The sequence below is a fragment of the Haloquadratum walsbyi C23 genome (assembly GCF_000237865.1).
GTDB lineage: Archaea > Halobacteriota > Halobacteria > Halobacteriales > Haloferacaceae > Haloquadratum > Haloquadratum walsbyi.
The window spans coordinates 1,611,907-1,727,249 of sequence record NC_017459.1 but is presented as its reverse complement, the minus strand read 5'-3'; the positions used below and the strand labels follow the sequence as shown (position 1 = coordinate 1,727,249).

The following is a 115,343-nucleotide window of genomic DNA, read 5'->3' as shown; positions in this document are numbered from 1 at the left end:
CTTGAAAAATAAACTATTAGAGTATCATCAATGAATAATACATCAGATAAAGATATTGAGTTTGATACAGATGAATTCTTAGAGTGGGCTGAGGAGATGGCTGAGTCCGAGGGAGTATCAACAAATGAAATATTGGATCAGACTGTTTCTGCATATTGGGTATATACTGAATTACAACGCACGCTGAACTCTGTTACAGACACAACAACTGCCAACCAGTCAAATCATGACCAGGAAACTGGTGCATCCACCGGCGGTAATGATACGATTGATCAAAAAGAACAGCCGTTACCGGTAGGAAAGCGGGAATCTGTATCAACGTCTAAATCTGAAGAGAGTGGCGTCTCTGAAAGCGGTCCGGACTATAATGATGGACTCAGGAAAATGTCAGATGAACGGTCTGAAAAGGAGTTGTGGCAGCGATTGTACGACTTATCAGATAAGATTGACCAGAACCGCCGAAGCCAGACTGAGCGTTGGGTCCGACTTCAAGACCGTGTCAAGAGTATCGAACAAGAAGTGAATATAATGGAGAATGAAAATCGGGGCTCACGCAATTCATCTGAGAATGATGCGAAAATGGCTAATGTACAATCTGAAATCGAATTACTGAAAGAAGAAATTGAGCAACTCAACCAGTCATATGAAGAATCTCTTGAATTACGACAGGAATTCAAATCGAGGATTGAAGAGCTTGAGAGATCCCAAGAAACAATCCAATCACGGGTTGATGATGAGTTTGACTCAATTGAAAGTGCGTTTGAAACAGCACTCAATCGACAAGAGGAGTTTGAGACACGCCGGAGTCAGCTAACAAATCAAATTGAGGATAACACTGACATGATTAGCTCTATAAGTGAGGATAAAGAAACCTTAGAAGCAATCAGACAAACAGCTCTCCAAGAAGGGATAGAACATGCAAAATGTGACTACTGTGATGAGGATATAAATATCTCAATGTTAGCCTCACCAGCATGTCCATTTTGTGAGACTCCGTTCAATGATATTGACCCGAGCGGATGGAATCCACTCACTTCAGATGTCCTTACCGGTGCCCCACGGAATCTATCAGCTGATGAGTCAGAAGATTTTAGTCCATTTCTAGATGAAGAGACGGATGAAAACGGACTGAGCTAATTGATGATTATTGGATATCAATTGCATAGTGTACAAACGGTATGTCACTCGGTATTTGTTCTCTTCTCATGACCGAGGAAGATGACATGGATGATGAAGCAGAGACGAGTACCACTGTCCGATCCCGGTTTGCTAAGTTTGAATCTCCTGATGATATAGATACAGACGAATCAGCAGATAACAATATTAATAACGATGATGATGATGCCCTCTCAGACGATGAGACAACTGCGGACGCAGACTCAAGTTCAGATTTCGCTAGCGATACTGATACTGATACCGATACAACCACGCCAGATCCAGAAGAGCACATAACGAATGACTCCCGCTCTACTCGCGTCTGGTCCGATGCGGCAATTACGGATGCAACTGATACTGACTCTGACAGTATCAAAACTGGACTATCAAGCGATGATCGTCTGAAAAATTCTGATGATATGTCTGATTCTGCCGTATCTACGGGTTCAAATCAACACTCAACTGAGCCTGCGGCTGACAGATCTCAGCGTGACTCGGAGCGTATATGGAACCAGCCCTCTGGTTCAGATTCATCAAATGAGGCAAGCACATCTAGTAATCAAAATAAAAATAGCTCTGTGAATATCGGTCAAACAGACATCCCTGAAGAAATCATCACTGATAGTAACCAGAACGAGAATACGTCCGTGAATACTGGTCAGACTGACTCTCCGGTTGCCCCGCAGTCACAGTCACAGTCACAGTCACAGTCACAGCAATCGTCATCACTGACGGACAGTACCTCTGCTGAGAGTATTCAGAGTGATAGTAGCACCGTCTCTGATGGGTCACAAGCGCTTCTGCTTGGAGAGGATAACTCACAAACATGGAATGCTGGATTTAATCATATACTAGAAACACAGTACCCACAGAATCTATTATTACTTGTTCCAGCAGGTGAGACGATCGATATACTCCGTGCGTGTCAGGAACATCCGAGTTGGGACGGTGGTGAGATTATCATTATCAAAGTCGGAGCAAGTGTTCCTGGAGACATGTCAGTTGCAGAACTATCTGGTGATGGGATGGATGAATCAATTGAAACACACCAGATATCCGATCAAACTGATCTGTCCCGACTTGGTATTCTCATTACACAGGTACTTGATAACTGGCAGAACCCAGATCAAAATACAGTCTGCAGCGTTCATACGCTTCAGGCGTTCCTGCAGTATCTTAGCCCACAGAAAGTATTCCAGTTTTTATATACACTCAGTCGACGTCTCCAATCTGCAGATATTGAGACAACCTATCTAATGACACCGTCAGATGGAGACCGCACAATCAATACACTTCGACCAATATTTGACACCGTCATTGAGACGTGACCCGGTTCTCAGAGTGAACCAGCGATAATAGCTTACTTGATATCTGAGTAAAATCGACTGATTATCCGCAGATAAAATGATCTGTGATTAATCGGAGACGGTGATGATTATTTAATTGAACAAAATACTCACTGCAATTCTGGTGGTGGTCCAGAGTCGCCCAATTCCATCCGTTTTCGTTGGATTGTCTGGATAACTCCTGCAGCAGTATACGAAACAAGCATTCCAATTGTCACGAAGATAAGTTGACTTCGCTGGAGAACACCGATTCCAGTGTATGTAAGTCCGACAAGTGCACTGAAAGCGGCCGTTAGACCAATATAAAATATACTCCATGGAATATCATCGCCTGCCACAACCTCAAAGTAGATATTTAATTCATCGGCAGCGTCAGTGAGACTGACCATTCCGTTTTCTTCATCGTATTCAACAATCCCTTCATCATCAAGTGTTGAAAGATGTGATTGATATAACGAGATATAAACCCGTTTTCGCTCCTGTGAATTTAACTGTTCAATCGGTTTTTCATTCTCCCATGCGGCTACCTGTTCAGCAAGGTCCTGAACGCTTACTGCCGTGTCTAATTGCTTGAGATGATGAATGGCATATCGCCGGCGCTGATCAGAAAGAATATCATATGCCTCATCCGTCGATAACGCCTTTACACTGTTTTGTTGTTCGGCAGCGTCGGCTATCATCATCAGGGTTATTCGTACATATACTGACAATCCAATCAATATCAAACCAACGAATTTTGAGTTGTTACTTACGGAGAATCGAGGAGAAAGCCTCGCGCTTCAGCGCGGGAATGAATCTCAATGGGTCACATGCAGGGTATCATAAGTATTATCTTGACTTCTTCTGTGAACATACTCCTCATAACGTTGAGTCAATAAGATGATATACCCAGAGTTCTTATAATAATGAGAACCCATTATGATATCACTCCTTAGAGTAGTGGCTGTTTTGCTGCTCTTTGGTGGAGCAATTGGAGTGACCGCAACAGGGGCATTCAGTACAGTTGAGGCTGAGCGAACCGCAGATGTGGACGTCGCCGGGGACGCTAATGCACTGTTAGGAATTCAACCGGCAGTTGACCCAGATGAAAGTGCGTTTATTCAGCAGTCTGACACTGCCGATAGCACTTTTGCGATTGATGTGAGTGGAAGAAACAATGCACAATTAAATACAAACGCAACAACAACCGCAGCGAATATCTTCAATATTACAAATAACGGGGAATCAACAGTAACAGTGTGGATAGCAACACAAGGCGGCTTACAAAATGAGTCAGATAATGTTAATACGACATTCTACATTGACGATATCGGCAGTTCTCAAAATGCGAATGTGACTGAAATTGAAGATCGCGGTGTCAGTATCGATAGACGAATTACTACCTTTGACGCATTCATCGATCCGGGTCAGGACTACGTCATCTCGGAGCCGGAAATCACTGGTGACACTCCAGGAACAGAGGGAATTGGGATTAGTATTACTCCAGGTCAGAGTGTTCATATTAGTATTGCCGTCGAAATCGATGGGATTGATCCTGACTCCAATCAAGCGGTCCTCAATCGGATTACGATACTTGCTATTGCAGACCCTGATCAATCAGAAGCTGGACTCGAAGTCGACTGAAGACGTTTGAGTTATCTGCATATGAGGTGGGAATGAACGTGTACCCTTATTCTAATCCTCGATAATCCAGGAGAAATTCTCTGGCTTAGGTACGCACGTATAGATAGCTCTATTGCTTCCAGTAGTACAGAAAATACTCAGAGTAATCCCTTTTATGATATTATAATTAAATTAATGTGACTCTCGCAGTCGCGCGCTCTTATTGCGTAATGTCTACTTATTTAATGACCTCATGGTTGTCACAGAGGTGTGCGTAAGCGTCGTCACTGAATTGACGAATAATGAAGACTGAGTCAGCGAAAGCTAATTCCTATCTATTCGCTGTGATTGTTAATAATGTAGAAAATTAAAAGAATTAAATTACTGTTCCAGCATTTAGCCCAATGCTGATGTCTGGGATGATGTATCCAGGTGTGTCGTTGGGATCTCCATTTGGCTTTTGACTTCCAATCACCTCACTTCTCGAATACTGATCAGGCGGAACTTGTAGTAATTCAATATTGGCATTCTCACCGTCATCAATTACTCCAGCCGGATTGCTAACGTAGAATATCGGTCCGCTATTGTTCAGGTCAACGTCTTCCGTATCAGCATCTGGGAGTGATTGTTTATTAGAGTCTCCAATGAAAAAGAGCTCAGTAATATCATTATCATCGATATCAACAGGCGCGATGGCGGCTTTTTTGACTGCAGATGTATTCGTCGTGAGATTTGTCTTCTCGTTTTTATGATTAATGACTGCAAGTTCATTTGATCCATCTACAAACGGAATCTGTTTATTATCACTAGCACTAAATTCTCCAATCGCACTCACGCCAACATTAGCGTTTGACCCGACACTTGCATTCCCGAGCGTTGCCTTTCCGAACGCGATATTATTGTTGTCGCCAACAGTCTTTCCGAATTTTGAACTATTACTGCTATCTTTATATTTTTTTAGCACCTTTGAATAATTACTCTGGCTATTCACCCACTCACCCGGAGAATTAAATTTTGTCGTGTCAATCTGCTTGATGAAATTTAATTGCTGAGAACTATTCAGATACACAAGTTCAGCTAATCCGTCATTATCAATATCTTCAAGTCCTGCAGCGCCAGCAGCACCACCGATATTTGAGGTATCGATAAGTACCTCTACTGCTGCATCTTTTGTTGCTGTGCTTGGCTGTGCTGCAAAGATCTTGTTTCTTCCCGTGTCAGCAAACAGTGCAACACTACCCGATACCGAGTATTCACTTCTCACCCTACCGCTGTCGTTGTCGTTGTCGTTGTCGTTGTCGTTGTCGTTGTCGTTGTCGTTGTCGTTGTCGTTGTCGTTGTCGTTGTCGTTGTCGTTGTCGTTGTCGTTGTCGTTGTTGTTATTATTGTTATTATTGTTATTATTGTTGGCGTTGCTGCTGTCAACCACCCTTTTATCTGGCCAGGAATCAAGATCGCCGGCTGCAACGCGTGTTCCGTCAGTATTTGGTTCGACTGGACTGTTGGCGGTGTTGTTACCTGGACCAAATACTGTTGTAATATCATTATCTCTGTCAATAGATATCTGTGTTAATTCCAATCGTTTATTCCGGATGTATGCAATATCAGCATTCCCGTCGCCTGTGAGATCGGCGACAATTGATCCAACTGAGTCAATGTTGCTTGATTCTGCTGGATTCGTAATATTATTCTGTACTGTATCAAGCACTTTGAGGGTATTTTGATCACTTGCATAGACCAACTGCCCGGTTGCTTTGAATTGCAGCGATATCTGACGCGATAGGTCGGCTGTAAGGCTCTCAGACGGAGCACGGAATTCCGCCTGTAAATTATCAGTAACACTGCCAGTTTCATTAGATGCTGTTAAAATCTCGATATTGAAACTATCACCTGGATTAAATTGTCCAGTAGCGTCAATTAAGTCGTTTTGAGTCAGTTGCGTCTGTGCTGCACTTCCAGTATTCTTCTCTCGGAAGCGGAACTTCTTATTTTGGCTTGTGATTGTAATTTCGCTGGTTGTATCAAATGGGACTTCACTGTTGTTCGTAATCGTGATTTCTGCCGGCTCAGTGGGTCGATCTGAATTCGTGTCGAGCACAGCGCCGGTTAGTTTGATAATCGCCGATCCGTCATCACTCAGTTGCGTATCAGCAGTTCGGTCGCCTTCGATACTTGAAAATCCAGCCGTATCACTAATGAATAGCACAATTCCGCCAGCTATTGCTCCTAACGCAGCACGGCGCGTGTACTTACCCATTATTTGATTTGTTGCTTACATGTTCAATACGAGTGAATAAATCAATTACGTTGCTTTCAGGGTACATATCTCTCCCCACAATTCACAATTCCGTAGAGCGTCAGTATATCATGAAATCTATCGTATGTTTATATCTATATTCATGAATGGAGATGAGACGAGTAACAGCGTGTGATTCATCTTTTCGATCCGACGTTGTTTGTCATCGTTGTCTACGTGATTGCGCACACAAGCCATACCCAGTTTCTAGCGTAAATCACAGACAAAACGATGCATACGTCGAATATGTTTTATATAATCACCTGACACCGGCATTGACTCGCTCTCGCCCGAAACAGTCGCAGCGAGAATGACCCGTTCAGCAATGTCGATATCAACAATCTATCTTGCACCCGGTTGAATATACAGGACAATGCTTCTGATCATCACCGTTGACCAGTTGGTCGACAGAGTGCTATATCATCATATAGCTATATCGCTACGTATCATCAGTAAGAAACACATGAGAATCTGATGACAATCGTTCTGCTCTCAATCATAGCATCAAGAAACCCATTATTCTCCTCATGTCAGGGAGCTATTGAGACCGATAGATGATCCGACCGCGGCCCATCTGGCTGCTCGAAACTCTCAGACTGATCACCGTGGTGGGAATATCTGACTAAATTAGATTCACAGGTGAATCCTGACCGATGAGAATTGAATAGACAGTCCATTCGATCAACGATTGCGCTCGCGATTCCGAATATCGAGGGATCACTAATGAAAGACTCGCGCGAGGTCACATATCCGAGACAATCGATGTCGGAGGAACCATCCCCGATCGAGAGTGGGGGTTCCAAGTATTTCATCGAATTGAGATTGTATGCATATCACTGAGTGGTGTGCACAAATCATCCTGGATTCACTATATTCGCCATATTAGGCGGGTCTAACGGTGATTTTACACAAGACTAACTCGATTTTTGCGATTATTTAGCGTCGCCTATCATATTTTCAGGGTGAGTTTAGCATCTCCTATTCGAATTGCCGGGGCAATTTAGCGTCACCTATGTGAGTCCCGGGGTGACGTTATTATCTCCTACTGATTTAGTAGAGGGGGATAACAAAGGGGGAAGGGTGTTTGTGTACATGTAAGTGAGAACCCCTCTGATCGGGGGAACTCACATCATAATCACAGAAATTCAAACTATGATTCCAAAAGGAAAACTCCTCGCGCTTGTGCTGGTCTTTGGTGCCGTGGGCACCCTCGCGGCCACGGGCGCGTTCACAACTGTTGAAGCAGAGCGTACAGCTGATGTCGACGTTGCTGGCGACGCGAATGCACTCCTCGCAATCCAGCCGACTGAAGATCCGGAGAATAGTTCATTCATTAATCAAGATGACACTGATGATTCGACCTTCGAGATCGTCCTAGATGGAAATGATGGCAATAATGGAGTGAATGCGAACGCAACGACAACTGCTGAGGGCATATTCAATATTACAAACAACGGCGAAGAGGATGTCGACGTCTGGATTAACACAGAAGGCGGTGCACAAGACGGTAATAGCAGCGTCAATACGACATTCTATATTGATGATAATCAGCTTGGCTCTCAGATCAACGAGACAAGTAGTGATTCTTCAGTGAGTATAGACAACAGAATCAACGAATTCAACGCGATGATTGATTCCGACGATGTCGTTATCTCTGAGGACTCAAGTAGTCTCTCGGAACAACCGGATAACAACGCTATAGCGGTTAATATTGAATCTGGTGAGACAGTGACAGTCAGTATGGCAATCGAAATCGAGCCTGAAGCTGTGAGCAGCGGTACACTCAATCTCGACAACACTGATGAGCCAATCCTCGAGGATATCACCATCTCAGCAGTGAATGATGAGGAAGGTGACAACGCAATAGATGGGGGAACAACCACAGGACCAGGATCATAACCAACAGAGTATCAGATCTGATACATAACTGAACTCCTTTCCCCCTACTGACGAACAGTCGAATATATTTCTCTAGGGGACCTAGCGAATAGTTTCTCAGCCGATATTCGTCGATATTTCAATAGTTCGACCAATGACACCCCGATTAGTCAAGACGCTCGCACTCGCAGTCGTCATCGCCGCGATCATCGCCTCAAGCGGGTTGGTCTCGGCGTTAGACGCTTCCAGTCCTAGCCTTAGTGGAACAGCATCAGCATCAGCAGCATCAACACCCGCCCCCAATACAGGGGGGAATCCACAGGCAGTGATGATCGAACCTGCTGGGGATGCCCCTGGGGCACTCACTGCCCAGAACACATTGCGTGATGGGGCAATCACACGTGTTGATATTACGCCACCACAAGCGATCCCGACACAACCGAATCCATCCCAGCCAGTGTTCACGATCACGAACACTGACACACAGACGGTGACCGTCTGGATCACACACGAGGATACAAATGTCGACACGAAGACAGAGACGGATGCAAACGCTGGATCCACAGATCTACAATATCGTGATGCTGAGACTGGTGAGCGATTAAGCGGCACTGATGTCACTGTGACGCTTGAGCCGGGTGAAGAGCGTGTTGTCGGAGTCGTTGCTGACGATTCTGCATCTGCATCTATTTCTGGAACCGGAGCCGGAACTGAAGCAACGAGTTCGACAATCACTGCGACTGCACACGTTCATATCAGACAGACAGGATAACAGGGGAAATTATGAAAATTAATTCGGTAAGCCCGATACTCGTAGTCGTATGTGCAGCATTCGTTGTGATTCCAGGGGCGATTGTCGGCACGCCAGGTGTCGTTGAGGATGAACTCTTCCCCGAAGAGGCTCCGGAGATCACAGTCAAACCGGCTTCTGGAGCCGAGCAGCACATCACGAAGACAGAGACCGCAGGCGAGAACACAAACGTCACAAACGTCTCGATTGAGATTGCCAATCCAGGTGTCAATGCGGATGCCATTACCGAATTCGAAGAGTTACTCGTCATTACCCACACAGACAATACCACCGATGGACCTGTCACCGTCACCGTTGAACAGCAAGATTCCCGACTCACAGTTGGGCAGAACCTCACATTTCGTGAGCCCGACAGCGGCGTTGGAGCGACTGGCAGAAACCTGACACTCGCGCCTGGAGAGTCTGAAACGCTGGGAATTGAGATTAATACACTTGATGTGGATGTTGGAGACACACTTACCACGACGATCACGATCAGAACACAGGTGCCTGAAACGGACACGGACACGGACACAGGATTAGGTGAGAATGATGATGATGATGATGATTCGGATGAACCCGCAGAACAAACTCCCGATTCTGTCCCCGAAACTGAACAACAGCAACAACCGGAGGGAACGGCGACTGCCCCACAAGAGCAACCACAACAAACAGCAACTGCCCCTGAGGTTGAACAGCCAGAGATAGCAGTCGATATTGAGTCTGCTCAAGAGCAGCAAACACAGGATACAACCATAGAGCAACAAGGACAAGCAGAGGGACAAGAGCAATCACAATCACAGTCACAGCAACAGCAGGGACAGAGTATTGTTGATGTTGACCCTATTTCGACGGAGTCACTTCCGGAAGGAGAGTCCCGACCGACTGCTGTTATCAACTCACCTGCCGAGGAGGAGACTGAAGGCTCTGGGACTGAGACTGAGACTGAGACAACAGCTGCGAGTGAAAGTGATCAAAGCGGAGAGACAGCCACAAGCACAGCAGATTCGGATTCGAGTAGCGGGATAGAGTCTGAAACATCTGATCTCGACATTGACTCGAACGCAATCGTCACAACAACAGATGAGGAGGTTGAACTGGATGGAGGTCAGTCAACAGTTGGATCAACTGATGCAGTGTCTCCCTCACAACAGGTATCAGCAGCAGTCGATATTGATGTGCCATCGTCAGAAGGAGATACCGAGACAACGATCGAATTGAATACAGACCGATCGACGCTGGGAGAGGTTGACCCTGATGAGGCTGTTGTCGGGCGGTTGACTGATGACGGATGGCAGGTATTGGACACTGATGTGACTGTTCGAGAGGACTCTGTTGTTCTTGAAGCGGGAACACCTGGGTTCTCCCCATTTGCAATCTTCGCTGATCCTGATGTTCGATACACCTGGACACTTCCGGATGGATCAACAAAAACTGGCAGGAATATTCAAACAGAATTCAATGAACCAGGGATCTATGAGGCTAAATTGAAACTGACGAACAGCCTTGGACAGTCAGATACAACAACTCAAACGATTGTGGTGAATGATATTCCAGCCATCGATAACGTGACCAAGACACAAACGCAAACGCAGACGCAAACTCAAGTTGAAACCGATGGAAATGAGACAACACTGACTGCGAATATCTCAAATGAAATCGGCGATGTCTCCGTGCGATGGGAATTCCCTGATGGGACGATTAAGACCGGACAGACGGTCACGTATCCAACCCAAGAGACACAATATACAGTCCAAGTACGTGTCGAAGATGAGTATGGTGGCGAGGCATCAACAGTTGAGACGATTGTGATTCCACCCGAAGAGACGCTGATCAATCAACGAGTCGTCCCACAGCAGGTGCTTATGCCAGGGATCCTGTCACTGATTGGAATTCTGGGGTCCGTTGCTGGGTATCGCGTCTTTCCATGGGCGACGATCATGACCCGCATTCGTCGCAACCCACGAATTGTCGAACTCGGGACCCCGTTCTATGAGCATGATAATCGATGTCTCGGTGTCGACTCACTCGTGGTCGAGGATGACAATCGCCCAATCATCGCCATCAGACTCTCAATTGTGGACGATGACGGAGACGAGCTCCTCACGAAAGAGATCACGCCCGACGGGACAGGAACAACAGAAATCGGGTCATATCGATATGAGCTGACCCCGGCGACACTGTATGTCCCACCAACTCTCTCAATTAATGACACAGAGTCATACACGATTGCGGTGAAGACTGTGAATGAAAAAGAGAAAACCGCGACGGAACACACGAGAGAATTTACCCTCGATGTGTGAACTCGTACTTACCAAATCATCAACTCAATCAATCTGTTAGTGATTATCGTGTCCCCTGTGACCCAACTTTAATTAGATACGTATGTAATCTCTCTTGTGAGTTCTCTGCTGTTTGTGATATTTTCTCTCAGCCTTCCCTGTGCTTGGACAGTACAAAAATAATCACTGAATGCAAGGATCTTGTATATTGCACTGTCGTATAAAGAATCTACCCCGGTCTGCAAGGATTCAGTATTTGGGCAGAGTAGACATATATGCCATCCTCAACTAGTGTTTATTACAATGCAAAGAGGGTGAGGAACGTGTGTTCAAATGTGCTAGACGTTCAATTAAGAGCGAAACTCAATACGTGAAGTGAAAGAATAACGTATCGACAGACGGTCCCACAGGAGCGATCTATGGCTGTCTGCCGAATCCTAAGCCAATTTTTTCCTCAGGCGAGATCGTGCTTCCCTCTACTTTGAGTGTTTCAATCGTGTTGGACCCCAGAACATCATCGACATATTGTACCTTCCCCTCATCATTGCCAAAGAATAACAATTCGAGATCGCCGTCAGCGTCGATATCAACGGGTGCGACGCCGGCTTTTTTTGCAACACCATTCTTATTCAGTCGTGTTTTTACCCCATCACTCGTAATAAGAGTCGGATTTTGACTCCCGTCGATGAATGGAACTCGTGGAACGCCATCACCGTCAAAATCTGCAGGCGGACCGATTCCACTCCCGTTGTTGCTTCCTACGCCTCCGGTTGGGACTTTTTCTGTACTATCATCCTGATTGAGATACCGGATTTCTTGGGACCCATCAAAGAAGATTATCTCATCGCTCCCATCGTCGTCAACGTCAGCAACACCCATGACAGCACTACAGCCGTTTCCGGGTCTGGCGATCACCTCAGCGTTTCCGTCCGCATCAATGCCCGCGATGTTTCCTTGATTACTCTCGGCAAGAATAAGTTTCCCCGACAGATCTGCTGGTTGCCACTCACCAACTGCGATCCGTGTTGGCTTATTCGGGTCAATTTTTGGTTTAGCACTGTTTTGCTTCGGGATTTGTGTGTCCGAACTCTCCCCTACAGTTGTAGCATACACTCGATTTTTGCCTTGCTTAGTGAGGTACGGAATGTCGACCGCACTGTCGCCGACGATATCTGCTGTGTCTCCAAGAGCAGATGCAGGGCGACTCTGTGGCGGGTTACTGACTGTATCGGTGGCTGGATTGTACACTCTGATATCGCCATTCGACTGTGAAGTCTTGACCGCATAGATGAGGAGCCCTCTGTCAGCTCCAGCAGACTCGGACTTCAGCGTGAGTCGTCGAGTTGCCTCAATATTCGTTCCGTACTCAAGTGACGTCGCAACGAATCGGAGAAAGTCTGAAACTTCGCCGGTCTCAGTGCTGGCGGTGGAAGCAGAAATCTCTCTGTTCTCCCCAGATGATAAATTAATTTGAGATGTGTTGAAATTGAATCGACCATTCCGGCTCTCAATAGTCACCTCAACTGGGGTTTGAGTCTGATTTGTAAGTGTAATTGCGTGTGGTTCATTAAACGCCGTTCGTGAATCAATACCCCCGATTCCGAGGAGTGCAACATCATCGGAGCCGGCGCCGACAGTGGCTGATCGGCTTGTCTTCGCAGAGCTAAATGCGTCTGTCTCAGTTATCCACCAGACACCTCCTGTGATGAACAGGGCAAGAGCTCCTCGGCGTGTATAAGATGCGATATATCATATTGGTTTTGTGAAGGTATATCCGTTGTTATTTACTGCTAATTATTGATATAATCTTAGAGCTAATGCGTATTGATGATTCAAAAGAAGGATTAATACAATTATGACTTATCATTAATATATTAGATAATCGCATGACGACGAAATATTGCGTCGTTGTATCACTTATTTATGATATCTTGTGCACCTATAGGCGAAAAGATCGCTAATGTGTAACTGGGTATCTCAGTAGAAGTGGCAGTGGTAGTGGTAGTGCTAGTGCGAAAGTGAAATATAAAATATAAACAGATAACACTCTTGTCACGTCGAAAGGGTCAGACACATTCAGTTCGTGATTATTCTGATGCACGATGGGTGAACGTGTGCTTATGATAAGATTCGTTACCACTCACGTTTCGTATTTGTTATATAAGATCATAATGCTCGCGGAAGGTCACTTCTGTATCTGTGGATTGGATCTCAATGAGAATAGTCACGCGTCCACCCTGGTCTTTGACCGACAGAGCCTCTGCACTACCCCACCGAACGGACCGGTCAATACTTTTTCGCTCCCCTGGGGCAAGTGTCCCAACTTGTTCTTCTGTTCGATAGACTACTGTTGTTGTGGCGCTGTTTGCTGATTCCACGTATCCAGGGAACACTTGAGCTGTGATTTCTATATTTGTTGCTTGTGTTGTCTGTTGGTTTGTTACTACTGTCGCGACGTTGAGACATGTTGGACCACACCGCCCTTGTGTCGTTACCATTACGTCAAAATCGGTGTTTCCCTGATCGGTCGTGAGTGATGCGGCTCCTGTTGATGTTGGAGAGGGTGCCCATCCAAGTAGAACCGCTCCCCCAAGTGCAATTACAATTGCAAAAATAATTCCTCGCCACATGAAGCGTGATATTATCATATTTAGATATTCGAAGTCATATCAGTTCCGCAGACACACCTCAAATACGCGAGTCTGACGACAAATAAGGGACCAATCAGCTACATTGTCTATATAACCTATGAGGATATAGTCATAGTTTCGTATTACCGAAATGATAAGATCGTGACCAGTTATTGTATAGAGAGAATATATTTTTCTTTTTCAGGGCTTCTCCCGGAAACTTATTCAAAACTATGACCTTTTGATGAGTCAAAATCAGAATTAAATGACTTTGGAGGAAAATGTGGGGAAATATGATAATCGGATAATCCGAAAAATACCCTGTAGTATTTTCTTATACGGTATACAGTTTACATAAACGCTATTTTCCTCTTCATGAGAAGTGAACACGTCTTTGTCGTCAGTTGCTTTTTACGGGACAATGTCCAATTATTTTCTCAACCGCAGCACTCGCAGTTATCTAAGGCATTTTTATCACTAGATACAATACCGAAGTTGACCGATCTAGCGATGGGGGTCGTTGTATTCGACTTCTTCTATCAGTATAGATCATACGAGAAGACACGAGTTGATCGGAGTAATCACCGGTGGAATTGACGCTCGGATTACTGCATCACCAGCGTCATCAGTTAACATCAGACACAAAACGCTTGCTATCACTCCCTGAGTAACGCATCAAACAGGAGTGCGTCATTGCAAAATAATGAACGTATGACGTTGAACCAGGTGGATAATACGTTCATAAGCGATTGACGCTGCTATCGACAGTATCTGAGCATGGTTCCTCCAGCATATTCAATTAATTTGATTTTTGATTTTTGATTTTTGTATGATTGAAAGACACTAAATGATTGAGATAGTATAATTATGTATCAGAGCCATGGTGCTAGTACAGGTACTCAAACGGGTTGGCGGCGCGCTAGCACTATTATTTGTTATTTCAATGCTCGCCGGGGCACTTCTCGGACAGCCAGTTGGTCCGGCATATGTTGAAACGGGGAGTATGGCTCCGACCATTAGCGCTGGTGATGGGTTTATTGCGATTCCAACAGCATTAGCTGGACCAATTGAGGAGGGTGATATTGTTACCTTTGACGCTGTTAATCTCAACGGTGGTGGGTTAGTCACACATCGAGTCGTTGGGACAACATCAGATGGATATATCACCCGTGGTGATGCGAATGTTGTCACCGATCAGGATGGGTCTGAACCACCAGTCAGTGAGTCACAGGTTGTTGCAAAAGCACTCGCGATTGGTGATTTTGTTGTTGTGATTCCTAATCTTGGAACTGCAGTCACCACAATGGGATCACTCACAACAACAGCACAGGAAGAATTAGCAGTATTACTTGGAACACGAGCAATCCTTGGTGGGCAAGGACTGTCATATATCCTTATTGGCTTTGGTGGGATTGCATACGCACTGTCAGCATATGCAGAAAATACCCGATCAACCCGCCGCCGAGACACCTCACGCTCCGCAGGAAAAATCAATCCAACACTCATTATCACTATCTTGATATTGCTTCTGACAGCCACCCTCACTATGAGTATGATCCTCCCCGGTGGTGTCCATCAATTTCAGTATGTGAGTTCGGAGAGTGATTCTGCTGGGATTTCCGTTATTGGACAGGGGTCAAATGAAACAGTGAGCTATCAAGTCCCAAGTAATGGATGGATCCCGGTTATTGTGATGATTGAACCAGCAAGTGATAATGTTGCTGTCTCTGATACAGAGTTGGTTGTTCCCGCACAGACAACAGCGGAAACAAATGTGACGATTTCTGCGCCACCCTCAACCGGTGTGTATGTCGATGCAATTGTTGAACATCGATATCTTGCCTTTCTCCCGCGTGAAATGATTAGTGGATTATATCGTATTCATCCATGGGCACCACTCATTGCGATCAACACTGCTGTCGGTGCTGCATCATTTATTATTTCAACGACATTGGTTGGACTTGACCCGATTCGAATTGGTCGCCGACAACGCGATGTGCCATTATTGGTTAAAATCCGTCAATGGCTTGAATAAGCGATATTATTCATCAACAGAAAGATTCAGCCACGATGAGACAGCGGTCGGGTCACGCGCATAGTAGTAAATAATATTCTCATCAACAACGCTGTAGGTCTCAAGATCAGCGTCATAAATGACGCGTTTGTTGGTGTCGATTGCAATGTCGACAATCCCCTCAAGTGAGTTTATATATACGTACTCACTCGCTGCACCGGTTGGGAGTTCACCCTCTGAGATCCACTCGTCATAGCGGTCGCGAACAACGGCAAGTTCCAATTCAGCTGGGTCATCCTGTCGACGCGTCCAGACGAATACACTTGCCCCAGCGATTAATAATATACCACCACTCCCGGCTAACAATCGCACTTGCTGCATATTTGGCTGTCCGACATACTGCTCTGATGACTGTGTCTGGCTTTTTGTTGTGCTATCTCCAATCTCAGAACTTACCCAATATGCATCGGATGATGATTGAATTGTCGTCGTCGAGCGCAACTGTCCCTCATATCTGTTCCCCCCATCAACCGGTGAACTGTATGTTACAACGAACTGTAGATCTCGTGATAGTGTTCCCGTACTCCCAACTGCTGATTCAAATGGGTCAATTCGTGATAGATATTCTGAAATTGTTAATGTTGTATTATGTTGAACTTGCCCATCTTGCACTGTCCATTTATTAGTTGCAACGACTTCCTGTTGGTCCCAGAACACTTCACCACGAAACGTTGCTTCATAATTTGCAATGACTCGATAGGAGACATCGACTGACCGATCTTGTGGGACAGAAATTGTTGTAGCGAAGGTAACATCGGGTGAGGAATTCCGAAAATAGACAGGATAGTTCTGGAGCGTCCGCCCACGGTCAAAAAGCTGACTTTGACCGGTTATTGTTGCACGATGGTCCGTATCAAATGAGAATGACTGCACATTTGTCTCCTCTGGGCTTGTCTGTTCGATTGGTGGGTTAGTGTAAACAAACCCTGCGGCAGCAAACGCAGCGATTGCAGACACAACAAGTAACACGCTGATAATCTGACCGTACTGCGCACCGTAATACTGCAATCGTACGTCTGTTGCCATTAGGATTTAGCTACTAAATGCTGAAATTCTTCCGGATTCATATGTCTTATTATATCTGACTCATTCCATTGCTCCCTCAACATTGACTAGTTTTATATTCGAAATTGTGTAATCATAAGTATGAGATTCTTAGACGAGATTGATATGACAATTATATTTGATCCGTCATGATTCAGATACCAGGCTTATTATTATCTCGCCAGATAGACACAAAGAGACGAGAGTAATGTATGAGTAGTGATCAAAAGAAAATCCTAATTGTTGAAGACGAACCGGAGCTTGCAGATTTATATGCGGTCTGGCTCTCCACAGAGTATTCGGTTGATGTTGCATACGGGGCCAAGGAGGCGATGACAAAGGCTGATGAGTCATTTGATGTTATGATTCTCGATAGACGGATGCCAGAGCAGCCAGGTCGGAAAGTGCTCCGGAAGGTGCGCGATGCAGAATATCAGATGCGGGTGGCAATGGTGACGGCGGTTGAACCGGATTTCGATATTCTTGAAATGGAATTCGATGATTACGCGGTCAAGCCGGTCTCGCGTGACGATATGCTTGAACTTGTCTCGGGTCTCATCGACCGAGAGTCATATACTGAGTTGGTAAATAAAATGTATCAACTTTCAGAAAAAAAGGCACTACTCGAGGAGCGAAAGAACCAGCGAGAATTGTCGAATAATGATGAATATCAACAACTTATCGAAGAACTTGATGCAATTACCGATCAGGTTGATCAAAAAGCTGGACAAATAAATACACAGCAGGCATTCAAAGATTTATAATCAATTAGTATTTATCTATCATATCAATACTATGTCATATAGATGGTAATTATACCCTGTGGAATTTCTCATATATCCATTTTCCGAACGGAGCCTATTTATTATCATGTGACATGACAATACTATAGGATAATCTACTATTATTCAACCATTATGATACTGGAAATACAAATATCTTAATAGATTCAAATAAAATGGTGCGTTATGAGATCTGCGCCAGACGGTGTCACCGAGTCAAATCATTCAGGGCTTCTTCGGCTTTCGTCTGAGCTCAATCATTCGAAGTCAATACCGGATGCCGCAGCCGTTGTTGTCAAAATGTTCGATATTGAGTTTGACGCACCGTTATCTGCAGTCTGGCAATATGATGAGGAGACCGAGTTACTTGACCCAATTGCTCGATCGGCGCAAGCAAACAAGATCATTGGTGAAATCCCGACGCTTCCGCCGCAATCACTCGCTGGTCAGACCTACGATGAACAACAAACCAAACACATCCGCAATGTTCCTGAGGCTGAACGCGTGTACAATCCCGACACGCCAATTCAAAGTGAAATAATTGTTCCTATCCCAGCATTTGGTGTCATATCAATTGGTATAACCGAGGTTGATGCATTCTCTGATTCTGATGTTCGGCTCACAGAACTCACAGCTTCGAATCTTGAAGCTGCAGTAAATCGTATTAGACGAGAGCAACAATCAAAAACGCAGCGGGAATGGCGACAGATTCTGTTTGAAGGTTCACGAGATGCTATTATTGTCAGTGACCCAAGCGGATCTATTATTGAGGTGAACACCGCTGCGTGCACAATGACTGGATACGACCGGAGTGAACTGTGCAATCAACGACTGAAGAGGGTGCTGTTCGATAGCGACGCAGAAACATATCAATCATACTATCAGCGAGTGCTTGATGGCGAGTCATTAAGTGATGAGATACAGATCTCGTGTGCTGATGATGACCATATCATCGGGTCATATTCGAGCCGCCGTATTGAGGTAAACGGATCAGTGTACGTTCACACGACGGTGCGTGATATTACTGATGAATACACTCGCCGTGAGCGACTGGCGTCGCTTGAGTCAGCAATCGATGAAGCAAACGATGGAGTTGCCGTGTTTGAAAATGGCGAATACGCATATGTTGATGAGACTCATCTTGAACTCTATGGGTTTGATTCAAAAGAGCAACTACTCGGTGAGAATTGGCGGGTATTATATGATGACCCAACTGAGATTGAGCGGATTGAGTCAGAAATCTTACCCACAGTACGTAATAAAGGACATTGGCGCGGGAATGTAGCCGCCTCGAATGGTGAAAAACGATATCCAACTGAACTCTCGCTCACACTGATTGATGATTCACGGATTGTTTGTATAGCCCGTGATGTAAGTGAAAAACAGGCGCGAGTCCAAGAACTCCGTCAGAATGAACGACGGTTTAGATCAGTTTTCGAAGACCCAGAATTACTGGTTGGACTCATGGAGACTGATGGGACGGTCATTGATATTAATCAACGAGCGATGGAGTATGTTTCAGCCGATTATGCAACAATCTGTGGAATGGAGGTGTGGAAGACAGAATTTTACAACCATGATGAGGAACTTGCGACGTCGATTCAGAATTGGGTAGACCGCGCAGCAGATGGCGAGTACATCAGCTATGAGTCCGAAATCCCTGATGAGACCGGCAATACTCGATATCTCAGCGGTACTATCCGACCAGTGACAAATGAGGGCGGAACCATTCAATCGCTTCTCATTACCGCATACGATGTGACTCAACGAAAGCGGAGACAAGAAGAGTTAGAATCATTCCAGCAGGCAATTGAACAGGCTAACGACGGGGTCGCAATTCTCGAGGATGATGGGTACAGTTATGTTGATGAGACACACGTCGAGATGTACGGCTTTGAGAGCAAAGCCGATCTTCTTGGTGAATCGTGGCATCGGTTATACGGTGAAGAAGAGATTGAACGATTACAATCAGAAGCGTTCAGAGCACTCGAATCAACGGGTTATTGGCGAGGAGGGGTGACCGGAACTCGGTCAAATGGAGATACTTTTCCTGCAGAAATTTCATTAACTGCTGTCGAGCATGGATCCATAGTCTGCACAGTTCGTGATGAGACAGAGAAGAAGAAACAAAAACAACAACTTCAGCGTAAGCGGCAGCAGTTTGAACTGTTGACTGAGAATATCGATGAATACGCCTTTCTTGTGCTTGATAGCGATGGAATAATTACTTCCTGGAATGATGGTGCTGAAAATCTCTTTGGATATGATCCTGAAACTGCAGTTGGTATGTCAGCCACTGTGCTCCACCCTGGTTCAGATCAACAAGAAAACATTATCCAACGACTACTAACACAGGCGTCGATGCAGGGTGAAAGCGCCCATGAGGGACGGCGCATGTGCAAAGATGGGTCAATGTTTTATGCGGATGTTCGATGTACACCACTTGAGACTGATGATGGATCGTTCCTCGGATACGGATTGATCGTTCATAATCTCACCCCGAAACGACGTCAACAACAGCGGACAGAACGATTCGTCGAGGAATCAGTTGACGTCGTCACAGTCGTTGATGAAGATGGAACATTCTCATATGTGAGCACTGCTTCACAGCGTGTTCTTGGGCACGAGGCTGAGGCTCTCTCTGGGACAAACGTCTTCGATTATATTCATGTCAGTGATCAAGAAGCAGTAATGAGTGATTTCGTCAGCATCATTGAAAACCTAACGCAGACATTTGAGTGTGAATTCCGCTTTCGTACCGCTGATGACACATGGGTGAGTGTCAACGCGCGAGCGCGGAATCACATTGATGATGAGAGCGTTGGTGGAGTGTTAGTATATATCCGCGACATTAGCCAAGCAAAAAAACGTGCACGACGGTTCGAGGCAATATTCAACCAGCAATATCAACTCTCTGGCTTGCTCAACACAGATGGGACAGTGCTTCGAGTTAATAATGCACTTTCCTCAGCAGAAACTGAAATTGTAGATGACTCTCAAAGTATCCAATTCTCAGAGCTCTCATTGTGGACACACTCAGATGATGTCCTTGAGACAGTCCAACAAAGTGTTGAGCGAGCAGCCGGTGGTGAGAGTGTTCAACAGACAATCGAGGCGATGTCAGCAGATGGACTTCGGTTGCTTGATCTATCAATTCGACCGATAACTGATTCTGATGGAAACATTACACTACTCGTCGTTGAGGCTCGCGATATTACCACGCAAGAGCGGGAACGACGACACCTACAGGTGCTCCAACGGATAATTCGACATAATGTCCGCAACGATATCACAAAGATCCGAGGCTTTCTCGATCTTATACTCGAAGCTGATGACCATGAGAATCGAAAGGACCATGCTATGAAAATTTATCAGGTCATGGATAACTGGGAGGCAATTACGGAGAAGACACAACAAATCCAGAATTTAATCCAGAAGCAAGGTACTGGCGTAGAGTTTGTTGACGCTAAAACTGGATTGAACGAGGTAATTGAGCGGTTCAATTCATCAAAAACAGGCGGTTCTGTATATATTGAGACTGCTGAGACAGTTACTGCTAATATGCCAGATGCGGTGTCAGCTGCAGTTGATGAACTACTTCAGCATTTTACACATGAAGTAGGTGATACTGATTCAGATACAGCAGTTGATATTAATATTGAGTTACTGACATCAACCACTGATTGGATTACAATTAGATTTACAGCCGATAGATTACTCTCAAAAGTTAAAGCAGCAGTACTCGAAACTGGTGAGGAGACACAACTCAAACATGGTAAAGGGCTCAGCTTATGGCTTGTCAACGTTGTTATCATGCAGACTGGGGGGTCGATTGCGGTTGAAAGAACAACCGATGGCACAATCATCACAATCCGTATTCCAACTCAAAGTCGGCGAGAACGCGCAGACGCAATTACGCTCACTTAATACATATTCAGCGCAATTCTCATAACAGTGTTTACTCAGACGTTTTGATTGCTATCATATCGAGAGGTAGTACTCTCCGGTTCGACATATCTACAGAAACTAATTCTCATTGAGTGATGGCTCAAAAATACTCAACGCAACCGTGGCGTCTCGATGGAGTCACTATCAGTCAGCGACCGGTTCATGAGTGCAGTACCGTTATGTGTATCGAATAGATGAATCGCTTCTGAGGGGATTTCAATAATCACATGCTCACCACTACTGATAGTTTGCATGCCGCTAATTGTAGCAATGAATGTTTCTGGATGAGGGCTGTCGTCGGAAGCAAACTGAAGATAGATGTGATTTGATTCACCGACCGGTTCAACAACATCAACTACACACTCGAAACAGTGATTATCTGCTTGAATCACATTATCAGCCTCTCGATGCATCTGTATATCTTCCGGACGAACGCCGAGTGTAATCTCACGTGTGCTCCCGATGGTTGATTTGACCTCCTGTGAAAGCGGATATGAGAACTGTTGGGCAACAAGCGTCTGCTCTTTGATTGTCCCATCGAAGAAATTCATCGATGGTTCTCCAATAAACCCGGCAACAAACCGATTTTGTGGCGTGTGATAACACTCAAGCGGTGTCCCAACTTGTTGCAGAATCCCATCATCAAGTACAGCAATCCGATCACCCATTGTCATCGCCTCTGTTTGATCATGTGTCACATATACTGTTGTGACATCAAGATCAGCCTGAATTCGTTGTAGCTCTGTTCGCATGGTCGCACGAAGTTTTGCATCAAGATTCGAGAGTGGTTCGTCCATCAAAAATACAGCCGGATCACGGACAATCGCACGACCAAGAGCAACACGTTGTTGTTGTCCGCCTGAGAGTTCCGTTGGGGTCCGATCAAGCAGTTCACTAATATCCATCAGTGATGCTGTCTCTGTGACCGTATCAGCAATAATATTATCTTCGAGAGTTGTTGACTCCTCAAGTCCAAATCGCATGTTCTCACGAACAGTCATGTGTGGATACAATGCATATGACTGAAATACCATCGCAATATCACGATTCGCAGGCGAGACATCGTTGATCCGGCGGTCATCAAGTGTGATATCACCACTTGTCACCGTTTCAAGCCCAGCAATCATTCGGAGTGTTGTTGACTTTCCACATCCAGATGGTCCAACGAGCACGAGAAACTCGCCATCATCGATAGTCATCGAGACTTCATCGACAGCGATGACCTCATCATTCTCTCCGCTATTGAATACCTTTGTAATATCTGTGAGTGTGAGTGTCGCCATTATTCGATTAAGTGTAGTATTTACTTTATTCGCGCGCTTTTGTATTGATTCTGATATTTGGTGACTGTGATATCAACACTACTGATATTAGGTTTAGATATTGCTTTATCATACTTCATCTCAGCAGAAATCATGTTGTCACTCCCTTTGCAAACCGATCGCCAAAGAAGATGTATATTATGAGCGTTGGGAGGGCAGCAACGAGTGCTGCAGCCATTCGAAGTGGAAAGTTTGTCCCCGATTGTGAGACACCAATCCCAACAAGTTCCTGTGTCACGACGGATGCGTCACCGAATTGAATGATAGTTAATGCGAAGAGAAGATCATTCCAGATTTGTGTAAATTGATATATAAATACAACAGCAAACATTGGAATTGAAAGTGGCAGGATGATTCGTCGATAGATAGTCGCTATTGATGCTCCATCAAGACGTGCGGCTTCAATCATCTCTGAGGAGAGCTTTTTATAATGTGCTCGGAACAATAGTGTGCAAATCGGAATTCCATACGCAGTATGTGTAATGATCAATGCAAGTAGCTTCCAGTGATATTCTGCTACAAGTGGGACTGACGCTGCGACTGTCACAAAAATACTCTGTAATGGGACTACGTTATACCAAAACTGCGTCAATGGCACCAGCACTGCTTGATATGGAATGAAAATCCCCGCAACGAAGAGCACGTAAATCATAATCTGTCCACGCCAGTCAACTGTCGTCAATCCGTATGCAGCCATACTTCCAAGTAATCCAGAAAGAACTGTTGCCGGGATCACAAGGACAAAACTATTGATTAATCCCCCACTTAATCCAGCGATTGCATTTATCCACGGTTGAACTGAAAATGACCCTGTTCCGGGTATCACTGGTTCTAGCGGTGGAAGGAAAGGAGCATTTCCTGTATATGATGCTGGTGTGGTAAGAGATGTCATTATACCGGTCTCAATTGGAATAAGATAGAATCCCACCATCATCATCAAGATGATATACAGACCGATTCGCTTGAATTTCGCTATCAATGATTGACGATTTGTTTCAAGAATACGTTGCACACTCATTTTTAGAGGTCCCCTCTACGGTATTGCGAGTACAGATATGGTCCGACAATAAACAACGCCATGATGAATAGCACAACAGCGATTGTCGATCCATACGCCCAATTTTGATTTGCATATGCTTCTCTCACCATTCGTGTCGCCAAAATGTCCGCGGATGGTCCTGGCTGATATCCTGAATACATTGAGAATAAGAAATCAAATGCTTTCAACGCGAATACGGTGATGACGACAAGCGCACTAACTGTTGCTGTTCGTAATTGTGGGATGATAACCCGTCGATACATCTGGAATGTGCTTGCGCCATCAACACGGGCAGCCTCAAAGTGGCTTGATGGAATGCCTCGGAGCGCAGCGAGATACACTATCATTGCATATCCGCTGAACTGCCAAACAAGTGCAAATGCAACTGCAGCAAGTTTCAATTGTGGGTTCTGAACGATTCTGATGGGACCAATCCCAAATGCCTGTAATGTAATATTGATGAGCCCTGTCTGCGGATTATACATATACAGCCAAAATTTTGCTGTAACAACGAATGAGAGGCTCATTGGAAGTAAATATATTGTTCGAATGGTATTTTCAAACCGGATTTTCTGGTCGACTAAGATTGCAAGCACCAGTCCAAGAATGAGACAAACAACAGCAAATCCAATCATGAGCGCTATTGTATTCTGTGTTGCATTCCAGATAGGCTCAATACTGAGTGAGGACCACGATGGCGTTCCACCAGTGAATGCAATAATATAATTCTCCAAATCTAATGCACTGTAGTCCGGCTCACCAAGCCCAGCAAAATCTGTCAGTGATAACAGTATATTCCAGATAATTGCACCATAGACAAACAGTCCAACCAAGGCGAACGGGATAATCCAAAATGGGGCTGAGCGAACAGCATCACGTCGAAGAAATGACTGAAGACGGGTGAGTAGTCGCTGAAAGTGAGTAACACCGGAGCCACGCTGCCCGGATTGTGACCGCTGTCCTGGCTCCCGTTGTTGCTCACGTCCACGTCGCTCTTCACCAACATTATCGAATCCAAGCCGGGATTTACACTCTTCGATGAATCGATACATCTCTATGAGAGTTCTATATCATACTAAACGTTCACTATGATTGACTATCCATTCATAGCCTATGATAGATATTCTGTGATTTCTAATTGCATTGTATCGTATTGTGTATTTCTCCGATTATTATCGACATATTAATATATTATCGATATCCTTGCCCGTATTTCGGCGATATATAAGATACCTATCCGACGGGGCATCACCGGTATCATGATTTATTGTCAGTACATGATCTATTCATCTCAGGATTGTGTCAATCAAATCTATTTTGTTATTGTTATTGTTATTAATTCAGTATGCCTGTGCATGATTACTCGAAGGCGGTAACGAGCTTTTCTGCCGACTGATCGGATTCATAGCTTTCAAGAAAGCCGCTAAATGCGCTTCCAATATTAGTTGCGACACCTGGTGAAACAGCAAGTCCATGCTGAATTGACGGTGGCTGATTATCTGCAGTGGTGAAGTCATCATACTGATCCTGCTGGAATGAATTGAGTGCTGAGACATCAGCATCTTTCCGAGGTGGAATTGACCCTTTTGCCTTATTAAACCGAACCTGTGCTTCAGCACTTCCACAGTATCGTAAGAATGTCTTTGTTGCCTCTGGGGATGGATTGTTTGCGAAGTATGGGAATGAGTCCATATTGAGAAGATAGCTCCCCTCAGTGCCAGGATAGGTAACCTGACCCCAATCTTCGCCATAATTGAATCCGTCAGTCCCAGTATACGCACCAGCTGCCCAGTCACCCTGATGAATAAACGCTGCATCACCCTCTATCACCATCGTATTAGCTTCCGTGAAGCTAATCGAGGAACTATCACTCGGGTAATATTCACGCAAATTATTGACGCTTTCAAGTGCACGCTGCACCTGTGATACATCGCCATTTCCTTCGGTGTATGCAGTGTAGCCATCGATTCCAGCTTGTGCAAGAAGCGTTGTCTCCCATAGCTGGATTGTTGACCATCCACTACTTGTCTGCTGTGCGAACGGAACAGCGTCAGTATTTTCTGCGACAGTTGCACAAGCGTCAACGACATCTGCTGGTGATGATAGTGTGTTTGGGTCAACACCTGCCTCATCAAGCACCGCCGTGTTGTAAAATAGATTATTAATCCGATGGATATTCAGTGGGACTGTTACATACGTGCCATCAAGTTTTGCTTGCTCCTTGGGACCAGCTAAGTAATTCTCTCTTAGATCATCTGTCCAAACATCTTCCTCAATACTCGCATATGCCTCGCCGAATTTTGTCAATGTCTCTCCTGGCCATGTCTGGAACGTACTTGGAGGGTCATTTGCTTGGAGCCGATTTGAGACAACCTGATCAAGATTCCCACGGGCAGCACCGTTGACAGGCTCTTCAGCGAATGAGACGTCTGGATGTGCGTCTTGAAAGCCCTCGATAAGTGAAGCAATAGCCGCATTCCCGTCACCGGACGACCATGCATGAAGAAGTTCAATTGCGTTTGTGCCACTCTCATCTTCGCCAGATGTACTCTGAGAGCCACCGCCACCGCCGCCACCACTACATCCTGCTAACCCAGTGATGGTCGCTGATCCCGTCGCCGCTAAAATATCTCGACGCGAAAGTTGTGTTCTGTCTTTTGTCATTGATAATTCCCTATGGAACCTGCCTTGTTTTCCTAACCGCTAGTTCCAATATCAATTCAGAACATGTGAATATCTAAAGATTATGATTTACCATGTGCAATTGAAATACACAGCCGAGATAGATTCATATCATTGCAATTATCTTAAATAATATGGTTCGATGTAAAAACTGTGAGACATCCTTTGAGCACGCTGATGAGGTCAGCGAGGACGAGGTTGATAAGATAGAAACAACTGATGATAACCGACCGCGAATTCAGATTGGAACGAATAAACATGCAGTGTGGCGATGCCCGGACTGCGGTTCTGTTCTCGGCGTTCGGTAAAAAAGTCCAAACCAGTCGCTTTCTCACATTACTTCACTTGCCAATTAAGTTCAATATAAATATCTCGAATTTTCTGGAGTGTAAGATCAACCTCAATTGTGTTATTGTGCTGACTGCACTCATATCGTGAGATCTACGTGGATTTGACCGTTCACGGAATTTGCTCAATTTGTCGTCCAATGACAACTAAAGATATGGTGAGTATTCCAATCGCGGCTGGAACAAGAAGTTCAAATGCTGTAATGATGACGCCAGATGCCTGAATTCCAACCACAAGGAGAATAATCGGTCCACAGCATGCCGTTCCTGAAATGAGTCCGGGGACTCCAGCAAGGATCCCACCCGACGCACCGCGTAATCCACAGGTAGTCGGCTGACGCCAGAGTAACACCGATCCCGCGACATTCATTCCAACAAGTATCGCAAGTGCAAGCCCAATAACCGAATTAAATGAGAATAAATACGTGAAAGCTCCAATCTGCAACCGAGCGATCGGGCGATATGAGAATGGTCCAAGCGCAGGTGTAGTAAACGTCGCTAATGGATTCGAGACGACTGTAAGTCCCCACCCGCCAAGTCCAGGCGCAAGATGCCCAATACCCCATAGATATAAGCCAAAATAGATACTTCCAACAATGCTAACAAGCAACCCTAATCGACGCCGATGACGAATGGCATGTACCGTAACCGAAGCCCATTGTAGCAGCGAATTGATGACTGACATACTCTTTCGCCATCGTCTATCAGTATCTGTCGTGTCTATTGCATCTGTTGATTGTTCCTGTGAGCGTTCAGTCATTCGCATACACCGCAGTTTCTGGATAGTACCCTGCCCATGCAAACCACATCGCATCGAAACTGTACACGCGTGTAAGCGGCAGTGATGATGGATCATGTCTGGATCCATCTGGAGCAATGACCTGACCCTGTTCTTGATCACGTGTAAATGTCATTTCCTCTGGATTCTCATATACGTATCCAGTGTCAAGTTCTGGATCATAAACAGCAATAACAGATAGTTCATCAATCGTTCCTGAGAGGACCCCCGCTTGACGAAGGCTCTCTTTATGAAATGCAGCAGCTCCCTCCGGTGTCCGTGCTCCGTGAACAATTGTTTTCTTTGGATACCGATCATCTTGATGGAGTGCTGGGAATAATAACCGCTCATCTGCGTAGTACCCACGAAGCGGATTGTACGATCCGTATGGGTCGCGACCGTAATTCTTCGCATATCCAGTCTGCGTCGAAAGCACGCGTGTATCAGGATGTCGCTGCTTCCACTGCTTCCATGTTGTCCATGTCACTCGAATCGGAGTCAGCGAGTGAATCGTCGGCGACTCATTCCATGGTCCTGGAATTGCTGTTGCAAGCATTTGTGGCCACCATGTTTCGGTCGCACGGTCATACATCACGAGATTATTATTAATCAGTCGTCCTGAGACGCCGAAGGTAGTCTCACCACGGTCGAATCCTTGAGCAGTTCCGGTCAGCGGGCAATACGTTACTGTGATGTTCTCATCACCAAATGTATCATTAACAATCTCATGGAGGACGAGAATTGCCTGTGGGTACGCTTTTGTGATTCCATTATGAACGACTCCCAAGATTGGGTCGCCTGGGTCAAGTATCTCAGTTTTATCGCTCGAAACGAACGTCGGATTATCGATTGAAGGAATTCCATCTTTCTCTGGTCCTCCTGACTGCGCTGCTTCACGAAGTGCTGATGGTGATAGCGGAAGTGGAAGCGTGTTTTCACGCGTCGGAATGGACGCGCCTGTCTCTGTTGGTGACACTGTAGTTGAATGCTGCGATGCTTGCTCGGTGATATCTGACTCACTCCCATTGATACGACCAGAACAACCAGCAGTAAGTGCTGCAACAGTAGTAGTGCCAACGCTTGCGAGGAAGTGACGTCGTGCGGGCATGTTTTATGACCTGTATGATGTGCACCGGATTAATGCCCCGGCGTCTGTGTGTCGTCAATACACAACATGGATGACCATTGCAATAAATGGCATAATAATAAGCAATATCATCGTGACTAACGATCTACATCTGGTCAAACGTAACCCTGGACATGGTCAGATGGTCGTTATAATATTGATATGACTCTTATCGGAAGAGTGCACCCTTGTGTTGCCATTGTGTTGGGTCATCACCGGCGTTTCCTTTGATCCATCCTTTTGCATTACACTCACTACACTGCCACTGCTCTTCAAACGTACCAGCATCGGTTCCCCCCTCGGTATAGACGATGCTTATTGTCTTGCCCCCACAGCAATGACACATTTGCGGACGTCTCGTAGGGTCACGGCCTGCTATCGTCGTTTTCATCTCGTATATACGTATAATATCTCCAGTAACTTGTGTTTGTCAGATGTATGGCGTATTCATCATGGATGACCATGTATATTTGAGAAATCATGAAGATGACATGTGTATTATGCTACTTATAGCCGAACAGTATTATATCAAATTTATTTTATTTCAGCGATATTGACTTGCGTCATGAGAGTGCACAGACAGAATCTCTCAGGGTTTGACATCCTCCCCGTAGTAAATCGCAAGGCTTTCTCCTCAATTTTCCGTAATTCAAGCATAAATCCAACAATATTCTCTATTAGCTACTATTTGAGTTTAGCTTTCTCCCCTGATATCACCACTTAGCGTCTAGCAGTGTTTCACTTCTTGAGAGTTAGCTGGGAGGTTAAATATATTTGAGCCAATTAAAATAATAATCATATCTGTATGCGCAATCGACTTATTTCAGTATCAACGATTGTGTTCGGCGCTTTCGGTGTGATTATTGTGAATCTTATTCCGTTGATTGGCATTGCTGCCGGTGAGTGGAATCTTCGGGCAATTTTACTTATTTATTGGATTGAGGCAGTGACGACCGTCCTCATCGCTGCCACAAAATCACTCTTCGCTGAACAGGGATCGCCAGGGCTGCAGGCTAAAATGGAACCGCTGCATGAACTCCGTGCAAAGCGAGGAGGATTCCAGTTATTCCACGGATGGCCACCAATCTACCCTCGAAATATTCCATTTGCGCTTACAATACTTGGATTCTGGATATCAGTTGGTGCTCCTCCAAGTGTCTTGTATTTGTGGTTTGGGCATCCTGAGTTTATATTTTCAGTTGATATCCTTCTGAGTATTGGGGCGTTAGTTGGTATGCAGGTATTTGAATTTATGACCGAGTATATCGGTGAAAATGAGTATACGGATGTTTCTGCACAAGCAATCGTTCAAACACCAGCGCAGTTTTCTGCAGTCGTTCTCTCTGTTGGCATTCTCAGTACTGCTGGAGACAGTGTAACCGGTGGGGGGTTAGTTTTCGTTATTGTTATTATGAAGACCATCATCTCTGTGCGTCGATTTTATGCTGAGCATGCTGAAACGTCCATCCTCGCAGGGTTGCCTGATTTCATTCATCAACTGATCAGCCGTGTATTCGAGATGTCCCGCAGCGACGAGGATGAAATCGAACCACAACCAGAGGTGACCCTCCCTGATGCAGAGGTGAATGCACGGGTGAGCACTGACAGACGTGCGGTGCTTTTAGGATCAATCTGGACAATTATTTTTGGACTTTTCAATCGGTTTGGTGTTGGTTCACTCGTGGTTCCTGCAGTTGCTGTCATCATCGGGGACCCATTACTCATCGGTGTTGCGATGATAATTCCACTTGCAGTCTTCGGTGCCCAAGTGCTGAGTTTTTATCTTCGGTATGGAACAATCGAGTATCAACGGCGTGGTGATTCGATTGTTGCATATGATACCGTCTTAGATGCTCCACAGTGGATTGCACCGGTGCATACAGCCGAGTTTGAGGTTAAAAATGCGGTTTCTGACCGTCTTCTTGATACTGGCACGCTCGATATTACCGCTGAGAAGATTGATCGAGACATACAGTTTGGTCCAGTGAGCAACATTGAAACAGCAGTTGAGACGCTTGACCTTCCGGTTAGCCAGACGGACCGACCTGATCGCGATTTGGCTGTTATGGGCGCTGCAACCGCACTTGCACTCTCATTTCTTGTTGTTCCTATCGGAATGTATTTTTCTGAGAAGGTAGCACCACTCACTGCGATTGGGTTCACGATCGCGGTTGGTCCATTTCTGTTTATTCCGGTTGGATTATTAATACATGCAGGGCTGAGTCGGATTTAATTCATATATGCAATCTGGCTATCTCCTTGGGTTATGTTGACGGAAAATAACCCGCCATGTATACCCACGAAATTGAAACCACTGGCAGAAATAAAGCAATTAGTGAATGGCGCGGATCGATTCATGTTCTGGGCAACAGCGTTACTAATAGGGATACTAGTTCTTGGCGTTATCGTTGCGTTTACTGCCGGATGATACGTGACAGCAGGTATCCAGTCGGTAAGGGCGAGTATCCAAGACATCGTCTTTACTTTCAGTGACTCTCAAGCAATCTTTGAGTCGGGGTTTCATGATAATTAAGACGAATAGCTTCATCGACGGTGTCCGAAGGTGCAGTTTCAGCGACTCAAGTCATTGATACGGATCGCCACGGTGGTAAGACTCGAAGTAATCACTATCAGTGCACGCAGCAGGGTATCAAATCCACTCATCGAGACCAGTTTGAACAACTGATGTCTCAATTCGCTCAAACCCACGTTCAACTTCATCAGCCGGGACTTCCCAGTCATCAACAACATATGAGCGTGCGGCGTCCATATCTGGATTTATCGCTGTATGTAATGTATATTCATTAGTGACCGGTGGATCTAAGAATAATGACCGCACACGGTCAGCATGCTGAATGAACTCGTCACGGGCATCGAGAACACTCCAGAGATCGCCGTGATCGTTGATTGCTGATATCGCAGTTGCAGGACCAATCCCTGAGATACCATCATTAAAATCGGTTCCACACAGGATTGCCACATCGACTAATTGCTCTCGAGTTAGATTCTGGTTTTTGAGTGTTGTTTGAAGATCCATCAGCTCAGGATCACCTTTCGATGTGAGCTGTCGGACGGTGTACGGTGCACCAAATAAAAGAGTATCATAATCCTCACTGCCAACATAATCAACATCACCTCGAATAGCCATTTCCGCTGCTTGTGCTTCGCCTTCAGCAGGAGCTTCAATAATTGGTACGTCAAGCCGATTCAATAATCCTCGCGTTGTCTCATGGATTGTCTCTGTGAGTCGTTGAGTGCGTGCTTCAAGTCGAGATGCGGCGAGTTCATCACCCCGTTCTTCAGCAGCTGCCTGTAGTTCAACAGCTTCCTCGCGAGCGACTCGACGCTCTTGGACTTCTTCGTCTTTGAGTTCAGTCACTCCACCATCAAATACAAACACTGGCGTGAGATCATGCTCGAAGAATTTTGGAAGCCCCTGAACAACTCCAATCAAATTTGCTACCTCAACCCCCGATTCAGTCGTATATGCTGCATCGCTGGTGAATTTCACCGTTGTTGTGAGATACCGGTATAACCAGTTGTGTGCGTCAACGGCGATGACGCTCCCGGAAATATCATCGAAAGCGACTGACTCGAGTGCCGCCAATTGCCGCAACGCTGCATTTCCCATTGATAATACAATCACCCGACATAGACTAACCACTGTCGGTGTTTTGAGTACTGCTCAAGTGCACCCACCAGTGTTACTGTTGAATCTATCGATTAGACATAAGACGAATGTTCTCGTGTCTGATTCTGAAATGGTTTATTTGATGAGAGTAAGCCCGAATATCGACAACAGGATATACCCCAGGAAGTCACTCAGACGACAGGTGTGCATAAATAGTCACTGATAAAAAGTCAATCAGATCTGATATAAACCGCCTCAGGAGTTGATCCAGAGGCATTCACCTCCAACCATCTGTAAAACATCAGCGAGATTGTAACTGCTATTGTGTTGAGTTAACTGCAGTATGCAACGCTGGTGGGTCAGTTTCCTGTCGATTAGCTAGAAACGTCGACTCTGGGTCATCGTAATCGCGCTTGCGATATTCAGTAAGCCCAGATTGATACTGTTCATATGTCGTTGTTGCTGGGATCTCAGCAGGTCGCTCAAGCACTAATTCTGCAATTCCTGTCTCGCGACCTGTCCAGGCAAATCCGGCGCGATACATTGCCTCATATGCAAATGGATTATTGACAGCGATTCGAAGGCGGTCATACCCTCGATTAACAGCATGCGGAGTGAGTGATGCTGCCAGACGTGGTCCAAGCCCGCTGCCACGTTTATCGCTCCGGACGCTCACATATCGATAACACAATGTCGTGTCATCTGTCCGGTCAGCACTAAATGAGAGCGCTGCAAGCACCGAGTGATCATACGGGTCCGACTCAGTAGGATGATTTGTATTGGTTTCTGCATGCATCGACTGGTCTCGATCTGACTCATTCGCGTCGACATGCGCGTGCGCCTCAGGCGATGTGAAACTCTCAGATGAGTCCTCGGTTCTGAGGACTGCCTTTCCGACTGATGATAACACAAATTTTCCTGCGTATGCAAAGGATCGATAATCAAGTCGGAGTGTCGGTGCTTCTGGGGGCCACCCAAGCACGGTGAACTCCATAGAATTATATTGTAACTCACTCGAAAGAACATATCGATTATGACATTGAGAGCTGCTATCTTCACGTCGTCGGGCGCTTTCGATGTCATTGGTGGAAAGCATGTCGTAGAAACAACAAACCCTATTCTCAAGCACGCCGTCTTTGATGACTGAGTAGGGTGTGGTAGTTCACTATGGTACAGCTTGCACATGCTCATAGTGACAGGAAGAAACATGTGTACCGCATCCACACAATCAGAATGTGTCAGGTCGATATGGTCCCGGTGACGTCAGATTCTTTGATCGCATCGCACGGATTTATGCCACCGTAATGCCATCAGCGCCGACGGACTCAATCAGGGATGCATTTGTCGTTGCTAATCGACCCATTGAATGTGTGCTTGATGTTGGTGGTGGAACCGGACGAGCCGCTACGGGATTGCGAACCCTCGGAATCGACACAGTGGTTATGGATATCTCGATGCATATGCTAACATATGCTGCCTCAGATGGACATCCGGTCGTTGCCGGCGATGGAAGACATCTCCCAATCGCAACCAATGCTGTTGATGCTGCTGTGATCGTTGACGCTCTTCATCATATTCCAACTCCAGAACGTGCACTTACAGAACTTACTCGCGTTGTTGCCCCAGGTGGGATTATAATTATTCAGGAATTTGACCCAACGAGCACTCTTGGACAGGCACTCGTTTGGGCTGAGCACCGGATTGGATTCTCATCAACATTCTGGACTCCCGCTGAGTTATGCGATGAATTGAATTCGCCCGACACAGAATCATATCTTGTGGATGAGGGGTTTGAGTATGTTATCGTTGGTCGTATGAAATAGTTGATATTTCTGAAATTAAGTACCTCTTAATCCACTAAGTCAATCGAAATATCAATATCATGTCCCAGTGAATTTTCCAGTATAGTGCTCTATTCGATTTATTTATATTTGTCATTCACTGATCGGGACTGCTGGTTACAGTGGATTGGTTTTTATATATGCATAACCGGGTGAAGCTCTGATTGAGACTGAGATACTAAATCCGGGAAAGCCATTACCCACCCGTTATATGTAGCTATATGGCACATTCTGAGGAGTCATTTCTCACACGACGCATCGATGCTGGCGCGTATCCACTCGCAGTTGGAGATATACTAGGCATATCTGCAGTTCTTACCATTGGTGTCATCTTTCACAACGGGATTGAATATCTTTCAACCGCCCCGATTGGGTGGGGATTAACGATACTACCGTTTTTGATCGGATGGGTGGTTATTAGTCCATTAATTGGTGCATACTCTGCTGGTGCTGCAGAATCAGCAAAGGCTGCAATCCCACTTGCTATTCGTGCGTGGATACCCGCTTCGATTGTCGGGCTTGGACTTCGAGCTACACCAGTGTTTGATGGCGGAGCTGGGATTACATTTGTTGCTGTTGTGCTCATTACTGGTGCTATTGCGGTGACTGCCACACGATGGCTTTTCTTTTTGATCATTCGATAACTCGTTGTGTCACATCCTGAATTGAACAGAACTCTAAATAGCTGATGTCGCAGGTACTCCCCAGCTATGATTGATTGAAATATATACCATCGGCGAACCTGCGTATTTTCGGGTATTAAAGATATGATCCCTTCGCTCTTTATTATCGGTTATTTTTTCAACTGTGCAACGGTATAACATCAGACATTACCCACGGATCATCAGATTTCCGCTTGTGTGATGAGTTATATCAGATTATATACGTTTCCAGTACTGATGATTCCACCGGTTCTCAACCCCGGTTCACAAAGAGTTTTGCTGCCCTCGGTCAAACTGAGCTATATGACGGAATATACGGTTGAGTTTCTTGGTACTGGGGAGACAATCGAAGTATCAAACAAGCAGACAATACTCAAAGCTTGCATTGAAGCAGGAATCGCACAAGAGTACTCCTGTCGTGTTGGTATGTGTCTGGCATGTTCTGCTGAGATTGTTGAAGGTGATGTTGTCCAGCCAGCAGCACGTGGACTGACTGAGACTGAGCGAGATAACTATGCACTTACCTGTATGGCACGCCCCCAATCTGATCTTAAAATCCGCCGGGGTGTCTACCCGCCAAGCATTGAGCAGGATGCCACCCAGTCGGACATGGCTGCAGATGATTAATCCTTCTTAGCTTTGTCCCCCCTATCAGTTGTTGGTAATTTGATTTTGTATCCGAATCGGAATACGTAATCGGACGTTCAAGCTGAACTAAGCATAGCTTCGGATATAGACATTGGTCATATTGCCAACGACTGTTATTGAGCAGTGACTGAAACGCATATCAGAAATGAAAATGAAACGCAACGACATCGGATGTGGCGGTTTGAATAACACTTAGTCTTCGCAATCAAATATGAGAGTAACTCTCAGGTGATTCTGTTTATTAGTCTGAATATGAACGCTCAAACACTCAAACGCGAAATCGAGACTGAAGCAGAGAGTGCACTCCGTCAACTTGACTCAAATGAGTTTCTCCGTGCAGCAGCCGGCGGTGAGCCGACAGCACAGGCGCTTCTCGAAGCTGCAGCGGCAAGCGAACGCGCCGCAGCAGTGACGTTTGAGACCTGGACTCAAACTGAATCTGATGCTGATGCAAAAGCGGCATTCGAAAATGTTGTCGAACAGGAACGAACGCATCATGACCGCGTTACTGCAGCAATAGACACTATCGTAAGCACTAATAATTACAGTAGTAGCAGTGGCAGTGGCAATGGTAATGGCAATTATGATGCTAATCTTGAAGCACAAACTCAGGAGGCTCCAGGACCAATGCATGCGTATCTTCGCGGTCGTGAAACGACATTACAACGAATTGCATCCGGAATGGTTGGTCGTCCACTTGCAAGCCTTCAGACACATTCACGACTTATCTCGTATTTTGAGTCTCACTCAGATATAACTGCCAATGCCTCCCATGATGAGAGTATACCCGAAACAGAACATAATCCAGCAGTCACGCTATTTTATGATCTCTTCGATGAGACAGAAAAAGTTCTTGCTGACGGGCTTGACCTTCTCACAACACGATGCACGACCGAATCAGATTGGGATGCTGCAATAGCTGTTGCAACATATACTATTCGACTTGCAGCAGATGACACACGTGATGCACTTGCAGGCATGTCATAGTCGATATGCGACAAGGAATACAAAACCAGAACCAGAGCAAGATTAGAAAATCCGGCGTGTCGTATATGATATCTGAATACAGACTGTGTCAAAACGAGTTTATACCGATAGTGATTGCGACTGAAACGTAATTCTCACAGATTATATAATTATTGAGTGCGGAATCAGACCTCATCAAACAATGTCTCACCCTCGACCATGTGTGCTGCAACAGTGTCCATATCAAGGGTTACACCCAATCCAGGCGCTTCTGGGACGGTGATATATCCATCCTCAATGACAGACTCCTCAACAAGGTCTTCCCACCAGCCAAGCTCATATGAGTGATACTCGACAGCAAGTGCATTTGGAATCGCAGCACCGACATGTGTGGCTGCGACCGTTGCAATTGGTGATGAGACATTGTGCATTGCGACCGGAATGTAATATTGATTCGCGACATCTGCAATCTTTCGAGTTTCTCGCATCCCCCCAACCTTTGGGAGATCTGGAGCAACAATGTCGACTGCTTGATCTTCAATAAGCCGTCGCTGTTCAGTGACACGATAGCGGTTTTCACCAGCAGCAATCGGGGTGACTGTTGAGTCTGTGACAGACTCTTGGACCGCAAGATTTTCTGGAGGTACAGGATCCTCAAGCCACCACACATCATACTTCTCAATTGCGTCCGCAAGTCGCTTTGCAGATCCACCGGAGAATGTCCAATGACAATCAAAAGCGACATCAGCACGGTCTTTAACACGTTCTGAGACCGCCTCAACAATATCGACTTTATGTCTGATTTCACCTGGTCGAAGATGTCGGTTTGCACGGTCTTTCTCCAATCCAGATGAGACATCAAGATCAAATTTTAATGCATCATACCCAAGTTCCTCAACAACTCGCTCTGCCTCGATTGCACATGCTTCTGGGTCAGCCTCGGCCTCGGTATGACAATCACAGTAGACACGCATCGCATCGCGGTATTTCCCCCCAAGCAACTGATACGCTGGCACCTGTAGAATCTTTCCAGCAAGGTCATGAAGTGCAACCTCAATTCCAGCGATTGCGGTGACGGTAACCCCCTCAATCGTTCCTTCACCTGACATTTTCTGTATCAGATGTTCATATAACCGGTCAATATCAAGTGGATTTTCCCCAATAATCATTGGTGTCATCCGCTCAATTAATTCTGGCACGCCTGCGCCCCAGTATGCCTCACCGGTTCCAGTAATGCCAGCATCAGTGTACACACGGACAAGCGTCCATGGGAAGTTACCATCGATCATTGTTGTCTGAATATCGGTAATCTCAACATCTCGTTTGCTCCCCCGCGATGCCGCTACGCCCATTGTCTCTGCGGAAAGTTCTCGCATCGTGTACTCCGCATTTGGGTCATGAAGATCAGCGTAGTCTTTGCTCATATCAAGACATTTACTCGAAAAAAGGTAAATCTTCCGAGAACGCATATTTCCTGGCTGTTACAAATGCTGCACACCACCTCAGAGTCACAAATAGTCCCTGGGATACTCCACTATATTGCTTGTCAGGATGGAATCGATCGAACGGAGCAAATTATGACATCAGTTCAGGATGACTCATATTCTATCGGATCAAGATGATTGAGAACAGAGATAGTGCGGAGGATTGACGCTGCATCGCCTGGTTCATACACAAGGTCATCTGTTGTTCGAACATGCTCTAATACGCGCGTTGATGCGTGTCGAGGTGCAGCAGCGATACCTGCATCATGTGTCTGAGCCCATTCCATGATTCGAAGATCCGACTTGCTATCGCCCATAATAAGCACAAATGGATCCTCAATGTCGAGCACATCAAGTGCTCCTTGCACACCGGTTGGCTTGTCAAGATCAAGTGATCCAATCTCAGCCGCATCGGCATGATAATATGCAATATCAATCCGATCGAAACGCGTGCGAACTGAGGTAGGAATCGAATCTGGATCTATCGTTGGTGCTGCGTCTGCGTCTTCAAGAACAGTCGCGATTTCTGGATCAGCAGACGCGTAGTAGGCTCGTGCCCACAGTGCACCGATATCATAGATATCCTCAGTTTGCACTCTTGAGGCAATATTGTCGTCAGAAGCGCCGTCTGACACTGAGGAGATATCCACATCAGCTGTCATGTCATTCCGTATTGAGACAACTGTCTCATCATCTATATCGACAGCCGTTGTGACGATATCCCCAAGAAGATCAACGAGATAGCACAGTCCCTCATCAATTACCGTCTCTGCTGCGTCACTTCCAGTCTCATAATTGGGTTTTAACGTAATATTGAATTCATTTCCCTGAAGATGTGCTGATTGTTGTATTGTTTCTGGTGCTTCTGGAAGTACCCGTGAGCGAACTTGTGTAAAGATAGACTGAATCTCTGAATCCAGTTCTGCATAGAGCAATCGTTTTGTGTCCGAGCCATGACCTGGGGTAAAAACTCCGGTTCCTGCCTCATAGACAATGCTAATGTCGCCAGAATGAACTAATTCACTTCCAAGCCCTTGAATTGCAAAGCCTTTGACATTTTCAAGCGTCTGTCCCGTACAGATGATGATTGGAATACCCCTTTCATGAATTTCTGTCAGATGATGCAGTGTCTCACGGGGGATCTCATTATCTGTCCCACCAGCAGAGCGAAGCGTCTCATCGACATCAAGCACGAGTGCATTTATTCTCCGCTGATATTTCATACAGAGATCAAGTGCGGTAAACGCTTGTTCACGCGTTGCTTGAGAGGCAATCGCAGCCATCGTCTCAGGCTCAACTGCTTCGTTCTCGGCTGTGGTTATCGATGTACTGTAACTCCCTTCCTGATCAATTGTTGTCTCACGCTCATGACCGTCCTTGTTTGCGAATGCATCACGGATTTCATCTTTTTGTGCCTGGAGTTCATTATGGGCATCTTCCCAGTACTCAAGTGCAACACGAGAATCAACAGGAGGGAATAAGTCAATGAAGTTCTGTCGATCCCGTAGTGTGTCTGTTGGGAAATTTTCATAGAGGGCGTAAAGACGATCATATCGGTCCATATCGTACTAATAATAACTCAGATAGATTACCCTTTTCACTCTATGATCTCGTTGATTGGTTCTATCTCGATTATCTGTTTCGCCGTGTCTCAATCCTGAGTGAAATCGGAGAGCCCGGAAGAAAATAACATAACACAAAACAATGGTAGGGAAACGCTCAAAACAGCTAATGACTTACGCGAGAATATGTCTGAGTGGACCGACAGTATTGTCGGCGATCGGATGACAGTCGACAGGGAATTCAATGATCGTGTCACTGCCTCAGAATTTTCAAATCAAGAGTGGGGGCTGATCATGACTGCCACTGAACTTGATATTGAAAATGCAGATAACCCTGAGACAGCGCGGCTTATCGCAGATACAGAAAATCTCTCACAGATTATGCCTGAACTTGACACTGTTCAATCACAGATGTCACAAATGGGAGGATCACCAGGAGATACCGGTGGTGGCTCCGGTGGTGGTGTTGTCGAATCGATAAAAGGTGTCCTAGGACTTGGAAGTGATGATAATGGGAGTGATGAGGAACGTCTTGAAGCAGCTGAACGTCTTGCGCAAGCGTATGCTGATGAGCTACAAAGCCATCTTGAAGCAGCCGGAAAGTGGAAACAGGTTCGTGTTGCTTATCAAGAATAATTAAATCTAGACAGTTTACATTATCTGCATAGATGCACTTAGACGCTCAAAACCGGGAGAATAACATACTCGACTCTGCACGTTTATAAACTACCCTCAGAATGGAGAAAGAGGTGGTCAATGTCTTCCATCAGTCCATCGAGATCGCGGTCTGGTTGATCGCGCACCCAGGAAAACATGTTGTAGATCGTCTCCTTGAGACCGTGTTCGAGTTGTGATCGGAGCGACGAGGCTTTCGAGACAAGTCGCTCCGAGGCGCTCGATTCCGGACCAAGCCGAAGAAGGCTGTAGGCCAGCATCTGAAGGTGCCAGTGACGACTGGCACCGTCAGAATCACGAACCTCGCAGTCTCCTAAGCCAAGATCCTCTTTCGAGTCCTCGAAGAATGTCTCTACTCGCCATCTGTACGAATAGCTCCGAATAATGTGTGCCGAAGGCGCGTCAATCTTGCTCGTCGCAAGATACTTTACTGGATTCTCTTTGTCCTCATCGGTAACCTTCTCTGTGATTACCAGCCGAACTTCACCTAATTTCGAGACAGGGACTGTCTTAGTCCAAATTTTGTACGTTTCACCGTCAACTTCTCGCTCTTCCTTGTCGATGCACTCTTCGAGCGCATCGACGCGTCTCTCTTTGTTCGCGTAGGTCACCTGTCGGTTGCCCCGTAGTGGTCCAATCCAGTCCTTGCCGTGTGATTCGACGTGTTCGATCAGACCGGAGTCATGAGCAAACCATGCATCGAAGAGGTAGGTGCCCGCAGGCACACCTACCTCTTCTTCTAATTCCGTGATTATCTCTCGTGCGAGGTCGTATTTTGTCTCCTGTTCGTCTTCCTCGTCCTCGTCGTCGACCTTCTCGTACTGGCGAAAAGCAAGTGGATAGGACGTTTTATCATCGGTATAGAACGCGTAGACGAGGTTCTGTCCCCAAACAGGCTCACCCTCAGAGTGATCGTAGAACTCTCCAGCACCGGGAAGGGACTTCCCGGTTCGCTGGATGACTGAATCGTCAATAACGATATAGCCGTTTTGTGACCAGCGTGTCTCTCCGTGTTTTTGCAGTTCCTCTAACCGCTCGTGATTGAGCTGATCCTCATCCCAATCGTATTCGGTGATGAACTTGTTGAGTGCTCGGTCACTTCCGGCAGGAAGGACCTCTCGTGCAATTCCGGTTACAGTCTTGCTGCGGCCCGCAGCAAGACCTGTCACGTACGTTTTGGCGTGAGTCGTTTGATGATATGATAGCGAGTCGAATTCATCCAGCACGTCGGTGCACGAGAGGAAATCCGTAATCGGCAGCATCAAGTTTCAATGCTGCCTACATCACGCCCCTATTTAAACGTGCAGAGCCGAGTAACATAAATAATCATTTGCCAGTGAATTTAATTCTTACCGGGTCGTCATAACTGATATGTTAGGTGATTCGGATTCACAATCGCAAGAACAATCGTGTTCTCAGAAAACGAGATGTATCCGGTTGCGACTGGGATTGATACTATCATTATGTCTCATCGCGCCAGTTACCCTTGCGACCGGTCGAGTGAGCGCACATGTGAAATATGTCACACCCGGGGGTGACCCAGTAGCTGTTGCCGAATTCTTGGGTCGTGCACTAACAGATCCATTCAATCTTATACTTCTTGCTGGTGGTGGTCTCTTTGGTATTGTTGCAGCAACACTCTATTTGCAAATACGCCCATTTCGCCGCGACCTTGCCGTTTTTCGTCAGACGATGGGAGAATACCGCGATCTTCTTTCCTGGCTTCTTCGTTTGAGTGTTGGGCTTCCACTTGTCGGTGCCGGATTTTCTGGATATTTCTTTTCACCGGCTGTCACGATTGGTCCTCCAGTATTTGTTCGGTTATTTGGGGTCACAACTGGGTTTCTGCTCCTCTTCGGATTCGGCACGCGTCTGATGGCGTTTGTCTCACTCGTCGGTTACACTGGCGGGCTTATACTGGAACCAACCTTACTACTGGCATTTGAGTACGTGCCTGCACTCACTGCAATTGCATTACTAGGTGGTGGTCGACCAAGTGCTGATCAAGTTGTTGCGCGACTCGCAGCCAAAGACACAGTTTACTCACGAATCGACCCATTTTATCGGGCAGTTGCTGTTCCGTTTGTCGAACGAGTGTCAGGATATACATGGCTCGTCCCAATCGTGATTCGCGTTGGGCTTGGAATTTCTTTCATGTATCTCGGTGTGACACAGAAAATCATGAATCCTGGTGATGCTGCTGCGGTCGTTGCAAAATATAACTTAACTGCTGTTGTTCCAGTAAGTCCAGAACTGTGGATTATTGGTGCTGGTGTGACCGAAATGGCTGTTGGAGCGGTGCTATTCTTTGGTGCATTTACCCGAACGGCTTCAGCCGTCTCATTTATTTTGTTCACGACGACACTGTTTGGTCTCCCTGATGACCCTGTGCTTGCACATATCTCACTTTTCGGACTTGCATCAGCACTTCTCATCACTGGAGGGGGTCGATGGTCGATCGATGCGCTTCTTGGGGGTGCTGGTGACCCACAGTCTGCAGTCGATCCCGAGGCGACTGAGACGCCTGCGGACCCATCTGCTGCAGATTGATCATTTGATATATCATCTCTATCAGTATCTATGTTTATAAAGTCATATTGATAGCTTTTGTAAATATGAGCTCTTTGTGAATTGTGAGTGATTTTGTATCCTAAGAAACTCATATTATTTCCAGAGAAAGCAAGGTGAGTGCCTCGGGACTTAATCCCAAGCGGCTCACAATAGGCGAGAGTGTCACATATAGACTTGCTCAGAGAATATAATGTAGTGATGATACATGAAGATCGCCGACTGACGTCGATACTTATCGCTTACTCTGCGGCTGGCGAATCAAAACTAACTGAATTAAGTTTCATCCGCGCGGTTTCAAGTGCGTCTGTGTCATGATTTACAACTCCATGGTGTAACTTTCGAGCTATTATAACGAATCTCTCGCTTGTCTCGACTGGAATATCTCCTTGCAACGCCTCGCTGCGAGTAAGGTGCGTGTCGAGTCGCTCGCGGAGTTGGTGAATAGATACGTCAGACTCTTGGATTTCTGTGACGCTCTGTACGGATCCATCCATGACTGATGACTCTTCAGTGATCCATTTAGTGAAATCCTGATGAAATGTAGAGAGAACCTCGGTATATGCGAGTCCACGTGCGGTTGTCAGTGATGTTGGAACTGAATTTGGGGTTGGTCGATGACCATCATTTGCGACGCCGAGCAATTTAGTTACATACAATCGTGCTTCATCTGTTGGATGACGACAGCGATCAAGAACATCAACTGCATGTAAGAGTTCAGCCGCCGAAAGCAGTGTATCATCTGGAGGCTGCAACGTTCCTCCATTGAGGAACCCTCGCTGACGAATATAGTCACGAAGTGTTGTGGTAAGACCTTCTGCGATCATAGAAACATCGGTCTCCGCATCAAGCGCTTGCTGATGAGCTGAAAGATCTAATTCAATAGCACTGTCAGTATGTGTTTTTCGCTCTCCACGCCCGACGCTTTTGAGACTACCACATGCTGGGCAGGCAACCTGTCCTGTGTCAAAGTATGACCATTCATGACCACATTCACTACATTGGCGCTGACCCCGAATCTCCATATGTAAACTGCCCATCCAATAAGGAAAAGCGCGTCGTGAACATAGCGACATGAATAGCCGATAGTATTAAACCTCTAACGCGAAATCACATATATGACGCTTCGCTTTGGAGGGCCGAAGCGTCAGCGGGGACCAATTTTAGACGGCAGGCGCCCGCGTAATTTACGCGGGTTGCTTTCCGTTTTGAATGTTTGAAGTATATGATATATTACTATTTGATGTGATCGTAATTCACGTCGAATGATATTTGATTGAATATTCTGTCTTAATTATATGAATGAATATGCCACTGGTAAGGTATGCAATTGATAGATACGTGTAATAAATATAAAATTATTAATCTATTCCCGGAAATATATGTGAAATATTATATAAATACTATTCAGTATTTGATATGATATGGAGACGTATAGATACTGAGTATACGCATCTGTCTGTGTTAAGCAGGTAAGCTCCGTTATTCACGCCCATTCGACATGTTTATTCTTTTGAATACTAACATAACAACATAGTTCAACGATGTATGACTTGACAGGATTTCAGCGTGATCTGTTGTACGTGATTGCTGGCTTGGAGAAACCACATGGGCTTGCAATAAAAGACGAACTTGAAAGTTATTATGAAAAGGAGATTCATCATGGACGTTTATATCCGAATCTTGACACGCTTGTCGAGAAAGGACTCATCGATAAAGGAGAGCTTGACAGACGGACAAACTACTACAGCCTTACCCGACGAGGTCAGCGAGAAATTGATGCTAGGGCAGATTGGGAGGGATCATACATTGAAATTTCATTTGAGGGATTCGAATAGCTAGCATACATTCACTCCGGGGAGTCGGCATAGCAATCTGTACATCTCTTATTGAGTTAATTGAAGAGTGATATCAAGACGATCCATCCGATTCATCCGATTCATCGACATCAGATACCGCAGCATCCTCTTTCACACTGGACTTCTCAGCCGAGCTATCTTTTCTTCTACCATGACCATCGCCAACGACAACACTGTCTGACACAGATATCTGCTGTTGACGAACAGCAACACCTGGGTCAACGCTATATGGACGTATTTGCTCACGTGAAATGAGTGTTGGAAGCACGTACAGCGCAAAGTTGACGACCAATACAAGAATAATCGGTGCAAGGAAAATACCATACCATCCAAACAAAAGCGGACCAAACGTGTATGCGACCATCACCGCACCGACATGAAGTCGCCGCCCTGAGACATATGGTCGAAGCACGAGGTCAGGGATGGTATCGACAATAATGAGCGAGACAGCAACGAAGCTCGCCGTAAACCAAAGTGTTTCTGGATTTGTGAAATACGATGTCACAGCTAAGTATACAGCCACTGGAACGTAGACAAGTTTCATTCCAACAACGGGAATAAGACTTGCAACCCCTGCGACAAGACCTAATAACGCTGCTGCTGGAATAGCGACCCCCGCTGGTGCAGTGATATTTAAGATTGAGTATGCTAATACACCAATCGTTCCGGTAATTACTGCGTTGAGAATATTACCGAAAAAGATGCTTGTGAAATCATTATCAACTGCATCAAGATACGTCTCAAGAACGCCACGTTCATCACCAAAACGGCTCCGTACCCACCGTGAGAGTTGATGATCATCCCGTAGGAGATAGAATGCAAGCGCAATCATCACAAACAAATGAACAAGCCCAACGCCAATGACTGAGAGGAAGTTTCCTGCTGACCCGAGCGAGCTGAAAACACGCCGAATCTGATCAGGCGTTAATTGAGTCAATTCAATCTGAATAAGCCGCTCAATATCAGTAATTTGTGCTAGTTGTTGGGAGGTAATTGGTGAATCAACGAGTTGAACGAGCGTTTGATTTGTGAGCTTAATCAATTCATTTGCTGCAATCGCTGCTGTATATAACACTAATAAGAATGCTGGAAGTGCCAGTAATAATAGTGCAATAGCAGCCGCCAGGCTTGGTGGACCGATTTGTCGGTTAATTCGTTGATAAAGCGGGCGCGTCGCATAATAAAAGAATAGCCCAAAAACGATTGTTCCAATGAACGAATAGACGACAAATATCAAAGCGCCAGCGAGTGCGAATCCAATAACCCACCATGCGAGTTGTGTCCGGTCTATCGTTCGAGACGACATACTAGAAAAGAGGTGTCACACGTCAAAAGCCTATGGTGAATCGAGCGGATACTCAATATATGTCATATAATATATAATACATCACATATAGCATACGATATGATGGTATCTGCGGGAACGCTTTTTATTATAGGCGGTTCTAAGTATACACCAATGGACGTAGACGATCACGCTGAGGAACTTGCCTCCACCCTCGGTGTTGACAAAACGGAGGTCAAATCAGACTTAGAAAACCTCGTTGCATACAGCGTTCCGGTTGACGAGGCCGTGCAAAGTATTCGCCGAAAGTATGGAAGTGACACTGGTAATGCTGCTGTGCCGTCAACAAAGGATGTTGATGCGGTTGACATAGATGATGGAAACGTGACTGTCACCGTTCGTGTCATCACAGTTGGCTGTCGGACAATCCAGTATCAAGGTGATGAACAAGTGATCCGTGAGGGGATCCTCGCTGATGAGACAGGCACAATCTCATATACTGCGTGGCAGGATTTCGGATTTGAGCCAGGCGATTCAGTTACAATCGGTAACGCTGGTGTTCGTGAGTGGGATGGGCAACCAGAACTGAATATTGGACAGTCCTCAACGGTTGCTGTTGAGACCGATTCCATATCGGTTGTTGAACATGATCTGCCGTGTCCGATCGGTGGTCATAGCTCACTTCTTGAATTACGACCTGGTAATCGAGGACGGGTTGTCGATGTTGAAATCATCGAGATTGAAGAGCGTGTGATCGATGGACGAGACGGAGAAACAACGATTCACTCCGGTGTGATTGCTGATGGGTCCGGACGATTGCCATTCACTGATTGGGGAGCGCGGTCGATCCTTTCATCTGGTGAGACATACCGGTTTGATGATGTGTATATACGTGAGTTCCGTGGAGCCCCACAAGTCAATCTCTCAACATTTACCACGGTCGAGTCACTATCGGAAGATATTGAGATTACCGACGATGCCAAACAAGTCGAAATCGGTGAGGCAGTTGATTCCGGTGGTGTGTTTGATGTTGAGATTATTGCGACCGTTCTGGAGGTTCGTGAGGGCTCAGGATTGATTGAGCGATGCCCAGAGTGTAATCGTGCGCTTCAGGGTGGTCAGTGTCGCGAACATGGGGCTGTCGAAGCGAAAGACGATATGCGAGTCAAAGCAATCGTTGACGACGGGACCGGCGCCGTCACTGCGATTCTTGATCGCGAATTGACCGAGTCTGTCTATGGTGGAAGTATGGATGAAGCAATGTCAGTCGCACGTGAAGCAATGGATAAGTCTGTTATTGCTGAAGAAATCCGCTCAACTATCGTCGGTCGAGAGTATCGTATCCGCGGGAATCTCTCTGTAGATGAGTATGGTGCAAATCTCGAGACGGCTGAATTTGAACAGACAAGTGATGATCCAGCGACGCGTGCGCAATCGGTACTTGAAGAGGTGACATCATGAGTACCACTCAGAACAGTCGTGAAGTTGCATATCGACTCTTCGCGGCTGAGTTTGAGGATGCAACATTATCATATTCAGCGGGTGATGACGAACGAGCGCCAAATTACGTGGTGACACCAACTGGGGAGCGAATTAATCGGTTATTTACTGTTGGAGCATTGACCGCTGTTGAGTCTGTCACTGATGATCTCCGACGTGGACGAATTGCCGACCCAACGGGTGTTTTCGTTACATATGCAGGTCAGTATCAACCGACAGCAGCTAGTTTCCTTGAGCAGGCAACACCACCAATGTTTGTCGCACTGACTGGGAAGGCTCGGACATATCAACCAGAAGACTCAGATCAGGTGTTGACATCTGCCAGACCAGAGGATCTCACAGCAGTCGACACTGACACGCGTGATCGATGGGCAGTAAGCGCCGCACAGGCGACGCTTCGCCGCATTGGAATAATGGATATCGCACAATCATTGCCGGTGCGTGGTGATGCATTGGAAAATGAACTTGAGTCTCGCGGCGTTGATGAAGCGCGCGCTGAAGGAATGGCACTTGCAATTGATCACTATGGGACAACTGAGTTTTATCTTGAATCACTCCGCAAAACTGTAATCCAAGTGCTCGAAGTCATCGCCGGTAATCGTGAAACAGTTGAAGCGCTTGATACCAATCCGAGTGAGACTGGAGCAGCAAGCTTAGGTGCACTTCCATCGATAGCAATCGATACGACTCAAGCTTCGACTCCGACTCCGAGTCCGAGTCAAACTAGTACGAGTGAGAGTATCCAAGACAGTGCTCACGATACGAACAACGCTGTAGATAATGATAACGTAGCTATAGAAAGCGACACAGACACCACAGTTACCACAGAATCATCCCCTTCTCAGGAGGCAACTATCGACACAGATATTGTGCAGCCAGCTGCCGACGGTGAATCTACAGTCGAATCAGCGAGTGAACCAGATGAATATGCTACGTCTGATCCAATCACTCCCAAGAATGACGGTGAGAACGGTGTCACAACAACAGAGGCTGAGAACGCAACTGCGGATGATAGTTTATCTGCTGATGTCACCGAAGACTCAGCACCTAGCGATGAAATGACTGAGACAGTTAATACTACTGCACAGGATATTAATTCGACTGAGACACATCTTGAGACTGAAATTCAACGCGAGGTTGATGAGTCGGAGATATCAACAGATACAGAGGATACATCCGCACCCACGTCTGCATCGAACTCTGATATTATGTCTAGTGATGAAGGAATTGACGTCGAATCTGGCAATTCAGATGAATCAACTGCCGGGTCTGCGGGTACTAATGATGATATAACAGCAGATCCAACGGAGATGTATGAACTCGATGATGATGAACGGGCTGAAATCGAAGACGAATTTGTAACTGAATTCTCAACAGGTAATGAAGTTGATGCACCTGGCAGTGCCGATATAGACGTCCCAACAGCACCCGATGAGGATCCAAGCGATGAAGAGACATCTGTCGATACCACTACTAACGTAACTGAGACAGCGTCTATTGACACCGGCTCCACTGACGGTGACCCTCATGAAACACCAATTGAATCTGATACTGATACTGATACTGATACCGCAGTAGATGGTATATCAGAAGCGAGCCCTGCTGGCTCTGGTGATCTTGGCGATTTTGAGACTACGGTCGACTTTGATTCTGAGTCTACTGAGAGCAATTCTTCTGCAGGTGAGACAAGGAGTAATGAGGGCGAAACTGAGAGTGGAACTGAGACCAGCGCGGAAAGCACAAATATCGCTGACTCAGATAAAACGCAGGATGTTGATCTTGAGCAAGCAGCAGTTTCAATGATGAATAAACTTGATGACGGTGATGGTGCAACTCGCGAAGCGGTCATTGATGAAGTTGTTGACATGCATGATGTCAGCCCTGATGCAGTCGAAAGCGCAATTCAATCCGCACTGATGAGTGGGCGGTGTTATGAATCTGGTGAGAATGCATTGAAAGCAATCTGATCTCCTGATATAATGTGTAAACGAAAAGATGTTTTCTACTGGATCAGGTGACGAATAGCACTAATTGACATGAGAAAATTGAGGAATCAGGTTCGATACTTGTAGCACATCCGAATGTGAAAATTGACACATACTCAGACACGCAATCATCATTTTGTCGGTATAATACTTTGATATATGCCTACAGACACAGACACAGACACAGACGTGGCCACTGGACCACTTGTTGAACCGCTTCCATCAGTTCCTGCTGCAATAGCACGCATCGAGACAGAAACAGCGCTTGTGATTGCTGATTATCATGCCGGTATTGAGATTGGACTTCGATATGAACGCGGCGTCGAACTCGATAGCAACGCCGAGGATCGACGTCGTCGTCTTCTTGAGTTACTTACACAGCACCCTGTCGACCGTCTCATTATCCTCGGTGATGCAGGTCACCGAATTGGTAATCCTGCAGATGAAGAAGCACAGGAGCTTATCTCGCTATTTAAATGTGTGTTGAATCGCGTCCCAATTACTGTTGTTCGTGGGAACCACGATGCAGGGATTGAATCAGTCGCTACGACTGTTGAAACAGACAGCACCCAGATCGAACATACGATCAATGTAACCGATGCATCAGGTATCAAGTGTGGTCATGTCGGATTTGTCCACGGACATAGTTGGCCTGATGAGACAGTTCTTGATTGTGATGTCCTCTGCGTTGGACACGAACATCCTCAACTCAGGGTTGCAGACCACGTTGGGGGAAGCCAGCAAACACGAGCCTGGCTTCGAGGACCGCTTGACTGGACGCCATTTAAAAATAAACTGGGAATTGAAAGAAGTTTTGACTCACCTGATAATACTCAAAATGTCAATCGAGATCCCCCGGATGTGATCTTATTTCCTGCATTCAACGAGCGCTCTGGCGGTACGCAAGTAAACACTGATGAGGGATTTCTTTCACCATTCCTCCCAGCGGCATTTGAAAAGAACCACACTGACGCATACCTCCTTGATGGAACGCGTCTCGGTCCGTATCAATCTGTATAGACCGTGATATCCTCCCCGAATACGGCTCTCGCGATATGCGCTCAGAAAGTCATGAATAAGCGGAAATTGATAGATTCACTGAGTTTACCACCCTCAGACGGTCATGATCATGGTCATGATCATACCCGCGGTTATATTCATTCTATCTTCTTTTTTGATATGTTTATGTGACAGAACCGAATCATTGCGATTCCTCTTGAAACGAAAGCGCAATCACTGAACTGTGCCATGAGGAAGGAGGGGGGTCTTTATTATTGTCTGTTACTACGGTGGGACTCTCTGACTATTCATCCTCGGGGGTGACAGCCGCATCAGTCATGAATAGCTCATGAACAGCATCTCGATTGATAGTACCGGAGATGGTTCGTGGAAGTGTATCGACGACTCGAATCTGTTTTGGAATTTTGAATCCGGCGAGATAGTCGCGTGCGTGCGATCGAAGGTCGTCGTTGCTCACTGCTCTCTCAGTCATAACTGGCGTGACAGCAGCCACGACGCGCTCACCCCAATCAGAATCGGGAATACCAACCACGGCAGCCGCAGCAACCGCGGGATGTGACTCAAGAACGGTTGTTACCTCGCCAGGGTCAACATTTTCACCGCCGGTGACAATCCGATCATCAAGTCGGTTCACCACGGTGAGCCGCCCATTTGTGTCAAGTATTCCAATATCACCGGTATGGAATCCATATGCTCCTGTTGTCATCGTCTCTGGACCAGCGTATCCTGGCGTTACAGTTGGTCCGTCAACAACAATTTCGCCAGGACTGCCTGCAGGTTGGGGACTCCCAGACTCATCGACAATCGTTATATCACTCCAGAGCAGTGGTGTTCCGACCGTGTCAGGATTGTTAAACGCCGTTTGTGGACGAGCAGTTGCGACCTGTGAGGCAGTCTCTGTTAATCCATATGTTGGACAAACTGGGATTGATTCATCTTGACACTGATTGATCAGCGCTGTTGGAGCTGGCGCGCCGCCAAGAAGAACAGTCCGGAGCGTCTCCGGAAATGAAGATTTATTGGCTGAATTGAGCATCCGACGAAGCATTGTCGGCACAAGCGATACAGCGGTAATGTCATATTGATGTAGATCAGCCACTGCTTGCTCTGCATCAAATTCACCGCGGAGTACAATTGTCATTCCATAAAGTGGACCCCGAAGAATTGGTGCAATGCCACCCATATGGTGCAGTGGAAGTGTGACAAGCCATTGTTCATCTGGGCTGATTCCGACTCGAAATGCCGAGGCGACTGCACTCCACAGAATATTACCCGCGGTCAATTTGACAGCTTTCGGCGACCCGGTCGTTCCGGAGGTAAAAAGGAGCAACTGTGTCCGCTGTGAGTTCCATGTGGCTGTATTGACTCCGGCTGGTATTGTATTCTCAACTGAGTCAACCGAGTCAATTGTTGATTTATCCATTGAAATAATGGATATGTCATTTTCTATCGCTGTCGCTGCCTCAAAAACAGTCTTGTCGGTACTGCGTCCACAAATGACGGTCTGCACCGTTGCATGAGTAAGTCGTGTTTCAATCTCTGTTGCTGTGAGACGGTGACCAAGCGGAACTGCTGTGGCGCCTATTCGGGCTGCAGCATAAAATATGAGCACTGATTCAACCCGAGGTGAAAGAACAATTCCAAGACGATCGCTTTGGCTTACACCAAGTGTGATGAGCCGTCCTGCAAGTCGTTCGACTGCCTGATCAAGTGTTGCAAAGGTATAATTATCTCCCGTCTCTGCGTCAATAAGTGCACATGCAGTCGGAGATGTTTCCGCGCGTTGTGAAAGCCACTGCCGCATTGTTATCACTCACTCAGCCACTAGCATTGAGCGTGTTGACTATTTATTGAAATTCAACGAGAATACCCACTCGTATCCTATACCAGGGTAAGTTATCAGATGAAGGCATGTACGAGGATAGAATCAATACCCCAAAGAAACACCCGTGAAGACTAGCACCGTCGTGAAGTGCCCCGAGGCTTCACCATTTTGAATCCGTATTGCACCAGCAAGGGAATTTCATTCCTCCCGATCTCTCCATTCGAATCGGCTGGAAGTAACACCCGAACACGCGGTGCGTCCATGAGAATCAGTCGCTCCACCGCGACCAGACAGTTCCCGTTGCACTAGTCGGAGATGTCCGACTGGGGATTGAGGGGAGTCGCAGTTCCAAACTACCGCAGCCAACATTGGATTAAAATTGGTGATTCGTCTTCTTGATTCTCTGACTGTATTTTTTTATTACTATGTATGGTAATGAATATTCATGTCGGCTTCACCCTCGGGACCAGATCAACATCTAAGCCCCGAGGCACTCGCCTTGCTATCTGTAGAAACAGGAAACTCCTGTCAAGAAAGCGGCTTCAACCGCTGAATATGCAGGGGATAGAGGCAGTTCACTGTTGGACAAATTCACAAAGCACACCCCCTGTGGAACGTGGATGTAAAAACGCAACTTGATGCCCCCATGCGCCCTGTCGAGGTGTTTCATCAATACACTCAATTCCGACTGCACGAGCATTTTCGAGCGCAGTAGCGATATCTTCTGTCATAATAGCAATATGATGAATGCCAGCATCACGTTGTGCAAGAAACGTCGCAATTGGACCATCCGAATCATCAACTGGTTCCAATAATTCAAGATACGTCCCATTCATATCAAGAAAAATGATATACATACCGTCAAACGTCTCTGAATGGGCGATTTGCGTCTCAAATACCGCTCCAAAGCGCTCTGCGAGTCCAACCGCATCCTCAGTCGCAATGCCGACGTGGTCGAGTGCCATTGGCATATAACGCCGGTTGTTGATACTACGATTTTGTTATTCCGATTGGGATTTATGAAACGAATCCGGACTATGATAATTAGCGGATAAAGTAAGAGTCATGAATAATTTCTCCGTAATAATGTGTTCTCTGATCAGACTGCGTATATATCCCTTCGATTACGCAGTTTGGGAATGTTTCTTCGTATACGCGAACTCTCATTTGGCTGATAGCAGGCGCTAAGCACTCTCCCTCAAGGAGCGCAGTAGAGAGCGGATACAGCACCGTCATTATCTTCCATACATTGTTTTATTCCCGGTCCACAGGCCCACGCAGCCGTGACTTTTTCCCGGACTTACCGAACTAGGAGTGGGTCACTCCGAAGAAACGTCCCCAGAAATCGGAGATTTCTGGTGTTCGAGCGAACCGCCCCACGATTCGTCAACGCCTGTGGAGACTACGCTCCCTGCGGGAACTGCGGTTGTTTCTGCAAAGCGCGTCTTGGAAGTAGGAAGCCCCGCCCTCAGCGAGCGCGTCAGAGCGATCAGGGTGGGGTAGCTCACTATGTACCCGGTAGTACCTGGGGAGTAAGGCAGGATAGCTTAGTTCACTTCAGCCACGATATTCTCCAAACTCCTCACGAAGCACATCGGAAATCTCTCCAACTGTTGCATATGTCTTGACTGCATCAATAATCGGCGGCATAATGTTCCCATCACCGCGTGCTGTTTCACGAACACTTTTGAGAGATGAGTCAACAGCATCGGTGTCTCGCTCCTCCTTGACCGTTTCAAGACGCTGTTTCTGCCGTTCTTCATCTGCCTCGTCAACCTCTTCAATGTCGACATGCGGGTCTTCATCGACTTCAAATTCGTTGACACCAACGATGACGCGTTCACCAGCCTCGATTTCTTGTTGTCGTTCGAAAGCAACATCCTGGATCTGACGCTGTACCCACCGTGATTTGACAGCTTCAAGCATCCCACCGCGACGGTCTACTTCTTCAATTATCTCAAATGCCTCAGCCTCAATCTCATCGGTGAGTGATTCGACATAATAGCTTCCTGCAAGTGGGTCGATTGTATCTGCAGCCCCCGATTCATGTGCAAGAATTTGCTGAGTTCGTAGTGCTGTCCGAACAGATTGCTCGGTTGGTAATGATAGTGCCTCATCTTTGCCATTCGTGTGGAGACTCTGTGTTCCACCAAGAACAGCTGCAAGTGCTTGATATGCAACACGAACAACGTTGTTTTCGACTTGTTGGGCAGTAAGCGTCGACCCACCGGTTTGAGTATGGAATTTTAGTTGTTTGGATTTTGGATTTGTCGCATCAAATCGGTCTTCAATTATCTTTGCCCACATGCGGCGAGCGGCACGAAACTTTGCAACCTCCTCAAAAATATTATTATGTGCATTGAAGAAAAATGACAATTGTGGAGCAAAATCATCGACATTAAGCCCAGCATCGATTGCTGCTTGAACGTATTCGATTCCATTACCGAGGGTAAATGCAATTTCCTGAGCAGCTGTTGATCCTGCCTCACGGATATGATATCCCGAAATTGAAATCGTGTTGAAATTTGGCGTCTCTGTCCCACAAAATTCAAAAATATCGGTAATCAGTCGCATTGAGGATTCTGGTGGATAAATATAGAGATTTCGGGCAATGTACTCTTTCAGAATATCATTTTGAATCGTCCCGCGAAGCGTCTCACGTGAGACACCCTGTTGATCACCAATCGAAATGTACATCGCTAAAAGCACCGCCGCAGGTGCATTAATTGTCATCGACGTTGAGACTTCATCAAGTGGGATTCCATCAAAAACAACCTCCATATCGCGAAGTGTATCAATCGCGACTCCAGCTTTTCCAACCTCACCAGCAGCCATCGATGCATCAGAGTCATATCCTTTTTGTGTCGGAAGGTCAAACGCCATTGACAGTCCGGATGACCCCTCATTAATCAGATAACGGAAGCGTTCATTTGTTTCTGCTGCGGTCCCCATCCCAGCGTACTGTCGCATCGTCCAGAGCCGACCGCGATGCATCGTTGAGTAGACACCGCGAGTATATGGCTCCTCACCAGGGAATCCAATATCTGATTCATATTCAATATCAGCAACATCTGCGGGCGTATATACCCGATCGACAGTCTGTCCGCCTGTATCTGTGCTAAAATGTTCCTGCCGTTCGCCGAATCGATTGAGTGTTGAATTGAGCGTTTTCTCTTCCCACTCACGTTTTCCATCGCGGATAGCCGCGAGATCGTCATCATCGAACATAGTTATTCATGAAACTAACGCGTATTGAAGTTACCTTTGGAACTGACAATATTAATCACATACTTACACGAGAACACCGATATGAGCGAAGATGAATCAGAATTACTTTATTCGATAATAGACCCGGATACCGGGAGATAACTACCCAACTTCTTTATTTTGATCTTGCCGGTCGCGGTCGCCACGTTTTTGCTATCAGCAACCATCAATTGAAATAATCATGTTTGGTGGAGGCGGAATGAATCCCCGGAAGATGAAACAAATGATGAAACAAATGGGTATCGACGTTACCGAGCTTGACGTCGAGGAGGTCCGGATTCAAACAGCAGAAGAGGATCTCGTATTTGATGATGCTCAAGTCACGCGAATGGACGCACAAGGTCAACAAACATATCAGATTGTTGGCGAACCCGAAACACGCGAACACAGCGATACACAACAGGCAGTGAGTGGCGATACCGGGGGTGATTCCAGTGGAGATAGCGATACAGGGGACATCCCAGATGCGGATATTGAAATTGTTGCAGAACGTGCTGGCGTTAACACAGATGACGCGCGCGCTGCACTTGAGTCGACTGATGGCGATCTTGCAGCCGCGATTGCCCAATTGGAGTGACTGCCTCCAGTTCGTATCTCCTTGTTAACGACGAACACGACCGTGAGTACCTCCGTGCGCCGGGCGAGGAACTGCAGACAGACCTTGGGGTACTTGAGATGCCAACAGATGTTGAACCGGGTGATATCATTGAAACGCATCTTGACGTGCCATTTACTGTTCGCCGGCTTCGTGGTCCAGATTTATTCAATCACTTCGAACGTACCGGCGCACCGATGATCCCTCGCGATATTGGACTCATGATTGGTCATACCGGCGTTGCTCGTGGTGATCGTGTGCTTGACGCTGGGACAGGAACGGGTGTGCTTGCGGCGTATCTTGGTCGACTCGGCGCTACTGTCACGAGCTATGAAATTGATCCAGAATTTGCTGATGTCGCACGTGAGAATATGTCGCTTGCTGGCGTCACAGATGCTGTCGAGGTTCGCACTGGTGACCTCACAGTAGCGTTTGATACGGTTGCCGATGAGGGACCATTCGATGTATTGACTCTTGATACGGGCGATGCCCCAGCAATTATTGAGCATGCACAGACATTGCTTGCGTCTGGTGGGTATATTGCGGTATATGTGCCATTCATTGAGCATACTCGAGACGTTGTTGAAGCAGCTCGTGAGGCTGGAGTCGGCGCAATCAAGACATATGAGACCATCCAGCGTGAGATGGACTTCGGTGAGCGAGGATCACGACCATCGACTGCTGGTGTTGGTCATACAGGATATTTGACCATCGGACGAATCGAGTGAATCGATAAAGCGAGAGCAGAGAACAGACATCGGATATGACAGATAACAGATAGCAGATGGCAGATACGGTAGCTGACGTCGATGACAGACATTAATTACTAGCTATTCATGTGTATGGCAGGTAATTGAAATTATTCAATAGATCGAATAATATCAAATAGCTCTTTTCGACCCTGGTCATGAGTAAATTGGACATGATTCGGGACAGATAATGGGTATGCTCCCCCAGCAATAATGATATCTTGTGGTTGTGCCCATGTTGTAACATATGCCTCAACAGGAGTCTGCGCACTATCATCCGCTGGGGCGACAGTAGCACGATATCGACGTATCGGCATAGTCTCATCACCACGATCAAACCGGCGTGTCTCAGTCTTGCGAATTGAATCGAACCCTCGGTTATCAAGAATATCAACGAATCGCGAGGCTGCACGATTGCGAACAAGTTTGAGAATTGAATCTGACATTGCGGTTGACCGAGAGAGTTGCAGGCGACTTGCAAAGACAAAGCGCCAGGTGGTTGTTGTGTCTTCCTGTGTACTTTCACTGACATTAATTGCAGCGCTCAGTTTTGTATCAGTAAATACACGAGTATGTGCGCGAACGGTCACAATTGTAGTATCGAATGGTGTCGTCGTTTTATCAGTCTGTAATTGCCACCGGTCGCTGAGATCAACTGTTGGCGGGGGGACATCCACCGGCACGTTTAGACAATCGGACCGTAGGCAGATATTAGTTGCCAGTAGCTCCGAGTCTAATACGACAACTCACGACGCTATTGATGCATTAATGATCGTCCTCGCGCCATTTATGATTACACTCCGTGCAGGTGAAAAACCGTGTTTCTGATTCATCAGCGGCGCGGATTTGTTTCATCTCATATCTTGCTGTATCATTACCACATTCTGGACAAATAACAGTCGTTGTTGGTCCAATGTCAGCATCATCAATATCGGATACATCGACAGCGCCGCTTTCTTGCTGACTCTCTGTGGAAGTCATCGTCGCTGAATCAGCCTCATCAGCTAGCTCTTCGGCTCCGCAATCACTGCAGATCCAGATATCATCCTGTTTCTTCATCATTGACCCGCACTCATCACAGAATTTCATTGTACACCCAGTCAGCACCCTCATGGATTTAAATTCTTAGCTTCTGGGACAGGACATACCACGGTGTGTGTCATTGTTTCCGAAGAGTTATTTTGATCATTACCATCAGACGGCGATCATAATAATGCTGAGAGATCAACTCTTAGATTCTCTATTGCTGATTTCATTATGACTCAAACTCTGGGTCGCGATCCTCAAGAAACGCTGACATTCCTTCGCGCTGGTCTGCTGTGCCGAACAGCCCACTCCATGTTCGAGCTTCATACTCAAGTCCTGTCGACCGTGGGGCACTATACGCCGTATTGAGCGCCTCTTTTGCAGCACGCATCGCAGTCGCGGGTTTAGCAGCGAGTTCCGCTGTGAGTTCTGAGATGTGCTCCGTAAGATCATCGTGTGCAACAACCTCACCGATAAGCCCGCGCTCATATGCGTCAGTCGCATCAATTCGCTCACCAAAGTAGATCATCCGGCGGGCCATTTCATCACCAACAAGTGCTGGGAGACGCTGTGTGCCGCCCCACCCTGGTATAATCCCAAGGTCAATTTCTGTCTGTCCAAAGACTGCTCGCTCAGACGCAACCCGAAGATCACATGCAAGTGCCAACTCGCATCCGCCACCGAATGCATACCCATTGACTGCGGCAACGGCTGGGGCTGGGAATGATTCAATCATATTCGCAATGCGATGTCCCTGCTCGGTATATTGTTGAGCAGCTTCAGTTCCAAATGATTGCATCCGCTCAATATCAGCACCAGCAACAAACGCCTTCTCACCTGCACCAGTAATCACAAGACACCGCGCATCGTCATCAGCAGCCGAGCGGAGGTGTGTCTCAAGTAAATCAAGAGCAGCCTCATTGAGCGCGTTCATTTGCTTTGGACGATTAACCGTAATCGTCGCGACATTGTCATCCCAATCAAGTGTAACAGGTTCAGCACCCATATGAAACCCCTTGTGTGGGTCCCTTCTAATAGTTGTTATAATCCCAGTCAGTTACTCAAACCATTGTGTGATTTCTTTGCGCTGATTCTCCTGAGCCAAATGAAGTAGTTTATGCCAACTTGATGATGTATTGCGATCACATACCGATCATTCGCATCGTCGATACCTAACATTGATTTATTGTCATTTATCGCTCGTATTTATGTAAATCGGGTGTATAACCGCTGATATGGTCCTCTCAAAGCAAGCAAAAAAACGATTGGCAGACGTTGTTCAATTACAACCGACAAAAAATAAAGAATTACAGGAGCGCTGGGGAATTGATTCCGGAAGTGAGATTCATCAGTATCTCGAGTCAGAACTTGGCGAATATTATTATCGTGATGATAACAGTCTTATCCGTGCGACTGAGGACGCAGCAGAACTCGTTGACGTTGCTCCTGGTGTTGAGGGAAGCGAGGATAATGACGGTATTCCATCAATTATTCGTGTTCCAGAGCTCCACGTACGCGTGTTTACTGTACTCGCCGGACCTGAAGATCGATCACAGAGCGTCGTCTCTGTGCTCAACGATGTCCGAGAGGAGTTTGATGTCGACCCATCTGTCGAAGATGTGAGAGCTGCATTACAGAGTCTCCGACAAAAAGATGTGGTCACAGTTGTTTATCGGACTGTCCCAACATTTCAGTTAGCAACTTCCCGTGATATGGTTGATGTTGAACAGACACAGCAGTCAGACATAGACGACGCAGCAGATGTGAACTCAGCCCACACAGACGTGAACACTCACTCAGAGCCGACGGCAAATACGGGAGATACGAGCCAACATTCCACCCTCGACACTGATACTGACGCTGTTCAGTCAGACACTCTTGAACAGATTGAGACGGAATTTGAGGATGTTAATTGAGTTGCTGCTGAGTATGCCTCTTATGATCCAAAGAACACAACGAGAGTTTCATAGCTCACCCGATCCGTGGTACTTTAAGATACGCATGTATTTTCAAAACTCCGTCTCAAAAGTGGCGAACGAATTATTTTGATTGACTGTTCTCTTCACTGCTGTTATTATCTGCTATCGAAGTATCAACTGGCGCAGAAGATGAATGCTGAGTTGAATTTGGATTCAAATCCGATACTTCGCGTTCTCGCACGCGCTCACGACGCGTCGCGAGTAACTTTTTGATTCGAGCTCCGGGACCCCCATCGAGTGGCCATCCACGCATCCGCCAGTTCGGTGGCTCTGGCTCAAATTCTGAACAGTCACCAGCACATTCTGCGGCGGTCTGTGATCGTTGTTTTGCAGCACAATATGGGATAATGCCATCACCAAATCGTTGAATCTCGAAGTGTCGACAGTCAGGACGCATTGTCTCGTGATATGATCGCCATCCCGCTCCATACGCACGCTCAGCGAGTATCAATCGCTGACGATACTGTTCGGTATTAATCACTTCATTCGTATCAGAGTCAATAGCGGTCGTTATCTCGGAGGTCTGCGAACCAGATGCTGAGTTGTGCATCGCATCTTCTTGCATACGTGATGCTTCTGTTTCTTTCTCCCGTTTTTGTGGGGTTATTCCATGCGTTGATACATTTCGGGTAGTCGTCGGATTCAATCTTGTTGGATGCCATATAACCGACGCCTCAGCCCATTCCGTATGATGAGCATCAGCATCGAAATCGAATGTAAGTATTCCAACCTCAGCCGGAAGATCCTTGAGTAACACGGGCTCAACCTCATTGTTCGTTGCTGTCGTTGCAACCCAGACCTCATCCGCAAGCGCAGTATCAACATCCCGTTGTAATTGATCGCTGAGAGCCCGGGCTGCGCTCGCATCAAGATCTGGCTTGTTCTCGATTGCAATGATACGTCGGAGCCATCGTGGATATGTTGCGACTCGTTTAATCTCGATTCTATTTCCCTGTCGACGGGTATTTATTATCCCTCGATCTGCAGCTCGATGCACTGCTGCTCGAACGTATCGCCACGGAAAGTCAGGCTGCGGGATTGCATCACGGTACCATGTCCACGTTTCCGGTGCCCACCGGACAACACGCAAGAGGTCTGAATCGAGTGTCTGTGGACCAAATTGCCTTCGTGCGTTGAGTCCTGCTGGGTCACACTCAAGTACAATCGTATCCCATCGTCGGTGTCTGGTTCCACGCTGTCGTGAAATAATAACTGCATAGTCATCATCACCAGCATCAATCTCAGTATCGCGTGGTGGCCACTCTTGTTCAGCCCACCGGCAGACAAGTAGCTCAAATCCAAACTCAGCATCACCGGGGTATTCATACATATTCGTTCAATTAAGCAAATATTCGGGTCAAGACTTCTATACCTGGATACGGGGAATTTAGCTCCGTTAGTTGAGACGGGTTAGTCGGGGTATCATCTCGTGATATCAAGTATGACTAGCTGCAGCGAGTGATACTCAAACTGGGAATCACGGGGATAGTCGCCACAGCACAGGGAATATCAGACAGTTTTCACCCCTAAATCTGTATATAAATGAACTGAAACAGAGCTCATGAGGGTTGAGATGAAATTCATGGAAGATATGTCGGTCGTTCACGGTTGGCATTTTTCGCAGCCAGTTCATCTAAATAATCATGTGCCTGTTCAAAAATCTCTCGCGGACCGTCCTGTGTAATTGTATTCAGTGCCTGCTGATAATCACGCCATTGGAGATCCCGGTGTTCATTCGAAAGTTCTGCACTTGCCTCGAAGGAGTGTGCAATGAACAGATGAACCGTTTTATGAATTGTTCTCCCACCCGCTTCAAACATGTAGTCATACTCTTTCCGAAAGCCATCAACAAGGCGAAAATCCTCAATGCCGGCTTCTTCTTCGACTTCTCTAATTGCTGTTTGCTGGAGCTCCTCTTCTCCTTCGACCCCGCCCTTTGGAAACTCCCAATCACCTGGTCGGCTTTTGAGAAGTAAATACTCCCGTTGGTCGCGAGTGTCGCGGAAGAGGATGGCTCCAGCGCTTACCGCTTCCACTGTCATTACGTGAATACATCAGACATGACGTTAAGAGAGTATCGGACGTCTATATGTGTAAATACATAATTTATCTGTTATAATTATCACCGATTCAATACTGAATGAGATAGAAGAGGGCTCAAAAACAACTGTCAATTTATTATAGACGATACTGCTCGGCATACCAAGCAACATACATCATCACTGTATATTTGAATCTGCGATTTCAACGGCGGAAAGAACTCAATAAGCCAATTGATCGCTCACCTATGTGAGATATTCCTCTCATCTAAACGAGTGATAACGCATAGATTTCATATCGATTTTTGCTTATGACATGAATGATATTATACTAGACCGATATTATTGCCCGCTGGCAAATGATCGTGCATCGCCGATATAAATATCATATGCACGTTGAACTGCCCGACGAGTGCCGATAGAGACGGTCATCAAAAATCCAGTGAATATAATTGCCGTTGTCACGGCAGCTATGACCGCAGTTACACCTGGAGTGCTTCCAAGCCTGTTGAGCAGTTCTATTGTCGCCGTCGTTACAAGTGTTGAAATAATCGTTCCGACGGTTAATTTCGCTGCCAGTGAGGCATCGAGCGGAACCCCACCAAGCACAGGTCGCGCATAATAAATAACATAAGCAAAGATCACGAGATTCATGATCGCATAGCCAATCGCCCCGGCTACGGCACCCATTTGAGCCCCGAAAAATGCTGTAATTGGGACACTGAAAATAAGCCCATATGCCTTTGTTCGAAAGCTCACACTCGGGTAGCCAAGCCCCTCCATTGCGTGCGATGATAGGGTCCAAAACCCTCGAAAAATATTGATTCCCCCGACAATCAGTGCCGTCGTTGAGAAGGACCCAACAGCTGTCCCGCCAAATGCAATCGCAGCGATCATATCATGCCCAGCGAGCAGATATCCAAGAACAAGAAAAGTAACTCCCGTTCCGCCAGTTACAGCCCCATCTAAGTATGCAAATGCAGACTCACCGGCGGAAGCATCACCGCTTACCTTCGTGAGCAGTGGCGATGCAAGCCGCCAAGAAATTGTTGCCCCAAAGTCTGCGAATCGATCTGCGGTTTCATAGATACCGACAGCTGCAGGAGTTGCGACTACGCCAAGAACATATACGGGCATATTGTAACTAAATCGATCAAGGACCTGATCCGGAATACTCCATCTTGCAAATCCCCATGCACGAGCCAACTCACGATGGGTCGGGACCGTCGGAGCAGTTCGAATAGCAATGATAACAATACCTGTGACAAACGTTCGTGTCCCAACAACGACAATAATGAGATCTGCAGGTGTTGTGAATATCCCATCAAAAAGGAGTAAAATAATGAGCTGCAGTGTCCCCTTTGTCGCTGTAATCCACGTTCCAGCGCTTGGATAGCCAATTGCAGCAACAAGACTCTGTGTAATCATTAATAACGCTGTTGAGATTGCGAGTAGAATCACCGGAATCACCAATGATGGAGCAAATGCTGTCGATTCAATCAGCACTCGCCGAAGTGGTGGAATCATGAATCCGCCAAGTATGATAGTAAGATATCCGACCGTGAATACAATCGTGAGACCGAAATACGAACTGACAGATTCACCCTGCTCGCTTCCGATTTTTTGAAGTGTCTGACTGATTCCCTTTATTGGTCGCAACACGAGCGCAATACCAATTGCAATAAAAAAGTACGTTCCAGCGACAGATGGCGTGGTAACAGCAGCATAGACAATTCCACTAAGTGCATATACCGTCGTTGAAAATAATGCTCCACCTGTCGTTCGGATTGATGAGTCGAGTAGGTTGATCTCACTCCCGTCTCGATGGCTTACCATCTACTATCATAAATAGACGATAGAACAAAAACTGACCGCGTTCACTGCCTGATATGAGACAATAGTCGGACAAGGCGACAACTCGAACCCGCTCTCTCGTAGAGACAAGAATTTATTATAGGGACCGACTGATATACATGAAGATTATTGTCCATATATTGGATTCCACACCACTAATCACAATTCGGTCATGATCGTTGACCCTCCATTGAGCGCAGGAGAGTCATAGTGACTCTTTCTTCTGAGAGATTATTATGCACATCAAAGAGCTGACAATTATATCTCTTATACATGAATAGCGAATGTCGCTCTATGGGACATCAAAATATGTTGACGATAATCTATTACATATATTTTTGTACATTGATAATAATACTGAACTATGAATATTTTAGATGCATCCATCGTCCCTGAACATGCGCGGGCAGTCAAGCAAGAAGCTCGGGAGTTTGCAATCGAACATATTGAACCTGCTGCTGAGACATACTATGAGTCCGGCAAATACCCATGGGAAGTACTTGAAGCTGGGATGAGCGCAAACCTTGTTGCACAGGATATCGCTGAGGAGTATGGTGGTCGTGGATTCGACTTACCACAGACATTAGCAATATATGAAGAACTCTATCGGGCTGATGCAAGCATTGCACTCACACTTCAACTTGCGAGTTTCGGAACAGATATTATTTACAAACACGGAACAGCAGAGCAAAATGAAAGATATGTCCGCCCAGTCGCTGAAAATGAGCAAATCACAGGATTGGCAGTTTCTGAACCCGACTCTGGAAGCGACCTAGCGGGGATGACAACAACCGCTGAAAAAGACGGTGACGAGTGGATATTAAATGGTGAGAAATACTGGGTTGGAAACGCAGTTGAAGCTGATTGGCTGACTCTGTATGCGAAAACTGGCGACGGAGATACTCGATATGATGATTATTCACTATTTATCCTACCGACTGACGCATCCGGATACACCGTTGAGCATATCCCAGAAAAGATGGCATACCGCGCTTCAAAACAAGGACACATTACACTCAATCAATGTCGGATTCCGGATTCACATCTCATTGGCGACGTCGGGGATGGGTTTGAGATAGTAACGGAGTTTTTCAATCATGGACGGGTGGACGTTGCCGGACATGGTCTTGGATTAGCCGCAGCAGCAATCGAGGAGGCAAGTCAATTTGTTCATAACCGAGAAGCCTGGGATCAACAGATTAGTGATTTTCAGGCAGTTAAACACGACCTTGCGGAGATGCGAATGGAACTTGAATCCGCCAGAGCACTGACCTGGCGGGCAGCCAAACATGTAACAGAGAATAATAACCCTGGATATTGGGCCGCTCTTGCAAAGACGACTGCGACTGAGGCTGCTGTCAATTGCGCTGAAAGCGCCATGCAACTATACGGAGGACGATCAGTGCTAAAGGAGAACAAAATTTCTCGGATATATCGTGATGTTCGCGTTCCAGTTATCTATGAAGGTGCGAATAATATCCAACGTGATTTGATCTATAAGCAGGCTGATTGGTCTTAATTAGACTAACTTTCAATTCACTGATTATCAATCTGTGTTGACTGTCAATAATAATAATACACACATTTTGATATTTTGATATTTCTTCTCTGTTAATCAACGCTATGTTTGGTGTACGGCTATCCCCTTCCTCTCCGTACTCGTCAGCGAAGCTGACTCCTTGAGGAAGGGTTCTTAGCCTTATCAAGCCAAGACTACCCATTTTGTCATAATACACATTACTCAAGATCTCAATGCACGATGTTAGCTGAATACAGGTGCTAAGCCCACATCCTCAAGGAACGAGTGAAGCGAGTGAGTAGGACGAGGGCGGGGATACAGCGTCGTCATCATCTGTTCATACAGTTCCACCGGTATATTTACGATCCTGTCGTAGCCGATAGTACGATATTCACACGCGTTTAACAGTGTTCAAGCGCGACAAGAAGCGCGTACCGTTGGTTGTGGCTGAATGTCAGTTCGGTAGGAGTGGGTCACCCCGAACCGCCCGTGAAGGGAAGTCGCCTGTGGAGTCAGGAACCGATGTGTCCACGTTGGATGTAAGTTCTGACATGGAAGCAGGAAGCCCTGTCCTCAACAAGCGAGGGACCGATAGCCCCGAGCGCGGTAGGTCAGGGTAGTTCACTCCATACAAATACGTTTCAATATTATTCTGATAGTGATAGTGATACTGAAGTGAATAGTTATGAGACACATTGCGTATCTGGACGGGGTGAGTTCCAACAAGGCGATCCATGGATTGGTTGTCTCATCATCAAGATCCGCTATATCCAATGACATATTCACACACACCCAAGCATATATTTCCATACATCCCTCACTATCGATATACGAGTTTATGAGAACGAATATTTTAATAATTAGACAATTAGTTTACTTGCTCGCTCATGATACAACCGCAATTGAGGACGGATTTTCCCGATCCAATACGTGGTGCTCTCCGCACAGATATGCGTATGCACAGCTCTCACCGTGGATATGGTTGGAGATGCAATATAAATCATTTCGCAGAAATTGGTCATTGGCTGAACAGTATCTCACATGTGGAATATTCACTCATCGTATAATGGCATCATTTTTTGGATTGTATCATACTTGTCGACGCATACAATATTGGATGACTCGCGCTCTCAATTCGAGCATATTTGTTGCAGTTGTTTTTGATAATCGATTTCACAAAACCAGTACGGAGAATTCACAGTCGTCTGAACTGTCCTTACATCCACATGTATAGATATCATATAAACTCAGTAGCTTGTAGCGAGACTGCTCGCTCTCGTCATGATCATACCGAATTAACCGTCTCTCAGCAGGAATCAGCACCAACCCAATCATCTTCTTTAGCGGGGAAACGTCATGCATAATGAAGAAATGGCATCTAAAGCCGAAGAGTTCTGGGCTCGTCGTCGTGATATCACTCCGCCAACTTATGACTCCGATAGTAAAAAGCGGCTTGTGCTGCTTGCTGATGTCAGCGATGCATTTGCCTGCTCAGCATATGAACGAGTTGTTGGCACACTCAGTGAGTTTTCATGTTTCGACCCTGTCCCACATGAGATACTTCATCTGACAGTGAAGCTCTTTGACGATCCGGTTGAGTCGGTGACCATCAATGATAATCCAATTAAACAAATTGATGAGATGATCTCATATGAAATAATGCGGACAGACCCCTTTGAGATTTCGTTAACCCAATTTAATATTTTTCCTGATGTTGTTTATGCAGAAATTGATGATGATGGAAAATTGGGCGATATCAATCGCCGACTCTGTGCGCACGCAGAAACAACCACGCTTGATCGTGATGCCGAGGAGTTCATTCCACATTTAACATTTGGATATTTGGATGATATGTCGGAATACGATAAGCTTATTAATTATCTTGAATCGAATCGAGAACTTGATCTCCCTACGCTGAATATCGATGAATTATCATTAGTTGTTCGTGAGGTTGGCGAACACCCGCCTGTTTCTAATCACCTCAAAACATACGAACTGTAATCTATCACCTGGTTCATCTTGATATATTATATCTAAGATAGATTCAAAAGATATGATTCACCGTGTTTTGCCGCTGCCACGGGTGAAGTACCTCGGGGACAAGCCCCGAGGCTTCACCACTTTGTCCGTGTCGCCCGAAAAGTGAGCGGACGGACGCAGGCGAATTTAATACCCCTCGACCTTCCCCGAGAGTGGGGTCGGCTGGAATTAACACCCGAACACCTCGCTGGTGTCCGTGAGGGTCGGTCGCTCCACCACGACCCGATAGTGTCCGTCTCACCACGTCGAAGACGCGGGTCTTGAGAGACACCACATTTCCATATCGTGTTTCAGTCAGCGTTAGATTAAGATCTTTAATCCGTCTTTTGGGTTTTCTGACTGTCCTGATATACTAGGAACGTGGTTTAGTAACTGTTCCGACAGGCTTCACCCTCGGTGTCAAGCCCCGAGGCACTCGCCTTGTTCCGCCTGTAGAATTCAATGATGTATCTTGGCTACAGCGCTACTCACGAATATACCCATCATACGGTTGATCTCTCTCTATTACGTGTAAATATATGATATACTACACGATGGGCATATGACCACACAAATAGCAGTATTCTGTATATTCTTTGTATCAAGAAGAAGCGAAATGAGCCACCAGATGAAATTATTAGCCGCAGAGTCACCCAAAGTAATATTTGGAGATTTATGCTCCGCCGGAATTATTTGAGTAGTATCGGGGTTGCAACAGCTATGTCATCACCATTCCTCTCGTCTGAGTCAGCGGAGATATTTGAGCAGACAGAATCTGAAATCACTCTTGATAAGATATTGTCAGTTGAGACGGTAACACGAGATATCGCCTGGATAAAACAAACCCTAGATAATGCACTCCCGCGGTACTGGGAACAACCGAGTGATGGAATTTATCATATTGGTCCAGATACAGAATACCGCATTCCGACGTCATACCGGACAGTAAAACTATATGCAAATCTGTTCCATCAGCAACTCAGTCAAGTCTATGAACATAATCGATACGACTGCGATAATTTTGCGTTTGATCTTCGAGACTCATTCACTCGAATGAATCCGTTCATTAATTCAGTTGGTGTAATGATTGATACGAAGAATAGCCATGCATACAACGTGATGCTGGTTGATAATGAACCGAAACAAGGCTACGGGAACACGTATATGTGGGAACCCCAGTCAGCAACTGAGGCAGAGTATCAGACTGACCGCGGGGTTCTCATCTTATAATCAATACGACATGTGATACGGTCAAATATTCATTCGACAGTTTCTCCCTGTCTATAATCCAATGAGATCATCAATCTCAATCTCAGAAACGTGCCCTCCACAGACAGCGCACTCATCAACGTCATTCGGTGCAGATCCACCTTCCATATGCAGGTTTCCACACTCAACACATGCCTCAAATTCTGCGTCTAGCATTGTGCCACATTATGAAAATCAAAAATAATAGAACTTATGATGAATATGCATAAATTGACATTTCTGGAATATATCGCACGGTAACATGCCATCACAGGAAGAATGATAAACCAGATTTAATATTATCCTCAGATACAAATATACCTTACTAGCAATGCTATATGATGAAGTCGACACAGAGAATTATTATGGGGTCGGAGGGATTTGAACCCCCGATCGACTGATATCTCCGGTTCGCGCCTCGGTACCCCAGAGGGTCGTCACTGCGATCAATGATCAGTTGATCGCTCGGTATATCAGTCTGGAGTATCGTCACCGGGCGGTCTGCCTCTGGAGTCAGTCGCCATACCGGGCTTGGCCACGACCCCCCAGTCAGCAAATTAGTATAAACTGATGCTGCCTAAAGTGGTTACGATTATAAATGACGCATCGTCTCAGCGATCATCGGTCCGTGTCAGACCATGAACACTCTTGACATTTATATGCAGTAACAAACTCAGTAACGCTCGGCATATACCCAACAGAAATAACATTTTCATCACATTCTGGGCAAGAGCGATCAGCGTCTTCGATCGGCTCAGCTTCAAGTGGACGTTCACCTTCAACGAGCTCTGCAAGACGTTCTGGCGTCACCATTCGGCCCTCGACGACACGGTTGCTCATACGATAGTGCATGATATCAAACGATGTAAGTCCGTCGTGTCTCCTGAAAAGTGATCTACGCCAACGCTCTGATTGGTTGAGTGTGGTTATGATGCTTTCTGATTGTATCAAGAGGATGATATACTCATGTTTGATACAGTCGTCTGTATAATTTATTCGAATTCTTCACTCCCTACATATTAGTTTCAGTATATTGTCATGAATTACACTGAACTAGAATATGGAGGTACGTGAACAGATCATTACTGACTTCACGCTCAGAGCCATGGTGCATGCGAATCGCTATCGTCTGGGAATCCATATCCAGTCTCTCCAGAATCCGAGTCTGACTCTGTATCCGCTGTATGAGACTCACGTTCGACATTATCAACTGATGCTGCGATGTTACTCTTCGTTCCAACACTCGAGGTTGAACCTGGAGTTGACTCAGATGGTGATGATGATGATGGAACCGTCTCGGAAGCAGTCGTCTCCGGTCGGTCACTGCCGACTGCATGACCAGCAGCTGCTACAGAGTTTCCGACAGTTGGACTATCAGGATCATATGCAAAGACTGCGGTCACACAGAGAACGCCAAGAGCAACTGGTGCTTCCGTTGGAAGTAGCCCCAATACATCAAGTGCAAGCATCCCTAACGCAACCGAACTTCCAAACCGGAAACGATCAAGTTCGACGACGCCTCGAAGACGTGGCGCAAAGAGTGCAACAATCAGCGCAAACCCAACACCAACGCCGGCGGCGGCGACTGCCTGTGCAATTGTCTCAATGTTTGGATCGATAATGAGTGATGCGTTATTAAGATCGACACTCGCGACTAATCCAAGACCAATGATGATACTTGAGGAGGGGAGGTACTCACCAACCTTCGCGGAGGCTGTTTTTGCAGCGACAGCGAGAATGACCAATCCAGCAAATCGATGGAAGACAGCAAAGTCAAGTACTGATTTCAATGTTTCAGCGAATAACGCCTCAACTCCAGCGACTGGCAGTAATATTGCGCCCAAGATAAGCACTGAGCGAACCTGTTCTCGACGAGAGCCATCCATTTCTGCAAGGATGACTGCAACAGTCGCTGAGCCCCCAAATATCAATAGCCCGGTTTCGAGAATGCCAAGCGGACTATCAAGCGCACCAGCAATAATTAATGCCGGAAAGATGCCATCAACCAGTGGGAGCGCCATAACGGTCGCTAAAAGCCGGGTTGCACTTCCTACCTGTTGCTCAAGACGAAGCGCAACCGGATGTCGTGAAACACTCATTCGGAATTAATGGCCGTCACCATCGGCCAACCGGCGATACCGACGGTCACCCGGATGCAGGTCTTCTGATATAAGTGCAGACCCGACACCGGACGATCGCCCGCGCACTCCATATCCGCCACGAACAAATGCTGTTGTCAGTGTTGATAGCAGCATTCGATTTGTCCGCTTGAGTGTGTCCCACATCTGTGTAAATGTTGTATTAAATGCCTCACCAAAGTCGTCGCTTGACTGGCTGGCGATACACGATGCAGCGGGACACGTGGAGTCCATATGTACAATACGTTGACTGATTGGTTTAATGTTTGTGTGAGATACAACGGCATGGTATCAGAATTGAGGTTGATCCATCAATAGTAGTAGTACTGTAGGTACAGATTCGTGTAATTGACGCGGTATGCCAGCAATACACAAGTGTATTGATTCTCGCAATGTTTTTGTCGATTCCCTGTTGACCGTTTACATGGAGAAGAACGTTTCTGAGGGAGGGCAGTTTTCTGAGAAATTACGGGTGCCTGAAGCACTTACATTTGATGATGTGCTCTTACGACCGATGGAGAGTCGGGTTGAACCCGATGCTGCAGATGTCTCAACCCGGGTTTCACGAAATGTTGAATTAAACATCCCGATTGTTTCCGCAGCAATGGATACTGTAACAGAGAGTGGAACAGCAATTGGAATGGCTCGCGAGGGAGGGTTAGGTGTCCTACATCGGAATATGGACACACCACAGATGATTGCTGAGATTGAACAGGTCAAACGTGCTGATGAATTGGTCATCCGTCGTGAGAACGTTATAACCGCAAGTCCAACACAGACCGTCCGTGAGGTTGATGCGATGATGGAGCGTGAGGGTGTTTCGGGGGCGCCTGTTGTGGATGGTGATGATACCGTCTTGGGAATTATCTCTGGAACAGATATTCGCCCATATCTTGAGGTTGGCGATTCAGACGCTGTCAGTGAGGCAATGACCGATGAGGTGGTGACAGCCTCACTCACTGTCGATGCTCGCGATGCGCTTGAGTTAATGTATGATCATAAAATTGAGCGTGTCCCACTTGTTGACAAATCAAATCGTCTTGTTGGGCTTATTACCATGCAGGGAATCCTCCAGCGGCGCCAACATGAAGATGCAATCCGGGATGATGATGGGCGTCTTCGCGTTGGAGCGGCTGTTGGTCCGTTTGAGACTGATCGTGCAGTGGCTGCTGATGAGGCTGGTGCTGATATTCTGTTTATCGATTGCGCACATGCCCACAATCTCAATGTGCTCGATAATGCCCGTGAAATCAAAACAACCGTTGGGGCTGATGTTGTTGTCGGAAATATCGGAACTCGAGAAGCAGCTGAAGCCGCTGTTGATTTTGCTGATGGACTGAAAGTTGGTATTGGACCTGGGTCAATCTGTACGACCCGTGTTGTCTCTGGAGCGGGGATGCCGCAGATTACAGCTATTGCAGAGGTTGCGGATGTTGCTGCCCCAGCAGGGATTCCAGTGATTGCTGATGGTGGAATCAGGTACTCTGGCGATGCAATTAAGGCGATTGCTGCTGGTGCGGACGCCGTGATGCTTGGTTCATACTTTGCAGGAACCGATGAGGCTCCGGGGCGTGTTATTACGATGAACGGAAAGAAATACAAACAATATCGTGGGATGGGCTCCGTTGGTGCGATGAAATCAGGCGGTGGTGACCGATATTTGAAAGAAGCTGATGAGGATGACGAGTTCGTTCCTGAAGGGGTAGAAGCAGCAACGCCGTATAAAGGAACACTCGCATCGGAGCTGTATCAACTCGTTGGCGGGATGCGCTCTGGAATGGGATATGTCGGAGCTGAAACGCTCCCTGGATTCAAAGAGCGTTCGGAGTTTGTCCGGGTTTCAAGCGCTGGGCAGACTGAAGGTCATCCTCACGATGTTATGATAACTGATGAAGCGCCGAATTACAGTCCAAAAGGAAACTAGATCTAGATTCAAATTCAGATCCAGATCGAGGTCAAGGTCGAGATCCAGATACAGATACAGACACAAACAAAAGCGATGATGTCGATACCAAGAGTTCGAAGTGATGCTCATCAGAATCCCATCAATCATTAATCATTGCATCAACAGGTGTTAGCCGCTTGGAATCATACCCATTGTATGTCGACGCATCCGGGATTTCACTCACTCACAACCGAAACGGATACGTCAATATCAGTTGAGGGGTCACTCCCATCATGGCTCACTGGAACACTCATTCGAAACGGACCAGGGGCATTTTCATTCCCCGAGGGAAGCTCAGTTGATCATTGGTTCGATGGGCTTGCAATGCTCACGCGATTTACTTTTGAGCCTGTGAATGGCGCAGATGATGTAATTCACTATCAGAACCGATTTCTCCGAACAGATGCATACGCGGATGCCCGCGAAGGAGAGTTTACCGGGGGGTTCGCAACCGGTGAAACAACACTTCGATCGCGTCTCGCTGGATTTCTGACAGCGCCATATGATAATACAAATATTATTATCGAACGTGTTGACAATACATTCCTTGCTCTTACTGAATCGCCCCGAAGCGTCTCAGTCGATCCAACAACACTCGAAACAGATGGGCACATTGAATATGATGGCACAGAACCAACCGGGCAGTTACGATGTGCACATTTCCGACGTGACCCAGCAACAGGGACACTCCTGACTGTCGATACATCATTTGGTCGGACGAATGAATATCATATTTATACACTCGATAGCACTGATTCACAGACGCATGTCGGGAGTGTCCCCACTGAGAAACCAGCATATATGCATAGCTTCGGTCTCACACCTCGATATGTTATTCTGACAGAATTTCCACTCCGGCTTGACCCACTCCAATTCCTACGCCCGGGTCGTCAAGATCCATTTATTGAACAGTTTGAATGGGAACCTGATCGTGGGACACGAATCATCATCATTGACCGAACAACCGGCGATATCGTTGCTGAACCTGTTGTTGACCCAGTGTTTGGGTTTCATCATATCAATGCATTCGAGCGAGATGGCGGTCGTACGGTGGTATTTGATCTTGAGACAGTCCCTGATGATACATCGATTGATTCATTATATCTTGATACACTGCGTAACGGTGAGTTGGGGACGCTTGCCGGTCGGCTTGAGCGGTTTGTTGTCGATCTTGGGTCGATAGCTGATGACCGATATGGCAATCATACTGCAACAGTCAGCCAGCAGATGTTATATGATGATGGAACTGCCCTTCCGACAGCATCACCAGCGCAGTGGTGTCAGCCACATCGCTATATTTACGCGATGAGCATGGAGCAACCGGTAACAGAGTGGGCTCAAGCAGTGATGAAATTCGACACTCACACGACACATTCAATTGAATATCAACAGGGTGCTGATTACTTTAGTGAGCCAATTTTTGTCCCCAATCCAACTGGTAATTCACGCGATGATGGCGTTGTTCTTACACTCGGACTTGATGCTGACCAAGATCGATCGCGGCTGTTCGTGCTGTCTGGTGACACACTCGCCGAACGCGCCCGAATTACTCTCCCGCATGCTGTGCCGTTTGATTTCCATGGAAGATATTTCCCGAATGTCCACGTTGCCTGACTCATCGCGTGTCACAAGATACAGACATATTGCAGCGAATTCTTGTATATGAAAGTCGAGACATATGATTCATTATCGGGACAGGTTGCACTGGTTACGGGTGCAAATCGAGGTATTGGTGCTGAGATTGCCCGCATGCTTGCCGAGGAAGGAGCAACGGTGTATGCCGGTGCACGACGCCCAGAAACAGTCACAGCGTCCAATCAGCGCGCCATCGAAATCGATGTCACTGATGATACGCAAATGGAGTCAGCAATCAGTACAATCGATGACGCTGAGGGTCAACTTGATATTCTCGTGAATAATGCAGGCGTGCGAGGACCAACGACATCACTTGAGGATGCACCAATCGATGAGATTGATCAAACATTTGCAGTGAATCTTCGTGGACCAGTTGTTCTGACAAAATATGCACTTCCACTACTTCGTGAGCAAGCGGGTGCGCGTGTTGTCAACCTTTCATCTGGGCTTGGCGCAATCGGTCCGGGGATGGATGGCGGCTCACCGCCATATCGTGTTTCAAAAACAGGACTGAATGGATTTACCGCATATCTTCATGGGGAATATGCAACTGAAGGGCTCATTGCGAACGCCGCCCGACCTGGCTGGGTGCAAACTGAACTCGCAACACCCGGTGCACCACGGACACCAACTGAGGGAGCAGATACCCCAGCATGGTTAGCACGATTCAAACCAAACGCGCCTGCTGGTCGATGCTGGCGAGATCGGATGCCAATCGGATGGTAGCTCTTTGAAGACAGACATATTCTCTCATTCATAATTATCACATATCCTGTGTAAGCTGTTGCCGGAGATGCCGAGCTGACGGGAGAAGTCGCCGTTCACGTTGCGATGGTATTATGATATATGATGGCAAGCACAAATCACGTGCAACCAATCGCTCATCGCGGCTGTCCACACCAATATCCAGAGAACACACTCAGGGCGCTTCAAAACGCTGGAAGCAGCGCCGGTGCGGTTGAATTTGATGTCCGTCGCTGTGGAACAGGCGAATCTGTCGTAATACATGATAACAGACTTGATCGTGTCACCGATGTTGATGGGCTTGTTTCAGATACCTCGGTGTCCGAACTACAACAAGTGCATGTTGCGGGTTCGACTGCACATGTGCCAACATTACAGGAGGTCTTTCAGACAGTATCTACAGACGTTACATTGCACATTGAACTGAAAGAGCCATCTGTTATTGATGATGTTGTGATGTATATTAACCAGTTTGACCATGATGTTATTGTCTCATCATTTGCCCCGACTGCACTAACTGCAGCTGTCTCAGCGGGTCTCACAGACGTTGCATTACTATTTGCAACAGACCCACAGGATGCACTCATGCGTGCCATCAAAATCGGATGTACAGCAGTTCATCCCTCAGCATCACTTTGTATCGAAACCGACATTGTCAGCGCAGCTCATGAACAAGGACTGTATGTTAACGCATGGACTGTTGAGGACGCTGAAACGCTGACTGCGTTAGCCAGGATTAGTGGAGATGATCACTCCACAGCAGTCGACGGTGTTATTATTGATGATTGCTCACTCATCGAGCGGTGTCAGACGCTTGGATGAGTATGAAAAAGTAATTCGACTCGATATCTGAGACGTCTAGGCAGACTCAAATTGATATGTAAGAATTTTATTTGTTGGATCCCACTCAAAATCATCAGTATGAACACGCTGCATCCGTTCTCGATATGCTGTCAGTGACTCTGATCCTTCCCGTTGAGCGTCTAAATCTGTTAAATCACCAAGTGTCCGTTCATCAACACTCGATATAACGAATACATCCTCATCGATAGAAAACGTGTCACCCTCTGAGGCATATTTATTTGTCGCCCCGCGACTCAGTTGGGTAATATCTTCATTACGAACAGCGTTCTTTACGTGTTCATTCGGTAAGAGCGCATCCGAATCAATCTCTGTCATCAATGGTACTGTGTAATGAGTATTCAAAAGAGATGCGACACTCATCAGCTCGCCACGTTATATATAAAAGAGAGGCTGCCTCTAGATGTATGAATCAAATATGTCATACTTATTTTATCATACCTTCATACTATTGGCTATAACTACGTGGAGATTTCCGACACCTCGGGGTGCCGAAATCCTTCGCGTGACTATAGCCAACAGTATCAGGAAAATTGGTGCGAATACCTGATCAAGTACAATCGATATGAATGATGTGATTTTATGAAGCTTCATCTAATGAGATATAATTACAGAAACAATGCTAGATCCGATCACTCAATTTGGATCACTTATATTCTCATTCTCAGTGACAATCTATGACAAGCTTCTCATTGCAATCCCACTTATCGTATGTATCACATACATTACGTGTGCAATTGCACTTACATTATCTCAGATAGCCTCGATGGGCGTTGCCTCACTCGCTGGGGGTATTGTTGTTGGAGATGCATTATTTATTAATCATCCTAGATTGGATTCGTCATAAGCGGACGCAAATCCTCTCGTTGATACCTGTGTCAGCGTGACAATATGATTGCTAGCACTCATAGTGATCAGTGCAAGTCTTTACCGCCGTGATCATTCCTGTCGGTGATGGGAGTCGCTAAACCCGCGTCATTCGACACCCCGGAGGAAATCTCCGCTGCAATAGTCACGCTGAGATTTGGGACTCCGGAGCTTGAACTGACAGGCAAGCCTATCTATAGATAGGAATCAGATTGGGAACAGGGCAGGGCGATTCCGGTCACTCCGACGATGGCGGCCTGTCCGCCCCATGCACTCAGACAGGAATCGGAACCAGTCAGGTGAACGGTCGGTTCATATAATATACTGAACCGATGCAGATGCAGTTGCAGTGCCCGACTGCTTGCAAACACCGCAGAAAGTAACTTCGAGTCTGTCGAAATCTGCCGGATTCTCCGGCACAACCAACTCCGGGAGTCCGAATACGATGGGGGGATAGGAATACCGGGGGCTGAGATGTGGCACTCCCAGCAGTCCCAGCAGTCCCACTCGACTCGCCACAGTCCGTGAACCCCACATGGATTCTCACCGTACCGGGGTTTGGTGGAGCTGCAAACCTGCAATCTCCACCATTCACGCTCACGCTCAGGATTCCTCCGCGTTTAGTAGTTCACAGAAGAAGTGGGTGCTTGAGTAGACATGCATCAGTCAGAATAGTTCTCTCGCATCGAATGAGTGAATCAGTTCACCCAGAAGTTTGTTGAATCACTATACGCGGAGGAGGATGTCAATCCCGCTATTGCGGCTACTTCGATAAGAACCCAATTCAGTAACTACTGCTCAGCGCAGGGAGAGCGTCACCCCGTTAATTAGTCGAGTCATCATTGGTGGTGAGTTCACTTGCAGCCATCGAGAGTTCTTCAGGCGTATTCACATTTCTGAATGTCCGCTGTGTTGTGTGTGTATCGATTGTTGATTTCGATATCGTAAGCACATCGAGATACTCAAATGGGGCAATAAGCTGTCGTGCATCATTATCGAGCGCACGGCGACATGCAGCATACATAGGATTCGTCGTGTATACTGCATGCGTCGGCTGATACCATTCATTTAGACGTGGCACAACAGCATCAGCGTATCCTTCGGTAATGCGCTCAAACAAATATTCAACAAAATCAGGGTCAATAAATGGCATATCACAACCAACGGCGATTGTATATGTTGCATCTGTTATCTCAAGTCCACGAGCTAATCCTGCCATTGGACCGCGATCTGGAGTCTGATCAATTGCGAATTGTAACTCAACATCACTCTTAGCTAGTGCTGCGGTAATCGAATCACGTTGTGACTGACGACAATTGATGACAATTTCATCAACGACCCCTGCGATTCGATCAACAACTCGTTTAATCAGTGGCGTCCCAGCAAGCGTCACGACTGCTTTGTCTCGATTTCCAAAGCGTGTCGATCGACCACCAGCAAGAACGACACCTCCACGCATACGGTGATAGTATAATCCAGGAGTAAAGAGCACATCGTTGCAAGATATTCAAACACTTGGCATTTCTCCCCCTGAGGGGCGAGGTTTTTCGCCTGCTCATCGGAATGATTTGTATGAACCCTTTTAATCGAGTCACACAGATTTGAGGAGAATCCCTGCGGCTTAGTAGTCCACAGAAGAAGTGGGTGCTTAACTAGACATGCATCGGTCAGAGTGGTTCTCTCGAATCGAATTAGTGAATTAGTTCACCCAGGAGTTTGTTAAATCACTAAGCCGCAGGATGAATCCGACACCTCGGAGTCAACTCACGTTCAACAGCTATCCCGAGATTATTAATCCATACATTGAATCGGCAGACAGTCAAAATCTGACATGGGAATCATAATGATTAGTGCAAGTCTTCATCGCCGTGATTATTGGTGTCGGTAATGTGAGCCGCTGAACCCGCGTCATTCGACACCGTCGGCGAAACTATTCGAACGAATCACTATCAGGCGAGAACAGAGTGATTCTGCCTCGTCCGACGATGGCGGCCTCCCCGCCACAAGCGATCAAACAGTAATCCGAACTAGTCAATAACCGACGAATCCTCACAGGATTCGCAGGATTCGACCGGAGTTGACTGGAACTGACCGTTGTAAGCAGACTCAAAGTAACTCCAAGTCCGTTGACGCCCACTCAACCCTCGTCGGGCACAAATAACCACGAAGGGTCGAACGGAGTCGAGGATAGCAGTACCGGGGACTTGGTACTCCCAATAGTCCCACCCGCTACAGACCGCAAGCAACATTACGGATTCTTACCGTTTGGGTGCTTAATGGGATAGCAATCTTGAAATCTCCATCACTCACGCTCAGGATTCCTTCGCATTAATAGTACTCCGTGAAACATTTCGAATCACAGGTCCTACACAATAGTATCAGCAGCTACTCTATGACAAGATTTTGGATTGAATTCCTCAATAAGCTTTCAGGAGCACCACACGCGGAGGAGGATGTCAATTGCAATGGACTCCATTTAGGTGGCGAATGTAAGATTAATAATAGTTATAGTACATCAAGTACGACAATCGAGAGATATAATTGTCCAGCGCCAGCGGTGACAAGGAGACCTGCTGCTATTTGTTCAATCCGCCCTGTATAATGCCCGAGTCTCTGCCAGGCAGTCAGACCAGACTCTGCAAGGAGTGTCACGCCAATAAGTGGAAGTGCAACCCCGGCAGCATAGGTGAAAAGGACGGCTGCCGCATTTGTCGGCGAGAGTGAAACTGCCTGCGTAACCACGCCAAGGAATAAGGGAATGACACATCCAGCGGCTGCAACCGCATAGACTGCACCAAAGATACCGAATCCAACTAATGAGTCCGGTCGACGCGTAAGTGGAATTGTTGTTGGCGTCCATTCAACCCATAACAATACTCCAAATATAATCAGTGCAACTCCAATAACCGGTTCGAATAGAGGTAATATTGTGGTGAGACGACGACCAATGATTGCTGTGAGCCCTGCGACAACTCCGAGCATCACAACTGCCCCACTCGCGGCTGTGACCCCTGAAAGCAATCCCGATGGTGTCTTGGGTTGATTAAAATAATAGCCAATATAGCCCGGCAGTAATGGAAATGCACAGGGTGCAAAAAATGTTGCAACCCCGGCACCTGCGGCAAATGCGAGTATACCAACAACTTTTGTCTTGAATCCAAAGAGTGCAATCTGCTCGATTATACTTAGAAATGATATACTCATTGTCTCCACAATTGAATAAAAGCCATGCAGATGGTTCGATACATTATGCATGTATACATACAACAGGACTCATGCGCTTGTGACAGATTGAATCATCAAAACGGCTGTATCGATAGGGTTGTAATTATACTCACTCGTTCTCGTTCTCATCCTCACTTTCAGATAAGACAGCATCTAGCTCACGTTGGAGCGTCGATGCTGATGTCATACCGGTATCTTCCCATCGTATTTCTCCTGTTGTATCAGTAATAGCAAGATATGGAAGTCCCTGTGCGCCAAGGATATTCATCAATTTGCTTTTGGGGTCAAGACCAACACTCCACCTTCCATCATGCTCATTCCACCACGATCTTATATCTGCACGGGTGAGCGTTCCACCAATCCGCTCGTTTGTGACCGAAATAAATCCGACCTGATCGTTATATTTGCTATAGACTGTTGAGAGTGCGTCCATCTGCGCCTGACATGGTGTGCACCATGTTGCGAATAAATCGATCACTGTCGGCATCCCCGCAGTTGGAACCCGTACTGTTCTCTCTGTAGACCCCTCAGCGCCTAATGTCGATAGCTGAATCGGAAATGTCGTCTTCGAATTAACTGCCTCACTGGATTCGCTCGTGGTGCCTGATTGTGTCTCAGTTGGATTCAGGGTCGGGATTCCACGCTGTAGTATCATCACACTTCCACCGGTAAGCACAATCCCACCAGTAGCTTTGAGAACCGCACGCCGCCTCATTGCTCTCGGAGTGGTTTGAGGTCGGTGATCATTTGGCTGATATCTGGCGCCTGTGTTCGATAGGCACGCTCAATATACCCATCAGCATTAATTAAATATGTGAGTGCAGAGTGAGCGAACATGTACATATCCATGTCATCTGGATGTGTTCGCTCGAAGGTAACCCCGAATTCCTCCTCAACGACAGCTTTTGCTCGTTCGGGCGATGCTGGGCGGAGGAACTGCCAATTGTCATTATCCACTGCAATATTCATCGTTTTGCTATATTCACGAAGTCGTGCGGCGTCATCACGCTGTGGGTCGAATGTCGTCGGAAGGAACGTTACTTGATCAGCATAGTCATTTTCAATTGCGTCTGCCTGGATGTTACGTACTGTTTGGATTAACACTGGACAGACAGTCTGACAGTGACTATAAAAGAATGTTACAATCGACGGTGTCTCAATATCTCTGATTGTTACCGTCTGAGACCCGATTGAACTAGGAAGTGTTACGTCTGGAACACGCTGCCCCCATGCTGGATATGGCAACTCTTCGCTTGTGTACTCACGCTCAGGTTCGGCGAGAATGACATTCGGATTACTATCACGAAAGCTCAGTGTTGACCCAAGACATCCAGCTGTTGCGAAAGCCCCTGCGCCGGCAATAACGTGAAGATAATTCCGCCTGTCCATATAGGCAATATTGTTCTATCAGAGCAATAAACATCCTGGTTGGCGTATTATCCAAATCTGAGGGCAAGACCCCCTCCTCAAGAAGTGAGTGAAACGAACGAGTAGCGAGGGGATACACCTGGCAGACTGGAATAACTAACATCTAAGCTATCAAATAAGTTATTATTTAACGTAGAACTAATTCAAACCAGCAGCGCAGACGGAAACACGATCCGTTCTTGTCGTTTCGCCACTGTTCAGACAGGTATGTTCAACCTCTCAAACAAAATGCTTGAGAAAGAGAGTTTAGAGCGGGCCATGGGCGCCCCACAACGAATAATTCTCTCTGCTTGTGAATCTGATTAGACCCTGAAGGAAACTTCGCTGGAAGCCCCGTCCTCACCGAAGCCGTCTCTGACGGCTGAGTAGGTCGAGGCCGTTCACTGCAGACCGATGTGATTCTAGATGCACCTTCTATAACCACAAATTGTTTACAATATAATGAATTCTACGCATAAACAAGGTGAGTGCCTCGAGGCTTTGATATGACCCCCGAAGTGATTCATCAAATAAATAAGTAAATAATAATATATTATTGCCAATAATGAATTATTTTATATGATTGTTATTTGAATGGTTATACTGGATGTACAGTCAAATATTGTATCCGACAGACGGGAGCGAGAACGCTGAGGCAGCATTCGATCATCTTGAGAGTATTGCACTCAATCATGATGCAACTGTGCATGTATTGTTCATCGTCGATCCCGGGCATGTTGGATCAGGTATGATCGCAGAGTTATCGCCAGATAATATCTCCGGGATGACCGGTGAATCATCGACAGGGAAACAATCAGGAATGCGTGGATCACCGGAGATTCCTGAGGAAACGCGTCGGTCACTCTTTGAGTACGGTGAGACAGTTGTTGATGATGTTGCAGACGATCTTGGTGAGGTTGGGACCCGAACGGAGGTTCAGGTCGGTGCTGATGTCTATCAGAAAATACTTGATTACGCTGATGATCATCATATTGACTTGATTACGATGGGGACACACGGGCGACGCGGTGTTGATCATTATCTCCTTGGAAGTGTTGCAGAAAAGGTCGTTCGTCTCTCAGATGCACCTGTCTTGACGATTCGTCATTCAGAATGATCTATGTCGATCATGAAATGAGTATGTATCATACTAATGACGTCTAATAGCCATGTACCTCACACACCCACAGTGTGAGTGAGACGCTGCGTATTTCTCAATGTGATATTTTTATATCGAAATGGAGGCGCTTGATATCTGTCGGTAGCTTGCCACAGTCAAAGTCAATGTCAGCTTTAGCTTATCTCTCGTATGGCACTTATTAGCAGTGACAGCTGATTGTGGCGATTACCCATTCCTAATCATCATGGAAATTTCCAGGAAAGTCTTTTTCGCCGACCTCAATTGGAACATCAAGCCAATTTTCCGCAGGGACAAGCGGGCACTCATATGCTGGATTGTACGCACATGTTGGATTATACGCACGATTCAGATCGAGTGTCCATGTCCCATCGTCATTGTGGTCTTCTGTTGGCTCAAGATCAATATATCGTCCTGCACCGTATGTTTCGGATCCACTTGTTGCATCGCGGAATGGAACCCATAGTCGATCACTGCCATCCGTTGGTTCATATGCCGCGATTGAGACTGGAGTCGTCTCAACTGTGATATCAAAGGTCCCAACGCGGCGGTATGTTTGCTCTCCATCAGCAGTTGTCTCGACGGTAATAGTTTCTGGGTCATCATCACGCGTGAGTGGAACGGTAAATCGATACTCTGGATCGATTGAATAATACGCTAAGCCAGGAAATGACTCGCCTCTAAACTCCGGGGGCACCGGTGACCGATCGCTACTACGAAAATATCGTTCTTTGTTCGTTCGACTCTCGTTTATCGCTGCTTGCCAGTCATCAGGTGTCGTGCTCATATGATATCTCTCTTGATTAATATTGTAGATTATATGCAATAACCCTTCTGTGGTCTCCCAGGTCAACCGCATTTGAGTGAGAAATAGAGTCTTATAATCATGAAAGTCATCAGCACAATGATTAGCATATCGTACTCAATATTATTCAGTTATAGCTAATACAGGCGCAATACCACGGTCTTCAGACCGGGGATTTCCGAACGGTCGCAACATGACGTATATATAACTGTCGGCGCACTGGCTCTGATCCTAGTGTAGCCGAGTGCCCGAAAGGTGGCGATTCAAAGGTGGCGATTCAAGTGTGAGTGTCCGCCCACACTGGAAGCAGGGTGTGCTCCACGTGGGAAACAAACAACCATCGGGCTATCGTCACCAATACAAGTAACTCCGAGTTTGGTGAACCCGAGTGCCGACCACCGCTCCTTTAGGGAAGCCAACACACGAACGCGTTTTCGGCTGAGGATAGGAGTACCGAAAGTAAGATGTGGTACTGCCAGTCCAAGAAGGCTATCCGTTATGTGGTTTCATACTGATTCGCACGGCGTGTGAGCTTGGCGGTCTATGAACCTGCACCTGAGACTCCCAACTCAGCGCAACGGTGTGGTGCCGTGGGATCCCTCCGCGTTCACGCGGAGGAAGATGTCAAGTCTTATTTTTCAGTTAAATCAGTCATCGGAGTTCCCATCAGGGCATAGGGATGATTCCGCAGAATACGTCCGACCACCATCTGCTATTGGTTCATCAAGACGTGTGATCTCAGCACTAAGCGTATCAAGATCAAATCGTGTTGTCGTGAGTCGAGAGATAACTATTGTAACACCGATTGAGGTGAGAAATGATCCGCCAAACGCGGTGAGATACAGTGGGTCAGCACTCGGAAGTGCTGGACCGACAAGCGGGATTGCAGTAATAAAGCCACGAAGGTCCGGAAAATACGCAAGTCCAACCGCAAGTCCAGAGAGACTCCCAGCGAGTGCACCAAAGCCAGTGAGTCGCTCACTGTAGAGCCCATATACAAGTGGGAATGCAAGGGCTGTCCCAAGAAGATCTGCAAGGAAAAACAATCGAAGCACACTCTGTGCTCGGACACTAACATAGATAGCCGCAAATGCAATACAAAGTGTAAAACCACGTGCGATCCATCGAAGTTGGCGATCAGTACTCCCCGGATATATCCGAGCAAGATCAACGGTGATGAGACTCGAAAGCGCATTAAATAGTGTATCGACAGAGCTCATCACAAGTGACAATGCAAGCAGTACCACAACAAGAATCACCCACTCTGGGACCGCTGTCTCGAGTAAGACAAAAAATGCTACATCAGCATTGTATGCTGCACTTGTGGGGTTGGTCACGATATCTGTATGTCCCGCTGCAACAACACCAAGAAATGCAGCGATAAAGACAATAAGACCATTCAGAACCGTCGCTCGGCGGAATGCAACTGCGATACTCTCACTGTCTGTTCCCGCATAGATTCGTTGCCACCATGTTTGATTAAGTAACTCCGCTCCAAGGATAGCAAACGCAAGTGCAAGCCCGAACTGGAACCCTGCTGCGGCTGTTGGATCAAGAAGTCCTGGATCAGCGGCTGTGATATTTCCGAGAACTGAACTTGGTCCACCAAGTGCAAACACCGTTGCTATGAATGCAACAGCTAACAATGGGATAACGACAACTGCCTGTACTGTATCAGTGAATATACTTGCCCGAAGTCCGCCATAGCCGGTATATAGTAATACAAAACCACCAACGAGTGTTGCTGTTTGCCACTGTGGAACATCAGCAACAAATGCAAGTGCCCCTGCAATCCCAGTCAACTCCGCCGCAACGAACACAAACATATACAGACCGCTGACACCGACGACAAACGCATACATTGCTGTTCCATAGCGTGCACGGGCATACTCAGTGAGTGAGTGTCCTGATGGAATCAACTCTCGAATTCGTGGACCTACCCGAGAATAAACATACATCGGTACAGCCTCGCCAACGGCATATCCAATAACTGCTGCGACACCAAACCCTGCTCCTGCTTCCGGTGCTGCGAACAGAATCCACACACCCATAACTGATGCAACAAGTGTTGCTGTTATCCGATTAGCTCCCGCTTGATTCCGTGCGGAAATGAGATCTTCAATTGATGTAACCCGACCCTGGCTATACCACATACCAGTAATTGTGAACCCAATAAGCGTCATCACGGTGAGTCCAAGTACAAGAGTTGTGCTCACCATGATATCCAGCCTCCAAATTTCGTCATATCCACCAATTGTCTCTTCATTAGTTTCATATTACCATTCGATAAGTCTCTCAAATACATTGCTAGATTGTCCACTCCTCACGTCGCCATGCAGCATCCCAGAATCGATATTCATACTGTGCTGAGGTCTCGAATATATGACGATACCGCTCAATATCCGTCTCACTTGCTCCAGCGGTCATCTCATCAGTAAGAGTGAGACACCACTCTGTGAGTTCGTTAAACTCCTCGCCAGTGTACATCTCAATCCACGCCGCATATCGTTCATCTGCGGGGAGTCCGTCAGCAGCAAGCTGTGTGGCTACATCATTGAATCCCCACATACAGGGTAATAATGCTACAACGAGGTCTGTGAACGAACCAAGTGCCGCAGTTCGAAGGAGAAAATCAGTGTATCCTTGTGTGGTCGGCGACAGTGATGTTGTTTCAAGTTCACTCTCAGTGATTCCAAACTCTGCTGCATATGACCGATGAAGATCCATCTCTTCGGTGAGTGTTGCAGTAAGTAACTGCGTAAATGTCTTCATGCGGTCAAACGTTGGCGCTTTTGCCGCGCCAAGCGCAAAGAGTCTGCTGTATTCAATGAGATATTGATAATCCTGTCGGACCCAGTATTTAAACGGCTCCGCTTGAAGCGTCCCATCGCCAATACCAGCAACCATCGGATGTTCAACAATTGCTGTCCAAATCTCATTTGCTCGGGGGCGTATCTCATCTGTGAATGCCATGCACTCACCCCATGTCAACGAAACGTTATAGTTATTATGCACTTATACAACTAACTAATACTCAATAATCATAGATATGAGTGTGTTGACGCACACATATTTCCCGTGTATGTTATACGACATCTCAGCGGTGTTTGAGTTCGACCGCCTCTCAAATATAATATACTGAAGACGCTCAATTCAATGCAACGATCATTCAACACTATATTTATGATTGCACTCGTTAAGACCAGTGATGACATCAACACCGTCACCAGAACTGCATCATATTGGAATTACTGTCGACGCGCTTGAGGTAATAGTCGATTTTTATACTGAAACGCTCAATATCGACGTTCTTACCCGATTCAGTGTTGATGGTGAGGAATTTGCGACTGCCGTTGATGTTCCAGATGCGCATGCTGAGTTCGTTCATCTTGATATTGGTAACGGTCGTCTTGAACTCGTTTCATATACGCCATCAGAGACACAACAAACGTCGACCGAACTGAATGCTTCTGGAACAACGCATATCGGAGTTACCGTTTCGGATATTGATGAGATGTATGCGTCGCTTCCGGGCAATGTCGAAACGGTTAGTCCTCCTCAGACAACCGATACGGGAACACGAGTCTGTTTTCTTCGCGATCCCGAATCAAATCTTGTCGAGTTACTTTCAATCTAACTTAGTTGGATAGTTTATTTCACGCAAAAAGTCAATCAAAATATAACCCAATCCTGTGTGATAGTATTCAATATATTATATATCATAATTCATAGATAACTGCTGGATTATTGCTGGAAAGAGATGAGAATCAACGGTTGATACAATATACATGATTCACCGTTTTTATGCATCTCATGCTGTTTGCGGGCAATTACCATAGTCATAGTATCAATCATAATTACGTGGTATTTCACCCTCATCATTCGTGATAGATATTGTATATAAAAGCATGAATGAGTACTGACAAACCCTCATACGGAGAAAAGACCTATCTAAAGATAGATGGTTCAAAACACCTCAGAAAAACAGAAACGTACCGTCGAAGATGAACGCGAATTCTACTTACCAGGTGTTGCTGTATCAGCGGCAATTGATCGACTTGAGTCAGCCATTGGATCCCGTCTTGGTGCTCGACAGCCAATCCGACTTCCAGTGAATAAAGAGCGTCTGACTCAAGCAGTTGAGCAACGCCGCGCCGACTGAGTATATTACTCAGCGATTATATGGTAACCTCTTTGTTGACTGCAAAATACTCCCAATAAGATGATTGCTCTATCTGCTTTCTCCTCATAGAACTCTCATATTGCGTTTTTATTTGTTTTGCTCCGTTCTAGTTCACTCAGCCATAAGAGTACCGGATACACTCCGGTGCGATGATCAATCATCTGAATCAGAACTACTTCAACCACCTGAGACGCGTGATAACAGCTATTGGATAATCAGTCAGGGTTCAATGACAGCACGAAAGCGTGCTTCATTCTCAATCATCTGACTGTAAGCTGTCGTCACCTCATCGAGTGAGTATGTCTCAACTTCAGGGGTAATCGAGCGAAGAGCACTGAATTCAAGTGTATCCTGTGAGTCGCGTGCATCCCCAGACGCCCATCCCTCGACGCTACTTCGCGCTCCGACAAGATCCTGTCCGCTGGCTTCGATTGGTTCACCTGGAATCCCAACAACAACAACAGACCCATCGGCTCCAAGCCCACTAACGACACTGCTAATTGCATCACTCGCAGGAGCAGTTGCAAGAATAACTGAGGCGCCACCAAGTTCAGTGAGCCGTTCTGCTGGATCAACCGCGGTTGCATCAATAAAATGATCAGCACCGAGATCCTTCGCAAGTGACTCTTTGTCTGCGCTTCGTGAAAGTGCGACCGTCTCAAACCCTGCTGCGTGCGCATATTGAATACCAAGGTGACCAAGCCCACCAATTCCTTGTACAGCAACAAGATCGCCTGGGCGGGCGTCGGTATGTCTAAGGGCGTTATATGTCGTCACGCCGGCACAGAGTAGTGGGGCTGCCTCAACAGCATTTAATTCCTCAGGGACCGCAGCCACTGCCTCGGCGGGAACAGTCGTATATTCAGCATATCCTCCGTCATATGTCAATCCCGTTACTTTGGCATCAACACATTGCTGGAAGTCACCACGCCGGCATGGATCACAGTCGAAACAGTGACCACCATGCCATCCAACACCAACGCGGTCATCAATCTCCCACATATTCACATCTGCTCCGACAGCGTCAATCCGTCCTGCGACTTCATGACCTGGAACTCGTGGGTACTTGACCCCCGGATAGGTTCCCTCTTTGACAAACACATCACTGTGACAGATGCCACACGCCTCAACAGCAATACGAACTTCCTCCGAGTCAGGCTCTGGGACCGGACGCTCAACAAGATCAAATTCTGCTCCCGGCTCGGAGACAACAGCCGCTTGCATTTTCTCAGACATATTATCCATATGCGATGGCGAGATATGACAAGGTGTCGATGTTGATATTGATGATACCCTTCACACGCAAGTCTGTTCAGCTATCGACAATTGCGTCTGCAACAAGAGTTGTAACCCGTGAGTGTACCTCGTCCGGCAGTTCGACGAGCGGTGCTCTCACACTTGCCGAATCAATGACTCCGCGATGTGTGAGCCCCACTTTTGTGACTGGTGCGAATCCATACTCTAAACAAAGGTCGAACAGCGGTGCGAGTGTTGATTGCTCACTCTCGAATGCAGTCTGTGTTTCGCCATTGAACGCCTTCTCTCGAATCGTACAAAATCGCCCTGGAAGCACATTTGAGAGTGCATTGATCCCGCCGGCTGTTCCGGCATGAACGCCACTCACATAATGCCGGTCGTATCCCTCAAAAACGCGAAATGAGGAGTCAGTTCTCGAAAGTATGTCAAGAAGATAATCAAAATCACCACTCGAATCTTTCAATCCAATCACTGTATCAGTCTCTGCTAGTGTGGCAACTGTTTCAGGGTCGATTTGCTGTCCGGTACATGCGGGGATATTATACAGTATGATCGAAAGGGGACTCTCTGCAACAACAGACTCAAAAAATTGTTGTACACCTGTTGATCCTGGTCCTGTGTGAAAATACGGCGGTGTGAGGAGTGCAGCATCAGCGCCCGTTTGAGCGGCAAATTCGATATTTGACCGCACGGATGGGATGTCTGTCGCAGCAACACCAGCAATCACAGGTGTTGTCTCACCAGCCACATCGACTGCTGTCTCAATGACTGCGCGATATTCCATTGGTGTGAGACTCGCGAATTCACCGGTCGTACCACATGGGACGATTCCATCAATTCCAGCGTCGCTCACAAACTCAATCACAGAGCGCAATCCAGCGTGATCAACATCATCATCGCTAATGAATGGCGTTACAACCGGACACATTACATTTACATTGCGAGAATGAATTCCAGAGGTTCCAGACATTATCCTACACTGTGTGAGCAGTAGTATTGTTCTGTCGGCAGACACGATGATGTGGTGCTGACAGATAAGCAAATGACGCACTGATCACAGAGTGATCATAAAACAGTCATTGGATGTGATTCAATATTAATCATATCGATTTTACTTTCTTAGCGGGCTGTAAGAGAAGCCCCCACCCTCAAGAAAGCGGCGTCAGCCGCTGAGTAGGCAGGGGTAGTTCACTTGAAGTATACAACATATGTTTTATTTACAGTCTAAAAATAATTAATATCTCACTCCAACTCACGCTTAATTTCACGCAATTGATCAGAGACATCGTCAGTGTCTGAGTTTGTTGTAGATTGTTGGACATCCTCAGTTTCAAGCATCAATTCTAACCGCCGTTCAAATTCAGCCTCATCAATTTCTCCATTCGCGTATCGCTGTCGAAGCGTGGTGAGAGGATCCTCATCACGTGTCGTTTCATCTGCCGAGGATTTATCATCGCTTGATTCGACGAGGGGGAAATCCGCACCAAGTAGTCCAATCAATGGTAACAAAATAAAGAATCCAAGAATGAATGTGACCGACACAATAGTGCCCAATCCGAGGACCGCGAACAACGAGGACAGACCGAATGAGAGAATGGCGATGAGTCCAGCCAATCGTCTTTTACTAAAGGTGGGGAGGGACTGATCCATACTCTTTGTCATGTGTGCGAAATAAAAAAATACCCTCAGTCACAGTCCCTTTGAGAATCATGTAATTTCCTCATGCGTCTGAACCGCGAAACTTTCTTATAGTGCCTCTATGATCCGGGAGTGTCTAAAAATCAGGCATCTACATCTGGATTCTGGTCAATAATACTACTGGAACGGACGATGGCCGACATCGACATCGATATTCACATCGACGAGGAGGTACGGATACCACTCGCCGGGAGGTAAGCCAACGACTCCTCCATACTCGCTCACTTCGTGTTGCTCGTTCGTTCCTTGAGGAAAGGGACTCCATCACAAAGATGTTGAAACAGTATTTGAAACACCAGCGCGGTGAACGCGAATCTTCGAGAGGGTTACTATAGCTGTCGGTCGAGCAACCCGGGTAAATTACTCTCGTTCGCTAATCCGGTTTTCCTCGTCCAACAGTAGCACTGTGGGCTCTGGTTGTTCGTCCTTGACATAGAGGCCATAGGAGATGACGATGATTACGTCTCCCGTCTCCGCCAGCCTGGCGGCGGCCCCGTTGAGCTCCATCTGACGGGATTCACCCTCGATGGTGTACGTTTCAAAGCGTTCACCGTTAGTCACGTTGACTACTTGCACCTGTTCGCCGACAGCGATGTCGGCCTCCGAGAGAAGCGCCGCGTCGATGGAGATGCTCCCCTCATAATCCTTCTCGGTGCCTGTCACACGGGCCCGATGGAGCTTTGATTTCAATAGCCAGCGTCGCATATGACATAGAGTCAGCGAGGGTATGCAGAAAGTATTGCGTATTTACAATGTTGCCGTAAAATCTCTCTGAAGGTAGTTGTGATCGAGTGTAAGTAATGAATTGGGTCCACGCCGTCCGCGAAAACAAACGCACAACGACCGCACAGCGAACGACTGGACTCGCCGGGATTTGAACCTCTGTCGCTCACATAGTTCGCTCCATAACCGCAACTTTGCCACCTTCCTGTACCTACTCCCGGAGCCAAATCATTATTCCCATGACCCGAATCCACGGACTTGAACCACTGACTCCACAAGAAGGCGTTCAAATGTACTTGCAAAGCCGGGAATCAGAACTTTCCCAATCAACTATCTACGAACACACCTGTCGCCTCAACCGTTTTCTCGAATGGACTGACCTTCCCGACGTTGAACTTGAAAACCTCAACGATCTCGACAGCAGAATGTGCCGCGAATATCTTGCCCACCGACAAGAAAACGTTGCCCCAACCACGCTTGAAAACTCAATGAGAACATTCCGGTTGGCTGTCGAAGAATGGGAAGCAATTAACGCTGTTGTAAGCGGGCTTGCAAAAAAAGTCAAAGTTCCAACAGCAAATAAACGACAACAAGCTCGAAAAGTTGCCCTTCACTCTGAACACGCAACAGCTATCGAAAAGTACCTGAGCAAATACGAGTATGCTTCGTTGCGACACGCTTTGTTTACCTTGATGTGGAAAACCGGCGCTCGCACTGGTGGTATTCGGGCACTCGATCTCAGAGACTTCTATCCTGACGAGTACGAACGACCTGTGATTAAATTCAAAAATCGTCCACAGACAGGAACACCGTTGAAAAATAACCGTTGGGGAGAACGGGAAGTGCCTGTTTCCGGGAATGTTGGTGAGCTTCTTTCTGATTATATTGAGGAAACTCGACCCAGTGTTGTTGATGATGAAAATAGAAAGCCGCTTGTTGCAACCAAAAACGGGCGACCACAAAAATCGACGATTCAAAGAAATATATATAGAATTACTGAGCCGTGTTATATTGGTATGGAGTGTCCGATAGATAAAGACCCGGAGAAATGTGATTGGACGAGTTACAATCACGCTTCAAAGTGCCCGGATTCGGTTTCACCTCATAGTGTTCGGGCGGGGTTTGTGACTTATATGCGTAATAAGGGGGCTGATTTTGATACGATTGGGGATAGGGTGGATGCAACGACGGAGGTGTTGAAGAAGCATTATGATACGCCAACTGAGGAAGACCGACGAGATCGACAAATGGAGTGGGCTGATAAGTTGTAGTATTGGCTGAGAACGACGGGAAGGGCGCAGCCAGTATCTCGATAAGTAGCGTTACCACTGTTCGTTCTAAAAGTATCAACGACAAAAGGAGGGCGGAATTGGCATTAACTACAACTCTTTGCGTTCGCATCTCCGTCAATCCATTTCAATCGCACTTGATTCGTCGGTGCTGGTATCTTCCTGTTCACTCTCGTTCATTTTACCACAGACTACTTGAACAGGGACATAGATTTATCTCATATGTCTGTATCTCTTGATGAAATCGACTCGCACCTGTTCAAGTGTGCTGATATTATCCGCGATGCAGTTGACTCGACTGATTATAAAGAGTACATTCTTCCGCTTGTCTATTACAAAGCTATCTCCGATGAGTTTGATAAGCAGTATCAGGAGAATCTTGAAGAGTATGGTGAGGAGTTCGCTCGTCGTGAGAATCTCTACGATATTCCTGTTATACCAGATGGGTACATGTGGGAGGACGTTCGAGCGGTCAGTGATAACGTGGACGAGGCACTCAACGAGAGTTTCGACGCACTCGTTGAGGTAAACCCTGAATTAAGAGGCGTCTTCCGAGCTGATTACATCGACGCAGACGCTCTCGGTGATGATCGACTTGGACGGCTCGTTGAACACCTCTCGAAATACGACTTAGATACAGACAGCGTCCCGCCAGATATGCTCGGTGAGGCGTATATGGACTTGGTTCGCCACTTCGCAGAGGAGGAGGGCAAGTCTGGTGGGCAGTTCTTTACCCCGCCACAAATTGTCAACCTGTGTGTTCGGCTTGTTGATGAATTTGAGGATGGACACGACTTCCACGATCCGACTGTTGGTTCCGGCGGGATGCTCATCGAGGCGGCTCGGTACTACCGTGAAGAGCAGAACGGCGAGCCGAAAAAACTGAAATTTACAGGACAAGAAATCAACCCTGATATTGCCGCCATCGCCAAAATGAATCTCTCCATTCACGGACTCAACGGAGAGATTGAACGGGAGGACTCACTCGCTGATCCGCAATTTACCGACGAATCAGATAACTCAGTTGCCCGCTTCAATCGAGTGCTCGCTAATTTCCCGTTCTCCGCAGACTGGGCGAAAGACGAACTTCAGGATGATCCATACGACCGTTTTGACTGGCATAAGAAACTTCCCCGAGCTGACCGCGGTGACTACGCCTTCATCATGCACATCGCAAAACAACTGAAAAGACCCGATCAGGACGGGGAAGCTGGGAAAGCATCTATTGTGATTCCTCATGGCGTTTTATTCAGAAAGCACGAACAGCGATACCGGAAGCCGATGTTGGAGAATGATATGTTGGAGGCGATTGTCGGACTTCCCGAGAACCTCTTTCAGAATAATTCGATTCCGTCCGCTGTCCTTGTGCTGAACACCGACAAGCCAACTGATAGAGAGGGCGAGGTGCAGTTCATTCACGCCGCTGATGAGGACTTTTATGACGAACTCTCGAACCAGAATCAGCTCACTGAGGAGGGGCTTGACCACATCGTTGGGAACTTCCGAGACTGGACGACAGAAGAACGGGTGAGTCGGACAGTCAGAATGGACGAGATCCGAGAGAACGACTACAACCTGAACATCGCTTTGTACGTCGATACGACCGAACCAGAGGAGGATATTGACGTTGAAGATGAGTTAGCAAAGTTACGGGAGTTACAGGCAGAGCGAAATGATATTGAGGCTCAGATGACCCAGCATATGGAGGCTCTGAATTATGAGTGAAGATGCGACGTTGGATGAGTTTTCTGAATTTAGTGAGTCAAAAGCCTCGAATGAGTCTTCTTTGGCTAAAAGGTGGGATATGAATCAAGCTGATGAAATTATGGAAATCACTCGGGGAGCGTCACCACGTCCGAAGGGCGACCCTGAGTTGTTTGGGGGAGACATCCCGTGGATAAAAATTGGGGACGTGGATGTGAAGAGCCAGAAATACACGGGAGAAACAGAGGATACTGTTACTGAAAAGGGTGCTGAGAAGAGCAAATTAGTTGATTCAGGGACGCTTTTAGTCAGCAATAGTGGGACTTGTGGCTATCCGATGTTCGCTGGGACAAGATCTTGTGTTCACGACGGTTGGCTCATTTTACGAGACTATGAGAATGATTTGAACCCACATTATCTGTATGAGTACATCAGCTGGCAACAAAATTACTTGAAATCTCTTGCACCTGGAAGTACTCAAATAAACTTGAATACATCTCGGTTTGGAGTGTTAGAGATTGCTATCCCTCCACTCTCAGAACAGCGCAAAATCGCCACCGTCCTCCACACCGTTGACCAAGCGATTCAGAAGACTGAAGAAATCATCAATCAAACAAAAAGAGTGAAGTGCGGTCTGTTGGATGACTTGTTCCTCGATGGGTATTACAATCACGAGAGCTATGAAAATATTAGGATTGGTGCTTTCATATATTCAAAGCCAGCAGAATGGGAAATTGAGACGATAGTATCCTCTAAAGAGGGGGAAAACGGGCTCAGAAGAGGACCGTTTGGTGGAATGTTAAAAAAGGAAATTTTCGTTGATTCAGGATACAAAGTATATCAGCAACAGAATGTAATATATGATGAATTTGATTATGGGGATTACTATATTACAAAAGAAAAATACCGTGATATGGAGCGATTTAGTGTTGAGGAAGACGACCTGCTGATAAGTTGCTCTGGTACATTAGGGAAGGTTGCAAAAGTGCCTTCAGAGTATGAACAGGGTGTAATAAATCAGGCGCTGCTCAAGTTTTCAGTCAACGACGATTTATTCAATGTAAATTATATGAAATACTTTTTAGAGTCAAAAGTCGGACAAAGGCAACTTGTTCTGAGTTCAAGAGGCTCAGCGATGAAGAACATGGCTCCCATGGAGTTTGTGAGATCATCCAAAGTATTTAGACCAAGCAAAAAAGAACAGAATAAAATAGCTGAATCGTTGTCAGCCATGGATGATAAAATTAGTTCTGAGAAAAATAAAAAAGATCGACTCCAACGTCTCAAACGGGCACTTATGCAAGACCTCCTCTCAGGCGAAGTCCGAACGACCGACGTGAATATAGATGTTCCACAGGAAGTCGCACAGCATGGTTAATGCTACATTCAAAAAGACTGTGAGATATTCTATATTCCTCTTGTTCGATCATACCCTTGTGAGCTTTCGAGACTTGGACAACGGGAAGGAGGGACGAAATCGAGGCTCAGATGACCCAGCATATGGAGGCACTGAATTATGAGTGAACAAACGAAGCTCAACGATATTGCTAATCAGGAGACAGGAGTCAACTTTCGTAGTCCAAGCGTACTGACAAGGGCAGAACAACTTCCATCTGGATGGGATGTAGCAGGTGCTAATAGTATTACTAAGATAAAAACAGGACATACTCCTTCGACGGATACAGACGAGTACTGGAATGGTAATATTCCGTGGATAGCCATACACGACCTTTCAGGACTTGATACTGTAGAGATAGACGAAACTGAGGATAACATAACTGAAGAGGGTTTAGCCAACTCTGGAGCTAAGCTGATACCAGAAGGGGCTTTAGCGTTATGCCGAACGGGTTCAATAGGTGAATCAGCTATTCTTAATCGAGAGATGGCGACCGACCAAAGTACTGTTACTTTTGAGTGTTATCCAGACCTGTCTAATCCATATTTTCTTATGTATATTTTCCAGTGGTGTCAGCCAGAATTGGAACGGCTGGGGATTGGGAGTACTCATCCATCAATCCAGTTGGACTTTTTCCCAGATTTACAGTTTCTTACTCCCCCTCTGTCGGAACAGCGGAAAATCGCCACCGTACTCTACACGGTTGACCAGGCGATCGAGAAAACTCAAAAAGCCATTAATTCTTTATCAAATATAAAGCTTGGGGTGAAACAAGACATATTTGCTACCGGGCTATCAAATGAACAGGATACAAAAGAAACGCGAATTGGTGAAGTGTCAAGTAGTTGGGAAATTAGATCTGCCTCTGAAGTCTGTGACGAGATTACCGTTGGTATTGTTTCAGGAGCCACAGAACATTATGTTAATTCGGATGACGGGGTGCCATTTGTTCGCTCAAAGAATGTTCGTGAACACGGCATTGACGACTCTTCCCTCAGATATATCTCAAAAAGATTCAATGAGCAGAATTCGAAATCTATTCTTAACGAAGGGGATGTTCTTACCGTTCGCACAGGTGTGAATCTTGGAGAAAGTTGTGTAGTTAATGAAGAATATGCCGGGGGCAATTGCTTCTCATTGATAATATCTCGCCCGGGTAATAAAATACTTTCAAAATATTTACAATACTATATAAACTCAAAAAAGGCGATTGGCTTTATTGACGCCTGGAAAGCAGGGGGTGGGCAAAATAACTTCAATATTGGCTCAATGAGAAGACTACCAATTCCGATTCCACCAATAGAAATCCAGGAGAAAGTTGTCGAAATTCTCGACAATGTAAATGAGGAGATTGAGAAAGAACAAGAAATTGCGGAGCGATTAAGTCGAATAAAACGGGGACTCATGCAAGACCTCTCCTCGGGGAAAGTCAGAACAACCGACACTAACATAGAGGTGCCCGACGAAATCGCCCAACATGGTTAGCGTCCCCAACGAAGGCGGCATCGAACGCTCGCTTCTCTCGTGGCTTGACGCCGTCGGTTGGGAAGCACACGGACAGGACGGAAGCCGAGGAGCGACCGTACTTGATACAGAATACGAACGCCGAAGCAATGAAGTAATTTACTGGGACCTACTGGCTGAACAGCTCGTCGCAATCAACGACTGCCTAACAGAAGAGAACGTCGAGAAATTCATCTCCTCACTCAAGCGTGATCTTGACGTTGAGAACCTGATGGATGGGAACGAATCCTTCCACGAGTTACTGACCAAAGGCAAGACATTCTCAGTCAAGCAGAACGGAAGTGCCAGCCGGACGGTCTACGTCGATCTGATTGATTATGAGAACCCAGAGAACAATCGCTTCCATGCTCTGAATCAGTTTTCTGTCTCTCGTGAAACGACGATCCGTCCCGACGTGAACCTGTTTGTCAACGGGATCCCGCTGGTGACGATGGAACTCAAAAGCGTTGCACAGGATAACGATTGGTACAACGCCGTCAGTGACCTACAGGCATACGAAGAGGACCTCCCTCGATTATTCGTGCCGACGCTATTCAATGTCGCAGCGGATACACGAGAGTTCAGATACGGTGCAGTTGGAGCGTCGAAAGAGTTCTATGAGCCGTGGAATGATGCCCCAGAAGAGTTTGTAGACGATCACGACCCCAAACAGGCGATACAGGCACTTTGCAACCCACAAACGCTCCTTGATATTCTCAAGAACTTCGTATTCTACGAACGACGAGCGGGTGGAAACGCCAAGATTATTCCACGGCATATGCAGTACTACGCAGTCAATGAGATGTTGGGACGGGTTGATCGCGACAAACACGACCGGGGACTTATTTGGCACACACAAGGGTCAGGCAAGTCGTTCACGATGTTGTATGCGGCGGAGAACCTGTTAGATCGAGACGTTGCCCGTAATCCACAGGTTTTCATCATTGTCGATACAGACAAGCTGAATAGCCAGATGCGGGATCAGTTGACGAACCTCTCCTTAGAGGCGTGGAAAGAAGCTGAGAGTATCGAACATTTACAGGAACTCATCAAGCAAGGACAGAGCGAACTCGTTCTGACCACTGTTCAAAAATTCCAAGACGTGGATCCCGACGTACAGGGCAACGACGAAGTTGTGGTAATGTCTGATGAGGCTCACCGATTTATGGAGGCTGACCTCGGGAGTCGATTGGATGCCGCTTTACCTGATTGTACTCACTTTGGCTTCACTGGCACACCCGTTCGAGAAGGAGAGCGAGAGAAAGATAAAAACACCTTTGATGAGTTCTCCCCAGAGGATGAAAACTATCTTCATCGCTATTCAGTGAAAGAAGGCATAGATGATGAATTAATTCTTCCTGTGTACTTCACGCTCCGCCACGAAATGAAATGGCAGATAGATGAGTCAGGACTTGACGAGGAGTTTGAAGAGCAGTTCCGCGGACTGAGTACGGACGAGAAGCGGGCGGTTATTCGTGAGAAGGTAACGTCGAGAATGTTGGCTGAGATTGAGCCACGGGTACAGAAAGCGGTTGAAGTGATTGACCAGCACTATGACGACTCCGTTGCTCCAAACGGCTGGAAGGGAATGGTCGTTACTTCCAGTCGTCAGTCGGCAGCGATGTATGGTGAACGACTCATAGAGCTTCGGAGTGAGGAGGAGGTTGAAGTTCTCTATACCTCGACAAAAGACGACTCCGACCTCATCCAGCAATTCCATACCGATTCAGAGGAGCGCGATTCGATAGTCAATGAGTTCAAGGATGAAGATAATCCGAAGTTGCTGGTCGTTCATAACATGCTCTTGACCGGATTTGATGCTCCAGTCTTGAAGACGATCTACCTCGACCGTAATTTGAAGAATCACAACCTGATGCAGGCAATTGCCCGAACAAATCGACCAGCAGACGGGAAAGAGAATGGCGAGATTGTCGATTTCCAAGGCGTCTTTGAGAACATTGACGACGCTCTCGATTACGATACGAAGACACAGGCAAACGCCGCTCGTGACAAAGACGAGCTGTTTGATGATCTCGTTGACCAGTTGGAGTTCGTAATGGAGATATTTGATGGGATTCCAAAGACCGACTCCAGTGAGGCAACGACTGAGGCAGTGGAGCGAGTGCTGACACATCCAACTCGACGTGAATTCAAACGAGGGTTCCGTCAATTACAGGATCTCTATGAGGCAGTCGCACCTGATGGTCGGTTAGTTCAAGAAGATATTGATAGGCGATATAAATGGCTGAGTCGGATTCATGTTGCGTTCAAGCGGACGACCAGTGGCGAGAATAACCCTGAAGAAGATATGCGGGAGAAGACCCGAAAGATAGTGAGTGAAAACGTCGCAATAGAACAGGTGAAAAGTGACTTTCCAACATACAAGCTCGGAGAAGAGTATCTGGAAGAAGAAGACGAACCAGAGAATCCGTCAGTGAAGGCATCACAGATTGCTCATGCCACACAGGAACATCTTCAGCCGCGTGAAAACCAGAATCCACGTTACAAGCGACTCAGTGAACGGGTGACAGACATCGTTGCACAGTGGCAAGGAAGCGAAATTGACGATCCTGAGGCAGTTGAAGCGCTAAAAACGGTTGAGGAAGAAATTCTTGAAATCGAGGAAGAGGCAGAAGAGCAGGGGATGAATGACGCTGAATTCGCCATTTATACCCATCTCACGGAGGAAACCAGCGAGGTGATTCAGTCAGAAGAGCAGGCGGAATCCGTTGCCGAAGATATTGTTAAGCAGTTCTATGAGCGAGTTGACTATGGGTTCGATGGCTGGAAAACAAATCAACAGACAATTTCCGAGATCGAACGAATCCTGTTAGATGTGCTTGTTGTTGAATATGATCTCGGAAGTCTCATCGCAGGAAATGACGAGTTCGTTGATACAATACGGGAGTATCTCATCCAAAATCACGAGATGACAGCTGAGCAGTATGAGTGAGGTCCAACTCCGCGAGATTGAGTTGCTGGGAAAGAGCGTTGAATACGAGATACGGCGGAGTGCAGAGGCATCAGAGCCACGGATTGATGTTGACATTCACGGGGTGACGGTCGTTGTGCCTCACTCAATAGATACTCTTCCGACAGAACTACTGAAGGAGAACGCTTCGTGGGTGCTGGAAAAACAACGAATGTACCAAGCATATCGAGATGAAGCCCCTAAACGGACATTTGAAGCTGGTGAAGAATTTCCATATCTTGGGGAAACGCACGAGTTGGTAATTGAATCTCGACAGTCCCACACTGTGTCCGCTACGGACCAATACCAGACGATTCGATTACGACAGAGCGCAGTAAAGCAGTCATCGGTCAAACGAGCATTGGAGAATTTCTATCGGAATCAGGCACGCCAACACTTTGCCGACCGTGCCGAGCAGTATGCTTCTCAAATGGGAGTTGAGTACACGCAAATCGAAATTCGGAATCAACGAACAAGATGGGGAAGTTGCTCTCCGTCCGGCACACTTGGTCTCAATTGGCGGTTGATGATGGCTTCACCTGATGTGATTGACTATATTGTGGTCCACGAATTAGCGCATCTCCGTGAACCGAATCATACACAGGCGTTCTGGGATCTTGTTTCAGAGTATCATCCCGAGTATGTGGAACACGCGGAATGGCTCAAAGAAAACAGCGCACGGCTCATCTTCTCGAAAGCCGATCTATGAAACTGCGATTGTTTCCATCTATAATTAATCGCCGCGACAGATAGTCATATACTCCATCGATTGACCAATTCTTTGGCTAATCGTTCACTTCTTTCATCTATTTTTTCGTGGTTCCAAGTATCGATATCGGCGATTTCCTGTGCAATCTTGATATCCGAATTCCTATATGCTCGACTTTTTCGGGAAAAGGAACTTTCGTCAATAGCAGAATGGTCATTTTTATGTAACAAAGTCAGATTGCCGAGACAATCGCGTTTGCCATTCTCTTCAAATTCTTCCATATCAAGACCTATTCTCCACTCAGCATACTCTGACTTTGCGAACGTTCGACGAGGAGCAATGTGTTCGATATCAAGAGAACCCAATTCAAGACTTGTTCCAGTTCGCCTTCCATTCTCTATGCTCTGAAGAATCAGCAGTGTCCGGAATCGCCATGATCCATCTAAAGTCAATGAGTTTGCTTTTAGATATTCGATTATTTCGCTATCTTCAGGCGTTCTATTTCTCACTGACCGTCGAAGAGTAGATCGAATGTCATCAGATTCCCGTACATCGCTGGCAACCGCATGAATCGCATCGAGTATGTCGCTGGAACTCTCTCCTCCAAGCTGCATCCGCATGCCAATAACTGAAGCCAGTCTTAGAAATTCCTCCCTTTGTCTGTTATCATCGGTATTGGTTATTATTGAAAGTGATAATATCTCTCCTTGGGTGGCAGCTGAATTCAGGTATTGAAGACTCTTTTTGGCATCATCAGAAAAATCCCGTGCCTCAACATCCAGGTCATTGCTTGCAATCTGTAAATATGTATCAACTTGATTATCAATGTCCTTGACAAACTTAAGTACGTCATTTTTTTGCTGAACTACTTCATCAAAAGTTCGATAAAAAGCGGATTTGCTAATTTGAGCTGGTGTCGAGCTTTCAGAATTAATTAATATATGACTGAGTACCCGCCGCACACGTGTATTTTCATGAAACCGTGTCCCGCCAAGTTCTGAGTTTAGTCGCCGATATATTTTCTTCCAGTGTCCAGTGATTTTTTGTTGCCTTTCTCTGCTTTCCTCACGGTCAGCGGCTCCGAAAATCCGTGCCTTTGCCAGAATTGCCGGTGAAACGTCTTTACCACGTTCATTCTGACTTTGAAATATCATATACGCTAAACTTGTTGTATCTGAGCGAGTCTCAACTATTCTTAAACTTTTGATAATCTTCGGCACTAACGACGATTCGATTTTCTCCTGTTCAACATCATTTAATCGATCTAAAAAGTAATCATATGCTGTTTGGATAGATCCATCTATGTTCTCACTATTTCCCAACCAGAGATTCTCAAAGTGTTCATCTGCTTCGTCATCATTAAGACGAATCCGTCTGACTGGGTCGGTCTGGTCGGAGGGATAAGCATTGATTATATCTTCTATCCTCCGATCATCTTGGTTATCTTGGCACAAAATATCCCTAATAGCCATCATAAAAATCGATATCGTGACCATTCTTTGCTGTCCATCAACAATCTCGTATGATTCGCTGTCTTGTTTTAGCAGTATAATATTACCAAGATAGTGAATGTCTTCTGTATCTTCAAGTCTCTGAATATCGAACCAAAGATCTTCAAATTGACTTCGCTCCCATTCAAAACCCCGTTGATAGTCAGGAACTTCAAATTTAGTACCGCCCTTAGTAAATAAATCCCTGATTTTTCGGAATTCAGCTCGCATGATAGCAATATTGAGTTTCAAACATCTATTCAATTATAATTTAGGTAGTATTATCTATATTACATTTCAGCCTGTTTTTATCGTACTTAGATACCGTATGACCGGCGTATAGAGCTGACAGATTCCATCCAAGAGTTGCAACGAAGCTGATCACAAGTGTGAGAGAGAAAACACTTAACCGACGTGAAGTACGCTAACAAACAACATGATTAGTAGACTCGAAAAAGAAGTGAATATGTTAGATCGCCACCTGGAGATTCTGAGGCTGGTTATCGACAGCGAGCCGATTGGTATCGTCAAAGTGTCTGACCAGACCGGCTATGCGCACCACAAGGTCCGATACTCTCTACGTGTTCTTGAAGAGGAGAATCTCATTGATCCATCTGGTCAGGGCGCGATTACAACGAAGGAAACTAATGAATTCATTGAGCAAATAGACAGTAAGCTTGGTGAGGTTGAAGACAAACTTGTGACGATGAAAATTGAGGATTCAATGAGCAATGAGCAGTGAATAGTGAGACCCAAATCTCATCGCTGCTTGGAGCACAGCATTCTCACGCATTCCATGGAGAATCTGATTCCCGAATGTGCCGAAGTCTTGACCCATTCCCTTTGTTCGTTCGACACGAGAGACAGACTTCCCGGCGAGAGCAGACCATTTTTTGATATAGTTATCTCCGTAATGTGGACTTCCAGAAATGACCCCGACGCGAGCATCACTAAACTTATTGCTCCCTTTGATATTCCCATAGTGTTCAACCTCGTCAACGACATCGGAAAGATCCTCTTGTTCTCTGTAATTTTCCTCGGCGGCTTGTGAGACAATGAGGGCAGGCTTTTGATTTTCGCGGCTTTCAATTCCCTCAAATAAAACAATATCTCGTTCTGGAGTCACGGAAATAGCTGATTTCCCTGAGTAGTGATTCGCTGCGTTCGTCGTTTGGATAATCTGAATGCCGAGCGTCTTTCGCACATATGCCCGTTTCTTATCATCGCTCAATACAGGGCTATGCTCCAAGTCATTGCCCAGCATTAGCTTCCATTTTTCGATGGTTGGTGTTCCGTCAAGAGCAATAACACTCGTGGCTTCAGAGAACGGTGGCTGTCTCAGTAGAGTTAGCGACTTGTCATTCGGGTCATTGATCACCACTCGCTCGTCAGGAAAATCTGTGTATTCCCATCGATTATCAAGATCCTCTGCTGCAAGAATCGCGTATGTCATTGTCGGCGCTTCTGGATGATAGCCCCGAGTATTTTCAATGATATTGAGAGAGTCACGTTCAATCTCTGGATTGTGTTCGGTAAACCACTTCAGTCCACTTCGTTTCTTTCCGGGATCCCGTCGATTTTCTTCGATATCTTTGAGATAATTGAATGGCAACTCATTTTTCTGATTAAGATACTTGCCTACCGATTCGGCGACCGTTTCGGCGCTATATTCTGAAAGAAAACTACCCTGTGGGAACTCGTCTATTGCAACGTATCGATCTTCAATGTTTTGTGGTGAATAACAGTGTGAGTAGTGACCAATTAACACGTCGTATTTTGTATGATCAAAATCTCGCCGGGTGAAATATAAACAGTCGTGCCCCTTTTGACATGGAAGTTCTTCATCAAAAAGTTCATGCGCGTTATCGTGTATCTCCCCGGGAAGGAGATCTCTCTGATTGTAAATCTGAGTTATTCGTTTCTCCCATTTTTCTCCGTGTGTTCCGTTCGCAGATGGGCAGTCATCATAAAATGAAGGAAGGATTCGCGAGATTAAGTTCAGCTCGTCACACCAACCTGTATATTGATTGTAAAGTTCATGCCTGGCAGTCAGAACCGTGAGCGGATTTCCAGTACTCGCCGCCCATTCGATGACGCCCCGACTCTTACCCATAGCAGGAAGCGCGTCAACCAGCACTGGTGAAGAGTTACTGAATCCATTCGCGATAGCAGAGGAGAGACACTCACGTGCTCGCTTGATACTGGGTTGAGAAGGATCCTCGCTCTCTTCGCTTTCGGTTACATCCATCCGTAGAGACGGTGGGCGGATGCCGGGATAAACCCCCACACATCAATACCATGTCCTCAGATGTGGGTAGTGAGCCAGTTCTTCGAAAAAATCTTTGTCACTTTCATTTAAATAGGGTCTCTATCGCCGCTCCTAAGATAATTTAACAAACGGTCAATTATGATTACTTCAGATCAATCTCTCGATCTTAAATTATCTTCGATGAAATCCCATAGGCGGAAGTGAAAATCGAGAACAATTTTCTGACGGAGTTGCGTTTGTTTGACCCCGGGTGGGGGCACTCAATGTTCCAACTGTCTTTGACCCCCTACGTATAATCATTACCAGTCGTTATTGTCTCTTGCCGCGGCAATGTTCATTGGTTATTAAATTACCCCCGTAATTATTACCATTCGTTATTGACTTTTGCTGAGTCAATTACTACTGGACATTGACTTACCACCCTACCTTATTGTACCCAGTTACTGTGCACAGTTATTATAATAGTACTGCTGTTAATTATACTGTTGTCTTTACCGCGTTGCTGTCTTTATTACTGTTTACGTTCAGGAAGGGGGAAGACGCATCCACTACAGTAACAGCACAACTACCGCCACCCGCAACCGCATACTTTTAATAATATACTTTCAACAATTATTACCAATGGTATAATTGATACACACACAATTCACTGGTACAGAAAGACAAGATGCGCCCGCTTCCCGGACGAAACCAGAAATGATTGTCACAGTCACATTCAGTAAAAGACAAGCGACCACCTGAGAGATCCAACAGATGTGTCTGATAGCGTTCTCTCATGAAAGATGAACCGTAGCATATATGAAAATAAAACCTTCTGACAGGCTCCACAGCCTGCTCACGAGCTAACGAAAAAAGACGATAATACATACAAGAACCGAGCCTTCCCGAACGAAACCAGACTCATTCTTACGATCACATGCACTACAAGGAACCGTCTGAAGGATTCAAGAAAACGCTTCTATGAAGTTTTTTGAGTCGGTTGACGGCATTCATTAAGTCGTTCCCGAAATGTCGTCACCGTCCTCCCAGGAGTTTGTGTGATTTGCATTGATAGGTATCTCAGAATAAGAATCATATGATCAGTGTCTGAATTAAATTCTCGTCTGAGTAAATCACGCTTTAGTTCTAATCTAAAATGACCAAATGTCCAGTTATGAGACGAAATAAATCGATGTCGGAATACAGAATATTACGTTCGTCCAAAAATAAGTAAGAATAGCACAACTGTGATTCAGAAGCAACTGACATTAACTTTGTTCCGACCGGTCAATCTTGTGGGTTCTGATAAGTCAAGATAGCTTTTTATCAATTCAAGATAACTGACTTTGTCGGTCAACATTGACTTCACAATAATGTATAATATATACAATATTATTTATAATAATTCATTATCAACACAATATTGAGTCCCCACCAATGAGATTGAAAATGAGTTGTTCAATATCACTGGGATCAGGGACATCGCCGTGTTGAACAATAACTTGCTCAATCATATTGTCACAAGGATGCCGGCGCTTCCCGTCGTTCTCAGCCTGAAAAGAATACAATTATATCTTGTTCAATGTTCAGATCTGGCTTAGTTCCGCAGGAAACCGACCAACTGGAAGCACGATCAGGACAAGAGGATGCGTTCACAATTTCATTTGTAAATTACGACAGCAAGTTGATGACTGACGTTGGGCATGTGACAGAAAGAGCGTTTATTTGTTTGTGTGACAGTTTTTCGCGGTGATGACACTGATGAAATTGATTGAGATCAATTATATATTGCTCATAGTCATTTCACTATGATTATGGAAAATCGTGGTTGAGATGACAGAGTGTTCGGAATTCATGTTTTTCTGAATGTTGACTATTGAGTTAGCCATAAAATTGTTTTATTTCATATTACCACTACCGATGGTATGAAATGTCAACTGCCGATTCCTTACTGGGAAAGTGAATATGGTGTCGATCAAAGAGATGATCAAGAATATTATGAGTATCTAAGCAAGGATTCATTTGGTGAAAAGCTGGGCTGGCTATGGGGACGGAAGGGACTCAAAAAAGAATAATCACAGTGATCAAGAGATGGCTGAATGCATCTCAAGCGAGTTCAGAAACATCTCTGGAGACGGATACACACCCAGTGGTGATAGCTATAAGCTCAGTTAATAAAAAGTTTAGTCAGCTGACAAGGATCCAAGACAAAATCGCCTTCTCCACATAGTACGCGCACAGTATCACCTATATTTGTTTTCTACATTGCGAATAACGCCTCCGAGAAATATCCACGATTATTGCTAATTTATTACAAGCGAGTCTGGAATAGTCATGGATATCTTTTCCATAATACCGCAGATGACACAAAATTAAGTTAGGAAGCGTGATATCTGATGAGCGATATGACCAGCACTGCCGCTGGTTCGGAAAAACGTGCCCTGAGAAAGCCGGAGCAGGAGAACGAAACGTGGCAAGAAGATATCTACCTCTATAGTTCGAATGCCCACTCAGGAGGACTATCTTCACTGTGATTATTGCGATTGTAGACGCCGATATCTGGTTGTTCATCATCTTCAATTTTATCGCGATAATCGCTAAATGAAACATACTCTTTATCATCTGATATTGCCATTTGATAAGCAGAGGAGTTCTTGCAAAATTCACTTAATTCGTCTACGCCCCACTCAAGAATATTAATCACGTTCATTATATGGTTAATGTAACTAACACGTTTTTGGTTTGTTCGATCGGTGTCTGAAAGATTGGCATAATTAAATATTTTTTCACTATTACCATTCCGCGTTTGAGACCGTATTATAAGCGGCTCCGGGTTCTTTTCAATGAGATGATCGAGTGCTTCCCGGATGTCAGGTGAATACGGACCATACATCATCGGTTTAAACTTCGCTTCCGTAACACGTGCTGCAAATTCTTCGGTGGCATGAATATCTGCAAAGAACATAATTTTTTGTAATTCAATTGCAGAGACTGGACCATCCGCTCTATTGATGAAGATCTTGATATTATCGAGAGTTTTAGTCTGCCCCAACGACATGAATAAGATAAATGATACGGTTATATGTAAATTATGCGCATGCAGATTACTGATCAGTTTCAGTTGTGGATGTTTCATATTTTTCGAGCACTGACATTTCGGAGATAAGATATTTTATATATAATTTTTTATATGTTCCTGTAGAAGTCAAAAAAAGAAGAATTAAAACAAAAAGAATAGAGGAAATTAATATGTAACGAGAAGAGTCTGTGTCGATAATTGCTAAATATATTGACAACGTGTAAATGATTAATATAATTGAAAACACCACCCACATGCTTCGGCAGAAAGAATAGAGATTTTGAAACCGTTGTGAAAGAGTCTCAGAATTCTGCCCGACATTTGCCGCCACGAAGGTGTAGAAAGATTCGTCAGGAGGGCTTTCGCGTTGTTTTAGCTTGATATCATGTATTTCACTACATTGTTCGTCAAGTTTTCTTGCTAAAACCGGATCAGATGGCTCCCAGCGATCCAAGTGTTCTGGATATGTATAATCGTAGTTTGAACTAATCCATACCTGAAATAATACACGATGTCGTTGGAACACGGGATATAGCTTGTCGACTACCCAACCACTGAACCAAACAGTTGTATTGAGTATCTTCCGCAACGGTATGGTAATAACATTGACTATTACATACGATACCCATTGAAGAATCTGAACCATTATTTCCGGAATCGACTTGTAGATTCCTGGTTGTAAACGCAATATATTTGATGGATGTTCTAACACATTTATAAGTCCCACTTCCTCCTGATTAGCCGTTTTGTCTTCATCTGGGTCACTACTTACTGAATCATCTGGAACCAGTTTATTCCCTTTTTCGCTATCTGAGTCACTACTTACTGAATCATCTGGAACCAGTTTATCCCCTTTTTCGCTATCTGAGTCACTACTTACTGAATCATCTGGAACCAGTTTATCCCCTTTTTCGATATCTAAGTCACTACTTACTGAATCAATTCGAATTGGTTTATCCCCTTTTTCGCTATCTGAGTCACTACTTACTGAATCAGATTGAATTAGTTTAGCTACCTCTTCAGCGTCCGGGTGATCCATTGAGCCAGGTCGCTCATTGTCTCCAACTTTTTTATCCAGATCATCAGTGTTGAAGTCATAATTAGGCTTTAGTTTAAGTTCTAAGATCTTTAATGATCCAGTGAGAGATAAGACACTATCTTTTAGTTTTCGTCCAAACTTAATCAGCCGTCGTCCGACATTTAGGAGAAATCTTTCAGTTACTCGAGCGAACATATGGATTGCTTCACCAATTAATAATCCGATAGCCAGAGCAGCAGCAATCAGAGCCACCAGCTCGATTAATGTGGGATTGTTACCATATTGGGTAGGTAAATTATCATTCGGTGATATCAGAATAATTCCGGCTGTGAGCGTCGCGCCAGGGATTGATTTCCCAAAAAGATCATATCTATTAAAAACCCCAAGATATCTTGATGCCATGCGATATATTGCAAGATTCGTGTCACTGTTTTAAAAATATAAGTCATATGGCTCCTCGGTCGCATGGAACAACTTGGTGTCAGTACCGACCGTATGGCGCGTAAAGACGGCAGTGTGAAGTTATCAGGGAGTGGATGGGCAGATGTTCAAGAGTTCGGTGGACGGACTGTGTACGACCTCTTGAGCGCATACAAAGACACCAAACGCAGCGAGCTTCAATCATACCGTCTCGACGCCGTAGCACAAGTTGAGCTGGACGACGCCAAAATAGAACACAGTGACATGGGTTACCACGAAATGTGGCAAGAAAACCCAATCAAGTTTCTCAACTACAATGCAAAAGACACGCTATTGACAGTCGGCATTAACAAAGAGGCGGGAGTTATCGGGTTCAAGAACGCTCTCCGTGAGGAGGTCGGCGTTGACTTTGACCTGACTCGACAAAACAACCAATTCATCGAGATGTTCGTTCGGTGCAAGTTACACGAAGAAGGACTGCACGGACCAACTAAGCACTTCCAAGGCAAGGAGGACTTCGGCGGCGGGCACGTCTTTGAACCAGCCAACGGTGTCTACGAGAATGTCACAGGAATTGATGTGAAGTCATTGTATCCAATGGCGATGAAGATGTTCAATATCTCGCCCGAGAAAAAGATAGAGAGTCCAACCACGCCGGGCTTCTCGCACAATAAAAGTCCAAACGGAATCTACTTTGACCGACGAGAAGACGGCATCTTTCGAGAGCTAATTGACGAAGCCATTGACCTCAAAGAAAGTTACCGTGACAAGAAAAACGACGCTGGTGACCGTGGTGATCGAGAAGCAGTTGCAACGTGGGGTGAACGGTACGCCGTTGCCAAAACTATCACTAACTCAATCTACGGAGTGCTCGGATGGGAACACTTCTTCCTATACGACAAAGATGTAGCAGAAGCAATCACCGTCTTAGGTCGGAAATGTATCAAACGGACTGCACAGTACGTCGAAGAAGAAACCGAAGGCGAAGTATTGTACGGTGACACTGACAGTAATTACATTAAGTGGTCTGACGACTGGAGCATGGAGAAATGCTTGCGACGTGCCAAAGAAGTATGCGACACGTTGAGCAATGAGGTGTATCCCCGCTTCGTCAACGAGCAGTACAATGTTCCGGTCGAAGACAACGAGTGGTTGATCGAGCGCGAGAACTACATCAAGCGGTTCTTCCAATCAGGCAAGAAGAAACGGTACGCATATCTGTGTCATTGGGACGAGGGCGACGACATTAGTGACAATCCCGAACGGAAGATAGTCGGCTATGGATCTAAGCGGTCTGACTTTTCAGAATTGACTCAAAACACGCAGAAGAAGGTCATAGAAGCCATTCTTGACGGGAAAAGCGAAAATAAAATAGTAAGTATCGTGGAAGCCGCATCGAACGTTATTACCCCGGACTCAGCAGTGAAGATTGGGGTTCCATCGGCATCCCCGGCGGGCTTGGAAAGAAGATTAGTCAAGAGCACGCCGACAACGATGATTATTACAACTGGTCTTCCAGCGGCAATCATCCACAGGGGGCACACCCACGAGCGGCGTGGAACGCAAACCATATGCTTGACACAAATATTGGATCAGGCGATAAACCAATGCGAGTGTATCTCGACAATCAGTACTCCGATGAGATGAATCGGAACATCGACGTGATCGGATTCAATACTGTTGATGAGATTGCGAGTTACGATGGTGAGTTTATCGTTGACGTTGATCGCATGATAGAGGGCGCGGTTATTCGTCCTCTTGACAGTGTGCTTGCGGCGATTGAGATTGATGTTCAGTGTGCGGTGAATGGTATGAGTCAGAAGGGGTTGGCGTCGTTTTGTTAGCCGGAATGAATAGAATTATATGTCAATAAAAGAAACTCACTGGGTGTAACCGGGGTACGTGTAGGGGTGGTGTACCGCGACGGAATACTTTGGATTGAGTTTTGCCCTCTCAGGACCGTTTGAAAAACAGCAGAAATGGGGGGTAAATAAGGGGGGTTCTTTATAACGACCCCCGCGCCGTCTGGTCAATCCACCGCGACGAAGGAGCGGTATGGACTCGCCGGGATTTGAACCCGGGGCCTCTCCCATGCCAAGGGAGTGATCTACCCCTGATCTACGAGCCCACATTGTACGATATATTATTTCAATTGTAATATTAAGCCCTTCGACTCATATATCAGTACCAATATCATCGGTATCTGTCAGTCGCAATGTTTTTTATACACTCAACCGATAATTTAGTTGGGAACAGCACGGCCGCAAATCTGACTTGCCGTCTCTAGACGGCTTGGGATTGCGGAAGTGTGACACAAGAGCCGTATCTGATACTCGTCTCTTACTTCACCGCTTTTCTGCGGTCTGTGCCGTTCCAATCAACGTATATTGACCAATTTAGATTGATACACCAATGGCACGAATGCACACCCGCCGCCGCGGTTCGTCCGGTTCGGACAAGCCGGTGGCAGATGACCCCCCAGAGTGGAGCGATATTGATGCTGACGCAATTGAAGAACGCGTTGTCGAACTTGCGGAGCAAGGACATGAACCAAGTCAAATCGGGATGAAACTTCGAGATGAAGGCGTCAAAGGAACTCCGATTCCAGATGTCAAACTTGCGACTGATAAGAAAGTAACGACAATCCTTGAGGAGCATAACGCAAAGCCGGAGCTTCCTGAAGATCTTCGAAATCTCATGGAGCGCGCAATTCGACTCAGACGACATGTCGATGAAAACGGACAGGACATGCAGAATAAGCGTGCACTTCAAAATACTGAGTCGAAAATCCGTCGTCTCGCTTCATACTATCGTGGCGACGAACTTGATGAGGACTTCACCTACAGCTTTGAAGTCGCTGTCGAATTACTTGAGGCGGAAGAGGCATAGACAGAAAACCCAAGCTCAAAAATATATGACCCAGATTGATCATATGATTTCTCAGCGCATGATTGCTGTGTGTTCATCACAGGATACCAGGGACAGACAGTAATTACGCTGATATCATCACCATGTCAGAGTTTTAGCTCTGAGAGACTGCTAATCGACTCAACTCAACGTATACCGACGATGACAATATCAACACGCTCTGAGATGCCGACAATAGATGGCTCTGCTGAGAGCGTCGCAACGACACTTACAGATACAGCATTTGTTCGTGTTATTTGTCGGAGTAATGGTGATGCAATTGCGGCAGCAGGACTCCTTGCGCGCGCACTTCGTCGGGAGAGCACTCCGTTTCAAATTCGCGCTGATCAGTTTGGGCACGCTAATCCAACGGTTACCGACCAGGATGATGGTTGCTGTATTGCACTTGGATTATCGCATCCAGCAGCAGATATCAATATTAATCCGGTCGAACGATCGGTGACACGCAGTGTTTATGCAGTCACTGAGGCACTCACTACGCCAACGCACGCATCTGAGTCCGGAGTAGATACGACCGATGACGTGAGTGGAGAAGATGTGAATATTACCATTCCACCGACTGATACACTACTTGCACTTGCTGGTATCATTACAACCGGCGTTTCACTCGAAACGAAGTCAGCGAGTAATAATCAAGAGCAAACGCAGGCACAATCACAAACAACGGATGATAGTGGGTTCGCTACATCACTACTTGAAACACTGACAACAACAGACACTGTCTCAGTTGACCAGCAACCAGGAGTCGGGATCCCTATTAGCAATGTTGTTGATGGTCTTGCTCACTCGACATTAATGCATGCATCATTCAGCGGAGATGTTGATGCAACTCAAGCGATGATGGCTGAGATTGATCTTGACGTTGACATTGATGCTCATAGTAGTGAAGGTGATGATCAAGGTGAATTCACTGATGCGGTATCATTAATAAATCTCTCAGATGAGGATCAGCGGACGATTGCTTCTGCGGTCACGATTGATGTAATCAAGGCATCGACGCCGACAGTTGGAACTGCAATATCTCTTGAGCAGGCTCTTCATCCGCAGTATCTACCAGATGGTCCGATGACAACAATTGAAGGATACGCAGACGTTCTGCGTGCAGTTTCACGCGAGCGCCCGGGAACTGCTATTGCATTCGCAATCAGTCATGATGCAAGTGATGCAGTACTCAGCGCTTGGCGTGAACATGCACGAGCTGTTCATCACATACTCCAAACTGCACATACAGGGCGATATGACGGTGTCTATCTCCTTCGATGCCGTGACCATGATGAGTTCCAAGACTCATCAACCACCTCGGGTCCTGATGAGATGAGTAGCACTACTGAATCCGGGAAAACAGAGACAGACAGTTCGGTAGGCGATATATCGACCCCGGGGCGGTTATTGACAGTCGCAGAGCTTGCGTCAAGATATCAGACACCTGAGTCTCTTGTGCTTGCAATTGGTGAGGAGGTTGTCGCAGTTGCCACACAACCAACACGGGATACGCAGTCAACATCAACTACTGTTGATGCAGTTGTGGTCGCGGAGGCACTCAGGACCAACATTGATATAGAGACAACTGATATTCCTGCGGAGAATAACGCTGTCAGTCAGATGGATTCAACAACCACACCAGCGGAATCTGATGATGTCGACGATGGCGCTAATGCAGGTGATACGGGTGATGATGAAATAAATCAAATGCAGGATGGATGGGTTGGAGATGCGAATCAAGCACTTGTGCGTGTTAATTCGACAGTCCCTCCAGCGGAGATTATCGCTGTTGTCCGTGAACTGACCCGAGAGGAATCATGAGGATGGATATATGACAGATAAGAATCAATCAGCGGAGGATACTACACATACAAGCAATAATTGCAAGCACGAAAACGATGCAACCAATACGAAGTATCGAGTGAATGATCAACGCGATGCAACAGAGGATGATGATGCAACTATGGGCATGACCTACACACAAAGATCGGACTCCGAGTCAGAGCTAGACTCAGGGTCATTGTCATCGTTGTCATCGCCGTCATCGCCGTCTACAGATGCAGAGTCGTGCGTCGATGCAGATTCGGCGGGAGTATCACGAACCGCGCAAGTTGAGACGACACACACTGATGTTGAACTCGTCGCAGCAGCAGTGCGACCAGACAACACCGCATCAATGACAATGTCTGTTGATAATCAGACAGAAACCCTTCAGACAACAATAACCCGCGAGACGACTGGTGGGATGCAATCAACAGTCGATGACATGATTGTCAATCTGACGGTAGCAGATGCCGTCATCACCGCAGTTGAACAGTGTCGTCAGAGTTGTATAGATTCAGAATCACAATCACAATCACACACATCTCAAACACATGAGTGAACGATCAGTTTCAAAACAGAAGAGTAGCGACCGATGGTATAGCATAATTGCTCCAGAGCAATTTGACCGCAGTGAACTTGGATCAACCTTTGCAGACGACCCTGAGAAGATCCACGGACGAACACTTGAAGTAACACTTGGTGATATCACTGGTGACCAAGGCGAGAACAATACTAAGCTCACATTCAAAGTAAACGATGTCACGAGCGATGCAGCATACACTGAGTTCATTAAACACGAACTTGCACGCGATTACCTGCGAAGTCTTATTCGACGCGGTGCATCGAAGATTGATGCTGCAATTACTGTCCGCACGACAGATGACTATCGTGTGCAACTCCAACCAGTTGCATTCACAACAAAGAAAGCCGACCGAAGTCAAGAACAGGCAATTCGACGCGTTATGATCGATCTTGTCGAAGATGCCGCCGATGAGCGTACATTTGCGGATCTTATCGATGCTGCAATCGAAGGGCAACTATCCTCTGCTATCTATGGTGAAGCAAAGACAATCTATCCACTTCGTCGCGTTGAAGTAAAGAAACTAACACTTGAAGCTCGTCCTGAAGAGGTTGCCGCCGAAGAGGCTGCCGCAGTTGACGTTGACGAAGCAGACGTCGCAGTCGAATAGGATATATTTGTATTTGTA

The 115,343-nt window shown here is 46.2% G+C and carries 97 protein-coding genes, 2 tRNA genes and 1 pseudogene; 49 read left to right on the top strand and 51 right to left on the bottom strand.

The genetic code is table 11. The features are described 5' to 3' along the window. Positions 1–30 precede the first annotated feature (30 nt). A complete protein-coding gene (locus HQRW_RS07620) occupies positions 31–1,137 on the top strand; it encodes a hypothetical protein (protein WP_014556143.1) in 1,107 nt (368 codons plus the stop codon). Positions 1,138–1,205: 68 nt separating this feature from the next. After that, complete coding sequence (locus HQRW_RS07615) at positions 1,206–2,483, top strand: DUF7504 family protein (RefSeq protein WP_149031535.1); 1,278 nt, start codon at positions 1,206–1,208, stop codon at positions 2,481–2,483. Between the two features lie 128 nt (positions 2,484–2,611). On the opposite strand, the gene HQRW_RS07610 is transcribed toward HQRW_RS07615, so the two are convergent. Next, entirely contained in the window at positions 2,612–3,184 is a 573-nt protein-coding gene (locus HQRW_RS07610; RefSeq protein WP_014556141.1) for a DUF7344 domain-containing protein, read from the bottom strand. 235 nt (positions 3,185–3,419) lie between these two features. Between HQRW_RS07610 and HQRW_RS07605 the strand changes: the two genes are divergently transcribed. Then, entirely contained in the window at positions 3,420–4,124 is a 705-nt protein-coding gene (locus HQRW_RS07605) for a hypothetical protein (protein WP_014556140.1), read from the top strand. Positions 4,125–4,479: 355 nt separating this feature from the next. On the opposite strand, the gene HQRW_RS15525 is transcribed toward HQRW_RS07605, so the two are convergent. Continuing rightward, a complete protein-coding gene (locus HQRW_RS15525) occupies positions 4,480–6,360 on the bottom strand; it encodes a hypothetical protein (RefSeq protein WP_014556139.1) in 1,881 nt (626 codons plus the stop codon). 1,191 nt (positions 6,361–7,551) lie between these two features. Here HQRW_RS15525 and HQRW_RS07595 point away from each other — a divergent pair. From HQRW_RS07595 to HQRW_RS07585, 3 genes are all read left to right on the top strand, one after another. After that, positions 7,552–8,298, top strand: a complete 747-nt coding sequence (locus HQRW_RS07595; RefSeq protein WP_014556138.1) for a hypothetical protein — start codon at positions 7,552–7,554, stop codon at positions 8,296–8,298. 133 nt (positions 8,299–8,431) lie between these two features. Beyond that, positions 8,432–9,049: a hypothetical protein gene (locus HQRW_RS07590; protein WP_014556137.1), complete on the top strand. Its 618-nt coding sequence runs from the start codon at positions 8,432–8,434 to the stop codon at positions 9,047–9,049. Positions 9,050–9,060: 11 nt separating this feature from the next. Further along, the gene (locus HQRW_RS07585) at positions 9,061–11,370 is read left to right on the top strand and encodes a PKD domain-containing protein (RefSeq protein ID WP_014556136.1); all 2,310 of its coding nucleotides are present in this window, start codon (positions 9,061–9,063) and stop codon (positions 11,368–11,370) included. Between the two features lie 396 nt (positions 11,371–11,766). On the opposite strand, the gene HQRW_RS07580 is transcribed toward HQRW_RS07585, so the two are convergent. Continuing rightward, positions 11,767–12,867 (bottom strand): VCBS repeat-containing protein, encoded by a 1,101-nt coding sequence (locus tag HQRW_RS07580; RefSeq protein ID WP_049891830.1) that lies wholly within the window; start codon positions 12,865–12,867, stop codon positions 11,767–11,769. A 638-nt stretch (positions 12,868–13,505) separates the two neighbouring features. Further along, on the bottom strand, positions 13,506–13,997 hold the full coding sequence (locus HQRW_RS07575) for a hypothetical protein (RefSeq protein ID WP_014556135.1): 492 nt from the start codon (positions 13,995–13,997) through the stop codon (positions 13,506–13,508). 862 nt (positions 13,998–14,859) lie between these two features. Between HQRW_RS07575 and HQRW_RS07570 the strand changes: the two genes are divergently transcribed. Next, positions 14,860–16,014 carry a S26 family signal peptidase gene (locus tag HQRW_RS07570; protein ID WP_014556134.1) on the top strand — a complete coding sequence of 385 codons (1,155 nt, stop codon included), beginning with the start codon at positions 14,860–14,862 and terminating at the stop codon, positions 16,012–16,014. A 6-nt stretch (positions 16,015–16,020) separates the two neighbouring features. Here HQRW_RS07570 and HQRW_RS07565 read toward each other — a convergent pair whose 3' ends face one another. Then, positions 16,021–17,079 carry a DUF5305 domain-containing protein gene (locus tag HQRW_RS07565; RefSeq protein ID WP_014556133.1) on the bottom strand — a complete coding sequence of 353 codons (1,059 nt, stop codon included), beginning with the start codon at positions 17,077–17,079 and terminating at the stop codon, positions 16,021–16,023. A gap of 230 nt (positions 17,080–17,309) precedes the next feature. Between HQRW_RS07565 and HQRW_RS07560 the strand changes: the two genes are divergently transcribed. Together HQRW_RS07560 and HQRW_RS07555 are read left to right on the top strand one after the other, a co-directional pair. Continuing rightward, positions 17,310–17,861 (top strand): response regulator, encoded by a 552-nt coding sequence (locus HQRW_RS07560; protein WP_014556132.1) that lies wholly within the window; start codon positions 17,310–17,312, stop codon positions 17,859–17,861. Between the two features lie 204 nt (positions 17,862–18,065). After that, the gene (locus HQRW_RS07555; RefSeq protein WP_014556131.1) at positions 18,066–21,806 is read left to right on the top strand and encodes a PAS domain S-box protein; all 3,741 of its coding nucleotides are present in this window, start codon (positions 18,066–18,068) and stop codon (positions 21,804–21,806) included. Positions 21,807–21,937: 131 nt separating this feature from the next. Here HQRW_RS07555 and HQRW_RS07550 read toward each other — a convergent pair whose 3' ends face one another. From HQRW_RS07550 to HQRW_RS07535, 4 genes are all read right to left on the bottom strand, one after another. Further along, the gene (locus HQRW_RS07550; RefSeq protein WP_014556130.1) at positions 21,938–23,110 is read right to left on the bottom strand and encodes an ABC transporter ATP-binding protein; all 1,173 of its coding nucleotides are present in this window, start codon (positions 23,108–23,110) and stop codon (positions 21,938–21,940) included. Between the two features lie 130 nt (positions 23,111–23,240). Beyond that, on the bottom strand, positions 23,241–24,167 hold the full coding sequence (locus HQRW_RS07545; RefSeq protein WP_014556129.1) for a carbohydrate ABC transporter permease: 927 nt from the start codon (positions 24,165–24,167) through the stop codon (positions 23,241–23,243). A 2-nt stretch (positions 24,168–24,169) separates the two neighbouring features. Continuing rightward, positions 24,170–25,240, bottom strand: coding sequence for a carbohydrate ABC transporter permease (locus HQRW_RS07540; protein ID WP_014556128.1), 1,071 nt, complete (start codon positions 25,238–25,240; stop codon positions 24,170–24,172). Between the two features lie 307 nt (positions 25,241–25,547). Continuing rightward, a complete protein-coding gene (locus HQRW_RS07535; protein ID WP_014556127.1) occupies positions 25,548–26,852 on the bottom strand; it encodes an ABC transporter substrate-binding protein in 1,305 nt (434 codons plus the stop codon). Between the two features lie 152 nt (positions 26,853–27,004). Here HQRW_RS07535 and HQRW_RS16115 point away from each other — a divergent pair, with 152 nt between their 5' ends. Next, positions 27,005–27,178, top strand: coding sequence for a hypothetical protein (locus HQRW_RS16115; RefSeq protein ID WP_014556126.1), 174 nt, complete (start codon positions 27,005–27,007; stop codon positions 27,176–27,178). A 151-nt stretch (positions 27,179–27,329) separates the two neighbouring features. Here HQRW_RS16115 and HQRW_RS07530 read toward each other — a convergent pair whose 3' ends face one another. The 3 genes from HQRW_RS07530 to HQRW_RS15840 all read right to left on the bottom strand — a co-directional run bounded on the left by HQRW_RS07530 (position 27,330) and on the right by HQRW_RS15840 (position 29,467). Beyond that, on the bottom strand, positions 27,330–27,977 hold the full coding sequence (locus HQRW_RS07530) for a hypothetical protein (protein ID WP_014556125.1): 648 nt from the start codon (positions 27,975–27,977) through the stop codon (positions 27,330–27,332). Next, positions 27,970–29,103, bottom strand: a complete 1,134-nt coding sequence (locus HQRW_RS07525) for a DUF3179 domain-containing protein (RefSeq protein WP_014556124.1) — start codon at positions 29,101–29,103, stop codon at positions 27,970–27,972. Before HQRW_RS07525 ends, HQRW_RS07530 begins: the two co-directional genes overlap by 8 nt. A gap of 187 nt (positions 29,104–29,290) precedes the next feature. After that, positions 29,291–29,467, bottom strand: a complete 177-nt coding sequence (locus tag HQRW_RS15840; protein ID WP_158307742.1) for a hypothetical protein — start codon at positions 29,465–29,467, stop codon at positions 29,291–29,293. Between the two features lie 459 nt (positions 29,468–29,926). On the opposite strand from HQRW_RS15840, the gene HQRW_RS16475 reads away from it, so the two are divergent. Continuing rightward, positions 29,927–31,354, top strand: a complete 1,428-nt coding sequence (locus HQRW_RS16475; protein WP_014556123.1) for a DUF6498-containing protein — start codon at positions 29,927–29,929, stop codon at positions 31,352–31,354. Positions 31,355–31,771: 417 nt separating this feature from the next. Here the strand turns inward: HQRW_RS16475 and fen are convergent, their stop codons facing one another. Further along, a complete protein-coding gene (fen, locus tag HQRW_RS07510) occupies positions 31,772–32,752 on the bottom strand; it encodes a flap endonuclease-1 (RefSeq protein WP_014556122.1) in 981 nt (326 codons plus the stop codon). Positions 32,753–33,071: 319 nt separating this feature from the next. After that, entirely contained in the window at positions 33,072–33,746 is a 675-nt protein-coding gene (locus tag HQRW_RS07505; RefSeq protein ID WP_014556121.1) for a GNAT family N-acetyltransferase, read from the bottom strand. Between the two features lie 241 nt (positions 33,747–33,987). Between HQRW_RS07505 and HQRW_RS07500 the strand changes: the two genes are divergently transcribed. The 4 genes from HQRW_RS07500 to HQRW_RS07485 all read left to right on the top strand — a co-directional run bounded on the left by HQRW_RS07500 (position 33,988) and on the right by HQRW_RS07485 (position 36,890). After that, positions 33,988–34,575 (top strand): class I SAM-dependent methyltransferase, encoded by a 588-nt coding sequence (locus tag HQRW_RS07500; RefSeq protein WP_014556120.1) that lies wholly within the window; start codon positions 33,988–33,990, stop codon positions 34,573–34,575. A 239-nt stretch (positions 34,576–34,814) separates the two neighbouring features. Then, complete coding sequence (locus HQRW_RS07495) at positions 34,815–35,237, top strand: DUF3054 domain-containing protein (protein WP_014556119.1); 423 nt, start codon at positions 34,815–34,817, stop codon at positions 35,235–35,237. Between the two features lie 321 nt (positions 35,238–35,558). After that, positions 35,559–35,882, top strand: coding sequence for a 2Fe-2S iron-sulfur cluster-binding protein (locus HQRW_RS07490; RefSeq protein WP_011571657.1), 324 nt, complete (start codon positions 35,559–35,561; stop codon positions 35,880–35,882). 273 nt (positions 35,883–36,155) lie between these two features. Beyond that, complete coding sequence (locus HQRW_RS07485) at positions 36,156–36,890, top strand: hypothetical protein (RefSeq protein ID WP_014556118.1); 735 nt, start codon at positions 36,156–36,158, stop codon at positions 36,888–36,890. Between the two features lie 164 nt (positions 36,891–37,054). Here the strand turns inward: HQRW_RS07485 and HQRW_RS07480 are convergent, their stop codons facing one another. Continuing rightward, positions 37,055–38,293 (bottom strand): mandelate racemase/muconate lactonizing enzyme family protein, encoded by a 1,239-nt coding sequence (locus HQRW_RS07480; RefSeq protein WP_014556117.1) that lies wholly within the window; start codon positions 38,291–38,293, stop codon positions 37,055–37,057. A 164-nt stretch (positions 38,294–38,457) separates the two neighbouring features. Continuing rightward, positions 38,458–39,915 (bottom strand): HAD family hydrolase, encoded by a 1,458-nt coding sequence (locus tag HQRW_RS07475; RefSeq protein ID WP_014556116.1) that lies wholly within the window; start codon positions 39,913–39,915, stop codon positions 38,458–38,460. Between the two features lie 186 nt (positions 39,916–40,101). Between HQRW_RS07475 and HQRW_RS07470 the strand changes: the two genes are divergently transcribed. Continuing rightward, positions 40,102–40,551 carry a DUF5799 family protein gene (locus tag HQRW_RS07470; RefSeq protein ID WP_014556115.1) on the top strand — a complete coding sequence of 150 codons (450 nt, stop codon included), beginning with the start codon at positions 40,102–40,104 and terminating at the stop codon, positions 40,549–40,551. A gap of 83 nt (positions 40,552–40,634) precedes the next feature. Here the strand turns inward: HQRW_RS07470 and HQRW_RS07465 are convergent, their stop codons facing one another. Beyond that, positions 40,635–41,852, bottom strand: a complete 1,218-nt coding sequence (locus HQRW_RS07465) for an IS701-like element ISHwa4 family transposase (protein ID WP_014555765.1) — start codon at positions 41,850–41,852, stop codon at positions 40,635–40,637. Positions 41,853–41,961: 109 nt separating this feature from the next. Between HQRW_RS07465 and HQRW_RS07460 the strand changes: the two genes are divergently transcribed. After that, complete coding sequence (locus HQRW_RS07460) at positions 41,962–43,140, top strand: DoxX family protein (RefSeq protein WP_014556114.1); 1,179 nt, start codon at positions 41,962–41,964, stop codon at positions 43,138–43,140. Between the two features lie 260 nt (positions 43,141–43,400). Here the strand turns inward: HQRW_RS07460 and HQRW_RS07455 are convergent, their stop codons facing one another. Further along, the gene (locus tag HQRW_RS07455) at positions 43,401–44,183 is read right to left on the bottom strand and encodes an FmdB family zinc ribbon protein (RefSeq protein ID WP_014556113.1); all 783 of its coding nucleotides are present in this window, start codon (positions 44,181–44,183) and stop codon (positions 43,401–43,403) included. A gap of 519 nt (positions 44,184–44,702) precedes the next feature. Here HQRW_RS07455 and HQRW_RS07450 point away from each other — a divergent pair. Beyond that, complete coding sequence (locus tag HQRW_RS07450; protein WP_011571650.1) at positions 44,703–44,996, top strand: helix-turn-helix transcriptional regulator; 294 nt, start codon at positions 44,703–44,705, stop codon at positions 44,994–44,996. Between the two features lie 73 nt (positions 44,997–45,069). On the opposite strand, the gene HQRW_RS07445 is transcribed toward HQRW_RS07450, so the two are convergent. Beyond that, on the bottom strand, positions 45,070–46,323 hold the full coding sequence (locus HQRW_RS07445; protein ID WP_014556112.1) for an AI-2E family transporter: 1,254 nt from the start codon (positions 46,321–46,323) through the stop codon (positions 45,070–45,072). Between the two features lie 153 nt (positions 46,324–46,476). Between HQRW_RS07445 and HQRW_RS07440 the strand changes: the two genes are divergently transcribed. The 3 genes from HQRW_RS07440 to HQRW_RS07430 all read left to right on the top strand — a co-directional run bounded on the left by HQRW_RS07440 (position 46,477) and on the right by HQRW_RS07430 (position 50,807). After that, entirely contained in the window at positions 46,477–47,763 is a 1,287-nt protein-coding gene (locus tag HQRW_RS07440) for a Single-stranded DNA binding protein (protein ID WP_014556111.1), read from the top strand. Beyond that, on the top strand, positions 47,760–49,769 hold the full coding sequence (locus HQRW_RS07435; protein ID WP_014556110.1) for a rpa-associated protein: 2,010 nt from the start codon (positions 47,760–47,762) through the stop codon (positions 49,767–49,769). The genes HQRW_RS07440 and HQRW_RS07435 overlap by 4 nt, the downstream gene beginning before the upstream one ends. A gap of 177 nt (positions 49,770–49,946) precedes the next feature. Next, positions 49,947–50,807: a metallophosphoesterase gene (locus tag HQRW_RS07430; RefSeq protein WP_014556109.1), complete on the top strand. Its 861-nt coding sequence runs from the start codon at positions 49,947–49,949 to the stop codon at positions 50,805–50,807. A gap of 283 nt (positions 50,808–51,090) precedes the next feature. On the opposite strand, the gene menE is transcribed toward HQRW_RS07430, so the two are convergent. From menE to HQRW_RS07415, 3 genes are all read right to left on the bottom strand, one after another. Continuing rightward, the gene (gene menE, locus HQRW_RS07425) at positions 51,091–52,611 is read right to left on the bottom strand and encodes an o-succinylbenzoate--CoA ligase (RefSeq protein ID WP_014556108.1); all 1,521 of its coding nucleotides are present in this window, start codon (positions 52,609–52,611) and stop codon (positions 51,091–51,093) included. A 596-nt stretch (positions 52,612–53,207) separates the two neighbouring features. Continuing rightward, on the bottom strand, positions 53,208–53,597 hold the full coding sequence (mce, locus tag HQRW_RS07420; protein ID WP_014556107.1) for a methylmalonyl-CoA epimerase: 390 nt from the start codon (positions 53,595–53,597) through the stop codon (positions 53,208–53,210). 592 nt (positions 53,598–54,189) lie between these two features. Beyond that, positions 54,190–55,860 carry an acyl-CoA mutase large subunit family protein gene (locus HQRW_RS07415; RefSeq protein WP_014556106.1) on the bottom strand — a complete coding sequence of 557 codons (1,671 nt, stop codon included), beginning with the start codon at positions 55,858–55,860 and terminating at the stop codon, positions 54,190–54,192. Positions 55,861–56,080: 220 nt separating this feature from the next. Here HQRW_RS07415 and HQRW_RS07410 point away from each other — a divergent pair, with 220 nt between their 5' ends. Together HQRW_RS07410 and HQRW_RS07405 are read left to right on the top strand one after the other, a co-directional pair. After that, the gene (locus HQRW_RS07410) at positions 56,081–56,476 is read left to right on the top strand and encodes a nascent polypeptide-associated complex protein (RefSeq protein WP_014556105.1); all 396 of its coding nucleotides are present in this window, start codon (positions 56,081–56,083) and stop codon (positions 56,474–56,476) included. Beyond that, positions 56,473–57,222, top strand: a complete 750-nt coding sequence (locus tag HQRW_RS07405) for a methyltransferase domain-containing protein (RefSeq protein ID WP_014556104.1) — start codon at positions 56,473–56,475, stop codon at positions 57,220–57,222. The genes HQRW_RS07410 and HQRW_RS07405 overlap by 4 nt, the downstream gene beginning before the upstream one ends. A gap of 131 nt (positions 57,223–57,353) precedes the next feature. On the opposite strand, the gene HQRW_RS07400 is transcribed toward HQRW_RS07405, so the two are convergent. The 3 genes from HQRW_RS07400 to HQRW_RS07390 all read right to left on the bottom strand — a co-directional run bounded on the left by HQRW_RS07400 (position 57,354) and on the right by HQRW_RS07390 (position 59,275). Then, positions 57,354–57,926 carry a hypothetical protein gene (locus HQRW_RS07400; protein ID WP_014556103.1) on the bottom strand — a complete coding sequence of 191 codons (573 nt, stop codon included), beginning with the start codon at positions 57,924–57,926 and terminating at the stop codon, positions 57,354–57,356. A gap of 82 nt (positions 57,927–58,008) precedes the next feature. Then, on the bottom strand, positions 58,009–58,332 hold the full coding sequence (locus HQRW_RS07395) for a transcription factor S (RefSeq protein ID WP_014556102.1): 324 nt from the start codon (positions 58,330–58,332) through the stop codon (positions 58,009–58,011). 166 nt (positions 58,333–58,498) lie between these two features. Continuing rightward, positions 58,499–59,275, bottom strand: coding sequence for an enoyl-CoA hydratase/isomerase family protein (locus HQRW_RS07390; RefSeq protein ID WP_011571638.1), 777 nt, complete (start codon positions 59,273–59,275; stop codon positions 58,499–58,501). A gap of 229 nt (positions 59,276–59,504) precedes the next feature. Between HQRW_RS07390 and HQRW_RS07385 the strand changes: the two are divergent. After that, positions 59,505–59,996: pseudogene (locus HQRW_RS07385) on the top strand (DUF5797 family protein); the annotation flags it as partial. A 313-nt stretch (positions 59,997–60,309) separates the two neighbouring features. On the opposite strand, the gene HQRW_RS07380 reads toward HQRW_RS07385, so the two are convergent. The 3 genes from HQRW_RS07380 to HQRW_RS07370 all read right to left on the bottom strand — a co-directional run bounded on the left by HQRW_RS07380 (position 60,310) and on the right by HQRW_RS07370 (position 64,123). After that, complete coding sequence (locus HQRW_RS07380) at positions 60,310–61,578, bottom strand: DUF5787 family protein (RefSeq protein ID WP_014556100.1); 1,269 nt, start codon at positions 61,576–61,578, stop codon at positions 60,310–60,312. A gap of 250 nt (positions 61,579–61,828) precedes the next feature. After that, positions 61,829–62,290, bottom strand: coding sequence for a bis(5'-nucleosyl)-tetraphosphatase (locus HQRW_RS07375; protein WP_011571635.1), 462 nt, complete (start codon positions 62,288–62,290; stop codon positions 61,829–61,831). 339 nt (positions 62,291–62,629) lie between these two features. Further along, complete coding sequence (locus tag HQRW_RS07370; protein ID WP_014556099.1) at positions 62,630–64,123, bottom strand: polysaccharide biosynthesis protein; 1,494 nt, start codon at positions 64,121–64,123, stop codon at positions 62,630–62,632. A gap of 382 nt (positions 64,124–64,505) precedes the next feature. Between HQRW_RS07370 and HQRW_RS07365 the strand changes: the two genes are divergently transcribed. From HQRW_RS07365 to HQRW_RS07355, 3 genes are all read left to right on the top strand, one after another. Beyond that, entirely contained in the window at positions 64,506–65,660 is a 1,155-nt protein-coding gene (locus HQRW_RS07365) for an acyl-CoA dehydrogenase family protein (protein ID WP_014556098.1), read from the top strand. 443 nt (positions 65,661–66,103) lie between these two features. Beyond that, positions 66,104–66,280 (top strand): hypothetical protein, encoded by a 177-nt coding sequence (locus tag HQRW_RS15515; protein ID WP_158307741.1) that lies wholly within the window; start codon positions 66,104–66,106, stop codon positions 66,278–66,280. A gap of 736 nt (positions 66,281–67,016) precedes the next feature. After that, positions 67,017–67,661, top strand: a complete 645-nt coding sequence (locus HQRW_RS07355; protein WP_014556097.1) for a 2'-5' RNA ligase family protein — start codon at positions 67,017–67,019, stop codon at positions 67,659–67,661. Between the two features lie 43 nt (positions 67,662–67,704). On the opposite strand, the gene HQRW_RS15510 is transcribed toward HQRW_RS07355, so the two are convergent. After that, positions 67,705–67,971 (bottom strand): hypothetical protein, encoded by a 267-nt coding sequence (locus HQRW_RS15510; protein WP_149031533.1) that lies wholly within the window; start codon positions 67,969–67,971, stop codon positions 67,705–67,707. A gap of 428 nt (positions 67,972–68,399) precedes the next feature. Between HQRW_RS15510 and HQRW_RS07350 the strand changes: the two genes are divergently transcribed. Beyond that, positions 68,400–68,909, top strand: coding sequence for a hypothetical protein (locus tag HQRW_RS07350; protein ID WP_231852276.1), 510 nt, complete (start codon positions 68,400–68,402; stop codon positions 68,907–68,909). Positions 68,910–68,960: 51 nt separating this feature from the next. Here the strand turns inward: HQRW_RS07350 and HQRW_RS16110 are convergent, their stop codons facing one another. The 5 genes from HQRW_RS16110 to HQRW_RS07335 all read right to left on the bottom strand — a co-directional run bounded on the left by HQRW_RS16110 (position 68,961) and on the right by HQRW_RS07335 (position 71,299). Continuing rightward, positions 68,961–69,104: a hypothetical protein gene (locus HQRW_RS16110; protein ID WP_011571630.1), complete on the bottom strand. Its 144-nt coding sequence runs from the start codon at positions 69,102–69,104 to the stop codon at positions 68,961–68,963. Between the two features lie 189 nt (positions 69,105–69,293). Further along, positions 69,294–69,472 (bottom strand) — tRNA-Trp (locus HQRW_RS15505). 73 nt (positions 69,473–69,545) lie between these two features. Beyond that, positions 69,546–69,767 carry a DUF5795 family protein gene (locus HQRW_RS07345; RefSeq protein ID WP_014556095.1) on the bottom strand — a complete coding sequence of 74 codons (222 nt, stop codon included), beginning with the start codon at positions 69,765–69,767 and terminating at the stop codon, positions 69,546–69,548. Positions 69,768–70,024: 257 nt separating this feature from the next. Continuing rightward, a complete protein-coding gene (locus tag HQRW_RS07340) occupies positions 70,025–71,026 on the bottom strand; it encodes a DUF5794 domain-containing protein (RefSeq protein ID WP_014556094.1) in 1,002 nt (333 codons plus the stop codon). Positions 71,027–71,032: 6 nt separating this feature from the next. Then, complete coding sequence (locus HQRW_RS07335; RefSeq protein WP_014556093.1) at positions 71,033–71,299, bottom strand: hypothetical protein; 267 nt, start codon at positions 71,297–71,299, stop codon at positions 71,033–71,035. A gap of 190 nt (positions 71,300–71,489) precedes the next feature. Between HQRW_RS07335 and guaB the strand changes: the two genes are divergently transcribed. The 4 genes from guaB to HQRW_RS07315 all read left to right on the top strand — a co-directional run bounded on the left by guaB (position 71,490) and on the right by HQRW_RS07315 (position 76,211). Beyond that, a complete protein-coding gene (gene guaB / locus HQRW_RS07330; protein ID WP_014556092.1) occupies positions 71,490–72,989 on the top strand; it encodes an IMP dehydrogenase in 1,500 nt (499 codons plus the stop codon). Between the two features lie 177 nt (positions 72,990–73,166). Continuing rightward, positions 73,167–74,624, top strand: a complete 1,458-nt coding sequence (locus tag HQRW_RS07325) for a carotenoid oxygenase family protein (protein ID WP_014556091.1) — start codon at positions 73,167–73,169, stop codon at positions 74,622–74,624. 48 nt (positions 74,625–74,672) lie between these two features. Beyond that, positions 74,673–75,371: an SDR family NAD(P)-dependent oxidoreductase gene (locus HQRW_RS07320; protein ID WP_014556090.1), complete on the top strand. Its 699-nt coding sequence runs from the start codon at positions 74,673–74,675 to the stop codon at positions 75,369–75,371. Between the two features lie 120 nt (positions 75,372–75,491). Further along, a complete protein-coding gene (locus tag HQRW_RS07315; RefSeq protein WP_014556089.1) occupies positions 75,492–76,211 on the top strand; it encodes a glycerophosphodiester phosphodiesterase in 720 nt (239 codons plus the stop codon). 36 nt (positions 76,212–76,247) lie between these two features. Here the strand turns inward: HQRW_RS07315 and HQRW_RS07310 are convergent, their stop codons facing one another. Beyond that, positions 76,248–76,568 (bottom strand): ASCH domain-containing protein, encoded by a 321-nt coding sequence (locus tag HQRW_RS07310; RefSeq protein ID WP_014556088.1) that lies wholly within the window; start codon positions 76,566–76,568, stop codon positions 76,248–76,250. Positions 76,569–76,869: 301 nt separating this feature from the next. Between HQRW_RS07310 and HQRW_RS07305 the strand changes: the two genes are divergently transcribed. Next, positions 76,870–77,097, top strand: a complete 228-nt coding sequence (locus tag HQRW_RS07305; RefSeq protein ID WP_014556087.1) for a hypothetical protein — start codon at positions 76,870–76,872, stop codon at positions 77,095–77,097. 843 nt (positions 77,098–77,940) lie between these two features. Here HQRW_RS07305 and mobA read toward each other — a convergent pair. The 4 genes from mobA to HQRW_RS07285 all read right to left on the bottom strand — a co-directional run bounded on the left by mobA (position 77,941) and on the right by HQRW_RS07285 (position 81,731). Next, positions 77,941–78,576: a molybdenum cofactor guanylyltransferase gene (gene mobA, locus HQRW_RS07300; RefSeq protein ID WP_014556086.1), complete on the bottom strand. Its 636-nt coding sequence runs from the start codon at positions 78,574–78,576 to the stop codon at positions 77,941–77,943. A gap of 1,046 nt (positions 78,577–79,622) precedes the next feature. Beyond that, entirely contained in the window at positions 79,623–80,321 is a 699-nt protein-coding gene (locus tag HQRW_RS07295) for a cytochrome c biogenesis CcdA family protein (protein WP_014556085.1), read from the bottom strand. Between the two features lie 130 nt (positions 80,322–80,451). Further along, positions 80,452–81,057, bottom strand: a complete 606-nt coding sequence (locus HQRW_RS07290; protein WP_014556084.1) for a TlpA family protein disulfide reductase — start codon at positions 81,055–81,057, stop codon at positions 80,452–80,454. After that, on the bottom strand, positions 81,054–81,731 hold the full coding sequence (locus HQRW_RS07285; protein ID WP_014556083.1) for an SCO family protein: 678 nt from the start codon (positions 81,729–81,731) through the stop codon (positions 81,054–81,056). Before HQRW_RS07285 ends, HQRW_RS07290 begins: the two co-directional genes overlap by 4 nt. Before the next feature lie 625 nt (positions 81,732–82,356). On the opposite strand from HQRW_RS07285, the gene HQRW_RS07280 reads away from it, so the two are divergent. Further along, complete coding sequence (locus tag HQRW_RS07280; RefSeq protein WP_011571616.1) at positions 82,357–82,866, top strand: universal stress protein; 510 nt, start codon at positions 82,357–82,359, stop codon at positions 82,864–82,866. 238 nt (positions 82,867–83,104) lie between these two features. Here the strand turns inward: HQRW_RS07280 and HQRW_RS07275 are convergent, their stop codons facing one another. The 3 genes from HQRW_RS07275 to tenA all read right to left on the bottom strand — a co-directional run bounded on the left by HQRW_RS07275 (position 83,105) and on the right by tenA (position 86,665). After that, a complete protein-coding gene (locus HQRW_RS07275) occupies positions 83,105–83,674 on the bottom strand; it encodes a DUF1684 domain-containing protein (RefSeq protein ID WP_014556082.1) in 570 nt (189 codons plus the stop codon). 665 nt (positions 83,675–84,339) lie between these two features. After that, positions 84,340–85,911 (bottom strand): sodium:solute symporter family transporter, encoded by a 1,572-nt coding sequence (locus tag HQRW_RS07270; RefSeq protein ID WP_014556081.1) that lies wholly within the window; start codon positions 85,909–85,911, stop codon positions 84,340–84,342. Between the two features lie 88 nt (positions 85,912–85,999). Then, positions 86,000–86,665, bottom strand: a complete 666-nt coding sequence (tenA, locus tag HQRW_RS07265; protein WP_014556080.1) for a thiaminase II — start codon at positions 86,663–86,665, stop codon at positions 86,000–86,002. 235 nt (positions 86,666–86,900) lie between these two features. Here tenA and HQRW_RS07260 point away from each other — a divergent pair, with 235 nt between their 5' ends. Further along, positions 86,901–87,329 (top strand): VOC family protein, encoded by a 429-nt coding sequence (locus HQRW_RS07260; RefSeq protein WP_014556079.1) that lies wholly within the window; start codon positions 86,901–86,903, stop codon positions 87,327–87,329. Between the two features lie 324 nt (positions 87,330–87,653). Then, positions 87,654–87,854, top strand: a complete 201-nt coding sequence (locus HQRW_RS07255) for a hypothetical protein (RefSeq protein ID WP_048066767.1) — start codon at positions 87,654–87,656, stop codon at positions 87,852–87,854. 240 nt (positions 87,855–88,094) lie between these two features. Here HQRW_RS07255 and HQRW_RS07250 read toward each other — a convergent pair whose 3' ends face one another. From HQRW_RS07250 to panD, 4 genes are all read right to left on the bottom strand, one after another. Next, positions 88,095–89,099: an alcohol dehydrogenase gene (locus tag HQRW_RS07250; RefSeq protein ID WP_014556078.1), complete on the bottom strand. Its 1,005-nt coding sequence runs from the start codon at positions 89,097–89,099 to the stop codon at positions 88,095–88,097. Between the two features lie 88 nt (positions 89,100–89,187). Then, positions 89,188–90,102 (bottom strand): dihydrodipicolinate synthase family protein, encoded by a 915-nt coding sequence (locus HQRW_RS07245; protein ID WP_014556077.1) that lies wholly within the window; start codon positions 90,100–90,102, stop codon positions 89,188–89,190. 272 nt (positions 90,103–90,374) lie between these two features. Next, complete coding sequence (locus HQRW_RS07240; protein WP_014556076.1) at positions 90,375–90,794, bottom strand: SHOCT domain-containing protein; 420 nt, start codon at positions 90,792–90,794, stop codon at positions 90,375–90,377. 396 nt (positions 90,795–91,190) lie between these two features. After that, positions 91,191–91,535: an aspartate 1-decarboxylase gene (gene panD, locus HQRW_RS07235; RefSeq protein WP_011571608.1), complete on the bottom strand. Its 345-nt coding sequence runs from the start codon at positions 91,533–91,535 to the stop codon at positions 91,191–91,193. A gap of 257 nt (positions 91,536–91,792) precedes the next feature. Between panD and HQRW_RS07230 the strand changes: the two genes are divergently transcribed. The 6 genes from HQRW_RS07230 (at position 91,793) to HQRW_RS07205 (ending at position 101,125) form a co-directional block, all read left to right on the top strand. Beyond that, entirely contained in the window at positions 91,793–92,824 is a 1,032-nt protein-coding gene (locus HQRW_RS07230) for a tyrosine-type recombinase/integrase (protein WP_014556075.1), read from the top strand. Between the two features lie 240 nt (positions 92,825–93,064). Next, positions 93,065–94,567, top strand: a complete 1,503-nt coding sequence (locus HQRW_RS07225) for a type I restriction-modification system subunit M (protein WP_014556074.1) — start codon at positions 93,065–93,067, stop codon at positions 94,565–94,567. After that, a complete protein-coding gene (locus tag HQRW_RS07220; protein WP_014556073.1) occupies positions 94,560–95,924 on the top strand; it encodes a restriction endonuclease subunit S in 1,365 nt (454 codons plus the stop codon). The genes HQRW_RS07225 and HQRW_RS07220 overlap by 8 nt, the downstream gene beginning before the upstream one ends. A gap of 138 nt (positions 95,925–96,062) precedes the next feature. Then, positions 96,063–97,427: a restriction endonuclease subunit S gene (locus tag HQRW_RS07215; RefSeq protein WP_014556072.1), complete on the top strand. Its 1,365-nt coding sequence runs from the start codon at positions 96,063–96,065 to the stop codon at positions 97,425–97,427. Beyond that, positions 97,420–100,398: a type I restriction endonuclease subunit R gene (locus tag HQRW_RS07210; protein WP_014556071.1), complete on the top strand. Its 2,979-nt coding sequence runs from the start codon at positions 97,420–97,422 to the stop codon at positions 100,396–100,398. Before HQRW_RS07215 ends, HQRW_RS07210 begins: the two co-directional genes overlap by 8 nt. Further along, positions 100,391–101,125, top strand: a complete 735-nt coding sequence (locus HQRW_RS07205; protein ID WP_014556070.1) for a M48 family metallopeptidase — start codon at positions 100,391–100,393, stop codon at positions 101,123–101,125. The genes HQRW_RS07210 and HQRW_RS07205 overlap by 8 nt, the downstream gene beginning before the upstream one ends. A gap of 44 nt (positions 101,126–101,169) precedes the next feature. On the opposite strand, the gene HQRW_RS07200 is transcribed toward HQRW_RS07205, so the two are convergent. After that, positions 101,170–102,846 carry a DUF262 domain-containing protein gene (locus HQRW_RS07200; RefSeq protein WP_014556069.1) on the bottom strand — a complete coding sequence of 559 codons (1,677 nt, stop codon included), beginning with the start codon at positions 102,844–102,846 and terminating at the stop codon, positions 101,170–101,172. A gap of 205 nt (positions 102,847–103,051) precedes the next feature. Between HQRW_RS07200 and HQRW_RS07195 the strand changes: the two genes are divergently transcribed. After that, on the top strand, positions 103,052–103,357 hold the full coding sequence (locus HQRW_RS07195) for a hypothetical protein (RefSeq protein WP_014556068.1): 306 nt from the start codon (positions 103,052–103,054) through the stop codon (positions 103,355–103,357). Here HQRW_RS07195 and HQRW_RS07190 read toward each other — a convergent pair. The 3 genes from HQRW_RS07190 to HQRW_RS07180 form a co-directional block, all read right to left on the bottom strand. After that, complete coding sequence (locus HQRW_RS07190; protein ID WP_149031532.1) at positions 103,337–104,902, bottom strand: hypothetical protein; 1,566 nt, start codon at positions 104,900–104,902, stop codon at positions 103,337–103,339. The genes HQRW_RS07195 and HQRW_RS07190 overlap by 21 nt on opposite strands. A 2,452-nt stretch (positions 104,903–107,354) precedes the next feature. Continuing rightward, positions 107,355–107,921, bottom strand: coding sequence for a type II toxin-antitoxin system antitoxin SocA domain-containing protein (locus HQRW_RS07185; protein WP_014556065.1), 567 nt, complete (start codon positions 107,919–107,921; stop codon positions 107,355–107,357). A gap of 46 nt (positions 107,922–107,967) precedes the next feature. Next, positions 107,968–109,383: a hypothetical protein gene (locus HQRW_RS07180; protein WP_014556064.1), complete on the bottom strand. Its 1,416-nt coding sequence runs from the start codon at positions 109,381–109,383 to the stop codon at positions 107,968–107,970. A 63-nt stretch (positions 109,384–109,446) separates the two neighbouring features. On the opposite strand from HQRW_RS07180, the gene HQRW_RS07175 reads away from it, so the two are divergent. Both HQRW_RS07175 and HQRW_RS07170 read left to right on the top strand, forming a co-directional pair. Then, positions 109,447–111,048 carry a DNA polymerase domain-containing protein gene (locus HQRW_RS07175; RefSeq protein ID WP_049891820.1) on the top strand — a complete coding sequence of 534 codons (1,602 nt, stop codon included), beginning with the start codon at positions 109,447–109,449 and terminating at the stop codon, positions 111,046–111,048. Then, positions 111,045–111,245, top strand: a complete 201-nt coding sequence (locus HQRW_RS07170; protein ID WP_049891817.1) for a hypothetical protein — start codon at positions 111,045–111,047, stop codon at positions 111,243–111,245. The genes HQRW_RS07175 and HQRW_RS07170 overlap by 4 nt, the downstream gene beginning before the upstream one ends. A gap of 212 nt (positions 111,246–111,457) precedes the next feature. On the opposite strand, the gene HQRW_RS07165 is transcribed toward HQRW_RS07170, so the two are convergent. Next, positions 111,458–111,529: transfer RNA gene (locus HQRW_RS07165), tRNA-Ala, on the bottom strand. A 284-nt stretch (positions 111,530–111,813) separates the two neighbouring features. Here HQRW_RS07165 and HQRW_RS07160 point away from each other — a divergent pair. From HQRW_RS07160 to HQRW_RS07145, 4 genes are all read left to right on the top strand, one after another. Further along, positions 111,814–112,290 carry a 30S ribosomal protein S15 gene (locus HQRW_RS07160; RefSeq protein WP_011571607.1) on the top strand — a complete coding sequence of 159 codons (477 nt, stop codon included), beginning with the start codon at positions 111,814–111,816 and terminating at the stop codon, positions 112,288–112,290. A 180-nt stretch (positions 112,291–112,470) separates the two neighbouring features. Continuing rightward, positions 112,471–114,132, top strand: coding sequence for a hypothetical protein (locus HQRW_RS07155; protein WP_014556063.1), 1,662 nt, complete (start codon positions 112,471–112,473; stop codon positions 114,130–114,132). 10 nt (positions 114,133–114,142) lie between these two features. After that, positions 114,143–114,694 (top strand): KEOPS complex subunit Pcc1, encoded by a 552-nt coding sequence (locus HQRW_RS07150; RefSeq protein ID WP_014556062.1) that lies wholly within the window; start codon positions 114,143–114,145, stop codon positions 114,692–114,694. Then, on the top strand, positions 114,687–115,325 hold the full coding sequence (locus HQRW_RS07145) for a 30S ribosomal protein S3ae (RefSeq protein WP_011571604.1): 639 nt from the start codon (positions 114,687–114,689) through the stop codon (positions 115,323–115,325). Before HQRW_RS07150 ends, HQRW_RS07145 begins: the two co-directional genes overlap by 8 nt. The last annotated feature ends 18 nt before the right edge of the window (positions 115,326–115,343 follow it).

Bases quoted from the DNA above. Each gene is read 5' to 3' on its own strand.
- HQRW_RS07550 (WP_014556130.1), bottom strand. From the start codon at position 23,110: ATGGCGACACTCACACTCACAGATATTACAAAGGTATTCAATAGCGGA.
- HQRW_RS16110 (WP_011571630.1), bottom strand. From the start codon at position 69,104: ATGCTAGACGCAGAATTTGAGGCATGTGTTGAGTGTGGAAACCTGCAT.
- HQRW_RS07460 (WP_014556114.1), top strand. From the start codon at position 41,962: ATGTTAGGTGATTCGGATTCACAATCGCAAGAACAATCGTGTTCTCAG.
- HQRW_RS07225 (WP_014556074.1), top strand. From the start codon at position 93,065: ATGTCTGTATCTCTTGATGAAATCGACTCGCACCTGTTCAAGTGTGCT.
- HQRW_RS07430 (WP_014556109.1), top strand. From the start codon at position 49,947: ATGCCTACAGACACAGACACAGACACAGACGTGGCCACTGGACCACTT.
- HQRW_RS07155 (WP_014556063.1), top strand. From the start codon at position 112,471: ATGACAATATCAACACGCTCTGAGATGCCGACAATAGATGGCTCTGCT.
- HQRW_RS07480 (WP_014556117.1), bottom strand. From the start codon at position 38,293: ATGAGCAAAGACTACGCTGATCTTCATGACCCAAATGCGGAGTACACG.
- HQRW_RS07210 (WP_014556071.1), top strand. From the start codon at position 97,420: ATGGTTAGCGTCCCCAACGAAGGCGGCATCGAACGCTCGCTTCTCTCG.
- HQRW_RS07605 (WP_014556140.1), top strand. From the start codon at position 3,420: ATGATATCACTCCTTAGAGTAGTGGCTGTTTTGCTGCTCTTTGGTGGA.
- HQRW_RS07590 (WP_014556137.1), top strand. From the start codon at position 8,432: ATGACACCCCGATTAGTCAAGACGCTCGCACTCGCAGTCGTCATCGCC.
- HQRW_RS07315 (WP_014556089.1), top strand. From the start codon at position 75,492: ATGATGGCAAGCACAAATCACGTGCAACCAATCGCTCATCGCGGCTGT.
- HQRW_RS07495 (WP_014556119.1), top strand. From the start codon at position 34,815: ATGGCACATTCTGAGGAGTCATTTCTCACACGACGCATCGATGCTGGC.
- HQRW_RS07540 (WP_014556128.1), bottom strand. From the start codon at position 25,240: ATGTATCGATTCATCGAAGAGTGTAAATCCCGGCTTGGATTCGATAAT.
- HQRW_RS07175 (WP_049891820.1), top strand. From the start codon at position 109,447: ATGGAACAACTTGGTGTCAGTACCGACCGTATGGCGCGTAAAGACGGC.
- HQRW_RS07220 (WP_014556073.1), top strand. From the start codon at position 94,560: ATGAGTGAAGATGCGACGTTGGATGAGTTTTCTGAATTTAGTGAGTCA.
- HQRW_RS07375 (WP_011571635.1), bottom strand. From the start codon at position 62,290: ATGACAGTGGAAGCGGTAAGCGCTGGAGCCATCCTCTTCCGCGACACT.
- HQRW_RS07335 (WP_014556093.1), bottom strand. From the start codon at position 71,299: ATGGACTCCACGTGTCCCGCTGCATCGTGTATCGCCAGCCAGTCAAGC.
- HQRW_RS07610 (WP_014556141.1), bottom strand. From the start codon at position 3,184: ATGATGATAGCCGACGCTGCCGAACAACAAAACAGTGTAAAGGCGTTA.
- HQRW_RS07440 (WP_014556111.1), top strand. From the start codon at position 46,477: ATGGACGTAGACGATCACGCTGAGGAACTTGCCTCCACCCTCGGTGTT.
- HQRW_RS07380 (WP_014556100.1), bottom strand. From the start codon at position 61,578: ATGTATGAATACCCCGGTGATGCTGAGTTTGGATTTGAGCTACTTGTC.
- HQRW_RS07390 (WP_011571638.1), bottom strand. From the start codon at position 59,275: ATGGGTGCTGAACCTGTTACACTTGATTGGGATGACAATGTCGCGACG.
- HQRW_RS07295 (WP_014556085.1), bottom strand. From the start codon at position 80,321: ATGAGTATATCATTTCTAAGTATAATCGAGCAGATTGCACTCTTTGGA.
- HQRW_RS07450 (WP_011571650.1), top strand. From the start codon at position 44,703: ATGTATGACTTGACAGGATTTCAGCGTGATCTGTTGTACGTGATTGCT.
- menE (WP_014556108.1), bottom strand. From the start codon at position 52,611: ATGCGGCAGTGGCTTTCACAACGCGCGGAAACATCTCCGACTGCATGT.
- HQRW_RS07345 (WP_014556095.1), bottom strand. From the start codon at position 69,767: ATGAGCAACCGTGTCGTCGAGGGCCGAATGGTGACGCCAGAACGTCTT.
- HQRW_RS07475 (WP_014556116.1), bottom strand. From the start codon at position 39,915: ATGGACCGATATGATCGTCTTTACGCCCTCTATGAAAATTTCCCAACA.
- HQRW_RS07260 (WP_014556079.1), top strand. From the start codon at position 86,901: ATGACATCAACACCGTCACCAGAACTGCATCATATTGGAATTACTGTC.
- HQRW_RS07565 (WP_014556133.1), bottom strand. From the start codon at position 17,079: ATGGCAACAGACGTACGATTGCAGTATTACGGTGCGCAGTACGGTCAG.
- HQRW_RS07255 (WP_048066767.1), top strand. From the start codon at position 87,654: ATGGTTCAAAACACCTCAGAAAAACAGAAACGTACCGTCGAAGATGAA.
- HQRW_RS07170 (WP_049891817.1), top strand. From the start codon at position 111,045: ATGAATCGGAACATCGACGTGATCGGATTCAATACTGTTGATGAGATT.
- HQRW_RS07340 (WP_014556094.1), bottom strand. From the start codon at position 71,026: ATGAGTGTTTCACGACATCCGGTTGCGCTTCGTCTTGAGCAACAGGTA.
- HQRW_RS07200 (WP_014556069.1), bottom strand. From the start codon at position 102,846: ATGCGAGCTGAATTCCGAAAAATCAGGGATTTATTTACTAAGGGCGGT.
- mobA (WP_014556086.1), bottom strand. From the start codon at position 78,576: ATGCGTGGAGGTGTCGTTCTTGCTGGTGGTCGATCGACACGCTTTGGA.
- HQRW_RS07320 (WP_014556090.1), top strand. From the start codon at position 74,673: ATGAAAGTCGAGACATATGATTCATTATCGGGACAGGTTGCACTGGTT.
- HQRW_RS07370 (WP_014556099.1), bottom strand. From the start codon at position 64,123: ATGGTAAGCCATCGAGACGGGAGTGAGATCAACCTACTCGACTCATCA.
- HQRW_RS07535 (WP_014556127.1), bottom strand. From the start codon at position 26,852: ATGACAAAAGACAGAACACAACTTTCGCGTCGAGATATTTTAGCGGCG.
- HQRW_RS07250 (WP_014556078.1), bottom strand. From the start codon at position 89,099: ATGCAAGCGGCTGTTGTCTCCGAGCCGGGAGCAGAATTTGATCTTGTT.
- HQRW_RS07240 (WP_014556076.1), bottom strand. From the start codon at position 90,794: ATGACAAAGAGTATGGATCAGTCCCTCCCCACCTTTAGTAAAAGACGA.
- HQRW_RS07355 (WP_014556097.1), top strand. From the start codon at position 67,017: ATGCATAATGAAGAAATGGCATCTAAAGCCGAAGAGTTCTGGGCTCGT.
- HQRW_RS07325 (WP_014556091.1), top strand. From the start codon at position 73,167: ATGTCGACGCATCCGGGATTTCACTCACTCACAACCGAAACGGATACG.
- panD (WP_011571608.1), bottom strand. From the start codon at position 91,535: ATGCGACGCTGGCTATTGAAATCAAAGCTCCATCGGGCCCGTGTGACA.
- HQRW_RS07230 (WP_014556075.1), top strand. From the start codon at position 91,793: ATGACCCGAATCCACGGACTTGAACCACTGACTCCACAAGAAGGCGTT.
- guaB (WP_014556092.1), top strand. From the start codon at position 71,490: ATGGAGAAGAACGTTTCTGAGGGAGGGCAGTTTTCTGAGAAATTACGG.
- HQRW_RS07205 (WP_014556070.1), top strand. From the start codon at position 100,391: ATGAGTGAGGTCCAACTCCGCGAGATTGAGTTGCTGGGAAAGAGCGTT.
- HQRW_RS07560 (WP_014556132.1), top strand. From the start codon at position 17,310: ATGAGTAGTGATCAAAAGAAAATCCTAATTGTTGAAGACGAACCGGAG.
- HQRW_RS07470 (WP_014556115.1), top strand. From the start codon at position 40,102: ATGTCTGAGTGGACCGACAGTATTGTCGGCGATCGGATGACAGTCGAC.
- HQRW_RS15525 (WP_014556139.1), bottom strand. From the start codon at position 6,360: ATGGGTAAGTACACGCGCCGTGCTGCGTTAGGAGCAATAGCTGGCGGA.
- HQRW_RS07505 (WP_014556121.1), bottom strand. From the start codon at position 33,746: ATGGAGTTCACCGTGCTTGGGTGGCCCCCAGAAGCACCGACACTCCGA.
- HQRW_RS07185 (WP_014556065.1), bottom strand. From the start codon at position 107,921: ATGTCGTTGGGGCAGACTAAAACTCTCGATAATATCAAGATCTTCATC.
- HQRW_RS07585 (WP_014556136.1), top strand. From the start codon at position 9,061: ATGAAAATTAATTCGGTAAGCCCGATACTCGTAGTCGTATGTGCAGCA.
- HQRW_RS07435 (WP_014556110.1), top strand. From the start codon at position 47,760: ATGAGTACCACTCAGAACAGTCGTGAAGTTGCATATCGACTCTTCGCG.
- HQRW_RS07350 (WP_231852276.1), top strand. From the start codon at position 68,400: ATGTCATCACCATTCCTCTCGTCTGAGTCAGCGGAGATATTTGAGCAG.
- HQRW_RS07555 (WP_014556131.1), top strand. From the start codon at position 18,066: ATGAGATCTGCGCCAGACGGTGTCACCGAGTCAAATCATTCAGGGCTT.
- HQRW_RS07310 (WP_014556088.1), bottom strand. From the start codon at position 76,568: ATGACAGAGATTGATTCGGATGCGCTCTTACCGAATGAACACGTAAAG.
- HQRW_RS07455 (WP_014556113.1), bottom strand. From the start codon at position 44,183: ATGGAGATTCGGGGTCAGCGCCAATGTAGTGAATGTGGTCATGAATGG.
- HQRW_RS07195 (WP_014556068.1), top strand. From the start codon at position 103,052: ATGATTAGTAGACTCGAAAAAGAAGTGAATATGTTAGATCGCCACCTG.
- HQRW_RS07465 (WP_014555765.1), bottom strand. From the start codon at position 41,852: ATGCTGCCGATTACGGATTTCCTCTCGTGCACCGACGTGCTGGATGAA.
- HQRW_RS16115 (WP_014556126.1), top strand. From the start codon at position 27,005: ATGGTTCGATGTAAAAACTGTGAGACATCCTTTGAGCACGCTGATGAG.
- HQRW_RS07290 (WP_014556084.1), bottom strand. From the start codon at position 81,057: ATGAGGCGGCGTGCGGTTCTCAAAGCTACTGGTGGGATTGTGCTTACC.
- HQRW_RS07305 (WP_014556087.1), top strand. From the start codon at position 76,870: ATGCTAGATCCGATCACTCAATTTGGATCACTTATATTCTCATTCTCA.
- HQRW_RS07530 (WP_014556125.1), bottom strand. From the start codon at position 27,977: ATGACTGAACGCTCACAGGAACAATCAACAGATGCAATAGACACGACA.
- HQRW_RS07615 (WP_149031535.1), top strand. From the start codon at position 1,206: ATGACCGAGGAAGATGACATGGATGATGAAGCAGAGACGAGTACCACT.
- HQRW_RS07270 (WP_014556081.1), bottom strand. From the start codon at position 85,911: ATGGTGAGCACAACTCTTGTACTTGGACTCACCGTGATGACGCTTATT.
- HQRW_RS07410 (WP_014556105.1), top strand. From the start codon at position 56,081: ATGTTTGGTGGAGGCGGAATGAATCCCCGGAAGATGAAACAAATGATG.
- HQRW_RS07490 (WP_011571657.1), top strand. From the start codon at position 35,559: ATGACGGAATATACGGTTGAGTTTCTTGGTACTGGGGAGACAATCGAA.
- HQRW_RS07145 (WP_011571604.1), top strand. From the start codon at position 114,687: ATGAGTGAACGATCAGTTTCAAAACAGAAGAGTAGCGACCGATGGTAT.
- HQRW_RS07525 (WP_014556124.1), bottom strand. From the start codon at position 29,103: ATGCCCGCACGACGTCACTTCCTCGCAAGCGTTGGCACTACTACTGTT.
- HQRW_RS07595 (WP_014556138.1), top strand. From the start codon at position 7,552: ATGATTCCAAAAGGAAAACTCCTCGCGCTTGTGCTGGTCTTTGGTGCC.
- HQRW_RS07445 (WP_014556112.1), bottom strand. From the start codon at position 46,323: ATGTCGTCTCGAACGATAGACCGGACACAACTCGCATGGTGGGTTATT.
- HQRW_RS07215 (WP_014556072.1), top strand. From the start codon at position 96,063: ATGAGTGAACAAACGAAGCTCAACGATATTGCTAATCAGGAGACAGGA.
- HQRW_RS07545 (WP_014556129.1), bottom strand. From the start codon at position 24,167: ATGAGTGTGCAACGTATTCTTGAAACAAATCGTCAATCATTGATAGCG.
- HQRW_RS07365 (WP_014556098.1), top strand. From the start codon at position 64,506: ATGAATATTTTAGATGCATCCATCGTCCCTGAACATGCGCGGGCAGTC.
- HQRW_RS07395 (WP_014556102.1), bottom strand. From the start codon at position 58,332: ATGAAATTCTGTGATGAGTGCGGGTCAATGATGAAGAAACAGGATGAT.
- HQRW_RS07285 (WP_014556083.1), bottom strand. From the start codon at position 81,731: ATGGACAGGCGGAATTATCTTCACGTTATTGCCGGCGCAGGGGCTTTC.
- HQRW_RS16475 (WP_014556123.1), top strand. From the start codon at position 29,927: ATGCGCAATCGACTTATTTCAGTATCAACGATTGTGTTCGGCGCTTTC.
- HQRW_RS07160 (WP_011571607.1), top strand. From the start codon at position 111,814: ATGGCACGAATGCACACCCGCCGCCGCGGTTCGTCCGGTTCGGACAAG.
- HQRW_RS07180 (WP_014556064.1), bottom strand. From the start codon at position 109,383: ATGGCATCAAGATATCTTGGGGTTTTTAATAGATATGATCTTTTTGGG.
- HQRW_RS07570 (WP_014556134.1), top strand. From the start codon at position 14,860: ATGGTGCTAGTACAGGTACTCAAACGGGTTGGCGGCGCGCTAGCACTA.
- HQRW_RS07280 (WP_011571616.1), top strand. From the start codon at position 82,357: ATGTACAGTCAAATATTGTATCCGACAGACGGGAGCGAGAACGCTGAG.
- fen (WP_014556122.1), bottom strand. From the start codon at position 32,752: ATGGGAAATGCAGCGTTGCGGCAATTGGCGGCACTCGAGTCAGTCGCT.
- HQRW_RS07275 (WP_014556082.1), bottom strand. From the start codon at position 83,674: ATGAGCACGACACCTGATGACTGGCAAGCAGCGATAAACGAGAGTCGA.
- HQRW_RS07150 (WP_014556062.1), top strand. From the start codon at position 114,143: ATGACAGATAAGAATCAATCAGCGGAGGATACTACACATACAAGCAAT.
- tenA (WP_014556080.1), bottom strand. From the start codon at position 86,665: ATGGCATTCACAGATGAGATACGCCCCCGAGCAAATGAGATTTGGACA.
- HQRW_RS07485 (WP_014556118.1), top strand. From the start codon at position 36,156: ATGAACGCTCAAACACTCAAACGCGAAATCGAGACTGAAGCAGAGAGT.
- mce (WP_014556107.1), bottom strand. From the start codon at position 53,597: ATGGCACTCGACCACGTCGGCATTGCGACTGAGGATGCGGTTGGACTC.
- HQRW_RS07245 (WP_014556077.1), bottom strand. From the start codon at position 90,102: ATGTCTGGAACCTCTGGAATTCATTCTCGCAATGTAAATGTAATGTGT.
- HQRW_RS15840 (WP_158307742.1), bottom strand. From the start codon at position 29,467: ATGTGTCATTGCTGTGGGGGCAAGACAATAAGCATCGTCTATACCGAG.
- HQRW_RS07620 (WP_014556143.1), top strand. From the start codon at position 31: ATGAATAATACATCAGATAAAGATATTGAGTTTGATACAGATGAATTC.
- HQRW_RS07415 (WP_014556106.1), bottom strand. From the start codon at position 55,860: ATGTTCGATGATGACGATCTCGCGGCTATCCGCGATGGAAAACGTGAG.
- HQRW_RS07575 (WP_014556135.1), bottom strand. From the start codon at position 13,997: ATGATAATATCACGCTTCATGTGGCGAGGAATTATTTTTGCAATTGTA.